Source organism: Nocardiopsis sp. NPDC101807 (assembly GCF_044766605.1).
Classification (GTDB): Bacteria; Actinomycetota; Actinomycetes; order Streptosporangiales; family Streptosporangiaceae; genus Nocardiopsis; species Nocardiopsis tropica.
Genome location: NZ_JBIWMK010000002.1, coordinates 115,343 through 228,972 on the forward strand (window position 1 = coordinate 115,343; position 113,630 = coordinate 228,972).

Genomic DNA, 113,630 nt, shown 5'->3' on the forward strand with positions numbered 1-113,630 from the left:
CGGAGAGGCCGGGGCGCCGAACCCCGGTACGCACGCATCCGTCAAGTACTATGTGTAATAGTGATGTAACTCATGGTTATAATCTTGGGCAAGGATGAGCGGTTCAGCACCGAACCCCGTCCCTGGTGCGAGTGAGCCGCCCTGCCCTCGGCACGACGGATCTCCCTGCCCCCGGCGAAACGGCCCGCTCCCAAGGCCCTTCGACCTCCTGTCGGCCCCGGTGGCCCAGCGCGCGCCAGCCACCAGGCAGCCGACCACAGGAAAGGGCCGTTGTGCTCCAGATTCCCATCGACGAGTTGCGGATCGCGCCCGGGTACGCCGTGGAATGGACGATCGCCTTCCCGACGCACGGGGGCGCCACGGGCCCCGGCCGGCCGCGCCGCCGCGCCTCCTACATCCAGGACAAGCACTTCGCCGTCGCCCGGCACATGGAGCAGGAGGACATCACCTGCCCGTCCTATCTCGGCGGATCGTTCGAGATCCGGGGCCGGCTCGACCGCGCCGCGCTCGAGGCCGCGCTGCTGCACCTCGTACGCCGCCACGAGGTGCTGCGCTGGATCTTCCAGGGGACGGCCGAGGGCCTGGACGTCAGCGTCCTGGACCCGGAGGAGGTCAAGCTCGACACCGTCGACGCGGGCCCCGTGGCCACGTCCGCCGCGGCCCGGGACTACGTGCACCGGTTCCTGCAGGGGACCGACACCCTCCGCGGGCCCTGGTTCGTCATGGGGGCGATGATCGGGGAGGAGGCCACGACCCTGTACTTCGCCTGCGACCACCTGGTGTCGGACGGTGTGTCCACGGCCATCGTCGTGGACGACGTCGCCACCGCCTACGAGGCGCTCTCGGCGGGCCGCCCGGTCGACCTGCCCGAGACCGGCGGCTACGGCGAATTCGCCGCCCAGGAGCGCCGCCGCGGCCGGGCCCTCGGCCCCGGCGACAGCCGCCTGGACCACTGGAAGGGGTTCGTGGAGCGCAACGGCGCCGTGTTCCCGAGGTTCCCGCTCGACCTGGGGGTCGAACCGGGGGTGCTCCACCCCGTCGTCAACGAGGCGCGCACGCTGCTGGACGGGCGCGGGGCCGACGCGCTGGAGGCCCGCTGCCGGGCCGCGGGCAGCGAGCCCACCGCCGGGGTCCTGGCCGCCGTGGCCGTCAGCCAGGCGAAGGAGGGGGGACCGGAGGTCTACCGCGGGCTCCTCCCCGTCAGCCGCCGCAACCGCGTCGCCCACGCCCGCAGCATGGGCTGGTACGTCAACACGCTCCCGGTCGAGTTCTCCGTGGCGGGCGGAGGGGACTTCGGGGAGGTCGTCTCCCGGGCGCGGGCGGCCCTGCTGGCGATGCTGAGGAACGTCAACGTCCCCTTCGACCGGGCCGTGGAGGTGATGACGGCACAGGGGGCCGAACCCAGGAGCTGGCCCTACCCCGTCAACTTCTTCTCCTACCTCGACTTCAGGAGGACCCCGGGAGGGGCGAGCCACGTCGCGCGCAAGGCGTGCGGGCACGTGTGGGGGTCGCACAGCGACGGCATCTTCTTCTGGTTCTACCGCAACCACTCGGGACTGCACGTCAACACGGCCTTCCCCGACACCGCCCGGGCGCGGGCCACCACGGGCGGGTACCTGCGGACCCTGGAGCGGACGCTGGAGACGGCCGTCCGCGACGGCGCCTTCTGACCCGGGGGCGGCCCCGCGCGGCGCCTCCGGCCCCGGGCGGCCCGGGGCCGGGGGAGGGGCGGGCGCCCGCCCCTCCCGGAGCACCGGCGGGCGGGGAGGGACCGTGCGCGGGCGGGAGGGGCCGACCCCTCAGAAGCGCCGGTCGGGGGGTTCCGTCACGCTCCGCCACTCGCCCAGGAGCGCCCGCGTCCGGTCCGTGTCCTCGTGGTCGGGCCCGAGCACACGGGCCTGGTCGGAGAGCAGCGTGAGCAGCTGGCCGACCGCCCCGTGCGGATCCCCGGCCCAACCGCTCCAGTGGGCGACGTAGGCGCGGCACCGCAGGGTCTCGGCGTGCTCGGGCCCCAGCACGCGCAGCATGTCGTCCAGGAGCGAGCGCAACGCCGCGAGGGCGCCCGCGCGGTCCCCGCCGGAGGCCTCCCACTGGACGACCCTGAACCGCAGGGCCAGGGTCTCGGGGTGGTCCCCGCCCAGCACACGGGCATGGTCGCGCAGCAGGGGGACGGCCACCCGCAGGGCGCGGTCGTGCCCGTGCACCCGGTCGACCAGGAGGGCGGCGTGCCGCCGCGTCCGCAGCGTCTCGAGGTGGTCGGGGCCCAGCACCCGCTCCGTCTCCACCAGCAGCGCCTCGTACCCGTGCTGAGCGTCCTCCACGTCGCCCCGCGCCCCCGTCCAGTGCGCGATCTCCCGCCGGGTGGACAGCGTGCCGTGGTGGTGCGGCCCCAGGACGCGCAGCTGTTCCAGCAGCAGGGCGCGGTAGGCGCTCAGGGCGGAGGCGGGACCCCCCGCCTGGGCCGAGGCCCGGGCCCTGTCCTCCAGCACGGTGAGCGCGTCCGACCGGGTGCCGGGGGCGGCGGTGTCGGGGGGCGGCAGCGGTGCGGGGGAGCCGGTGGGGGGCGCGGTCCCCGGCTCCGGGACCCCGGCCCTCGGGGAATCCGCCTCCGGGCCGGGTCCGGCCAGGTGCGGCGGGGGCCACGCCCCGCTGAGGTCGTCGTCCCCGAACAGCGAGAGGATCTCCGCCGGCGCCGGCCGGGCCGCGGGGTCGTGCCGCCAGCAGGCGGCGACCAGGTCCCGCAGCGGGCCGGGCACGCCCTCGGGCTCGGGGGCCGGGCCGATGAGCCGCCGGATGACGGCGGGCACCGACGGCGCGGCGAACGGGTTCGTGCCGGTGGCGGCGTAGGCGAGCACCGTCCCCATGGAGAACACGTCCGAGGCGGGGCCCACCACCGCGCCCTCGGTCTGCTCGGGGGACATGTAGGAGGGGGTGCCCACCGGCATGCCGGTCATGGTCACCCGGGCGGCGTCGGGGGCCCGGGCGATGCCGAAGTCGATGATCCGCGGGCCGTCGGAGGCGAGGATGATGTTGTCGGGCTTGAGGTCGCGGTGGATGAGCCCGCAGGCGTGGATGGCCTCCAGGCCCTCGGTGAGCCCCGCGGCCAGGGCGCGCAGAGCCTGCTCCGGCAGAGGGCCGTGCTCGCGCACCGCCCGGCCCAGGGAGGGGCCGGGGATGAACGCGCTCGCGATCCAGGGCGACTCCGCCCCGGGGTCGGCGTCCACCACCGGAGCGGTGTGGAACCCGCCCACGCGGCGGGCGGCCTCGACCTCGCGGGCGAACCGGGCCCGGAAGTCCGGTTCGTCGGCGTACTCGGTGAGGACGACCTTGACGACGATCCTCCGGCTGGCGGGGGTGAGGGCGAGGTACACGCGGCCCATACCGCCCGCGCCCAGGCGGTGCGTGAGCCGGTAGCGGCCGACGCGCCGGGGATCGGTCGGGTGGAGTGGTTGCACTTTCCGTCGGCTTTCCGGACGTGGGGACAGGAAGGGGGCGCGAAGGATTATCCCAGTCCGCGCGGGCGTCCGCTCCCCTCCGCCGTCCCGGGGCGCGGCCCCCGGCCGATCAGCCCCGCAGGCCGTCGGGCAGCGAGCCCAGCCCCGAGGCGAACTCCCAGCGCTCGGCCTCCGACAGGACGGCGTAGACGGGTTCGTCCCGCCGGTTCGTGTCCGCCTCGATCCGTTCCCGCAGCGGGCCGCCGGTCAGCTCCCGGACCTCCTCGACGGACAGGCCCTCCGCCGCCCACGCGGCACGGTGCGCGTCCCCCCGGTGGTGGCGCAGCGCGCTGAGGCGGGAGGTCAGGACGAGGGCGGCGCCCGCCCCCTCGGGCTCGTACGGCGGGGACATCGCGCCGAACGCCGGACCCCCGGTGGCCGCCCCGGCCTCCAGCAGGCGCCCGGTCAGCTCGCACAGCCGCTCCACCGATACCCGGTTCGGGGGGACGCCGACCGACCACAGCTCCTCGGCCGCGGCGCCGACGACCTCCTGCACGGCCAGGGCGACCTCCCGGCCCAGCGGGGTGAGCGTGCGGGTCCCGTCGGCGTCCGTGTCCGCGATCTCCGGGGCGATGGGCTTGCGGACGTACACGGACGCGGCCGCGAACGCCGCGGCGCCCATCGGACGGGCCAGCAGCCCGGCGTACAGGCTCGTCTCGAAACCGGGGTCCCGCCCCCACCGGTCGTAGAGGGGGAGCAGCCGGGGGAGCGCGAGGGCGCGCACGCCCATGTGCACCCGGTCGATGACCGGCCGGACCAGACCCGCGTAGCTCATCGGCGTCCTTCTGCGTGGATGCGGACGTGACGCGCGCCATGCTGCCACACGGGCGGCCGGGCCCGCAGCGGAACGGCCGTGCGGCGGGCCGCTCGCGGGCGCCCCGCCCGAGGGCCGACCGGCCCTCCCGCCCGGGGCTCACGCGCGGACGGCATCCGCCCCGCCCCGCCCGGGGCGGCGCGGTGCTCGGGCCCGGGGGTCCCTCCCCCCGGCCTCCGCCGTGCCCGGCGTCCAGGGGGATCAAGCGCCTGTCCAGGGTCCTGTCCAGACCGTGTCGAAGCGCCCGTCCACCGGTGTGTCCGGTCCCGGGCCCCACCTTCGAGTCCGGGCCCGCACGGCGCGGGCCGCGACGGAAGGAGAGACCAGTGCAGGAATGGGTGCAGACCCCCATCGGTCCGGAGGCCGGGACGTGGACCACGTGGCCCGGCGAACGCCGTGTCCTCGCGGTCGTGCGCACCGTCGCCGACACACAGCGGCTCCTGGACCCGCTCGCCACCCTGGCCCCCGACCCCCGTGTGCAGGTCGTGTTCGCCATCGACCCCCGGTCGCAGTTCGGCGCCGGGGTGGCGGCCCTCCTCGCCGGGCTGGGCGCCGTGGTCGTGCCGTGGGAACAGGCCCTCCACACGCGCTTCGACCTCGCCCTGGCCGCCAGCGTCGGCCGCGACCTCGACCGCGTCCACGCCCCCGTGGTGCTGTTCGCGCACGGGGTCGGGTTCAACAAGTACGTCCCCGTCGCCGGTGCGGGGGAGCGCGCCGTCGCCCGGGGCACCTACGGCCTCGGGCGCGACGGGCTGGTACGCGGCGGCAGGCTGGTGGTGTCCCGGCTGGCGCTCGCCCACCCGGACGAGGAGCGCCGTCTCGCGGCCTCCTGCCCCGAGGCGGTCGACGCCGCCCGCATCGTGGGGGACGCCGCGGCCGACCGCGTCCTGGCCTCCCTGGACCTGCGGGACCGGTGCCGCGAACAGCTCGGGCTGGGAGGCGGTGACCGGCTCGTGGTCGCCGCCTCGACCTGGGGCCGGGCCTCCCTCGTGGCGTCCCGGCCCACGGTGCTGTGGCGCCTGGCGGCGGAGGCCCGCAGGGAGGGGTGCCGGGTGGCGCTCCTCCTCCACCCCAACGTCCGGGCGGCGCACGGCGCCTGGCAGGTCCGGGAGTGGTTGCGCCCCTGGGCCGAGGCGGGCCTGGTCGCCGTCCCCGCCGAGGCGGAGTGGCCCAGCGTGCTCGCCGCCGCCGACGCCCTCGTCGGGGACCACGGGTCCACCACGGTCTACGGCACCCTCACCGGGCGCCCCGTGTCGCTCGCGACGGGCGGGCGCCACGACGTCGACCCGGCCTCGCCCATGGGGGAGGCGCTGCTGACGCTCCCTTCCGTGGACGAGGACTCCCCGGTCCTGGGCCAGATCCTGCGCGAGGTGACCGCGGGCGAGGAGCAGGCCCTGGCGTCGATCGCCTCACGGACCACCTCGCACCCGCGCCGGTTCGCCCACCGGGTGCGGCCGGTGCTCTACGAACTGCTCGGCCTGCGCGAACCCGCGTCCGCGCCCGCCGTCCGCCCCCTGCGCCCGCTGGGCCTCGACCTCCCCGGGGGGCGGGCATGACCGCGCGACCGCGAATCGTGGTGGCCGGCGTCGCGAACCTGTGCACGGCGGCCGACGTGGCGACGACCTCTCCCGCACGGGCCGACCACCGCGGTTTCACCGACCGCATGGTCACCGGGGTGAGCGGTGTCGGCGCCAACGTCGCCTCCACGCTCAAGCGCCTGGGCGCCCGCGTGGACCTGTGCACCCTGGTCGGCGACGACGACGCCGGACGCGCCGTGCGCGCGGGGCTGGAGCGCGAGGGCCTCCTGGGCCCCGGCTGCGTCCGGGCCCGGGCCACCCCGCTCTCCGTCAGCCTGGTCGGCGCGGACGGCCGCCAGCTCTCCTACTCCTACCTCGACTGCCTCACCGGGGCGACCTTCCCCACCGGGGTCTTCCTCGACCTGGTGCGCGGAGCGGACCTCGCGGTCCTGACCACCGCCGGCTTCGCGCGACCGCTCATCCACCACGCCCAGCGCGCCGGTGTGCCGATCGCGGTCGACGTCCACGTCATCGCGGACGTCCACCGCCCCGAGCAGAGGGCCTGGCTCCACAGCGCCGACATCCTCTTCTGCTCGCACGAGCGCCTGCCCTGCCCACCCCGCGAGTGGATCCGGCAGGTGTTCGACGCCTATCCCGGCTGCGCGGTCGCCGGGGTGGGCCGCGGTCCCGACGGCGCCATGGTCGGTCTCAGGGACGGCACCCTGGTCGGCGCCCGGACCGAACCGCCCCGGGCGCCGGCCAACACCGTCGGGGCGGGGGACACCCTCTTCGCGAGCTTCCTGTACGGCTGGGTCTGCGCGGGCAACCCCGTCCGGGCACTCCACGACGCGGTCCTGCACGCCTGCTGGTCGATCGGGGACCTCTTCCCCAACGGCGGCCGCCTGTCGGGGGAAGAGCTCCGGGAACTGGCCCGCGCCCACCCGGTCCGGGTGGACGTGGGCCGCTGGTGAGTCAGGGGCCCTCCAACCCGGCCAGGCGCTGCCCGACGCGGATCCCGGCCGGGTCATGGGGCGGGAGGAGGCGCAGGGCCTGTTCGTACAGGTCCCGCGCCTCGGCGGCGTCGCCCCGGTTCTCGGCGAGGCCGCCGAGGGCCTCCAGGGCCTCGGCCTGCCCCGAGGCCGACCCGTGCTCCCGCATCACCGCCAGCGCCTCGCGCAGTTCCCGCCGGGCCCGGTCCGGCTCGGCCAGAGCCGTCAGCGCCGAGCCGAGCACGATGCGTGCCCGGGCCCCGTTGTACGGGTCCTCCGCGAGGAGGGGCAGCGCGCGGTGGAGGAGCGGCAGCGCACGCTCCGGCCCGCCGTCGGCCAGGTGCGCCTGGCCGAGCATGAACAGGGTGACCGCCATGTTGTGCCCGTCGCCGGTCCGCTCGTCCATCACCAGGGTCTCCCGGAGGTGGGCGATCGCCTCCGGGATCCGCCCCGTCCGCAGGCAGAGGGCCCCGCGCTGCTGTCGTGTCAGTGCGATCCGCTTCGGGTCGCCGAGCTCGTGCCAGAGGGCCTCGGCCCCCTCGAGGTCGGTCAGGGCCTCCTCCGGCCGTCCGAGCTGACGGTGGCCGAGGGAGCGCTTGTTCAGCAGGCGGCCCTCGGTCCGCCGGTCGCCGAGCTCACGCGCCGCCCGGACCGCCGCCGTCGCCGCCCGGAACCAGAGAGCGGCGTGTCCGCGGTGGAGGAAGAGCGGCCACAACCCCTCCACCAGGCGCACCGCCAGGGCGGGGCGGCCGTGGGCGGCGGCGTGCTCGGCCAGTGCCGCCAGGTTCTCCCGCTCGGCGTCCAGCCAGGCCAGGGCCCCGGCCGCGTCCTCGAAGGGTGAAGGTGCGTCGGCGTCCGGCGGGGTCCCCGCGTAGGGCCGCAGGACGGCGTCGGCTCCCACCGAGACGTCGCCGAAGGCCGTCAGCAGCCTGCGGACGGCTTCCGCGCGGTCCCCGTCCGACTCCTCGGTGCGGGCCCGGTCCGCCGCGTGCAGGCGAAGGAGGTCGTGGAACCGGTACCGGCCCGGGGCGTGCTCCGAGAGCATGGCCTGGCGGGCCAGGTCCGCCAGCAGGATCTCGGCGTCCTCCTCGGAGCAGTCGAGCAGACGGGCGGCGGTCAGCGCGGTGGCGTCCGGGCCCGGGTGCCAGGACAGGCGCCGGTACAGCCGTGCCGGGCCGGGGGCGAGCATCGCGTAGGAGACGTCGAAGGCGCCTTGCACGGACATGTCCTCCCCGAGTCGCTCGCTGGCCGCGCTCAGCCTGGTCAGGCGGTCCTCGGAGTCCTGGAGTTCGCGCTCGACCCGCGTCCACGAGCTCCGCCGGTACACGCTCTCCCCGACCGCGACGGTGCACATGGCCACGGGGAGCCCGGCGCACAGCTCGACGACCCGGCACATGGCCGCCTGGTCGGCCTCGCCCGCGGCGGGACGTCCGCTGAGCCGGGTCAGGAGTTCGACCCCGTCGTCCTCGGGCAGCGGTGGGACGTCGACGAAGTCGGCGCCGTGGAGGCGCAGCCCCGCCAGGTGGACACGGGTGGTGACGATGACGGTGCCCTGGTGCCCGCCGGGGAGCAGGGCGCGGACCTGTGCGGCGGAGAGGGCGTTGTCCAGCAGCAGGGACACGCGCGTGTTCGCGGTCGCCGACCTCCACCACGCGGCCCTCGTGCCGAAGTCCGCCGGGACCGAGCGCAGGTCGCCCTCCATGGACAGCAGGAGGGCTTCGAGCAGTTCGTGGGGGTCGGCGGGCGGGCCGGGACTGAAACCCGCGAGGTCCACGAACAGCTGGCCGTCGCGCCCCAGGTCGGCGTGGGCGTGGAGGAAGTCGGCCGCCAGGGCGGACTTGCCCACGCCGGCGGGACCCGTGACGACGACCAGGGCGTTGCGCGCGCTGGCGTGGGCGCGGGAGACGGCCGTCGCGATCTGGGCGGACTCGGCCGCCCTGTCGACGTAGACGGCCGGGGGCGCGGGCAGCTGGCGGGGCACGGCCCGGGGCGGGGGAGCGAAGACGTGGATGCCGCCGTGCACCGTGCCCGCCTGGACGGAGGTTCCGGACACGTGTCCCTGGACGCGGTTGCCGTGGGGGGAGGTACCGGCGCCGGGGCGGCGGTCGGGGGGCGGTGGTGAGTCCATGTTCCTCCCGGGTCACAGGGATGCGGACCGCCGCAGGAGACACGGAGAGTTCGCGGAAATCGGATATGTCACCGAGTGTCATGCTGTTCCGCGAGGAGTTCAAGGCGTCTCCTGCCTGAAAAAGAGTAGAGCAGTTCCGTGCGTGAATATGCATGCCCGGATGCACGTGCATGCGCATGAAACTTTCTTTCAGTGGATCTTGTGGACATGCCCTGAAATGCGAGAAAGCCCGCCGTGGGGCACGGCGGGCTTCGTGGGGCTGCTGTTTTTCGGAACTACTGGATAATCTGCAAGGGGAGGTTTCCTGTGTTGCAGATCACAGCCCATGTCATGGTATGAAAAGCCGCGGCAGTACTTATTGCGAGTACTGTAAGTCTCTTCATTGTTCCTCCTGTAGGAGGCCCCTGCCTTCTCCTTGGATGGGTGTGCATGGGCCTGCCGTTGGTGCAATGAGGCAGGGTGCTCCGGTCCACTGGGGCACCCTGTTCACGTGCATGGCGAACTACGCGAATGCGAAAGGTGGAGTGCTTCCCGAAATGGGGGGTGCATTTACCCTAGTGGAGGATGCGGTGTGGTGGGGCTGTTGTTACCCCGCGGCCTCCAGGAGCGAACGGACCACCGCTGCCTCGGGGGCGGCCAGCTCCTCGTAGAGGTCCGCGGCCTGCCGCAGGTGGTCCCGGCCCTCGTCACCCTGTCCGAGGGAGCTCAGGTGCTGGCCGAGTGCGTGGTGGGCACCGGCCCGGTGCTTGCGCAGGCCGTGGCGGGTCGCGGTCTCGATCGCATGCCGTAGGTGGCGGGTCGCCTCGGAGGGGGCTCCCTCGGCCTGCTCGACGGACGCGAGGCCGAGGAGGGTGTCCACGGCGACCATGGGAGGCGCGAACTCGCGAAGCCGGAGGCAGCGCAGGAAATGCCCCCGGGCCTCCTGGTACCGGTCCAGCATGAGGTGGGCCGTGCCCATCGTGGCCAGCGCCGAACTCTCCGTCCAGGGATCGTGGAAGCGTCCCAGGCTCGCCAGGGCCTGACGGAGACACTCGACGGCCTGCTCGGGACGGTGCCGGTGCAGGGCCAGGTCGGCCATGTTGGTCCACGCCACCGTCAACCTACGATCGTCGCCCCTGCTCCTGGCGGCGTCCAGCACCGCTTCGCACAGATCCCAGGCCTCGCGGTGGTAGCCCAACTGCTGGAGCGCCCCCGCGAGGTTCATCCGGGCGTCGAGCAGGCCGTCCCGGTCGGGTGAGCGCTCCAACAAGGAGATGACGTCGCCGAAGTCGGCGACGGCCTCGTGGTAGGAGCCCGTCATGTAGTGGCACAGACCCCGGAAGTGGAGAACGAAGACCAAGCCGGGCCTGTGCCGACGTGTCTCGAAGGTCTCCAACGCGCTCTCCAGGCACGAGAGGCTCTGCTCGTACCGGCCGGAGACGAAGTGGAGCATCGCGTGCTGTGCGACCCCCCAGCTCTCCCCGAGCGCGTCCCCCAGGCCCGCCCACCGTTCCCGGGCGGCGGTGCTGTGCCGCAGAGCCCGTTGGACCTCCCCGGCGCGGCGCAGGGCCCGGGCGAGGTCGAAGCCGGCGCGGGCCGCGCCCCGGGCGCTTCCCCGCTCCAGGTGCCAGCACAGGGCGTCCTCGTGCAGCTCCGGCGCACTGTGCCACGGACCGTGGACGTCGAGGTGCTCGGCGAGGACGTGCGCGAGCTCGGCCGCGACCCCTCCCGAACCGTGGGCCCGGGCGTCGCCGATCACGGTGAGCACGGTCGGCAGCTCGTTCCGCAGCCACGTCTGCGCCTCCTCCGCGGTCCAGGGAGCGATCCCCGCGCGGGTCTCCTCGGAGTCCAGCCCCTGCCGGTGGGGGTACAGGCTCAGGTCCGCCCTGCGGCACCCCTCCAGGTAGGCGGCGTGCATGCGCGCCCGGGCGGCCCGGACCTCGTCCTCGGGGAGGGTCCCCAGCGCGGAGTTGTACGCGTGGACCTTGATCAGGGCGTGGACCCTGAAGCGGTCGGGCTCGTGCTCCTCGACCAGGCTCGCGTCGACCAGTTCGTCCAGTGAGCGCCGGGAGGCGTCCTCGCCCCCGCCGATCAGCGCCGTGGCGACCCGGGCGCAGACGACGCGTGTGGGGTGCAGCCCCAGGAGGAGGTAGGCCGCGCGCGCCTCGGGGCCGAGGGCGCGCAGGGACAGGTCGAACACCCGGGCCATGTCGAGCTGGCCCACGCGGAACGCGCTCAACCCGCGTTCGCCCACGTGCGGCAGCTTCCTGAGCATGTCGTCCAGCGTCCACGTCGGGTGCAGGCGCAGCAGGGTCCCGACCAGGCGCATGGCGAGGGGGAGGCGTCCGCAGCGCGTGATCACCTGCCGCATCACGTCGGACTCGCTCTCCTGCACCGCGCGGCCGCCGGCGGCGGAGAACATCTCGACCGACTCGGCGAGCGAGGGCAGGCCGAGGGGGAGGCGTTCCACGTCCTCGATCCGGGGGAGCTGGGACCGGCTCGTGATGATCACCGCGCACCTGTCCCCGGAGGGCAGCAGGGGCGCCACCTGCTCCGCGGACGCGGCGTCGTCCAGGATCACCAGCGCGCGCATGGAGCGGGTGTGCTCGCGCCACAGGGCGGCGAGCTCGTGGGAGCTGTCGGGGATGTGCTTGGCGGGCAGGAGCAGGAGGCGCAGCAGTTCGGTGATCGCCTCCTCCGGGGTCCGGGGCGGGAGCCGTTCGTGGTTCCCGCGCAGGTCCACGTGGAGGGTCGCGTCCGGGAACCCGTCCTTGGCCAGGTGTGCCGCGTGCGCGGCCAGTGTGCTCTTGCCGATGCCGGGCATCCCGCTGATGACCCATGTGCGGGGCAGGTTCGCGTCCGCCTCCCGCAGGCGGGAGGTCAGCAGGAGGAGTTCCCGTTCGCGCCCGCGGAAGCTCTTCGTGACCCGGTCGAGGTTGTCCGGCCGGGGGGCGGCGGTCCCGCCCCGGTCGGAGGGGGCCTCCCCGGCGCCGATCGGCGAGGTGTCCTGGAGGAGCCGCCGGAACTCGCGTTGGAGCGCGTGGGAGGGGCTGGCGCCCAACTCCTCCGACAGGCGCGACTGGAGGCCCTGGTACGCCATGAGCGCCTCGGTGGTGCGGCCCGTCGCCCTCATGGCGCGGAGCGCCCACAGGTGCAGGGCGTCGTTGAGCGGGTAGCGCGCGAGGACGTCCTGCAGCGTCCGGGCGACCTCGGCGGCGCCGCCCGTGTCCAGGGCGAGCGCGGCCCACTCCGCCAGCGTCTCCTGGTGGGCGCGCTCCATCGACAGGCGCATGTGCTCGATCCACCTGCCGGGCAGCCCCGACAGGGGAACGCCCCTCCACAGGCGCAGCGCCTCCTCCAGGCAGGAGCGTGCCGCGCGGTGCTGCCCCGACTGCCTGAGGGCGGAGGCGCGCGCACGCGCGTGGGTGAGGCGCCGCCAGTCCACGGCCTGGGGCGGCAGGTGGAGGAGGTAGCCGCCGTCGCCGTGCGTGAGGACCGTGCGCTCGATGCCGACCGCCTCCAGGCGGCGGCGCAGCCGGGTGACGTACGTGTGCAGCGTGGCACGGAAGGAGGCGGGCGGGGAGTCGTCCCACAGCCTCTCCGCCAGTTCGCGGGCGGACAGGGGGCGCCCGTCGGCGAGCGCGAGGTGGACGACCAGTTCCCTCTCCTTGCCCGCGCCGAGCCTGACCTGGTGGCCGTCGGCGCTGAGGCGGACCTCTCCGAGTACGTTGAGCTGCACCACCGTGTCCTTGCCGCGAAGTACTCCCCTTGCGCATGTTCGCACATTGCCGTTCGGCGAAAAAGATTTTATGGAGAGCTTTTTCGCCGCCGGTGGGATTTTTGTGTAATGCCATCCCAGTGCACGTGCATATTCCCGGGATAATGTCAGTGCTCGTGGTGGCGGGGTGACTGTGATGGTCCGGATGCGGCTGGTGGGGATGGATTCCCCTTTATGTTTCGCTGGTGCCGGGGTTCGGGCGCATATTCCTGAGCCCCGGGCCGGGTTCGGTGGCCGGGGTGTTTTGCGGATGCCGGCGGAGCGGCGCTGAATTCTCCGCCCGGGGCGATGCGGGAGTACGGCCCCGGAAGGGGCGGGCGTCCGCCGGGCACGGGGTCGCGGGGCGTCCGTGCCCGGAGGCCCGGGGCGCCCGCCGAGGGCCCGCCCCGCACCCCCGTCCGGGGCGCGGACGGCGGCGCCGGTTCCGCGGGCCGGAGGGCCCGCCCCGCACCCTTCGGGGGCCCGGCACGGAGGAGGGGCGCCCCCGCCGGGAGTAGTTCCCGGTGGAGGCGCCCCCGCGGCGCGCGGGCGCGCCGGACGGCGGGGGCGGGCTCAGCCGGCGCCGTCCTCCCGCTTCGCGGCACGGACGACCCGGGCGGCCTGTCCCCGCGCCACCGCACGCGTCCCCGGCCCGTCCCCGGCGGCCGGGACCCGTCCCTCCGCCGCGGCCGGCCCGGTCGCGGCGTCCCCGGCGGCGGCCCCCGCCGCGCCGTCCGAGGGGGTCTCCTCGGTGCCGGGCAGGTCGAGGGTGTCGCGGAGGCGCACCTTGGGCAGGAAGAGGCCCACCACGAGGCCCACCGCGGCGATGCCCGTGGCGACGAGGAAGATGTCGCCGGTCGAGGAGCCGTACGCCGACTCCACGATCCCCCGGACGAACGGGGGCATGGCGTCCAGGTTCAGGGTCCCGCTGCCCGCCGCCGCTGAGGCGTCGACCCCGGCCCCCGCCAGCCCCTCGGAGATGTTCGTGCCGACCCGGTTGGCCAGGACCGCGCCCAGCACCGAGACGCCCATGGTGCCGCCCAGGGAGCGGAAGAAGGTGATGGCCCCGCTGGCCGCGCCGAGCTCGCTCAGCGGGACGGAGTTCTGCACCACGAGGACCAGGTTCTGCATGGACATGCCCACGCCGGTCCCGACGAGGAGCATCCCCGCGGAGACGACGAGCAGCGAGGTGGCCTCGTCGATGGTGGACAGCAGGAGGAAGCCCAGGGTCAGGGAGACCAGGCCGGTGACCACGTACGGCTTCACCCGGCCGGAGTTGGACACCATGCGGCCGGAGACGGTCGAGGAGACCAGGACCCCCAGCATGAGCGGGGTGGTCAGCAGGCCCGCCTCGGTGGGCGAGTAGCCGCGTGCGAGCTGGAAGTACTGGCCGAGGAAGACGGCGCCGCCGAACATGGCCATGCCGACCGCGATGCTGGCCAGGATGGCGATGGCGGTCTCCCGGCGCACCACCAGGTGCAGCGGGATCACGGGCTGCGAGACCCGCGACTCCACCCACACGGCCAGGCCGAGCAGGACGGCGCTGCCGGCGACCATGGCGCCGGACTGCCAGGAGATCCAGGCGAAGTCGTTGCCGACGAAGGTGACCCACAGCAGCAGCAGGCTGACGCCCGAGGCGATCAGCAGCGCACCGGCGTAGTCGACCTTGGTGTCGGCGCGGCGGACGTCGGCCAGCTTCAGGGTGCGGCCCAGCACGAGGGAGGCGATGACCATGAACGGCACGCCGATGAAGAAGCACCAGCGCCATCCGAGCCAGGAGACGTCGGTGATGGCCCCGCCGATCAGCGGCCCGCCGACGGTGGCCACGGCCATGATGCCGCCGATGTAGCCGTTGAGGCGACCGCGCTCCTTCGGGCTGACCAGCGAGGCGATGATCACCTGCACCAGCACCTGGGAGGCGCCCATGCCGAGGCCCTGCACGGCGCGGAACGCGATCAGCTGGCCGGTGGTCTGCGCGAACCCGGCCAGCAGCGACGACACGACGAACAGGACGATCGACAGCTGGAGCAGCTTCTTCTTGTCGAACAGGTCGGCGAGCTTGCCCCAGACGGGCGTGGAGGCCGTCGACGCCAGCAGGGTGGCGGTCACCACCCAGGTGTACTGCGCCTGGGTCCCGTTGAGGGAGCCGACGATCTGCGGGAGGGCCACGGACACGATGGTGCCGCTGAGCATCGTCACGCCGAGCACTATGAGCAGTCCGCTCAGGGAGCGCATGATCGGTGGTTGCCCGGTGTCGGTAAGGGAACGCGTAGTGCTCAAAGAACGACCTCTGCGAGAACGGAAGCGGCCTCGACGGGCCGCGAAGACTGCTCAGGGGGCAAAACTGCATGGTGGGCATTTTTGCACTCCATGTAGAATAACACCGTGGACAGGACACCAGGGCTGCGGGAACGTAAAAAGGCCGAGACGAGACGAGCGGTACACACCGCTGCAGTGCGCCTCACAGTCGAGCGCGGCTTCGACCAGGTCACCGTCGAGGCCATCGCCGAGGCCGCCAACATCTCCCGCCGCACGTTCTCCAACTACTTCGCGTGCAAGGAGGAGGCCCTGCTGCACGGGGAGCGGCTCTACATCGACGCCTTCGTGCGCCACCTGCGCGAACGGCCGCGGGAGGAGGCGGCCTGGTCCGCGCTGCGCGCCGCCGTGCGCGCCCTCTACTCCTCCTGGGGCAGGCCGATGGACCGCGAATGGGCCACGCGCACCCGCCTGGCCCGCGACCACCCCTCGCTCCTGGCCCGGCAGCTCGCCAACCAGGCACGGCTGGCCCAGGACCTGGAGTCCGCCCTCGACGGGAGGGCGGGGCCGCCGGGGGTGCGCCACGGAGTGCTCGTCGCGGTGTTCCTCGCCGGGCTGCGCACGGCGGTCACCGCGTGGAGCGAGGAGGGGGAGCGCGACCTGCTGACGGTCGTCGACGAGGTCCTGGACGAGGTCGAGGCGCCGTTCGGAGGCTGAGGGCGGACCGGTCCCCCGTCGGCGGGTCCGGGGCCGCGGGCGGGTCGGGAGCGACCGGGGGCCGCGCCGCGCCCCGCCGGTCCCGCGCACGGCCGGGATACTGGGCCCATGGACGACCTCACACGTTCCCTGCTGCCCCTGACCACCAGCGCGGAGGAGGGGGAGCGGGCCGCGCGGGTGGCGCTGCTGCCCGTGGGCAGCCTCGAACAGCACGGCCCCCACCTCCCGCTGGTCACCGACACGGTCGTCGCCTGCGTCCTGGCCCGTGTCCTGGCCGGCGCCCGCGGCCTGCGCGTCCTGCCCCCCGTCACCGTCGGCTGCTCCCACGAGCACGCGGCCTGGCCGGGCACCGTCAGCATCTCGGCCCCCACCCTGCACGCCGTCGTCACCGACATCGCCGCCTCCCTCGGGGACACGGGGCTCGTCCTGGTCAACGGCCACGGGGGGAACCACGTGCTCGCCAACACCGTCCAGGAGTCCGGCGGCCGGATGGCGCTCTTCCCCTGCCCCGGCGACTGGGAGGCCGCCCGCGCGGCCGCGGGGATGGCCACCGGCAACGACGGCGACATGCACGCCGGCGAGCTGGAGACCTCCGTGCTCCTGCACGCGGCCCCGGAGCTGGTCCGCGAGGGCTACGAGCACGCCGACCACGTCACCCCTCCGCGCGACCACCTGCTCACCGTGGGCCTGGCGCCCTACACCGCCTCGGGCGTGGCAGGCAGGCCCTCGCTGGCCACGGCGGCCAAGGGGCGCGCCCTCCTGGCCGCGCTCGACCGGGCCTTCGAGGGATGCCTGGCCGCCCTGGACGGCGCGCTCGGCCCCGCGCCCGGAGCGGCCCCCGGCTGCGGTGGCGCCCCGGCCTGAGGCCGGGGCCCGGAGGCCGGTGCGCCCCGGGGCGGGGCGTCCGGCCCCGAGTCGAGGCAAAGATTCGGATTGCTACTATCTCGGAAAACGAGATAGAAAGGCGCCGATGACCTCCCTCGTCTTCGCCGCGTTCGCGCTGGCACACCTGTGCCTGACCCTCTGGCTGGTGTGGCTGGCGGCCACCCGGCGCTCCGCCCACACCGGGCTCGTCGCGCTCGTCGCCGCGGGACTGGTCTACGACAACGGGATCGTCGCCATCGGCTCCACCCTCGGGGCCGGCGACCTGCTGTACGCGCTGAACCTGCCCCGGTTCTTCGTGCACGCCCTGTTCACGCCGCTGCTGGTCGTCTTCGCCGCCGGGGCCGCCCGCGACCTCGGGCTCGGCTGGGCGCGCAGGCGCGCCGTGCGCGCCGCCTTCTGGCTCCTGGCGCTGGCGCTCATCGCCTACGGCCTCGCCACCGAGGCGGTGGGGCTCACCCTGGTCCCCGGCCGGGAGGGGGACGCGCTGCGCTACTCCGCCGCCGAGTCCTCCGTGCCGATCCCCTCCGTCACGGCCATCGTCGTGCTGATCCTGGTCGGCGCCGCGCTGCTGGTCCGTGCGCGGAGCGCGTGGATGCTGGCCGGGTCGGTGTTCATGTTCGCGACCGCGGCGGCGCCCTCCGCGCCGCTGGCGGTGGGCAACCTGGGAGAGGTGGCGCTCATCGCCGGCCTCGCCCTCACGGCGCGGAAGGCCGACCGCGCCGGCACGCCGGTGCGGCCCGCGTGGACGCGCTCCGGGGCGGCGTCCCCGTCCCACTGAGCGCCCTCACCGCTGCGGGGGCGTGCGGCGCCGGCGCGGGGGAGGGGCGTGCGGCCCCCGTCGCCGCCCGTCGCCTGCCGCCCCCGTCGCCTGCCGCCGGCGCCTCAGGCCGAACGCCCGGCGATGGGGTGGTAGGCGCGTTCCCGGCCCTCGAGGGCGTCCGTGACCATGGCCCCGAGGCTGTTGCGGATGTGGGAGCGCACCAGCCCGGCCGCGGCGGCGCCCTCGCCGGCGACGACGAGCTCCAGGATCCGGTGGTGCTGGTTCAGGTCGATGGTGCGCGGCTCCGCGCCCGCCGGCAGTTCCAGACCGATCCGCCGGTACCGGTCGGCCTTGTCCCACAGGTCGTCCAGGAGCCTGACCATCACGTTGTTGTGGGAGGCGGTGTAGATCGCCCGGTGGAAGGCCCGGTGCGCCGTGATGGCCTCCTCGCCCCAGCTGCGGGTGACCGGCAGCAGGGCGTCGGCCGCCGCCCTCATCGCGGCGATCTCCCGTTCCGTCCGGCGCAGCGCGGCGAGTTCGGTGGCGGAGGGCTCCAGCGAGAAGCGGACCTCCAGCAGCTCGCGCGCCTCGAAGGCGCTCATGGGCGCCACGCGGACGTCCCGGTGGGCGTCCATCACGACCCAGTCCTCGCTGGCCAGCCGCCTGATCGCCTCGCGCAGGGGGGTGATGCTCATCCCCATCTCCTCCGCCAGCTCGTACTGCGACAGGCGTGATCCCGGGGCGAGCTCACCGGAGGTGATGCGGCGGCGCAGCTCCGCGTAGGCCAGGCCGCCCTTGCTGGAGAAGACGTTCGCGCTGGTCATCGTGGCCTCTCTCACACAATCCTCGCTCGCGGGCTTGTGACCCCCGTCTCGGCCAGTATAGGCTCCGCATAACTTATAAGGGACTTATAAGAATCGGTTCGGCAGGAAGAAGGCCATGAAGATCGTTTCCGCCCACGTCGGGACCATCCCGATCAGCTCGTCGATGCGCAACGCCTACATCGACTTCAGCAAGATGGACTGCACGATCCTCGCGCTGGTCAGTGACGTGGTGGTCGACGGCGAGCCCCTGGTGGGCTACGGCTTCAACTCCAACGGCCGGTACAACGCCACGGCCATCCTGGGCGAGCGGATGCTTCCCCGGCTGCAGGACGCCTCGCCGGAGGAACTGCTGGACGGCGACGGCGAGCTCTCGCCCGCCGGGGCGTGGGACGTCATGATGCGCAACGAGAAGCCCGGCGGACACGGTGAGCGCTCCGTCGCCGTCGGCGTGGTGGACATGGCGCTGCACGACCTCGCCGCCAAGGCCGCGGGCGTGCCGCTGTACCGGTGGATCTCCGACCACTACGGTGACGGCGACCCGGACGAGGACGTCTTCGTCTACGCCGCCGGCGGCTACTACGCGCCCGGCAAGTCCCTGCAGGACCTCCAGGACGAGATGAGGGGCTTCCTCGACGCCGGGTACGAGGTCGTCAAGATGAAGATCGGCGGCGCCGACCTGGCCGAGGACCTCAGGCGCATCGAGGCGGTCATCGACGTCCTGGACGGTGACGGGTCCCGCCTGATGGTGGACGTCAACGGCAAGTTCGACCTGCGGACCGCGCTGGACTACGGCCGGGCCATCGAGCAGTACGGCCTCTTCTGGTACGAGGAGGTCGGCGACCCGCTGGACTACGGCCTGAACGCGACGCTGTCGGAGAACTACCGCCACCCCATCGCGACCGGCGAGAACCTGTTCTCGCTGCAGGACGCCCGGAACCTGATCCGCTACGGCGGCATGCGGCCGGACCGCGATTTCCTCCAGGTCGACCCGGCGCTGAGCTACGGGCTGACGGAGTACCGCCGGGTCCTGGACATGCTCGCCCTGCACGGCTGGTCCTCCCGCCGGTGCGTCCCGCACGGCGGGCACCAGTTCTCGCTGCACATCGCCGCGGCCCTCAAACTCGGCGGCAACGAGTCCTACCCCGGGGAGTTCCGGCCCACGGGCGGCTTCACCGACGACGCGGTGGTCACCCGCGGCCGTGTGGCGCCGGGGGAGCTGCCGGGCATCGGGCTCGAGGGCAAGGCGGAGTTCCACCGCCTCCTGCGCGGCCTGCACGCCTGACCGGCCGGGGCCGGCGGCCCCCGGACCGTCCGCGGAGACGGTGACCGCCGGTCCGGGCGACCCCCGCGACCGCCCCGGACGGTCCGGACGACCGTCCCCGCAGTGAATCCCCCGAGGAAGTCGGCCCCATGACCGACGGACCCCTGGGCTCCCCGGCGGAGTGCCCACGTCCCCTTTGCCCTCATGGCCGATGTCGACCCGCGTACCCCCCGCGCCGACCCCCCGGCAGCAAGTCGCGCCGAGCAAGAGACCGAAGAAGGTACGGCAATGGCACACCCCTACCTGTCTCCCCTCCGGGGGAACCTGTGGGCCTCGCACCGCGAGATCAAAGAGCTCCTGACGTTCTCCCGGCGCGGCAAGGCGCCGCGTTCGGAGCCGTCGGCGTCCCCCGGGACCGGCGGCGTGTCCGCGCGGGCCCCCGGCGACCCGGAGGGCCCGGAGCCGGGCCGGGGCTCCGGCGATCCCGGACCCGGGTACACGCCCGCACGCGTCACCGGACTGCTGCTCGGTCCGCTGCTGTTCGCGGTGACGCTCCTGTTCTTCGAGCCCGAGGGGCTCTCGCCGGAGGGGCGGGCGGTCCTCGCCACCACCCTCTGGGTCGCGACCTGGTGGATCACGGAGGCGATCCCCATCCCGGTCACGTCCCTGCTCCCGATCGTGCTCCTGCCGCTGACTGGTGCGCTGGGCGGGGACGCCGTGGTCGCGGCGTACGGCAACGACATCATCTTCCTGTTCCTCGGGGGCTTCTCGATCGCGATCGCGATGGAGAAGTGGAACCTCCACCAACGCATCGCCCTCTCGATCGTCGCGGCGATCGGCACGAGCCCGCGCCGTATCGTCCTCGGGTTCATGGTCGCGACGGGCTTCCTGTCGATGTGGGTCTCCAACACGGCCGCCACGATGATGATGATCCCCGTGGGGCTGGCGGTCGTCTACCAGGCCGCCCGTTCGCTGCGGGGCGGGGAATTCGCCGCCGATCTGCCGAAGTTCGAGAAGTCCATCGTCTTCGGCATCGGTTACGCGGCCACCATCGGCGGGCTCGGGACGCTCATCGGAACGCCCCCGCTCGCCATTCTCTCGGCGACCGTCGGGGAACTCTTCGGTGAGAGCATCTCGTTCGGCGGGTGGATGGTGTTCGGCCTCCCGATCGTCGTCGTCCTCCTGGCCTTCACGTGGTTCTACCTGACGGGCGTCGTCTTCAGGGTCCGGTTCAAGCACCTCCCCGGCGGCAGGGAGATCATCCGGGGGGAGAGGAGGGCCCTCGGCAGGATGTCCGCCGAGGAGAAGGCCGTGCTCGTCGTCTTCCTCGGGGCGGCCTTCATGTGGGTGACCCGCTCGTTCCTCTGGGACGGCCTCCTCCCGGGCATCAGCGACGGCGTGATCGCCGTCGTCGCCACGGTGGTGCTGTTCACGCTGCCGTCGCGCGACGACGAGGAGAGGAAGATCCTCCGCTGGGAGGACTCGAAGAAGATCCCCTGGGGGATCCTCCTGCTGTTCGGCGGCGGGCTGGCCATCGCCGCGGGGTTCGTCGAGACCGGCCTCTCCGCGTGGATCGGCGAGCAGCTGCGCACGCTCGACGGGATCGACGTGGTCCTGATCATCGTCATCGCCACCGCCCTCGTGCTGTTCCTGACGGAGATCACCTCCAACGCCGCGACGGCGACGATGATCCTCCCCGTCATGGCGGCCTTCGCGATCTCGCTGAACGTTCACCCGTACGCGCTGATGGTCCCCTGCGCGATGGCCGCGAACTGCGCGTTCATGCTCCCGGTGGGCACCCCTCCGAACGCGATCATGTTCGGCACCGGGCGGGTGACGATCATGGAGATGGTCAGGACGGGGTTCTGGCTGAACGTCATCGCCCTCGTGCTCATCGTCGCGGGGACGCTCTACATGCTGCCGCTCATGTGGGGGATCGACCTCATGTCCCTTCCCGCCGCCTTCCGGTGACGCCTGCCCGGCGACACCGGCCCTGACGCCGGACCGGGGGACGGGACGCGGCGCGAGGCGCGGGTCCCGTCCTCCCGCGTCCCCCACCGGCAGCGGTGAAAGATCAGGACAAAGGGATCTCCCCGTGCCACTGAGTCGGAAATCCCTTTTGTGAAATAAAAGAAGATGCTCCACTCCTTGCCCCCTCATCGGAGTTTTGTCTTTGCGGAGAACGCCGTTCGCAGGGGCTTTTCGGGGGAACCGGAAAGAAAATCTCTCCAGCGCGATAGATTCGCCGATGGGCCGGATTTCAGGGTGCCGGGCGCGGGGTGATTTCTGTTCCCGTGCCCCGGGCCCCTTCGGGAGAACGGTCCGTTCGGACATCAGCAGCGGTCTGTCGACCTTCTTCCGTGAGGAGAGACGTGTGAGCATGGCGACGACGCCCGAGGACGACACGGATCGGCGGGTGTGCCCCGACGCCGCCGCGCGCACCCCGCCGGGGAAGGACCACGACGAGGGCTACTGGCGGTTCGTCACCTGGCTCGACGACGGCGGCGCCCCGGTCGGGCTCACCGTCCATGTGGCCCGGTACAGGGTCGAGGGCGACGGCGCCGGGCACGCCCACGCCGCTACCTGGCACGTCCGCGACCGGGGGGCGGGGGGCGGCGTCGACGCCGCCTGGACCGACGCCGGGTTCCTCGCCCTGGCGCGCGCCGCCGCCGAGAACGACCCCTTCCTGGACCGCAGCGTGCGCGACGCCACGCTGGACCTCCTCACACCCGGGGACGGCCTGTACCCCGACCGCGAGCTGCCCGGGCCCGTGGTGGCGGCCGGGGGCGGCCTCGACCTCGACTACGGCGGAGTCGTCCGCCTGCGCGCGGACGGGGACCGCCTCCTCCTCGACCTGCGCGGCGACGAGGGCTCCTGGCGCCTGCGTCTCACCCCCGCGGCGCCCGCCTCCCCCCACACGGCCGTGGACGGCCTCCCCCCGGCGCGGCCGTCCCGGGTCGTGCCGCGTGCCGTCGTGGAGGGGACCCGGACCGATGTCGGCGGGGAGCGGCCCGTCCACGGTACGGGCTGGTACGAGCGCGTCCTGCCGGACGCCCCCCGCGACGCGGCCGGACCGGCCCCGGACAGCGAACCCGTGTGGACCCGTGCCGTGGCGCTCCTGGACGACGGATGGACCGTCACCGCCACACGCCGGGGCCGGATGGACGCCCTCACGGGGCTGACCCGCACCGAGCCGGCGGAGGTCCTGCTGCACTCGCCGGACGGGGGGTGCACGACGGTGCGGGCGAGCGTGACCGACGCCGCGACCTGGACCTCCCTGGCCAGCCTGCGCGTCCACGTCACCGAGTGGGTGATCGAGGCCCACGGCGGTCTGCGCCTGCGCGTGCGGGCGTGGTCCCCCTCCCAGGAGTCCCGCGCCCTCCTCCACGGCACCGGCACGCTCGTGGCCCACGCCGACGTCGAGGGCGTCCGGGGCGGTGCGCCCGTCCGCGGACGCGGACACCTGGAGTCCCGCCCGGCCGGCAGGATCACGCGCTTCGAGCCCCACATGCGCGGTATAGAGGCCGTGGTGAGGGAGGAACTGGGGCGCGTCTACCCCGACCGCCCGGACCGGGACGCCATGACCGCCCTCGCGGGCCTGGAGGGGCGCCCCGGGGAGCTCGACGCCTCGACGGCGGACGACCTGCACGCCGCGCTCGTGCGCCCCCTCCGCCACACCACGGACGGCGCGGGCAAGGGCATGCGGACCTACCTGTGGTTGCAGATCGTGGACCTGTACGGAGGAGACCCCCACCGCCTCCGGCCCATGCTCGCGGTCATCGAGGCACTCCAGACGGGCAACCTCATGATCGACGACATCCAGGACCGCTCGCCCATGCGCAGGGGGCGGCCCGCCGCCCACACGGTGTTCGGGGACGCGCTGACGATCAACGCCGGGACGCACGCCTACTTCCTCGTCGACCAGGTCCTCCCCCCGCTCGTGCGCGGGGACGACCGCCTCCTCCTGGCCGTGTACCGGATCGTCATGGGCATCATGCGCGCCGGGCACGCGGGCCAGGCCCTGGACATCACCGGCCACGCCGCCGCGATGGACGAGGCCGTGCGCACCGGTGAGGCCGGCCCCCTCCTGAACCGGATCCGCACCGCCCACCTCCTCAAGACGGCCCTGCCCATACGCAGCCTCACCGAGATCGCCGCGCTCCTGTCCGGCGCCTCCGAGGAGCAGCTCCGGGGCGTCCGCGCCTACGGGGAGAAGGTCGGCCTGGCCTTCCAGATCGGGGACGACGCACTGGACCTGAGGGGGGTCACCGTGCGCGACCCCTCCGGAGCGCTGGCCTCCACCAAACTCCGGGCCGAGGACCTGCGGGAGGGCAAGGTGACGATGCCCCTGGCCCACGCCGTCGCACTCCTGCCGCCCGACCGCGTACGCGCGATCTGGGAACGCGTGCGGACAGGCGTGGCGGACGAGGCGGAGGCCGCGGCGATCGCCGACGAACTCATCGCCTGCGGCGCCGTACGGGCCTGCGAGGACGAGTGCCGCGCGCTGGTCGACGAGGGCTGGGGACGGTTGCGGGGGAACCTGCCCCGGAACTGGTCGGCGCTGGGGCTCCACGCCCTGGGAACCTGGGCCGTCCACCGGAACGCGGAGTGCTGAGCATGGCACGTCCCGCGTCGCCGCGCCCCGGGGAGGCGGCCCCGGCACCCGCCGCCGACACGTCCACGCTGAGCGTCCGCGGGGTCCACAAGTCCTACGGCCACCACCGCGTACTCCGCGGCGCCGACCTGGAGCTGCCCCCCGGGCGCCTGGCCGGCGTGGTCGGCGAGAACGGCGCCGGCAAGTCCACCCTCCTGCGCATCCTCGCCGGACAGCTGGCGCCCGACCGGGGGGAGGTGGCCTACGCCGGGCGGCTGGGGTACTGCCCCCAGCACACGGTCCTCAACCCGTCCTTCACCGTGGAACAGCACCTGCGGTTCTTCCAGGTCGCCTACGACCTGCCGGACCTGGCGCTGGCCCACGAGCTCATGGAGGTGCTGTCGTTCACCGGGTACCGGCGCCACCGCGTGGGCGCCCTCAGCGGGGGGACCCGGCAGAAGCTCAACCTCACCCTGGCCCTCATGCACGATCCGCCCCTGCTGCTCCTCGACGAGCCCTACCAGGGGTTCGACTGGGAGACCTACGAACGCTTCTGGGAGCTGGCCGCCCGGCTGCGCGACCGGGGCAGGTCGGTGCTGGTGGTCTCCCACATCGCCTTCGACACGACCCGCTTCGACCGCCTGTGGCGCCTCGAACAGGGGTGCACGGTGCCGGCGCCCTCCCACCCGGGGGAGGGGCGGTGAACGTGCGCCGCGCCTGGGACCGCTACCGGACCGCGACGGTGTTCGCGGTCACCGAGCACCTGCGCAACCGCCTGGCCCTGGTGCTGGTGCTGGGCTTCGTGCCGCTGTGGATCACCCTGGTCCACCTGGTGATCGCCGACGGCGACGTCACGTTCCTGCTGCGCGCCAGCGGCGAGCACCTGACGGTGAACGGCAACCACATCAGCCAGATCTCGGGGGCGGTCAACGCCGTCACGCTCATCGTCGGCTTCATGATGTTCATCGTGACGTTCCGGTCGGTCGGCTTCGACGAGAGGCTGGTGCTGGCGGGCTACCCCCGCAGCCACCTGCTGGCGGCCAAGCTCACCGCACTGGTCCTGGCCACGGCGGTGGTGTGCGCCTACGCCACGGCCGTGACGGCCGTGTACTGGACCCCCGAACGCCCGGTGGCGCTGTGGGCGGCCCTGTGCGGGGCGGCGCTGGCGTTCGGCGGGATCGGGATCGCCCTCGGGGTGGCCCTGCGCGGGGAGCTGGAGGGCATGTTCGTCGTGATCATGCTCAGCATCATCGACATGGGGCTCCAGAACCCGGTGGCCAACCCCGCCGCCGACAGCGACGTCGTACGCTACCTGCCCGCCTACGGGACCATGCAGGCGGGAACGGCGGCGGGGTTCGTGGAGGACGTGCCCTGGGCCCACATGGCGCTGGGGCCGCTGTGGTTCGTGTGTGCGGTGGTCGTGGCGGGCACGGTGCTGTGGGCGCGCACCCGTGACCGCCGCTCACCCCTGGCCGGGGTGCGCAGGGGCGTTCCGCGGCGGGGGTGAGGGACGCTCGGCCGCACCACCCGCGCGGCGCGCCCGGGACGGGCCCCGAAGCCGCCGGGAGGGGTCAAACCCTCCCGGCGGCCGCGGGTCCGGGGCGGTCCGCCGAACACGGCCCGGGCCCGGTCAGAACCAGAACCACTGGATCGGGTTCATGCCGTAGACGGCGACGAACGCGCCGCCGACGACCGCGGTGACGGCCACCGAGGTCAGGACCGGGCGCCGCGCGGGGAAGCGCCGCGCGCACGCCCACGCCAGGAAGGCCAGGCCCGCGGCGACGGACACGCTCCAGTAGGCCACCGAGGTGGTCTCGGCGATCATGAGGTGCCCGTAGACCCCCTCGCCGATGAGCACACCGCTGAGCATGCCCGTGCCCCAGGGGGCGAAGCCGGTGCGAAAGCGCAGGGCGTGGGCCGTCAGGCCGAGGAAGGGGCCCACCACGACGGCCGCGGTGAGCCAGAAGACCGTGGTGCCCGCCGAGGCGTGGTAGCCGCGCAGGACCGAGGCCAGGTCGTAGCCGAGCATCATGCACGCCAACGCCGCCATGGCGGCGGCCACGGCCGCCCACCGGCGCCGGGACGGCAGGGCGAGGAGGAACGCCGCCACGCTCCACGAACCGCTGGAGTTGCTCAGGGAGTGCAGGTGGAAGGGCAGCCATGTCTGACCGAAGGAGGTCAGCGCGCCGATGGCCAGCCCGCCCAGCGCGGCCGCGGCGAGGGCTCCCACGGAGGCGGCGAGGCCGGGGGACGCCGGGTGCGGGGTCGTCGTAGAGGTGCTCATGCCTGCGTCATCGCCTCTCCGGGCCCGCTTGGTTCGGCGTCGGGGCAACGAATTCACGACGCCGCCCCGGCCCCCCGCGGTCGCGGCCCCGGCGCGGGTCGGCGCCCGCGCCCGCCTCCGCTCCGTCGCGGCCTCCGTCGGGGAGGGGACGGGCGCCGGTACCCGGCGGTTCCCCGCCGCCGCCCGTGCGGGGCGGGAGGCCGCCGGAGCCGGCGCCCGCCGCCGCGCGGAGGCGGCCCCCTCCGGCGGCCCCGCCCGCGCGGCGCGCCGTGGGGGCGGGGCCCGCGCCCCGGGCACGGCGGCGCAGCGGCGACCGCGACACGAGGACCGCCGCGCCGGGCAGCGCGGCGACCAGGGAGAGGAGGCCGTAGAGCACCGAGACCGTCACCCCGGTGGCGGCGCCCAGGCCGGCCGCGCCGAACGCCAGCGCCGTGACCGCCTCGCGCGGGCCCCAGCCGCCGACGTTCACCGGCAGGCTCATCGCCAGCAGGGCCAGCACCACCAGGGGGACCAGCTGCGGGAGCGGCGCGGTGACACCGGCGAGGCGCGCCGCCACCGCGAACAGGGTCACGTGCCCGGCCAGCGCCGCCGCGGACAGCAGCACCACGCGCGGCCAGCGCGCGAACACCCCCGAGCGGGCGTCGGCGGAGGCGGTGCGCAGGGCCCGCCACCAGCGGGGTTCGCGGGCACGACCCGCCCGCAGGCCGATCACAGCCGCCAGGACGACCGCCGCCACCGCGCCCGACGTCGCCCCCACCGCCCACAGGCCCGGGCCGAGCAGCGCTGCCGGAAGGGCGAGGAGCAGCACGGCCCCCGTCACGGCCAGCACCGCCTGCCCCACCATGCGCTCCAGGACCACGGCGCGCACGCCCCGCCCGAGGTCGCCGCTGTACCGGCCGTGGCCGACCGCGCGGTTCACGTCCCCGAGCACCCCGGCGGGCAGGACCGCGTTCAGGAACACGGACAGGTAGTAGTCGGCCACCGCGCGCCGGAACGGGAGGCGCAGGCCCACCCCGAGCGCCACCTCCCGCCAGCGGGCCGCGCACAGCACCGTCGTCGCCGCGCCGACCCCGAGGGCCGTCAGGACCGGGCCGGCGCCCAGGGCCGAGAAGGCGTCGGTGAACGTCCCGCCGGGGAACCACCACACCACCGCCGCCAGGATCGCGGCCCCGGCCGACGTCCGGGCCCACACCGGCCACCGGCGGGTCGGGGCGCCGCCGGTTCGCGGCCCCTCCCGTGTCCCCCGTGCGGTCGTGGTGGTCATGCGGCCGCCCCCTCCGACACCGGCGGTCCCGGCGGGTCCGCCGCGGTTCACCGTGCCCCGCCGACCGGTCGCGGCGTGCCCCGGGGGCGTGCCGGTTCCGCGCCCGGGAGTCCCGTCCGGCCCGAAGGGGCGTATGTCCCGCACCTACCCGGGGCGGCGCGCCCGTACCCCGGCGCGGACGGCCCCGGCAGCCCCCGCGGACCGCCCGCGACCGGCGGTCCGGACGGGCCGTCCACCGTGCGGCGGCGCCCGGGACCCGGTCGCGCGCACGGCGGCCCCGCCGCGCTCACCCGCCGTCCGGAGGACGCGGGAGCACCAGCAGGTCGGTGTGGTGGACCGTCACGCCGAGCTCCCCCCGCGAGCACTCCTCCAGCCGCCGCTCCAGGTACGCGGCGCCGGGGAGCGAGGGGTCCTGCTCGACGGCGGCGCCCGTCCAGCCCCGCAGCCAGGCCCGCGTCAGCGCCGCGTCCCCGGGCCCCAGGCGCCACGGGCTCGGGAACGTCCGCACCCGCCGACCCAGTCCCTCGAACGCGGCGGCCGCGGCCCCGGCCGCCTCGGGTCCCAGCCGGCCCTCCCGCCTCTGGTGGGCGTCGAAGGCCTCCGCGAACGCCGCGTCCGCCGCGTCCCCGGGCGAGAACTCCACCCGTCCGACCACCGAGAGCGAGAACAGCGCCGGGCACCCCGGGGCGGACACCGCCTCCGCGAGCGCCGCGACCTCGGCCCCGGTGAGCAGGTCGAGGAGCGCCGAGGCCACCACGAGGGTCACCCCCTCCAGGTCGCGGGCGCGCAGCGCCGCCACGTCCCGGCGGAGGGTCCGCACCGAAGCGGCGGGGACCCGCCTCCCGGCCTCCTCCAACAGGGCCGGGTCGCGGTCGAACAGGAGCCAGCGCTGGGGCCGGGGCAGCCGCGGCCCCAGCCAGCGCCCCAGCGACCCCGTCCCGCAGCCCAGGTCGGCGACCACCCGCCCGTGGCCGGCCAGGAGCGCGAGCGGGGCGGTGGAGCGGGCCCGCGCGTCCGCGCCCTCGCGCAGGGCCAGCCACTCCGGCGCGAACGCCGGGACACCGGTCGTGCTCAAGGCGCCGCCTCCCCGTCCAGGACGGCCGCCATGCGCCGGGCCGTCTCCTCCCATCCTGCCAAGCCCTCCCGCCGCGCGCGGGCCGAACGCCCCAGGCGGGCGCGGAGGCCCGGCTCGGTGAGCCAGCGCCGCAGGGCGGCGGCCAGGGCCCCCGGGTCCCCCGGGGGCACCAGCAGCCCCGGCCGGGAGCCGTCCGGGGCGGAGCCCAGCGCCTCGGGCACCCCGCCCACCGACGTCGCGGCCACGGGGACGCCACGGGCCAGCGCCTCGGTCACGACCATGCCGTAGGTCTCCCCGTGCGAGGGCAGGACGAGGAGGTCGCAAGCGGTGTAGGCGGCCTCCAGGTCCGGGCCGGTGAGGGGCCCGGCGAAGGCGACCCGGTCCGCGAGGCCGTGCTCGCGGACCAGGCCGCGGAGGCGGGCCGCGTGCGCCCCCGCGTCCCCGGACGGGACCGGCCCGACGCACGCGCACCCCCAGGGCAGGCCAGCCAGCGCGGCGAGCGCGGACACGAGGACGTCGTGCCCCTTGCGCGGCGTCACCGAGGCCACGCACAGCAGGCGCGTGCCGTCGCCGGCGGGGGAGAGGGGCGCCGGGTCCGCGCCGGGCTCGACCACGTGCACGCCCCCCACCCCGTGGTGGCCGGACACCCGCCGCGCGGCCCACCGGCTCGTCGCCACCACTGCGGAGGCGGCCCGCAGGACCGCCCGCTCGCGCGCGTCCAGGGCGGCGGCCCGCGCCTCGGGAAGCCCCGTCTCGTCGGCCAGCGGCAGGTGCACCAGGACCACCAGCCGCAGCCGGGACGCGTGGGGGAGCAGGACCTCGGGCGCCCCGCAGGCGACCAGGCCGTCCAGGAGCACCGCGCCCCCGTCGGGGACCCCCTCCAGCACACGGGAGAGCCCGGCCAGCGCCGCGGGGTCCGCGACGGGCCAGGCCCCGGGCACCGCCTCCTCCCGCACCGGGCGCCCCAGCCCGGCGAGGGCCTCGCGCAGGCGGCGGTCGTAGACCCCGCCGCCGCTGGGAGCGCCCCCCTGCGGGACGACGAGGACGGGCCTCACAGCTCGCGCTCGTAGCTCGCCCAGGCCACGTGCGACTCGTGCAGGGTGACCGCGACCGAGTCCAGGCCCCGCTCCCTCGCGCCGATGCGCTCCACCAGCCGGTCCGCGACCACCCTGGCCAGGAACTCCGTGGTGGTGTTCACCCCCGCGAAGTCCGGCTCCTCGTCCAGGTTGCGGTAGTTGAGCTCGGCGACCAGCCCTCCCAGCTCACGGGTGGCCAGGCCGATGTCCACCACGATGTTGTCCGCGTCGAGTTCGCGGCGGCGGAAGGTGGCGTCCACGACGAACGTCGCCCCGTGCAGCCGCTGGGCGGGGCCGAACACCGCTCCGCGGAAACTGTGGGCGACCATCAGGTGGTCGCGGACGGTGACGCTGTACATCGGCGGCTCCTCTGCGGTGGGGGCCGACCGGGCGTTCCGGCCGGCGTCGTGGTGGGCAAGGCCGTTCGGCGGGCGCGGACGCCCGGCCCGGTCGCGCCCGCGCACGTGCGCGGCGGCGTTCAGGGCTCCGGGTAGACGATGCGGTGGCACAGGGCGGGGAGGCTCCCGTCGGCGAGGCGCGGCATCACCGCCGGCAGCTCCTCGAACGGGCTCTCCCCGGTGACCAGGGCGTCGAAGGCGGGGTCGGACAGCAGCTCCAGTGCGAGGTCGAGCCGGTCGCCGTGCCCCCGCGACCCCCGGCGCGCGGGGGAGACCGCCCCGACCTGGCTGGAGCGCACGGTCAGACGGCGCGAGTGGAAGCCCTCGCCCAGGGGCACGCACACCCGCCGGTCCCCGTACCAGCTCATCTCCACCACCTCCCCCTCGTCGCGGACCAGTTCCAGGGCGCGCTCCAGCCCCGAGGGGTCGGCGCTGGCGTGGAAGACCCGGTCGCGCCCGCCGCCGGCGTCACCGGGGAGCGCGAACCCCACCCCGAGCCGCTCCGCCAGGTCCGCGCGCCCGGGGTCGACGTCCACCAGCTGCACCCGCACACCCGGAACCCGGGACGCCAGCCGTGCCACGGCGCACCCGACCATCCCCGCGCCGACCACCGTCAGCCGGTCGCCGAGCAGCGGCGGGGCGTCCCACAGCGCGTTCACCGCCGTCTCCACCGCCCCCGCCAGGACCGCGCGCCCCGGGGGCACGTCCCCGGGTACCGGTCGCAGCGCCCCGACCGGGAGCACGAACCGCGTCTGGTGCGGGAACAGGCTGAACACCGTCGTGCCCACGAGGTCCGGCGCGCCCTCCTCCACGACGCCGACGTTGAGGTAGCCGTACTTGAACGCGGAGTCGAAGTCCCCCTCCTGGAAGGGCGCCCGCATCACCTGCCGCTGGCTCGGCGGCACCGCCCCCCGGAACACCAGGGACTCGGTGCCCCGGCTCACCCCCGAGCACAGGGTGCGCACCACCGCCTCGCCGGGGCCGGGAGGGGGCAGCACGCCCTCCCGGATCTCGCCCTCGCCGGGCGACCTCACCCAGAACGCCCGTGCCGTACGGCTCATGACCCTCCTCCCCGCCGTGCGCCGGACCCGTGTCCGACGGCCCGCGTGCCGCCCGCCCCCGGTCCGGCCCGCCACAGCCCCGCGACGTCGCGCCCGAACGACCAGGCCAGCAGCGCCAGGGCGCCCGCGGCCAGGACCGTCGCACCCTCCACGGGGACGACCGGGGCCGCGGCCGCCACCAGGGCCACGCCCTGGACGGCGGCCACCGCCTTGCGCGCCCGGCTCGGCGCCAGCGGTCCGCGCATCCACGGCGCCGCCCGGCCGGCGACGGCGAACGCGTACCTCATCACGCCGATCGCCAGCACCCACCACCCCAGCTCCGCCGCCACCCGCACGCTCAGCACCAGGATCAGGAAGGCGTCCGCCTCCATGTCGAACCGCGCACCGAACGACGACTCGGTCCCGGTGCGCCGGGCGACCAGGCCGTCCACGAGGTCCAGGGCCAGCGCGACCGAGGCCAGGGCGACCAGGGGCCACGCCGGCCCGCCGTCCGCCACCAGGGCCACCACGCCGCCGATGAGCACCGACCGCGCCAGCGTCACCAGGTCCGCGGGGCCCAGCCGGGCCCGCCCGGACCTGCGCACCGCCCACGCCACGGCGGCCGTCCCCGCCAGCAGGAAGCCGGCGCCGGCCGCCCAGCCCGCCGGGCCGAGGCCCGGGCCCGACGCGAGCAGCACCAGCAGCGCCGCCTGCGCGCACGCGGCGGCCCCCAGGGCCGCGGGGTCACCCACGCGGGCCGTCCAGGTGCGGGAGGTCGTGGCCCAGCCGGTCCCGCTTGGCGGTCAGGTACGCCACGTTCTCCCTGCGTGCGGGCATCAGCAGCGGCACCCGGGAGGCCACCTCCACCCCGTGCTCCCGGAGCGCCCGCACCTTGGCCGGGTTGTTCGACATGAGCCGCACCGACCGCACACCCAGGTGGAGCAGGAGCCGCGCGGCCGGGCCGTAGTCGCGCACGTCCACCGGCAGTCCCAGGGCGGTCGCCGAGTCCACGGTGTCCAGGCCGTGCGCGTCCTGGACGGCGAGGGTGCGCACCTTCTCGACCAGACCGATCCCGCGCCCCTCGTGCCCGCGCAGGTACACGACCACGCCCCGCCCCTCGGCGCAGATCAGGTCCAGGGCGGCTTCCAGCTGGTCCCCGCACTCACACCGCAGCGCCCCGAAGACGTCGCCGGTCACGCACTCGGAGTGCGCCCGGGCCAGCACGTCCTCGCCCCCGCCCACCTCGCCCAGGACCAGCGCGGCGTGCTCCTGGCCGTCGGAGGGGTCCCGCAGGGCCACGAGGCGGAACGGCCCCCGCCTGGTGGCGAGCTCCGCCTCGGCCACGGCGGCGTGGCCCACGGCCGGCGCTCCCGTGCCCAACCCCTCCGGCACCGCCCCGTCCGAGCGGCTCCCGCTCGCCCCGCCCACGCCCTGACAGCTCATAAGCCCCCTCGATCCGTCTCGGAACAGCGGCCACACACGCCCGGTGCCCGGTGGCCCCCCGGGGAAAACCTCGCACAGGTCGGGCGCGGGGCCGGGGAGGCGCACGAGCACCGGGGAGACGGGCCGCACGCTCCACGCGCCCGTGCGGGAGCCCCGGCGCCGGGCGGGTGCGGCCCGACGGCGGACCGGTGACGACCGGCCCGTCCGGCCCGCCTCCCGTCCGGGATCGGACACCGGCCGGGGCCGGCGTCCGACGCCGGGCGTCCGGAGCAGCCCTCGGGCGTCAGCCGTGTCGGCGGCGGAGGTCGTCGCGCAGGGTCCCGTAGGTCGGCGCGAGTGTGCGCAGGATCCGGGCGGCGGACCGGTCGTCACCCGTGGCCACCGGGTACTGGAGCGATCCGAGCAGGCGGGCCTGGCGGGTCAGCGTGCCGGCCGCGGTGTCGCGTCCGACACGGCGCAGGCAGGCCGCGGCGTCCGCCAGGCGCCGTGCGCCGACCCGGATCGCGAAACCGGCGAGATGATCGCGCAGAGCGGGGCCGCAGCCGTCCGCGCCCCGGTCCGCGAGGGCCAGGACGGCGTCGCCGTTCTCCGGCCCCAGCCAGGACACCGCCCGGGGGACGGTCGACTCGATCGCCTCCTCGGGAAGGACCCGGGAAATGCGCGTGAAATTCGAGCGCAGGGTGAAGGGGGCGCCGTATTCGAGGTCACCGGCCCGCCAGGCCGCCATGAAATCGGCGAGCGGGAGCCTCGCGTAGGGGTGCCCCTCGGGGTCGTGGAGGGTGACGCCGTAGTCGTCCGCGTCGAGCACGACGACGTAGTGGTCGGCGCCCGCGGGGCCGGCCCGGCCCGGCTGGTGGCGCAGGTGCCCCATCTCGACGGGGCCGGCCACGACGGGTCCGTCCGCCAGGTGGGCGGCGAGGCGGTCGAGTGCGGCGTCGGCGTCCCCGCCGCAGGTGGTCCGTGCCTCCCAGCCGAGAGCGGCGAGGGCCTCGTCCACCCCGGTCTCTGGCGTCCAGCCGTACGGGTCGAAGAAGGGCAGCGTCCCGCCGGACAGCTGGGCGCCGAACGGGCTCCCGGTCACCGTCTCGACCACGCCGGGGGCGGGGGCGCCGGGCCCCATCAGCATGATCAGGCAATTGGAATAGCAATAAGGTCCGGAGCCCTGATAGGGAATATCCTCCATGGCGTCATCGTGCCATTTTTCGGAGGAAAACGCGATCGCGGGAATTCGCCTCGGCGGCAGCGCTACGGCATTTCCGTGTTCCCGCCCGGAACCGCTTCCGCCGTGGGCGCGTGCCGGGCCCCTTCCGCCCGCCGGACGGGGCGGCGGGGGAGGGCGCTGCCGAGCGGGCCAGGGCCCCGCGGGCCCTCCGGCGTCCCGTTCGGCGGAGGAGGAGGAGTCGTCGTCCGCCACGGCCCCGCGGGGCGCGGGCCCTCCCGGCCCCGGCTCAGAGCGCGAGGTGGACGTGCTCCAGGCCCATCAGCTCCGCCACGGCGCGGAACTGCGCGGCGTGGTGCCCCACGCCCAGCGCCCAGTGGTGGGAGATCCCGGTGGCGCTCCAGGCGTCCACCCACTCGCCGGGGTCGCACCCGAAGTCCACCCGTGAGGTCGTGTTCCCGATCCGCAGCAGGGGCCCCTCGCCGGTGCGGCCCTCGGCGGTGAGCAGCGCGAAGGACCCGTCCCTGCGCTGGATCACCCCGAGCAGCGTCACCGGGCCCGGCCGCACGTCGCACTCCACCGACACGCCCCACCCGCGCTTGCCGTGGTACACGCCCAGGCCGCGCAGCAGCGGCCTGCGCGCGCTGATCGCCGGGTGCGCCGGGCCGTCGTGGCCCATCTCCACGTGGCCCCGGGTGAAGTCCAGCGCCTGCAGCTCCGTGAACGAGCCGCCCGCGCCGATCCGGTCCATCATCAGCATCGCGGCGCAGGTGCGCAGCTCGTACTCGCCCACGGCCGGGACGCCGCGCGCGGTCAGCAGCGACGCCCCCAGGATCATCCCCGCGCCCAGCCTCTCGTGCAGCTCGCCCGCCAGGCCCCTGTGGTAGTACGACAGGCTGTCCAGCGAGAAGTCGTCCACCAGGCGGTCCAGGCCCACCGCCACGCGCGCGCCCCAGAGCAGTTCGTCCCCGACCACCGAGTCGGTCGGCTCGAAGACCTCCCGCGCCTCGGCGAGCTTGGCCGCGACCGCCTCCTCCCCGCCGTCCGGCACCCGCTCGCGCAGGTCGTCGAACTCCAGGACCTCCACGTGCCCGCCGAGGTTGCGGGTGATGAGCGTGGGGTCGGTGGACACGTCCATCATGCCGGGGTAGAGGTGTCCCATCAGCCCGTGCCGGGCGTCGAGCAGGGTCCTGCGCACGCCCGCCGCGCGGATCCAGCGGCCGATCCGCTCCCAGGCGCGCTCGTCCTCCAGGTACCCCGACACGGAGCGGAAGTCCACGCCCAGCCGCTCGAACATGTTCGCCATCTCCGGCAGCGGGCAGGCGCCGCAGTAGGCCAGCCACTGCCCGGTGTCGAACGCGGCGTGGTCCATCGACTCCGTCGGCTGGAGGTTGACGAACAGCACCGGCGCCCGGCCCCGGCGGGCGATCGGCGCGACCATCGACGAGGTCATGTAGGTGGTGAGGAAGCAGACGACGAGGTCGCAGTCGGCGGCGCGCAGCCGGTCGGCCGCCACCGCGCCCTCCTCGGCGTCGGAGACGAAACCGGCGTCCACGACCTCGGCGTCGAAACCGCGCAGCCGCCGCGCGACGGTCCCGGCGGAGGAGCGCAACCGGGGAAGCAGGTCGGGGAACTGGGGCCAGTAGGCGCCCAGGCCGCCCGCGACCAGGCCGATCACGGGCCTGCGGCGCCGGGCGCCGACGTCCTGTCCTGTGGCGGTCATGCCGTCTCCTTCGTCGGGGGGAACGGGGGTCAGGAGCGGTACGCGGCGGTGGAGCCCCGCACCACCAGCTCCGGGGTGAAGAGGACGCGCTCGTGCCGGTGGCCGGCGTCGTCGAGCTCCGAGCGGAGCAGCCGCATCGCCGCGCGTCCGAGGTCGTACTGGGGCTGGGCGACGGTGGTCAGCCCCGGGTGGACCAGGTCGGCGAGGTCGACGTTGTCGTAGCCGATCACCGAGATGTCGTCCGGCACGCGCAGGCCGCGCCGCCCCAGGCCCTTCATGAGGCCGAGGGCGAGCTGGTCGTTGGCGCAGAACACCGCCTGCGGCCGCTGGCGCGGGCCGCCGGCCAGCACCGCGTCCACGGCGCGTTCGCCCTGCTGGGGGTTGAGCATCGGCTGCTCGACCACCCGGACGTGGGCGTCGGGGTCCATGCCGGACTCCGTGAAGGCGTCGCGCAGCCCCTGGTGGCGGCGCCGCACCTGCTCGATGGCGAACGGCCCGGTCAGGAACGTGACCCGCTCGTGGCCCAGGCCGATGAGGTGGCGCCCCGCGGCGAGGCCGCCCGCGTGGTTGTCGACGCTGACGCTGCACCCGACGTCCTCGGCGACGTCGCCCCGGTCCAGGGCCACCCAGGAGGTGCCCTGGTGGCTCAGCCACAGCAGGTCGGACAGGTCGTCGTCCACCGGCATCACCACCGCGCCCGCGGCGCGCTGCTCGGCGAGCAGGCGCACGTTGCGCCACTGCCTGTCCTGGGCCTCGGCGGAGTTGAGCAGCACCACGGCCAGCCCCGCCCCGGCGGCCTCGTCCTCCACGCCGCGCGCGACCTCGGTGAAGAAGGGGTTGGTGACGTCCAGGACGAGCAGGCCCACGGACTCGCTGCGGCCCGACCGCAGGCTGCTGCCGGAGGAGTTGCGCACGTAGTCGAGCTCGGCGATGGCGGCCTCGACCCTGGCCCTGGTGGCCTCCGCGACGCGCTCGGGGCGGTTGAGGACGTTGGAGACGGTGCCGGGGGAGACCCCGGCGTGCCGGGCGACCTCGGTGATGCCCACGGAGGGGCGGGTGGAACGGGGCCTGGTGGACAAGGAGCTTCTCCCGGGGCGTGTTCGGACGGTCATCAGGGGACTGCGCGAACGCATGCTACTGATCCGGCCCGATGCGCGGGGCATCATGCTCACACCCGGATTGAAACGTGTCAACAACCATCCCGTGACAGGGCCTTCCCGCGCGTCGGCATCCGGGGTCGGCCGACGCCCTCCCGGGGGCCGTTATCAGGGCGATACCTGGCAATTCCAGGGTGATCCTCTTGACGGGGGTGTGTGTTCCATTTAACATCCCCTTCAGATTAAAACGTTTTTGTAATGTTCGGCGGACCCCCGTCGAACCAGCACCGGAGAAGGAGGGCACGTGGACCCGACAGAGGTCCCCCCACCCCTCGCGCTGGTGGACGTCACCAAGTCCTTCGGGAGCGTCAGGGCCCTGCGGGGGCTGTCCCTGGAACTGCGCCCCGCGGAGATCCACGCGCTGGTCGGCGAGAACGGGGCAGGCAAGTCCACCCTGGTCAAGACCATCGCGGGCGTACACCGGCCCGACAGCGGGCAGGTCCTGGTCGACGGGGTCCCGACCGCTTTCGGGGCGCCGGCCGACGCCCAGCGCGCCGGGGTCGCCGTCATCCACCAGGAACCCACCCTGTTCCCCGACCTGTCGGTCGCCGAGAACATCTTCGTCGGCCGCCAGCCCCTCACCCGCCTGCGCACCATCGACCGCAAGCGCATGCGCGGCGACACCGCGGAGGCCTTCGCCCGCCTCGGCGTCCACATGGACCCCGACCGGCCCGCACGCGGCCTCTCCATCGCCGACCAGCAGCTCGTCGAGATCGCCAAGGCCCTCACACGGCGCGCCCGTGTCCTGGTCATGGACGAGCCCACGGCCGCACTCTCCGGGGTGGAGGCCGAACGCCTCTTCACCGTCGCCCGCACCCTGCGCGACTCCGGGGCGGCCCTGCTGTTCATCTCCCACCGCTTCGACGAGGTCTTCGCCCTCTGCGACCGCATCACCGTCGTCCGCGACGGCGCGTTCGTCTCCTGCGACCCCGCCCCCGACCTGGACGTGGACACCGTCGTGCGGCGCATGGTCGGACGCGACGTCACCAGCCTCTACCCCAAGGAGGACGCCGAGCGCGGCGACACCGTCCTGGAGGTCGACGGGCTCACCCGCCGCGGCGTGTTCGCCGACGTGTCCTTCCGGGTGCGGGCCGGCGAGATCGTGGCCCTGGCCGGACTCGTCGGCGCCGGGCGCAGCGAGGTCGTCCGCGCGGTCTTCGGCGTCGACCGCTACGACGGGGGCTCCGTCCGCGTCCACGGCACGCCCCTGCCGGCGGGCCGCCCCAGAGCGGCCATGGCCGCGGGCATGGCGCTGGTCCCCGAGGACCGCCGCCAGCAGGGCCTGGTCATGGAGTCCTCCATCGGACGCAACGCGACCGCCACCCGCCGCCGGTCCCTCAGCCGCTTCGGCATCCTGAGCCCGCGCGCCGAGCGCGACTCCGCCCGGGAGTGGGGCGAACGGCTCGAACTCCGCTACGGCGGCATCGACGACCCCGTCTCCACCCTCTCCGGCGGCAACCAGCAGAAGGTCGTCCTGGCCAAGTGGCTCTCCACCGAGCCGAAGGTGCTGTTCGTGGACGAGCCCACACGCGGCATCGACGTCGGGACCAAGGCGGAGGTCCACCGCCTGCTCTCCGCCCTCGCGGGCCGGGGGCTCGCCATCGTCATGGTCTCCAGCGAGCTCCCCGAGGTCCTCGGCATGGCCGACCGGGTCCTGGTCATGCACGAGGGCAGGGTCACCGCCGAGATCGACCGCGCCGACGCCGACGAGGAGTCCGTCATGTACGCGGCCACCGGACAGCGGCCGAACGGGGCCGCCCGATGAGCGCACCCCCCACCGTCCCCGGCCCCTCCGCCGAGGGCGCCCCGCCCCGGCCCCCCGGACGCCCGGCCCGGCGCCGGCGGCAGTTCCGCGAACTCGGCGTGCTGCTCGCGGTCGTCCTGCTGATCGCCGCCACCTGGCTGCACAACCCCGGGTTCCTGTCCGCCCAGGGCGTCCGCGACCTGTTCCTGGGCGCCACCGTCCTCGCGGTCCTCGCCACCGGCCAGGCCCTCGTCCTCATCACCAGGAACGTCGACCTCTCCGTCGGATCGGTGATGGGCCTGTCGGCCTTCGGCACCGGCGCCCTCTTCGTCGCCCTCCCCGGCCTGCCGGTCCCCGCGGCCATGCTCGCCGGGATCCTCATCGGCCTGGCGTGCGGGCTGGCCAACGGCCTGCTCGTCACGACCGCACGGGTACCCGCCCTGGTCGTCACGCTGGGCACCCTCTACGCCTACCGCGGCCTCGGCCACTGGTGGGCGGACGGCGGCCAGGTCAACGCCACCGACATGCCCGCGTCCTTCCTGCTCCTGGGCCGGGTCGGCGTCCTCGGCGTACCGCTGCCGGCCGCGATCGCCATCGCCGTGGTCGCCGCCGTCGGCTTCTACCTCGCCAACCACCGCTCCGGCCGCGAGCTGTACGCCATCGGCTCCGACGCCGACGCGGCACGCCTGTCCGGCATCCCCGCGGGGCGCCGGATCATCCTGGCCTTCGCCGTCAACGGAGCCCTCGCGGGCCTGGCCGGGGTCCTGTTCGCCGCCCGGTACGGCACCGTCGACTCCACCGTCGGCACCGGCATGGAACTCCAGGTCGTGGCTGCCGCGGTCGTCGGCGGCGTCGCCATCGCCGGCGGCGTCGGCACCGTCTACGGAGCCGCGCTCGGCGCCGTCCTGCTCACCACCATCACCGCCGCCCTGCCCATCTGGCAGATCAACCCGTTCTGGCACCAGGCCGTGGTGGGCACGCTCATCCTGGCCGCCATCGGCCTGGACCGGCTGCTCGCGCTGCGCACGGCGCGCGAGCTTCGAGGAGGAGGTGCCCGTGGCGCCTGAACGCACCGCCGCCCCGGCCCCGAGGACGGCCGGCCCACGGGCCGGGGCCCTGCTCGGCGCCCGGGAGGCCCCCGTCGTCGGCGCGCTCGTGGTGGCCCTGCTCGGCGCCGGACTGTTCGTCGACATGTTCGCCACCGGCCGCAACATCGACTTCCTGGTGCTGAGCATCGCCGCCATCGCCCTGATGGCCCTGCCGATGACGCTCATCGTCATCACCGGCGAGATCGACCTGTCGGTGGCCAGCACGCTCGCCCTCACCAGCGCCACCCTGGGCGTGCTCTGGGAGGCCGGGATCCCCATCGAGACGGCCCTGTGGATCTGCCTGGCCGTCGGCGCGGCGCTGGGCGCGCTCAACGGGTTCCTGGTCACCGTCTGCGGACTGCCGTCCCTGGCCGTCACCATCGGCACCATGGCCCTGTACCGGGGGCTGGCCTACGTGCTCCTCGGCGACCGCGCCGTCGCCAGCTACCCCCGCGACTGGGTCGGCGGCGCCCGCGCGCCCTTCCTCGGCATCGAGGGCCTGCCGTGGATCGCCGTGGCCGTCCTCGTCCTGGCCGCCGCCTTCGCGGTCCTGCTCCACGCCACCGGCGTCGGCCGGTCCCTGTTCGACATCGGCAACAACGCCGAGGCCGCCCGCTTCTCGGGGGTCCCCGTCGCGTGGACCAGGTTCTGGCTGTTCACGCTCAGCGGCGTCGTCGCCTCCGGCGCCGGGATCTTCTGGACCCTCCAGTACGGCACCTCCCGGGCCGACACCGCCTTCGGCCTGGAGCTGCAGGTCGTCGCCGCCGTCCTCCTCGGCGGTGTGTCCATCTTCGGCGGGGTCGGCTCGGTCCTGGGGGTCATGAGCGGCGTCCTGCTCCTCGGGACCATCCGCAACGCCCTCCAGCTGTTCGGCATCAGCAGCGAGGTCCTCCAGATCGTCACCGGCCTCATCCTCATCGCCTCCGTCGTCACCCCCAACATCGCGGCCCGGGTCCGTGCCGCACGCGAACCCCGCCCCGGACCCGCCGCGGCCCCCGCGCCCCACCCCACCCAGGGAGAACCCTCATGACCGACCCCCGCCCCCGACACCTGCTGCTGGCCGCCTCCGCGTTCGCCGTGCTGATGACCGCCGCCTGCGGCAGCACCACCATCGACGACGCGCAGGAGGAGGACGCCTCCGGTCCGACCGGTACCGCCGACCCGGACGCCGAGATCCCCGAGGGCCTCAGGATGGACTTCCTGCCCAAACAGCTCAACAACCCCTACTCCGACATCGTCAACGAGGGCGGCGCCGTCGCCGTCGAGGAGCTGGCCGGGGAGTTCACCGAGAGGGGCGGCACCGAACCCACGGCCGACTCCCAGGTCGAGTACATCAACGCGGCCAGCCAGGCCGGCAGCGACGTGATCGTCATCGCCGCCAACGACCCCGACGCGGTGTGCCCCTCCCTCGACCAGGCCAGGGACAACGGCGCCGCCATCGTCGGCTACGACTCCAACGCCAGCTGCACGGACATCTTCGTCAACCAGTCCTCCGACGAGCTCATCGGCCGCACCCTGGTCGAGATGATCTCCGAGCAGATCGGCGGCGAGGGCACCTTCGCCGTCCTGTCCGCCACCCCCAACGCCACCAACCAGAACTCCTGGATCGCCGCCATGGAGGAGGTCCTGGCGGAGGAGGAGTACGCGGGCCTCGAACTGGTCGACACCGTCTACGGCAACGACGACGACCTCCAGTCCTTCCAGGAGATGCAGGGGCTCATGCAGTCCCACCCCGACCTGGACGGCGTGGTCTCCCCGACCACCGTCGGCATCGCCGCGGCGGCCCGCTACGTCAGCGACTCCGAGTACAAGGGCGAGGTCGCCATCACCGGCCTGGGCACCCCCAACCAGATGCGCGAGTTCGTGGAGGACGGCACCGTCGACTCCTTCGCGCTGTGGAACCCCGAGGAGCTCGGCTACCTCGCCGGGTACGCGGGCGCCTCGCTGAGCGCGGGCCGCATCACCGGGGCCGAGGGCGAGACCTTCGAGGCCGGGGACCTGGGCGAGTACACCGTCGGGGCCGACGGGGAGATCGTCCTCGGCCCGCCGACCGTCTTCGACGCCGGCAACATCGACGACTTCGACTTCTGACCCGTCCCACCGCAGCCCGCGGCGGGCGGAGGGGAGCCCTCCGCCCGCCGCCTTCCACCCACCGGGAGGACCACGCCGTGCAGCGTGTCTGCTTCATCCTCAAGGTCCGCGCCGACCGCCTCGACGAGTACCGGGAACGGCACGCCGACGTCTGGCCCGAGATGCGCGAGGCGCTCTCCGACGCGGGCTGGCGCAACTACTCCCTGTTCAGCACCGACGAGGGCACGGTCGTCGGCTACCTGGAGACCGAGGACTTCGACGCGGCCCGGGAGGCCATGGCGCGCACCGGCGTCAACGCCCGCTGGCAGGCCGAGATGGCGCCCTTCTTCGAGGGCCTGCCCGGCCGCCCCGACGAGGGCATGGTCCCGCTCGCCGAGCTGTTCCACCTGCCCTGAGCCGTCTCCCGTCCTCCCCGGGGGCGGTCCGCACCGCCCGGGCCGGGCCCGGCGACGGGCCGGCCGCCACCGCCGCGGGGGCCGACCGGGACCGGAGGGTCAGTCGGCGGGGAGCTCCACGCGGATCTCCCCGCCCAGGGAGGCCCCGCCCTCCAGTTCGAGGTCGTCGCCGCTCCAGAACCGCCCCGGGTCGTAGTAACCGGTGCGGCGGCCCCTCGGCAGCAGCCCCATCTCCTCGTAGGTCAGGGCGATCACCTCGGCGCAGTAGGCGGTCTCCAGCGCCCGTTCGCGCGAGCGCCTCCCGAACGGCAGGCGCCGCAGGGGCAGGCGCCCGCGCGCCCACCGCGCCGCCAGCTGCGCGGTGGAGGGGAAGGGGGTGCCGTCGAGCCGCGCCACCGCGCGCAGGGCGGCGTCCTCCATCGCCCGGGTGGCCAGGGGGTCGAGCTGGCGGACCCAGCCCTGCTGCCCGTACTTGCGGCCCCACACCAGGACGGCGTCGCGGAGGTCGTGCAGCTGCACGCCGCGCTGGTGCCGTCCCGTCCACACGTCGGGCAGGGAGCGGCCCAGCTCCGCGTGCCACATCAGCGGTGGGAGGTCCTCCACCACGATGGACATGCCGACGTGGTTGACGGGGCTGTTGGTGGTGATCTGGATGGCGCGGTCGGGCACGCTCGTGCCCCGGAAGACCCACACGTCACCGGTCCGGGTGAGCTCCAGCGCCTCGTTCAGGGACATACTCGTGTCTGCCACAGGGATAGCCTAGGCACATGCGATGGTGGAAAGTCCTTGGAGTGGCCGCTTTCGTGGGCGTCGCGGCGACCGGCGCGGTGATCGCGCGCGCCGAGCGGCAGCGCCGCGCCTACACGCCCGAACAGGTCAGGGACCGGCTGCGCGCACGCGTCGCCGAGGCCGAGGCGGCCCAGGGCCCCGCCGTGTCCGCCCCGGCGGTCCCCGCGCCCGACGACGGCCCCGGGATGCCCGCCTGGCGCCAGTTGCTGCTCGGCGCCGTGAGCCGCCACCCCCGGGTCGACCGCGGCCCCGGCCACGAACCCGGCGCCGGCGCCCCCGACCGGGCCTGACGCCGCTCCGGCCTCCCCTCGGGGTGTTCCCCCGGCGCCCGGCCGGGAGCCGGGGGGCGGTGCCGTCCTTCCCGCGTTCGTCCGTCCCTCCCCGGGGGCGGTGCGACGCCGGACGGGACCCGGCCCGCGCCGTCCGCTCCCGGGTCCCCGGAGCCTCCCCCGCGCCCGGGGTCCTCTTCCGCCCGGAGTCCCCCCGCGGCTCCGCGCCCCGCCCGGTGGAAGGGGCCGCCACGTCCCGCCCGCCTCCCGCGCCACCGCCTTCCCCGCCGCCCCGCCGCCCCCTCGCGCCGTCCCGCCCGCCCGGAGCGCGCCCCTGCGCCGCCCCCGCCCGGCGCGGCGGCCGGTGTGTTCGGTCACGGACCGCGGACCGCCTCCGCGCGTCCGGCTGCGGCGTACCGCTGCCGCCGGGGCGGGGGCGGTCCGTCTCTCACGGCTCTGACCTGGGAGGACGCGGCGCGGGTGCTCCGCCGTGGGCCGACCGGGAGCGGTCGGCTGCGGGGCCGCCGTGCGCTCCCCCTTTGTTACCGGTGGGTGTTACCGACTGGTAAGTTCTCCCTGTCGCGACGACCGCGAGCCGGCCGGGAGAGGAAGCAGGGGGAGAGCAGTGCACGAGGGCGTCCTGTCCAGGCTCAGGCCGGTCCCCGACAGCCGGTTCCGGCTCTTCCTCCTCCACCACGCCGGCGGATCGCCCCTCGGCTACCGCCCCTGGGTGCGCCGCTTCCCGGACGACTGGGACGTGTGCCTGGTGGAGGCGCCCGGACGCGCCCACAGCGCCGACGCGGAGCCCTTCCGGGACGCCGGTGAGCTGGCGGAGTACCTCAACGCGCGCGTGGGCCACGAGCTGGACCGGCCCTTCGGGCTCTTCGGGCACAGCATGGGCGGGCTCGTCGCCTACGAGATGGCGGCGCGGCTGGCCGGCGGGGGGCACAGGCCCTCCTGGCTGGGGGTGTCGGCGTGGAGCCCCGCACCCGGCCCCGAACGCGAGCGGCCCCGGCACCTCCTGCCCTCCGACCGCCTGCGCGACGGCATCGCCGCCATGGGCGGGACCCCCGCCGCGGTCCTGGCCGACCCCGACCAGTGGCGGCTCGTGGAGCCCCTCGTCCGCGCCGACCTCGAACTGGTCGACACCTGGCGTCCGGAGCCCGGCGCGGAGAGGCTGCGCGTGCCGCTGTCGGTCTTCGGCGGCGAGGACGACCCCGGTATGCCGCCCCGCCGCCTCGACGCCTGGTCCGACCACGTCGACGGCCCGGTCGAACGGCACTCCCTGCCCGGCGGGCACTTCTACTTCGTCGGGAGCATCGACGACGTGACCGGGCGCATCACCAGGGACGTCCGAGCGGCCCTCGCCGCAGGGGTGTAGCCCCCGGCCCCGCCGCCCCGCCTCAGCCCCCGACGGCGATGACGTAGCCGGGCCCGTCGGCGCCGAGCACCACCCCTCCGTCCCCGGCCGTCCCGAGCCGGACGCCCCCGCCCGAGGCGGCGACCTCCGGCCGGGCGCCGTCCAGGTCGGCGGGCGCGGCCGCCACCGCCGTGTGCGGGCCGTCGGCCAGGTGCACCAGCACCACCTGCCCGGCGAGCGTCCTGACGAACGTCATGTGGTGCGGTCCCGCGTCCAGCCAGCGCAGGCCGCCGGTCCGCAGGGCGGGCAGCTCCCGCCGCAGCGCCAGCAGCCGGGTGTACGCGTCCAGGGTGCCCCGGTCCCACGCGCCGGGCCGGTGCCAGGGCATGGGCCTGCGGGCGTTCTCCCCGTCGTGCCCCTCCAGGCCGATCTCGTCCCCGGCGAAGAGGAACGGGGCTCCGGGCAGCGCCACCTGGGCCGCCACCCCGACCTCGTGCCGCAGCGGGTCGCCGCCCACCACCGTCCGGAACCGCGCGGAGTCGTGCGTGCTCAGCGCGTTGACGCTGTGCGTCAGCACCCGCCACGGCAGCCCCGCGTTCGCCGCGCGCATCGCCCGTACCGCGTCCTCGGCGCCGTTCCGGGGCAGCGGCGCCCGGGTCGTCAGGTACTTCACCTCCTCCGGCCCGGTGTTCAGCCAGCTCCACACCGGGCGGGTGAACCCCGCGTAGTTCATGACCCCGTGCCACCCGTCGTGGTGGGTGTCCGGCCCGGCGTCGTGGAAGTGCTCGGCCAGCAGCCACGACCCGTCGCCGCCGCGGGCGGCGTCCACCTCGCGCATCCGCGCGGCGATCTCCCCGGACACCTCCCGGTTCACGTCCTGGGCGCCGTGGCGCCCGGTCATGTTGGCCACGTCGATCCGCCAGCCGTCCACCGGGTCCTCCCCGGTCAGCCACCGCACCAGGACCGAGTCGTCGTCGCCGTAGACCCTGCGGCGCAGCTCCGCCGAGGCGTAGTCCAGTTTCGGCAGCGTGCGCACCCCGAGCCAGCCCACGTACTCGTCGGGGTGCTCCGTGAAGTAGTAGAACCCCGCCTCGACCGAGTCCGGGTCGGCTCGGGCCGTCCGGAACCACTCGTGGGAGTCCCCGGTGTGGTTCGTGGTCAGGTCGCCCATCACCCGCATGCCGCGCTCGTGGGCGGCCCGCACCAGCGCGCGCAGCGCCCGGTCGCCCCCCAGCAGCGGGTCCACCCCGGAGAACGTGGACGCGTTGTAGCGGTGCGTGGACCGCGCGGGGAACACGGGGGTGAGGTAGACGACCTCCACACCCAGTCGCGCCAGGTGGTCCAGGCGGCGGCGCACCCCGTCGAGGGTCCCGCCGAAGTACTCCAGGGACGCCGTCCGGCCGAGGCCCTCGGGCTCGTCGTCCCAGGACCGCGGCAGCGCCCAGTCGGGGTGCTCGGCAGGGGGGTCGGTGGAGTCGTCGTCCCGGGCGAACCGGTCCGGGAAGATCTGGTAGACGCTCGTGCCGGGGACCCACGCGGGGGGCGGCGGCCCGGCGATCAGCCGGAAGTCCCCCGCGTCGGTGACCTCGTGGCCGTGGGCCCCCTCCTGGTTGAGCCACGTGTACCGGGAGCCCCGGACGACGGCGAACCGGTACCCGGTCACCACCGGGCGCAGGGCGACCGACACCTCGAACCAGGCGGTGCCGCCGACCGTCCCGGCCTCCTCCGCCCGGACGAGCACGCCCTCGCCGTCCTCCACGACGCGGACGTACACCGCGTCCGCGCCCCCGGGGACGCGCACGCGCAGGACCGCGCGCCCGCCCTCGACGCGGACGTGGTCGGGGGACCCGTCGTGGTGGGGGTCTCCGGCGAACTTCATGGGGCGGCTCCGGTGCGCTCGTGTGCTGGGGCGCCCGCCGGCCGGCGGGCGCACGCGACCGGACCCCGCCACGGGGGCGGGGTCCGGAGCGCCAGTATCGCAACGGGGACCGGAGGGCGCGACCCGTCCCGTGCCCCTGCGCGCCGCGGGCCCGGGTCCCGGGCCGGTCAGCCCCCGGCGTTCACGGCCAACTCGTAGGCGATCTGGGGGATGAAGGAACCGGCGGGTCCGGCGCAGCCGTCGGCCTCGCCGGGCAGCTTCACCCACAGGAAGGCGTCGATGAGCGGGTTGCCGGTGTCGGTCGTGCTGGGCGTTCCCAGGGCGCGTCCGGCCGGGTCGCACCACTCGTCGCCGGGCGCCGGGCCGTTGCCGTTGCGGCTGGTGTCCACGACCGCCCCGAGCCCGTCCAGGCCGGTGGCGCCGATGATCGCCTCGGCGTACGCGACCTCGTCCGCGGTGGTGCGGTAGTTGGAGGTGTTGACGGCGATGCCGTCCGCGCTGTCGGCGACGTCCACGCCGTGCAGCAGTTCGGCGACCTCCGCGGGGGAGTGCCACGCGGAATTGCCGGAGTCGATGTACACGCGGGCCTCGGAGGACCCCTCCTTGAGGGTCCGCCCCGCGTACGCCAGCGAGTCCATGACCTCCGCCGGCGGCTGGCCCGGGCAGGAACCCATGAGGGAGAGGGCGTCGGGCTCCACGACGATCGTCGCGGGGCGGTCGTCGAGCCCGGCGGCGAACGCGTCGATCCAGGCCCTGTACGAGGCGTGGTCGGGCGCGCCGCCCCCGCTGTGGTTGCCGCAGTCGCGTCCGGGGACGTTGTAGACCACGATGATCGGCACGGCGCCGGCGTCCTGGGCGGCGCCGGTCAGGGCGGCCACCTCGGACTCGATGGCGCCGGGGTTGTACTGGGTGAACCAGGTCGCCTGGGCCACCCCGGCGATGCGCTCGCCGATGACGGAGGCGCGCGGGTCGCCCGGGTTGTCGGCGACCCAGTTCGCCGCTCCGGTGTCGGGGTTGACGTAGAAGGGCGCGTCCTGGGCGGCGGTCCGCGCCGCTTCGGCGCCGGACGCCGCCGCGGCCTCGACCGGCGCGGGGCCGGTGCCGGACAGCAGTGCGCCGAGGGCCAGGGCGCCGACGGCCCCCAGGGCCGCTGATCTGCGAATCATCGTGACTACTCCTCGTGCGAGCGGGGGGACAGGGGTAGTTGGGAGCGCTCCCAGTCGTGGCGCACCACGATAGGCAACAGTGAACTCCGTGTAAAGGGGTCGTGACGATCGGGTCCCGGTACCGCCCTTCGGGGCCGGCGGGTCGCCCCGCGGGCGCGCCCGCGCAGGGGATGCAGACTCTCCCTTTGCCCCCCTGTCGTGGTCGTTGGTCCCGGGTTACGGTTGTGGTATGAGCCTTGAGCTGCCAACCGACCGACTCCTCATCCGGGAGTGGGAGCTGGGCGACGCCGAGGAGGCCCTGAAGATCTACGGGGCCGACGAGGTCGCGCACTGGCTGACGCCGGAGTGGCATCCGGTGAACGAGACCGACGCGATGCGCTCGGTTCTGCACGCCTGGATCGAGGCCGGACCCAACCTCATGCCGCCCGCGGGCCGCTGGGCGATCGTCCGGCGGCAGGACGGACAACTGGTGGGAGGGCTGTCGCTCAAGCTGCTCCCGCCCTTCGAGGAGGACTTCGAGCTGAGCTGGGCGCTGCGTCCGGACGTGTGGGGCCGCGGCTACGCCACGGAGGCGAGCCGGGCCATCATCGCCTGGGCGTTCCAGCAGGGCATCGAGGAGGTGTTCGCCGTCGCGCGTCCCCGCAACGAACGGGCCATCGCCGTGGCCCGACGCCTGGGCATGGAGTGGGTCGGCGAGACCGAGAAGTACTACGACATGCGCCTCCAGGTCTTCCGCCTGCGTCCCGGCTGACGGAGGGGACCGCGTGCGGCCGACCGGCTCCGCCGGAGGGCCGCACTCCCGCGGCCTCCCACGCCGTCCGGGACGCCGGGGTCAGGAGCCCAGGAGCAGGTCGATCCGCTCGGTCTCCTCCTCCGACAGGCGCACCGCCGCGGCCGCCGTGTTCTCCTCCAGGTGCGCCACCCGTGACGTGCCCGGGATCGGCAGCATCGCCGGCGAGCGGTGCAGCAGCCACGCCAGGGCCAGCTGGACCGGGGTGACGCCGTGCTCGGCGGCGACCGCCGCCAGGGGCGACTCCGCGCCGGCCAGCTCGCCGCGCCCCACCGGGGCCCACGGCAGGAACGCGATCGCGTCCTTCTCGCACTGCTCCAGGACGTCCTCCGACTGCCGGAAGGACGGCGCGTACTGGTTCTGCACCGATGCCACCGGGGTGATCGCGCGGGCGGCCGAGAGCTCGTCGACCGTCACCTCGCTCAGGCCGATGTGCCGGATCTTGCCCTCCTCGCGCAGCTCGACCAGCGCACCGAGCTGGTCGGCGAGCGGCACCCCGGGGTCGATCCGGTGGAGCTGGAGCAGGTCGATCCGCTCCAGGCCCAGGTTGCGCAGGCTCAGCTCCACCTGCTGCTTGAGGTACTCGGGCCGCCCCAGCACGTGCCACCGGCCGGGGCCGGTGCGCGCGAACCCCGCCTTGGTGCCGATGACCAGGTCGTCGGGGTAGGGGCGCAGGGCGTCCCGGATCAGCTGCTCGCTGATCTGGGGGCCGTAGGAGTCGGCCGTGTCGATGAAGGTGACGCCGAGCTCGACCGCGCGCCGCAGGACGGCCAGCGCCTCGTCGCGGTCGCGGGGCGGCCCCCACACCCCCTCGCCGACGATCCGCATCGCACCGAAGCCCAGCCGGTGGACGGGGAGGTCGCCGCCGAGGGCGAAGGTCCCCGACCGCTCTGCGATGTCTGGTGTGGCGTGCACGTCGGTCACGGTGTCCCTTCCGGGCGGCGCTGGGGCCGCGGTCGCGTCCTGGCCCGAAGGCCTGCCGTGGCGCGGTCGCGGCGTGCCCGGACGCGCGCCCCCGGCGGTGTCGCGGGCAGGATTTCAGGCGGAGGGGAGTGCCGCAAGGTGCCACGGTGGCGGAAAAGCACCCGTGGCGCCGGAGAGGGCCGGGGCGGTGCCGGGGACCCGCGCCGGCCGGACCGGGGGAGCCGTCAGCGCTCGGACCGGCCCCCGGAGGGGACCGCACGCGCCTGGACGATGCGGACGACCGGGACCAGCGTCACCCTCCGTTCGCCGCAGGCGCAGCGCTGGTAGCTGACGACGCCCTCGCTGGTGGTGTGGTCGGACTCGGTGGACCAGAGGTGTTCGTGCCGTGTACCCATGGCCCCCAGTCTGATGTAATGGCATTATGCATCTCAACCCTTACGGCCAGGGGCCGCTGTCGCTCGCGGTGGACCTGGTCAACCGCCCGCCGACGGACGCGGAGGATCTGGAGCGGCGCTGCGCCGAGGTGGGGTTCGTCCTCGCGCGGGCGGTCGGCGAGGACGACGTCGAGGCCGTCCGGGAGTTCCTGGGCCTGTGGGAGGGGGTGGTCGACAGCTCCGACCGCCCGACCCGCGCCGCGCGCCTGAACGCCCTGCTCGCGGAGTACTCCTCCGCTCCGCGCCTGACCGACCACGCCGGCACCGGATGGCACCTGCACTACCGGCCCGACGTGCTGCCCGCCCACCGCCAGGTGGCGGCGCTGGTCTCGGTCGGCACCGCCCTGCACCTGACCGGCCGGGGCATGGACCGCCTCGGCCGGTGTGCGGCCCGGGGCTGCGCACGCGTCTACGCCGACGTCTCCCGCAACGGGCGCCAGCGGTACTGCTCGCCCGCCTGCGGCAACAGGGACGCCGTCCGCCGCCACCGGGCCCGCGCCGGAGACCGCGAAGGCGCGCTGTAGGGCGGAGGGGGCGCGGCGCGGAGGCAGCCGGGCCTCACCCCGTCGCGCCTCCCGCCCCCGCTCCGGGGGAGGCCGCGCGGCGCGGCCTCAGCGGCCGGAGCCGCGGCGCGACACCGAGGCGAGGTCGGACCCGATGCGCGAGGCCGTCTCCAGCAGGGCGGGCAGCAGGTCGCGGCGCACGTCCTCGATCGAGGTGCGGCCGGCGTGCGCCGACACGTTCGCGGCCGCGACCACCCGCCCCTCCGCGTCGCGCACGGGGGCGGCCAGCGAGCGCAGCCCCTCCTCGAGCTCCTGGTCCACGATCGCGTACCCCTGCTCGCGCACCCGCCGCAGCTCGGCGCGCAGCTCGTCCGGGTCGGTGACCGTGAACCGGGTCAGGGGCCGGAGCTCCACGCGGTCCAGGTAGGCCTCCAGGTCGCGCTCGTCGCGCCCGGCCAGCAGCACCCGCCCCATCGAGGTGGCCGACGCGGGGAACCGCGTGCCCACGGTGATGGCGACCGCCATGATCCGGGAGGTCGCCACACGCGCCACGTACAGCACGTCGTCGCCCTCCAGCACCGACACGGAGGCGGATTCGTGCACCCGGGCCGACAGGTCCTCCAGGTGCGGCTGGGACACGTCCGGCAGGCCGGCCGAGGCCACGTAGGCGTAGCCGAGGTCGAGCACGCGGGGGGTGAGGGAGAACAGGCGTCCGTCGGTGCGCACGTACCCCAGGTCGACCAGGGTCAGCAGGAAGCGGCGGGCGGCGGCGCGGGTCAGGTCGGTCTCCCGCGCGACCTCGCTGAGGGTCATCGACGGCCGCTCCGCGGAGAAGGCGCGGACGACCGTCAGGCCGCGTTCCAGGGACTGCACGAAGTGGGCGCCGCGGGCCGGTTCTTCTTCGTCGGACATGTGGTCTTCCTGGTTCGTGTGCGGACCTCGGGAGGGGTGTCCCCGGAAATGTTCTCATACCGAACAGGTCGGGCCGTCCGTGCCGTTGCCTTGACCCTGTCAGGGATCGGCGCTACCTTCGTACCCAAGGTGTTCGCTGTGAGAACATCCATTCGCTATACGAACGGGAGGTTCTCCATGATCGTGCCCCTGGACGAGGCGGTACGCGATCTCGTCCACGACGGCGACACCGTCGCCCTGGAGGGGTTCACCCATCTCATCCCCGTGGCGGCGGGGCACGAGATCATCCGCCAGGGCCTGCGCGACCTGACCCTGGTCCGCATGACCCCGGACATCGTCTACGACCAGCTCATCGGCGCCGGGTGCGCGCGCAAGCTCGTCTTCTCCTGGGGCGGCAACCCCGGCGTGGGCTCGCTGCACCGCTTCCGCGACGCCGTCGCCCACGGCTGGCCCGTTCCGCTGGAGATCGAGGAGCACAGCCACGCCGGCATGGCCAACCGCTACGTCGCGGGCGCCTCCGGGCTGCCCTTCGCCATCCTGCGCGGCTACACCGGTACCGACCTGATCGGGAACAACCCCAACATCAGGGCCGTCACCTGCCCCTTCAGCGGGCAGGAGCTGGCCGCCGTGCCCGCGATCAACCCCGACGTCACGGTCGTGCACGCCCAGCGCGCCGACCGCGACGGCAACGTGCAGCTGTGGGGCATCACCGGGGTCCAGAAGGAGGCCGCCCTGGCGGCCGAGCGGGTCCTGGTCACCGTGGAGGAGGTCGTCGACGCGCTCGACCCCGTCCCGGGCGAGGTCGTCCTGCCCGCCCGGGTCCTCGACCGGGTCAGCGTCGCCGCGGGCGGCGCCGCGCCCTCCTACGCCCACGGCTACTACGAGCGCGACAACGAGGCCTACCGCGCCTGGGACGCGATCGGCCGCGACCGCGGGGCGTTCACCGCCTGGCTCGCCGAACTCACCGCGGCCGCGCCGCCCCCCGCCGGCCCGGCCGCGCCCGAGCCCGCCGGGAGGGGCCTGTGACCACCGCGGCCTGGACCTCCGACGAGATCATGACCGTCACCGCGTCCCGCTCGCTGCGCGACGGCATGTCGTGCTTCGTCGGGATCGGCCTGCCCAGCACCGCCGCCAACCTGGCCCGCCGCACACACGCCCCCGGCCTGTGGATGGTCTACGAGTCCGGGACCCTGGGCGCGGTCCCCGACCGCCTGCCGCTGTCCATCGGCGACGGGATCCTCGCCGACACCGCCGACACGGTGGTGCCGGTCCCGGAGGTCTTCAACTACTGGCTCCAGGCCGGGAGGATCGACGTCGGCTTCCTCGGCGCCGCCCAGCTCGACCGGTACGCCAACATCAACACGACCGTCATCGGCGACTACGCCGACCCGAGGGTGCGCCTGCCGGGGGCGGGCGGGGCGCCCGAGATCGCCGCGTCCTGCCGCGAGGTGGTCGTGATCATGCGGCACAGCCGGCGGGCCCTCGTGGAGAAGGTGGACTTCGTGACCTCGGTCGGCCACGGCTCCGGTCCCGGCGACCGCGAGCGGCTCGGCCTGCGCGGCGCCGGCCCGGTGCGGGTGATCACCGACCTCGGCGTCCTCGAACCCGATCCCGTGACGCGCGAGCTCGTCCTGACCGGCGTGCACCCGGGCGTGGCGGCGGACCAGGTCCGGGAGGCGACCGGATGGGACCTCGCGGTGGCCGAGGGCCTGGCGGTCACCCCCGAGCCCACCGGTGCCGAGCTCTCGGTGCTGCGCGCCCTGACCGGGGCCGCCTGAGGGGCGGCGGAGGCGCCGCCCTACAGTTACCTAACAGTGTTAGGTTCCATCTCGCCCGCGGCCGCGCCCGATCCGGCCGCACCACCCCCCAGGAGGTCCGCGGTGACCGACGTATACGTGCTCGACGCCGTCCGCACACCCTTCGGCAAGTACGGCGGCGCCCTCTCCGGCGTACGCCCCGACGACCTGGCCGCCCACGTCGTCGGCTCGCTCGTGCGGCGCGCGCCCGGCCTCGACCCCGCCGACGTCGACGAGGTCGTCCTGGGCAACGCCAACGGCGCCGGCGAGGAGAACCGCAACGTCGCCCGCATGGCGTCCCTCCTGGCAGGGCTGCCCACCTCCGTCCCCGGGGTCACCGTCAACCGCCTCTGCGGTTCCGGCATGGAGGCCGCCGTCCAGGCCTCCCGCGCCATCCAGACCGGGGACGCCTCCCTCGTCGTGGCCGGGGGAGTGGAGTCCATGAGCCGCGCCCCCTGGGTCCTGCCCAAACCCTCCAAGGGCCACCCCGCCGGCGACGCCACCCTGCACTCCACCACCCTGGGCTGGCGCATGGTCAACCCGCGCATGCCCGGGAGGTGGACCGTCTCCCTCGGGGAGGCCACCGAGGGGCTGGCCGAACAGCACGGCGTCACCAGGGAGGACCAGGACGCCTTCGCCCTCGCCAGTCACGCCAAGGCGGCCCGGGCCTGGGCGGACGGGGTCTTCGACGGAGAGGTCGTCCAGGTCGGGGACGCGCGCCTGGACCGTGACGAGTGCATCCGCGAGGGCTCCCCCGACAAGCTCGCCGGACTCCGGCCCGCCTTCCGCGCCGAGGGCACCATCACCGCCGGGAACGCCTCCCCCCTCAACGACGGGGCCGCGGCCCTGCTGCTCGGCGACCGCGCCGCCGCCGACGCCGCCGGCCTGGAACCCCTCGCCCGCATCGCCGGGCGCGGCGCAGCCGGGGTCGACCCCGACGTGTTCGGCATCGGCCCGGTCCGCGCGGCCGAGACCGCCCTCGACCGCGCCGGGATCGGCTGGGGGGACCTGGCCGCCGTCGAGCTCAACGAGGCCTTCGCCGCCCAGTCCCTGGCCTGTGTCCGCAGCTGGAAGGGCCTGGACCCCGACATCGTCAACCCCAACGGCGGCGCCATCGCCATCGGCCACCCGCTGGGAGCCTCCGGCGCCCGTATCCTCGGCTCACTCGCCCACGAGCTGCGCAGGCGCGGCGGGGGATGGGGGCTGGCGGCGCTGTGCATCGGCGTCGGACAGGGCCTCGCCGTCGTCCTGCACGCCGAGTAGGCCGCCACCGCACCACGGGCCCCGGTACGGCGCACCCCGCCGCCGGGGCCGCCCCGCACACCGCGGACCGCAGGGATCCGGAGCCGCACGAACGAAGGGACGCCCCCCATGCCCACCGCACCCGACGCGCCGTCCGGGCTGTCCGTCCCCGGCTACGTCCGGGACCACGACACCCACCCCCCGCTGGACCACCCCGGCTACCGGAGCACGGCGCTGCGCCACCCCCGGCGCCCGCTCACCCTGCTCCCGCACACGCTCACCGAGATCACCGCGCCCGTCCTGGGCGAGGACCGCGTCGGCGAGCACGACCACGACCTGACCCGCGGGCACGACGGGGAGCCCCAGGGGCAGCGCATCATTGTGCACGGGCAGGTGCGCGACAGCGGCGGAGCGGCCGTGCCCCACACCCTGGTGGAGGTCTGGCAGGCCAACGCCGCGGGACGCTACCGCCACACCGGCGACACCTGGCCCGCCCCCCTCGACCCCCACTTCACCGGGGTCGGCCGCGCCATGACCGACGCCGGGGGCCGCTACCGGTTCGTCACCGTCCGGCCCGGCGCCTACCCGTGGCGCAACCACCGCAACGCGTGGCGGCCCGCCCACATCCACTTCTCCCTCTTCGGCCGGGCCTTCACGCAGCGACTCGTCACCCAGATGTACTTCCCCGACGACCCCCTGTTCTTCCAGGACCCGATGTGGAACTCCGTACCCGACCCCCGGGCCCGCGAGCGCATGCTCGCCCGGTACGACCACGACGCCACCCGGCCGGAGTGGGCCCTGGCCTACCGCTGGGACATCGTGCTGCGCGGACGCGAGCAGACCCCGTTCGAGTCCGACGAGGAGATCCTGGAGGACGACGAGTGAGCGCCCACCCCACCACCCCCGCCCAGACGGTCGGCCCCTACCTCCACATCGGCCTGCCCTGGCCGGACGGCCCCTACGCCGTCGCCGAGGGCGCCCCGGGCGCGGTGTGGATCCGCGGAACCGTCTACGACGGGGCCGGGGAGCCCGTCACCGACGCCCTCGTGGAGACCTGGCAGGCCGACCCCCAGGGCCGGTTCGACCACCCGGACGACCCGCGCGGGGCACGGTCCCACCCCGGCTTCCGCGCCTTCGGGCGCTGCCCCACCGGCGCCGACGGCGGCTACGGCATCCTCACCCTCAAACCCGGGGCCGTCCCCGGCCCCCACGGGGACCAGGCCCCCCACATCGACGTGTCCCTGTTCGCGCGCGGCATGCTGCACAGGGTCGTCACCCGCCTGTACTTTCCGGAGGAGGAGGCCGCCAACGCCGCCGACCCGGTGCTGAACAGCATCGGCGACCCGGCCGCGCGCGCCACCCTCGTCGCGGGGGCGGCGCCGGACGGCTACCGTTTCGACATCCGCATCCAGGGGGACGGCGAGACCGTCTTCTTCGACGTCTAGCGAGGAACCCCCATGACCGGCCTGTTCGACGGTGTCCTCGACCGCGGTCCCGTGGCCGGGGCCACCGACGACACCGCCTGGCTCCAGGCGCTCCTCGACGTGGAGGCGGCCCTCGCGCACGCCCTCGCCGACACCGGGCGCCTCGCACGGGACCGGGCGCGGAGCATCGCCGCCGCCTGCGCCGCCGACCGCTACGACCCGGCCGCCCTGGGGCGCGCCGCCGCGGGCGGCGGCAACCCCGTCATCCCCCTGGTCGAGGAGCTCACCGGCCGCGTCCGCGCCCTCGACCCCGCCGCCGCCCGCCACGTGCACCGGGGCGCCACCAGCCAGGACGTCCTGGACACCGCGGCCATGCTGGTCGCCCGGCGCGCGGGCGGAGCGCTCCTGGCCGACCTGCGCGGACTCGCCGACGAGCTGCGCGACCTCGCCGCCGCGCACCGCGACACGCCCATGGCCGGACGCACCCTGCTCCAGCAGGCCCTGCCCACGACCTTCGGGGCGGTCGCCGCCGGATGGGCCAACGGCCTGGCCGAGGCCGCCGACCAGCTCGACCGCGTGCTCACCGGCCGCCTGGCCGTCCAGCTCGGCGGCGCCGTCGGCACCCTGGCCTCCCTGGGAGAGGACGGCCCCGAGGTGACCGCGGCCCTGGCCGCGCGCCTGGACCTGGCCGACCCCGTCCTGCCCTGGCACACCGAGCGGGGCCGGATCGCCGAACTCGCCGCGGCCCTGGGCCGGGTCTGCGGCGCCGCGGGGACCGCGGCCCAGGACGTCGTCCTGCTCGCCCAGACCGAGGTGGGCGAACTGGTCGAGGACGGGGGGCCCGGCGTCGGAGGGTCCTCCACCCTCCCGCACAAGCGCAACCCCGTCGCCGCCGTCAGCGCGCTGGCCTGCGCCCGCCAGGCCCCGGGACTCGTCGCCACCCTCCTCGCCGCCCAGATCCAGGAGCACCAGCGCGCCGCGGGCGGCTGGCACGCGGAGTGGCTGCCCCTCAACGACCTGTTCCGCCGTACCGGCGGGGCCGTGGCCTGGCTGCGGACCAGCGTCTCCCGGCTGGGGGCGGACCCCGGGCGGATGCGCGCCAACCTCGGCCTCACAGGGGGCCTGGCGCTCTCCGAACGGGTCACCACCGACCTGGCCCCCGAACTCGGCCGGTCGGAGGCCCACCGCCTCGTCGCCGACGCCTGCCGCGAGTCGGCGGCCTCCGGCGGGGACCTGGCCGACGTCCTCACCGCGCGCCTCGACGGGGTCCGCACCCGGGAGCGCGTCCTCGCACTCCTGGACCCCTCCGGCTACCTGGGGGCGGCGGCGGTGTTCACCGACCGGGTCACCGGGGGGAGGACGGGCCGCGGAGCCGCCACGGCCACGGGGCCCGGCCCGGGGCCGGACGCGGGCGGGTGCCCCGGGGACCCGTGTGTCTCCGGGACCCCCGGGACGGGTACGGGGACCGGTGGGCCGGAGGAGCACGCGGCGCCGGACCCCGGCGGCGCACCGCGGGCGCACGGGCGCGCGGAGGCACCCGGCCACGACCCGCGGTCGGGGCCCGAGGACACGGATCGTGAGAACAACGGAGGACGCATCCATGAGCGTTGACCTGCACCACGTCGAGAACGGACCGGCCGACGCGCCGCCGCTGCTGCTCGGGGGGTCCCTCGGCGCCACCGTGGACATGTGGGAGCCGCAGGTCGAGGCGCTGTCCACGGTCTTCAGGGTGATCCGCTTCGACCACCGGGGCCACGGCCGCTCACCCGTCCCCGACGGCCCGTACACGATGGCGGACCTGGGCGGGGACGTCGTCGCCCTCATGGACCGGCTGGGCATCGGCAGCGCCCACTACGCCGGACTGTCCATCGGCGGCATGGTCGGGCAGTGGCTGGCGGTCCACCGCCCCGAGCGGATCGACCGCCTCGCCCTGCTCGCGACCTCCCCCTGGATGGGACCGGCCCGGAACTGGCGCGACCGGGCCGCCCTGGTGCGCGCCGAGGGCACCGGGGCCGTGGCCGGCTCCGTGGTGGAGCGCTGGTTCACCCCCGGCTTCCTCGACGCCCACCCCCGCGACGCCGCCCGGCTGCGCGACCAGATCGCCGCCACCCCCGCCGAGGGGTACGCGGGCTGCTGCGGCGCGATCGAGACCTACGACCTGCGCGACGAGCTCCACCGCGTCACCGCCCCGACGCTGGTCGTCGCGGGCGCCGACGACCCCTCCACCCCGCCCGCGGGCAACGCCGAACTCATCGCCGAGCGCGTCCCGCACGCCCGCCTGGCGGTGCTGGACGACGCCGCGCACCTGCTGTCCTGGCAGCAGGCGACCAGGGTGAACACCCTCCTCACCCAGCACTTCGCGTCCGCCGACCGCCGCGCGGCCGGGACGCGGGTGCGCCGGAGCGTGCTGGGCGAGGCGCACGTCGACCGGGCCGACGCGCGCACGACCGGCTTCACCGAGCCCTTCCAGGACCTGATCACCCGCTACGCGTGGGGCGAGGTCTGGACCCGCCCCGGGCTGGACCGCCGCACCCGCAGCTGCATGGTGCTGACCGCCCTCGTCGCCCACGGCCACTGGGAGGAGGTCGCCATGCACGTCCGCGCCGCGCTGCGCAACGGGCTGACCCCCGACGAGATCGGCGAGGTGTTCCTCCAGGCGGCGGTCTACTGCGGCGTGCCCGCCGCGAACCGGGCCTTCGCCATCGCCCAGGAGGTCCTGGCCGAGGACGCCTGAGCGCTGCCCGCCCGCAGGGGCCGCGCCCCGTACACCGCCCCGCGTCGCGGCCCCTGCGGGCCGCGACGCGGGGCGCGGACACGGGTCAGCGCTTGAACGCCACCCCCGACAGCTCCCACAGCTTCACGCCGGGGTCCTCGGGACGGAACCGGGGGGGCACGTCGGGGTGGCGCCAGGAGGCGCAGTCCACGGCCCTGGGGCCGCCGTCCTCGCGCCCGTCGGTCCACGGGCTGGCCAGTTCGAGGCCCTGGAAGACCGCCGAGGCCTCCTCCGGGCTGCGCACGCGCCCCCACGGCGTGCCGAAGGAGAGGATCTTGTCGGTCATCCACGCGCCCGAGGCGGGGTCGTCGGAGACGATGTGGGAGAAGATGACGCAGGACCCGGGGGCCAGCCGCTCCATCAGCCTGTGCACCATCCCGAACGGGTCGTCGTGGTCCGGCAGGCAGTGCAGGAGGGACACCAGCATCACGCACACCGGCAGTTCGGTGTCGATCAGCCGCCGGGTCTCGGGGGCGTCCAGGACCCGGTCCGTGTCCCTGATGTCCGAGAGCAGGAACGCCGTCTCCGCGCTGTCGTTGATCAGCGCCCGGCCGTGCGCGAGCACGATCGGGTCGTGGTCGACGTAGACCACCCGGGCGTGGGGGTTGGCGCGCTGCGCCACGTGGTGGGTGTTGTTGGCGGTGGGGAGCCCCGCTCCCAGGTCGAGGAACTGCTCCACGCCCCGGGCCGCCACGTACTCGACGGCCCTGGAGAGGTAGGCGCGGTTGTCGTTCGCGAAGGAGACGAGTTCGGGAGTGCCCGCGGCGAGCACTTCGCAGGCCTTCCGGTCCGCCTCGAAGTTGTCCTTGCCGCCCAGCAGGTAGTCGTACATGCGCGCGATGCTGGGGGTTTCCATGTCGATGTCGGGGGGGAAGCGATCGGCCATCAGATGTCTGGGGCTGTACCCGGTCCGCGGACCGGGCAGAGGGGGCCCCTGCCTCCTTCTTCGTCGTGTTCGCGTACCGGTCGGCCCGCCGGTGCGGGCCGACGCGGCGGTGGCGGGTCCCCGGCACGGGGGCGCCGTCGTGGAGCGCGGGGCTCCTGGGGCGGAGCCGCCGGTGCTCGGGGAGGGGTGCGCCGGACCGGGAGCGGCGAGGGGATGCCGCCGGACGGCTTCCGGGGTGTCGCCGCTCCGGCCGGTGTGCGGGACGGGGCCGCTCCGGGGTGCGGAGGCGGGGGCCCGGCCCGGCGGCGCGGAGGGCGCGCGGGGGTCCCGGGGTGCGGAGGCGAGTGGGGACCGGAGCCGGGAGAGCGGTCCGGGACGGAACGTCGGCCCGGAGCGGACCAGGGCCGCCATCGGTCACCCCCTCGCTCTGCCCGCGCGCGTGCGCGCCGATCGCCGGTCTGTGCGCGGCCCCGGACCCCTCGGCGCGAGGGGCCGCCCTGCGGCGGGGAGGCCGTGCAGCGATCTTCAGGCGAATCGTAGCCGCGTTCGTCCGCGCCCACCGGCGTTTTCCGTAGAAAGGCGGAGAGCGCGCACCGGGTCGCCGCGCCTCACGCCACGGGACGGCCGAACCCGGGCAGCTCGTCCGCCACGAGCCCCGGGGCGGAGGCCCTGACGCGCTCGCCCGCACCGCCCGGAGGGGTCGGCGGGGCCGGGAGCGCGGGCGCCGACCAGAACACGGCGGCCGAGGTCGCCGCGGCGTCCGGCGGGACCGGGGAGGAGGGCCCTCCGGTCCCGCCGCGGCCCTCCTCCGGCGCTTCCGCGCCGCCGCCGGACACGGCCCCCTCCGGCGCCGGAGGCCCCTGCGCGGCGGCGGGGGAGAGCGCCCTGACCCGGGCCACCAGGGCGCGGCGGTCGAGCCCCAGCCACCGGGTCAGCGCGAACGGGTCCCGGTCGGCCTCCGCGCCCAGGGCCGCCGCGACCGCCTCCAGGTGGGCGCACCTGGACTCCCAGCCCTCGCACGAGCACGTCGCCACCAGCGCGTCCCAGCCCCGGGGGACCAGGCCCCACCCCAGCAGGGCGAACACGCGGTCCGCCGCCACGGGCAGCTCCTCCGCCAGGATCCTGGCCCGGAACACCGGCTGGGAGGCCAGCGCGGCGCACACGCGCTCCCGCTCCGGCTCGGGCGGCACCGGGCGGATCAGGCTCACCTCGTGCACGCTCCCGCGGCCGCCTCCGGCGCGCACCCGCGCCGCGACCTCCCCGGGGCGCACCGACAACCGCTCCACCGCCGGGGCGGCCCCGGCCGGCGCCCCCAGCGCCTCCGACAACAGCTCCGACCAGCCGCTCATCCGGCCACCGCCTCCGGGGACAGCCGGACCACCTCGCGCAGGTCCTCCACCGACAGGGACGCCAGCCACTGCTCACCGGTCGCGACCGCGCTGTCCGCGAGCGCGCTCTTGCGCCCGATCATCTCGTCCACCCGCTCCTCGACCGTTCCCACGCACACCATCTTGCGCACCTGCACGTCACGGCGCTGCCCGATGCGGAACGCCCGGTCGGTGGCCTGGTTCTCGACGGCGGGGTTCCACCAGCGGTCCACGTGCACCACGTGGTTGGCCGCCGTGAGGTTCAGCCCCGTCCCGGCCGCCTTGAGCGAGAGCAGGAACACCGCGGGCCCCTCCATGGACTGGAAGCGCCGGGTCATCTCCTCCCGCTCGGCGCGCGGTGTGCCGCCGTGCAGCCACAGGACCGGCACCCCCAGGCGCGAGCGCAGGTAGGGCTCCAGCCGGTCGCCGAACCGCGCGTACTGGGTGAAGCAGAGCGCCTTGTCGCCCTCGGCCGCCGCCTCGCCCAGGATCGACTCCAGGCGGTCGAGCTTGCCGGAGCGGCCCGCCAGGGCCGAACCGTCCCCGAGGAACTGGGCCGGGTGGTTGCAGATCTGCTTGAGCCGCGACATGGTCGCCAGGACCAGGCCCCTGCGCTCCTTCTCCGTGGCCTCCGCCATCCGCTCGGCCATCTCGTCGACCACGGCCTTGTACAGCGAGGCCTGCTCCGGGGTGAGCGTGCACCAGGTGCGCATCTCCATCTTCTCGGGCAGGTCGGCGATGATCGACCGGTCGGTCTTGAGGCGGCGCAGCACGAACGGACCGGTCATCCGGCGCACCAGGCCGGTGTCGGGCCCGTCCTCGCCCGTGACGGCCCGCTCGAACGCGGCGGCCGAGCCCAGCAGGCCGGGGTTGGCGAAGTCCATGACCGACCACAGCTCGCCGAGGTTGTTCTCCACCGGTGTGCCGGTGAGCGCCACACGCGTGGCCGCGGGCAGGGAGCGCACCGCCGCGGCCTGGCGGGTCCCGTGGTTCTTGAGCGCCTGGGCCTCGTCGCACACGATCCGGTGCCAGGGCATGCCGGACAGCTCCTCCGCGTCCCGGGTGACCACGCCGTAGGTGGTCACCACCAGGTCGCAGCCGCCCACCAGGCGGGCGAGCGCGTTGCCGGACGGCCGGTCGGGACCGTGGTGGACGTGCACCCGCAGGTCGGGCGCGAACCTCTCCGCCTCCCGCCTCCAGTTGCCCACCAGCGACACCGGGCACACCAGCAGGGTGGGGCCGGGAGCGGGGTCGCGGAGGCGCTCGTCGGCGAGCAGCGCCAGCAGCTGCACGGTCTTGCCCAGGCCCATGTCGTCGGCCAGGACCGCGCCCAGCCCGAGCTCGCCCAGGAAGCGCAGCCAGGCCGCGCCCCGGTCCTGGTAGGGGCGCAGCACGGCCCGGAAGCCGGCCGGGGCGCCCATGGGGCGGGGCTCCGCCTCGGCCCCGCCGTCCAGCAGGGCGCCCAGGGGCCCGTCCGCGACCACGTCGCCCACGGGCAGGGGCGCGGTCCCCGCCACCCCGAGGGCCGTGCGCAGCGCCTCGTCGGTGCGCATGCGGTGGCCGCCGCGGCGGGTGACCAGGTCCAGGGCGGCGGAGACCCTCTCGGGGTCCATCTCCATCCACCGGCCGCGCACGCGCACCAGGGAGCGCTTGAGACGGGCCAGCTCCCCGAGTTCGGCCAGCTCCTCCCCGGTCAGGGGCTCGGCGTCGCCCCCGTCGGACCCCGTTCCGCGCAGGAGCGCCTCGAAGGACACGGAGACCAGGTCGGAGGGGCCCACCCCGCCCCCGCCGCGGCGCCGCGGCGGCCCGGCCTCCTCCACCTTCACGCGCAGGCCGATCCCCCGGTGGCCGCTCCACCCGGGCAGGACCACCGCGAACCCGGCGGCCGTCAGGCGGGGCGCGGCCGAGGACACGAACTCCTGCGCGTCCTCGGTGGTGAGCATCAGGCGGGAGGGGGCCAGGTCGCGCAGCGCGCGCCGCAGACGGGGGTAGTGGCGGGCGGCGCGGGCGAGGTCGGCGAGGGCGGTGGCGCCCACGTCGGCGGGGAGCCGGTCGGCGCCCTCGCCCAGCCAGACCTGTTCCAGGGGCAGGCGCAGCCCGGGGTCGGAGACCGAGCGGACCCAGAACTCGACCGTCCAGGGGCCGCCCCGCTCGGGTTCGCGCAGGACGAGGAGGAGGGTGGCGCGCCCCGCGCCGCGCAGCCGGGAGCGCCAGTCACGGAGGGGGCCGCGCAGGCGGTCGGCGGTCCCGGCGTCCACGGTGTCCCGCGTTTCGGTGAGGGCGGCGGCGAGGCGCTGCCCGGGGGTGGCCGTGCCGTCGTCCGGCCCGGTGGCGCGGCGGGGCCGGGCGGCCAGCCGCCGGGCGACGGCGTCCGTGAGGAGTTCGAGGGGGGCGAGCACGCAGGAGCGGGCGGCGCGGTCCGGGGGCTCGCCGGGCATGTGGGCGCGGGCCGAGGGCGGGAGGGCGGCCGTGAGGGCGGCCAGGTGCTCCTCCGCCCAGTCCACGGGCGCGGGGCGCCACCGCGCCCGTGGCGGGCTCCCGACCAGGTCGGGAAGGACGCAGCCCGTGGCGACGAGCTGCTCGGCGAACTCCCGGACGGCCGCCAGGTGGCGGAGGGAGGGGCCGGTCGGCACCGGGGGGGCGGCGGCCAGGAAGGCCTCGGCCCCGGCGGGCGTCAGGCGGAGCGCGGGCACCCGCCAGGGGTGCAGGGCCGCGGGCTCCCCGTCGGCGGACGTGGAGGGGGAGGGGGCGCGGGTGTCGCCGGGGAGGGTGAGGGCGAGGTCCAGCGGCGGGGCCGCCCCGGCGCCGGGCAGGGTGCGCAGCTCGGCGGTTCCCGCGGCGAACGGGTGCGGGCGCGGTGACCCGCTCCCCGTCCCCCCGCGGCCCTCGCGGGACGGGGCGTCCGTCTCCGCCCAGACCGCCAGCGCGTCCCCGACCCACACGCCGTGCACGACCCGCACAGCACCTCCCGCGTTCCCCCGTTGCCCGTCGGCCCAGTATCCCCGTGACCACCGACAGCCGGGGCACGGGGGACGCGGAGCGGGCCGGGGGAGGCGCGGGCGCGGACGCTTCGTCGGGGCCCCGGCGCGTCAGCCGCCTCCGTCGCCCGCACCGCCGCCGTCGCCGCCGGATCCGGACGGCCCCGCCGCGTCCTCCCCCGACCGCGGGGAGGCGCTCGCCAGGGACACGACCAGCGCGACGAGCATGGCGAGGACCAGCAGGTACACGGCTGTGCTCGCCACGGTCACAGCCTCGCCGCGCGGAGGAAGACCGCCCATTCCCGGCGCGGGAGGTCCAGGCGCCCCCGGCGGGGGTGCCGGGAGTCGCGGAGAGCGGCGCCGGCGGGAGGGCCCGCGGCCGTCGCGCGAGTGCCGTCCGCGGGGGGCGGCGTGCGCAAGGCCACCTCCACGCATTCCCCCCGTTCGAGGGAGTGGCTGGACTTGAAGAATGCGAGGTCGCTCATCCACGTGGTCTACCCGCTTCCGGCGCGATGGCGCTGTCCGGTTGTGGCCAGGGTCACACGAGTCCTGCGGTTCCAGGGGTCCGTGCGCCGTCGGGGTGCGGGTCGGCGGCGGCGCGGCCTCCAGGGGGCGGCGCCCCCTGTCGGGCCCGCGGGTCCGAGTCCCGCCGCCGGCGGTGGACGGGGGTCGACATAATGAATCTACGTCGTAAAGGTGGCCGTTCGTCACAGCACGGACGGGCCCCGGCCGAAAACCGGGGCCCGTCATCGGGGATCAGAGGTTCTTCGGAACCTCGTTGCCCACCGCGACGATCCCCTCGCGCATGCGCGTCCGCCACAGCAGCACCCCTCCGAGGAGGAAGAACGCGATGAGCGACAGGATCGCCATCCGGTAGCCGCCGGTCAGGGACACCGCGATCGTCACGGTCAGCGACCCCAGGAACGTCGACCCCCGGTCCGAGATCTGGAAGAGGCTGAAGTACTCCGCCTCCTTGCCCTTCGGGATGAGCTGGGAGTACATCGACCTCGCCAGGGACTGCGTCCCGCCCAGCACCAGGCCGATGCCCACGCCCATGGCGATGAACAGGGGCACGTTCCCCGCCGGCAGGAAGTACGCGGCCGCCACGAGGGCGCCCCACACCGCCAGCGAGGCCAGCACGGTGTTCTTCGTCCCCAGGGAACGGGAGATCCACCCGGTCAGGAACGCGCCGCCGAACGCCACGAACTGGATGACGAGGATCGTGACGATGAGGACGTCCTGCGACAGCCCGAGGTCCTGCGTCGCGAACGGCGCCGCGTAGCGGATCGCCGCCTGCACGCCGTCGTTGAAGAAGATGAAGGCCAGCAGGAACAGGACGGTGTTCGGGTACTTGCGCATGTCCTTGACCGTGTGCCCGAACTCGCGCACCGACCGTCCCACCCGGGGGCGGCCGCGTCCGCGCGCCGCCATCGCGCCGAACCTGTTGCGCAGCGGTCTGACCGCCAGGACGGTGAAGCCCGCCCACCAGATGCCGCAGGAGGCGAACGCGATGCGCGCCGCGTCGTCCGCGCCGATCCCCAGGGAGTCCGCGCTCACCACGAGGCCCAGGTGGGCGGCCAGCAGGAGCGCGCCCCCCAGGTAGCCGATGCCCCAGCCGGTCACCGACACCCGGTCGCGCTCGTCGGAGGTGGAGATCTCGGGCAGGAACGCGTTGTACACCACGATCGAGAGGCCGTACAGCAGGTTCGCCAGCACGAACAGGAGCGAGGCCAGCATGTAGCCGCCGTCGGCGAAGTACAGCCCGAGGGTGGACAGCGACCCGGTGAGGGCCAGCCAGAACAGCCACCGCTTCTTGTGGCGGGACTGGTCGACCATCGCCCCCACGACGGGCAGGCAGATGATCTGGAGCAGGATCGCGACGGTGGTCAGCGCGGGGTAGAGCGCGTTCGGGTGGAGGGTGAGGAGCTCGGTCCCGAGCGGGGCGACGGTCAGCGACGGGTCCAGGCAGGACGCGGCGTCGGGGGCGCCGGCCGACACGCAGGCCAGGTTGCTCAGGTAGGGGCCGATGAGGACGGTGACCACCGAGGTGATGAACACCGAGTTGGCCCAGTCGTAGAGGTACCAGCCGCGCTGTTCGCGCCTGCGCCGGGCCGGGTCGCTGGAGGGGGCGTTGTCCGCCGCCGTGGGGTCGCCCATGGGGGTCATCCGTTCTGGGGGGTGGGGCCGGGGCCGGTGGGGCGGTCCGTCCACTGGCCCCGGCGGATGAGGATCCGCCGCAGCGCGGTGGTGTTGTCGGTGACGATGCCGTCCACGCCCGCGTCGAGCAGGCGTTCCATCACCCTGGGGTCGTTGACGGTCCACACGTGCACCTGCATGCCCAGGCGGTGGGCGGTGCGGATGAGGTCGCGGCTGAGCACGGGGAAGCGGCCCTGCCACAGGGGGATCTGGGCGCACGCGGGGGCGCGGGCGGCCAGGGGGCGCAGCAGGGGGGAGAGGGAGGCGGCGCGCAGGCGGACCACGTCGGCGGGGCCGCAGGAGGTGGCGACGGGGCGGTCGAAGAGGCGCCTGGCCAGGTCCAGGCGCCTCTGGTCGAAGGAGCCCACGCACACCCGGTCCCAGGCGCGGGTGCGGCGCAGGACCCGGATGAGGGGGAGGACGGCGGCGTCGGCCTTCAGGTCGATGTTGAACCGCACGCCGGGCCAGGAGCCGAGGAGGTCCTCCATGAGCGGTACGGGTTCGCGGCCGCCCACGCGTGCGCGGGCGACCTCGCTGAGGGGCAGGTCGCCGATGGCGCCGGTCCTGTCGGTGGCGCGGTCCAGCGTCCGGTCGTGGAAGGCCATGAGGGCGCCGTCGGCGGTGGCGTGGACGTCCGTCTCCAGGTACGTGTATCCGAGGTCGACGGCGTGCTGGAAGGCCGCCGCCGTGTTCTCGAGCTCGGTGCTGCGCACGCCCTGGTCGTCGGTGAGCCATCCGCCCCGGTGGGCGAGGGCCACGGGCACGGGGGAGGAGAGGTACGCGTGAGTCACGCCTTGCAGTATGCCGGTTGTGCGGTGCGGCGCGTCCGGCGCCGTGGGGCGCCCGGACATCCGGAAAACCTGGAATGCCCGGTGGGGCGGGCGGTGGGCGGCGTGCTCTGTGGAGGGGTGTAGGCGGACGTCATCCTCGTCGAAGGGACCCGTTCATGTCGACCACCCCTCCACGTCACCGCTGTCCGTTGCCCGCGTGCCGTTCGGCGGCCGCGGTCCGCCGCGGCCCTTCCGCCCACCGGGGCCGGGCCGGTGGGCCGACCAGCGACGGGGCCCGGGGGCCGGAGTCCCTCCCGGGGCGCGGTGGGCCGGGCCGTCCGTCGCCGGCCGGCCGTTCCGGGGAGGGCGCGCACGCGGTGCCCGTGTCCGGTTCCTCCGCCGGGTCGGGGGTCGCGCGGGAGGCGGGGGCGCCGGTCGCCCGTCGCTCCCCGGGGCCGCACCGCCGGTCCGCGGCGGCGGGTCGGCGGCCGGCGGCGCACCAGCCCCCGTCCGGGGCCCGGGTGTCGGGCGGGCGTCCGCGTCCGGTGCGGACCCCGGCCCGGGCCCCGCTCGCCGGGGCGGCGGCGGGTCGGTGCGCCGCCGGCCCGCTGTTGGCGGGCCACCGGACGCCGGGGGAGGTGTACCTGCTGGCCCAGCGGTTGGCGGAGGTGCTGGTGGGTCGCCGTGCGCCGGAGGTGCTGCGGGACCAGTTGGCGGTTCCGGTCCGTGAGGAGCTGCGTCGGCTGCGGGGGGCGATCCCGTGCGGGTTGGCCCCCCGGTTGGGGCGGGTGTTCCACCAGAGGGCGGACGCGGGCGGGTCGGGTGCTCCCGAGGTGGAGGCGAGTGCGGTGATCGGCTGTGCCCGGCGGTCGAGGGTGTTCGCGTTCAGGGCGCGGCGGGTGGAGGGGCGGTGGGTGTGCGTGCGGTTGGAGACCGACAGCGCGGTCCGGAGCCGGACCGGGGTTGCGGTGGAGCGCTCGCCGTGAGGGGTGCGGCGGGGTGCGGCGTCCGTGCCCGCGGTGTGCGGGGGGGCGTCCCCCGGCCGGGGTGCGGCCGCCTTCCGCTGAGGCCCGCGGCGGTTCTGCCGGGGCTGGGCGGGGCGGCGTGAGGGGGCGGGGTGGTGCTCGTGCTGCGCCCGCTGCTCCGACGCGGGCGCCCCGTCCCGGCGGCGGTGCTGTTCGGCGCCCTCGGCGTGGACCGTGCCGCAGAGCCCGCGGGGGTGCCCGCCCGGGGCGCGGCGCCGTGGCGGGGCCCGGGGCCGGCGGCACGTGCTCCGGCGGGGTTCTTCCGGGGCGGGCCGGGCGGTGGGTCCGTGCGCGGGCGGCCCTTCGCGGGGCCGTCGGCGGCGGTCGTCGCGGACGGGCCGGGAAAGTGCCTGGATTTCCGGCTACGGGCGTGGATAGGGTCCCCCTGGGGTGGTCTCCCGACCGGAGGTCGTCCCGTGTTCGAGCGGTCGCGTCCCGAGGTGGTCGCGCCGTACCTGGTACGCGGAGGCTCCGGACGACGGCGCCCCGCAAAGGGATAAGGAGGGGGCGGTCTCGGCGCCCCCCGCGCCGGGGCGGCCGTCCGTGTATGAAACCTGCTGACATCGTCCACCTGCACAGCCTCAGCGCTCCGACCCTGTCGCCGGACGGCCGGCGCGCGGTCTTCGCCGTGACCCGACCGGACCTGGAGGAGGACGCCTACCTCGGTTCCCTGTGGTCGGTCCCCACGGACGGGTCGGCCCCGCCCGCCCGCCTCACCCGGGGCGCCAGGGACAGCGGTCCGGTGTTCTCCCCCGACGGGCGCTGGATCGCCTTCCTGCGTCCCGACGAGGACGGGCGCGCCCAGATCCACGTGCTGCCGGCCGACGGCGGCGAGCCCTGGAAGGTCACCTCGCACCCCCTGGGCGCCGGGGCGCCCTGCTGGAGTCCGGACTCCGGCCGCCTGGCCTACACCGCCAGGGTCCCCGAGCCGGGCCGGTACGTGGACGTGGAGCCGGGCAAGGAGCCGCCCCGGCGCATCACGCAGCTCAAGTACCGGTTGGACGGCCTGGGGTTCACCAACGACCGCCGTTCGCACGTGTTCGTGTCCGCGCCGGTGGACGCCTCGGGCGAGGCGGGCGAGCCGGTCCGGGTGACCGGGGGCGACTTCGAGCACGCCGACGTGGCGTGGCGGCCCGACGGCTCCGAGCTGCTGTTCGCCGCCTCGCGGCACGGGACGCGCGACACCGACCTGGTGCAGGACGTGTGGGCGTGCGCACCGGAGGAGGGGGCGCTGCCCCGCCGGGTGACCGCGGGGGACCTGGACGCCTGGGGCGGCCGGTTCTCCGGGGACGGTTCGACGGTGTTCTTCAGCGGTGACGAGATCGGCCCGGGCCTGGACGACTTCGTGGGGCAGACGACCGGGGTGTGGTCGGTCCCCGCGGACGCCTCGGCGGCGCCGACGCGTCTGACGCCGGGGGAGGGGCCGCGGATGACGGGTCCCCTGCTGGTGGTGGCGGACGGGGTGCTGGGCCTGGCGGAGAACCGGGGCGCGGTCGATCTGGTGCTGGTGCCCTTCGGGGGCGGTGTGCCGCGGGTCCTGGTGGGGGACAAGGTGCAGGTCCAGTCGTTCGACAGCGCGGGCGGCGTGACGGTCGCGGTGGTGGCCGACGGGCGCTCCAGCGGTGAGCTGGTGGTGGTGTCCGGGGACGGTGTCAGGCGGCTCACGGGGTTCGCCCGGGGTCCGGCCCCGCTCCCGATGGCCGAGTTGACGGCGCACGCGCCCGACGGGTACCCGGTGCACGGGTGGGTCACCCTTCCCGAGGGGGAGGGGCCGCACCCGGTGGTGCTGATGGTCCACGGCGGCCCGTTCGCGTCCTACGGCCACCAGTTGTTCGACGAGACCCAGGTGTACGCGGCGGCGGGGTACGCGGTGGTGATGTGCAACCCGCGCGGGTCCTCGGGGTACGGGCACGAGCACGGCCGGGCGATCATCGGCGCGGTGGGCGAGGTGAGCGCGGGCGATGTGATGGCGTTCCTGGACGCGGCCCTGGAGGACGGGCGGCTGGACTCCTCGCGCGTGGGTGTCATGGGCGGTTCGCACGGCGGCTTCATGACGACGTGGATCGCGGCGCACCACGGCGGGCGCTTCCGTGCGGCGATCAGCGAGCGGGCGGTGAACTCGATCGACAGCTTCCACGGCTCCTCCGACATCGGTCCGCTCTTCCCGCGGCCGCTGTACGGTCCGCCGGAGGTGTGGGCGGGGGAGAGTCCGCTCACCTATGCCGACCGGATCGGGGCGCCGTTCCTGATCATCCATTCGGAGGAGGACTGGCGGTGTCCGGTGGAGCAGGCCCAGCGCCTGTTCGCGGCGCTCAAGCTGCGCGGGCACGAGGTGGAGATGCTGTTGTTCCCGGGTGAGGGGCACGAGCTGTCGAGGTCGGGGCTGCCCAGCCACCGGGTCGCGCGTTTCGAGGCGGTCCTGGACTGGTGGCGGCGCCACCTGTGACGTCGGTCGGGGGCGGGGTGGATCCCGCCCCCTTCCCCTGGTTCTCGTGATACACGTCTCTTTTCCTGGGGTTCTTGACCTGGTTTTGGTGTGTCTCGAACGGGGATGATGTGTGCCCGCTTCGCGGGAGCAGTCGGGTTTTCCGCTCCGGTGGCGCGGCCTCGCAGGTCAGGGGGTTGCCCAAGGCGAGGTAACGAAAGGGTCGCGTTCCGCTCTTGTCGTGAATTAGTGTTCCCTCAGGTCGGAACGCACCGCTCGGTCACCATCAGGGTGACGGCGTCCGGTTTCCGTCGAACCCCGCCCGTCAGCAGCTCTCTTCCCGAGGGCGGGGGCCACCGCAGCACGCCCGGCACACCTCCCGCGGCCTTCGCGCCGCGTACCGGGACCCCCTACCGCTCATCCCCGCACACCTGCCACAGGTGTGTCCGCGGGATGCCCTGCGTTGGTAGACGGGTGTGGGAGAAAGGCAGTCGATCCCTTGACTCGCAACCCCGAACCCGGTTCGCGTGGAAGGCGCCGCGGCGCGACGGTCGGTTTCGTCGCCCTCGGCGCGCTCGCCCTCTCCTCGGGGCCGGCCCTGGCCGAACCCACCGCGGAGGAGGCGCAGCAGCGCTACGAGGAGCTCCAGGAGGAGCTCTCGGTGCTGAACGAGGCCTTCAACCAGGCCGAGGAGGACCACTCCACCGCGCGGACCGAGCTGGAGGACATCGACGCACGGCTGGCCGAGGCCCAGGAGGACCTTGACGCCATGTCCGGCCAGGTCGCCGGGATCGCCCGGGTCGCCTACACCGAGTCCACGCACAGCCTGTTCACGGTGCTGTTCGACAGCTCCCCCGACGCGGCGCTGCAGAACGTCGCCGACCTCAACTTCCTCTCCGAGGGGCAGGAGGTGGTCCTGGCGGACTACGTCGTGGAGGTGGAGCGCGCGGAGGAGCTGCGCGAGCAGGCCGCGGCCGCCGAGGAGGGGGCCGCGCAGGCCCTGTCCGAGGCCGAGTCCGCCCAGGAGGAGGGCGAGGCGGCTCTGGAGGAGCAGGCCGCGGTGCTGGAGAGCCTGGGCGGGGTGGACCCGACGGCGGGCGCCGCAGGGGCGGCCGCCGCCGGCGGGGACGCGGGCGCGGTGTCCGGGGACGTCCAGGCGGTGCTGGACTTCGCCCGCGCGCAGATCGGCAAGCCCTACGTGTGGGGCGGCACCGGGCCCGACGGCTACGACTGCTCGGGCCTGGTCCAGGCGGCGTGGGCCCAGGCGGGCGTGAGCCTGCCCCGCACCACCTACGACCAGGTGAACGCGGGCACGCGCGTCTCGCGCGACGAGGTCCAGCCGGGGGACCTGCTGTTCTTCTACAGCGAGTCCGCCCCCAGCCACGTGGGGATCTACTCCGGCAACGGGATGATGATCCACGGCTCCAACCCCTCCAAGCCGCTGGAGGAGGTCGAGCTGGCCGCGTACTGGGACGGCGTCTTCTCCGGGGCGGTCCGCGTCGGCTAGCGGACCCCGCCGGGCACGCGGGGTCGCCCGTGCCGCCGGGCGGCGACGGGCGCCGGGTCCGGGGCCCCTCGGGCGTGCTCCCGGGGGGCGGGGCCGGCGTCCGCGGGCGCCGCGCCCCCCGGGTTCGCGGTGGGCCGAGGGGTGCGCGCCCGCCCGGGTGGGCGCCCGCGTATCCTTCGGCCCATGGGACGACTTCTGTTCAGGGTCGCCGCCGGCGTGGCGGCGGTGCTGGCCTTCTTCTGGCTGCTCTCCGCGGTGGTCGGCCTGCTGATCTGGGGCGTGGTCGTCGCCCTGGCCGTCGGCGTGGTCGTGCTCGGGGTGAGGATGCTCAGGGCCGAGTCCGCGGGGAGGGGCCGCTAGGCCGTCTGCCGGGGCGGGCCCCGGTGGGCTGCTCCGGCCGGCCTCCACCGCCGGTGCGGCGCGCCCGGGGTGATCCCGTGACACATCGGTGAAGGCCGCGGCGGTTCGGGGAAACAGGGCTATAGTGACTCTGTGTCACTGAATAAGCACGTAGGGTCTCATGTTGACGGGGTGTCCCACCGCGGGCGGGTCGAACGGGTCCTCACCCGCGTCTTCCGCAACGACTGGAGTGCGCTGACACCCCCCGAGATCGGCCGCTGGACCCCCGAGCTGAGCGTCAGCGTCGTCATGCCGGCCCGCGGCGGCCAGCGCCGGCTCGACCTCGCCCTGGCCTCCCTCGCGGCCCAGACCTACCCCGAGGACCTGCTGGAGGTCGTGGTCGTGGACGACCACTCCTCCCCCGGCCTGCGCCTGCCCCCGCTGCGCCCCGCCCGGTGCCGTGTCCTGAACGCCCCCGACGGCGGCTGGGGCGCGGGCTACTCCCGCGCCTACGGCGCCCACGCCAGCACCGGCGACATCCTCGTGTGGATGGACGCCGACATGGTCGCCGGCCCCGAGTTCGTCGAGGCCCAGGCCCGCTGGCACCACACGCACGCCGAGGCCGTCACCCTGGGCCGCGTCCGCTTCGCCGACGCCGGCCCCCGGACCCCCGAGGAGGTCCTGGCCCGCGTCCGGGCCGGGACCCTGCACCGGAGCCTGGACACCGGCCGCCGGCACGAGTGGGTCGAGTGCCTGCTCACCCAGAGCGACCGCCTGCGCGACGCCGACCACCTCGGCTTCCACGCCTACGTCGGCGCGGCGGCGGGCGTGCGGCGCAACCTGTACGAGGCCGCCGGAGGGGTGGACCCCGACCTCGACCTGGGCCAGGACACCGAGTTCGGCTACCGCCTCTGGCAGGCGGGCGCGGTCATGGTGCCCGAGCACGCCGCCACCGCCTGGCACGTGGGCCGCGCGGGCACCGCGCGCACCCGGCTGCCCTCCGAGCGCTTCCGCACCGAGGTGCTCGCCGAACTCATGCCCCACCCCCACGCCTACCGCGAACGCGTCCCCGCCCACCGGCGCCGCATCCCCCTGGTGCACGCCGTCGTCGACGTGTCCGGCGCCCCCTACGACCTGGTCCGCGGTTGCGTCGACCGGCTCCTGGACAGCGCCGAGACCGACCTGGCCATCACCCTGGTCGCCGACTGGGAGGGCGCACGCGAGGGGGGCGGCGCCCCCGGCGGCCCCCACCTGGACCTGCGCCTGGTCCAGGCCAACTACCTGCGCGAGCCCCGGATCTCCTTCGCCACCGCCGAGCCCCGCACCGGCTTCCCCTCGCCCTTCCTGCTCCAGGTCCCGGTGGCGTGGGGGCTGGGCCAGGTCGCCCTGTCGCGGCTGCTCGCCAGCGCCGAGCGCGCCCGGGCCGGGCTCACCGAGCTGTTCTCCGCCACCTCGCCCTCCCGCGACGCCGGCGTGCGCCTGTGGCGGACGCGGGCCCTGGCCCGGGCCATGCGGGTGTGCGGCGAGGAGGAGGACCTGGGGGACGTGGTCGCCGAGCTGCACGGCCGCTACCGCATCCACGCGGGCCAGGAGACCCTCACCGACCTGTCCCTGTACCGCTCGGTGCCGCCGCCGCCGCGCGCCGCCCCCGACACGGTCGCCGCCCCGTGCCCCCACGGGGACGCGGGGACCCGGGAGGGGGCGCCGGCGCCGGGCGCGCGGCGGGGCGGGCGGCGGCCGGTGGGCGCCCTGGTGAGGTCCGCCTGGCGCGGCACCCTGAGACGCCTGCGGCGCGAACGGGCGCACGGCCCCGCCGCCGGCCGGGACCCGGCCCAGGACGGCTGAGGCCGCTCCGGCCGTGCCAGGGGGAGGGCGTGCGGGATCCGGCCGTGCCAGGGCAGGTGGGGGAAGACACCGGCCCGGGGGCGGGCGGGCCCCGCACGCCCACCACGGCGCCCGGTGCCGTGACCGAGCGCGACGCGGTCCGTACGTAAGGTACCCGACGCCGAACGTCAAGCGGGCGCGCCGCAGGTCGGCGCGCCCGCTCGGTCCGCCCCGTGCCGGGCGGGGGCGTCAGTCCCGCGGGCCCACGGCGTCGATCGACGCCAGGAGCTGCTCGCGCAGGGTGTCGTTGACCGGTGTGGAGCCGGTCTCGGCGGAGGCCGCCTCCTGGCCCTCGGGGCTCACCACGTACCGCAGGAACGACTTGACGTTCTCCGCCTCGGTCGCGTCCGGGTACTCCTCGCACACGGTCTCGTAGCTGACCAGGACCAGCGGGTAGCTGCCCGCCTCGGTGGTGCCGTACTCCAGGTCCAGGGCCAGGTCGTGCTCGCTGGCGTTGTCCTCGCGGCGGGGGGAGTCGGCGACCACCTGGGCGGCGGCCTCGGGGGAGATCTCCACGAACTCCCCGCCGACCCCGATGTTCGCCGTGGACATCCCGTGCACGTGCGACATCTCCACGTACCCGATCGAGCCCTCGGCCCGCTGGACCGTGTCGGCGATGCCGCTGTTGCCCTGCGCCGACTCGCGCGGGGTGATCGGCCACTGGCCGCCCGCCTCGTGCGGCCAGGCGTCGGGGGCCGCCTGGCTGAGGTAGTTGGTGAAGTTCTCGGTGGTGCCCGAGTCGTCGGCGCGGTTGACCTGGGTGATCTCCAGGTCGGGGAGGTCGGCGTCGGGGTTGTCCTCGGCGATCTCCGGGTCGTCCCAGCGGGTGATGTCCTGGTTGAAGATCCTGGCGATGGTGTCCGGGCGCAGGTTCAGGGAGTCCACGCCCTCGAGGTTGAACACCACGGCGATGGCCACCACGTACGCGGGCAGGTTGATGGTGTTCGTCCCGCCGCAGCGCTCCATGGCGTCGCCGTTCTCGTCGGGGTCCATCGCGGCGTCGGTCCCGGCGAAGGCCACGGCCCCGTCGATGAACTGGTTGCGCCCCCCGCCCGACCCGATGGAGTCGTAGTACACGCGGGCGTCGTCGCACGCCGACTGGTAGCCCGCGATCCAGGTCGTCATCGCGTTCTCCTGGGCGCTGGACCCGGCGCCCGACAGGCTCCCGGAGAAGCATTCCAGGTCGTCGGGGACCGCGGGCGGGGCGGTTCCCTGGACCGCGTCGTCGCTTCCGCATGCGGTGGTCGCCAGCAGCAGACCGGCGAGCGCGGCCGAGGCCGCCCCCCGGTAGGCGCCGCGGTGGCGCGGGGCGCCGGTCTTGGTGTGCTTGTTGGACGGGAGCACGACTGCTTCTATCCCCTTCGTCGGTGTCGGTGGTCCTGGTCTCACCGCCGCGGCCGGTTCCCGGCACGTCGTCGCTGGTGATGGTCCACCGCCGAAGAATTTAACCATCGGTGGACCAACACCCCCAAAGCGCCCCCGTGTGGGATGGCGCTCACCGCCTGCGGTGACGGGCGTGCATGACACGCGGGCGGCGCGGGCACGGGTACGTGCGTGACGAGCACGCACAGTACGCCCACGACCGCCGCTCCGACGTCAACCTACCGCCTGCAGCTGGGCCCCGGGTTCACCCTGGAGGACGCCGCGGGTCTGCTGGACCACCTGGACCGGCTCGGGGTGGGCGCGCTCTACCTCTCACCGATCCTGACCGCCGCGCCCGGGTCCGACCACGGCTACGACGTGGTCGACCCCACCGCGGTCTCGCCCGTCCTGGGCGGCGACGCCGCCCGCGCGGCCCTGGCCGCCGGGGCCCGCGAGCGCGGCCTGGGCGTGGTCGTGGACATCGTGCCCAACCACATGTCCGTCGCCCGGCCCGACGCCAACCCCTGGTGGTGGGACGTGCTCGAACACGGGCGGGAGTCGGTGTACGCGCGCTGCTTCGACGTGGACTTCGACGCCGGCCCCGTCCTGGTCCCGGTGCTGGCCGACGAGGGGGACGGCGGGGCCGCGGCCCTGGACGACCTGTGCGTGGTCGACGGGAGCCTGGCCTACCACGACAAGCGCTACCCCCTGGCCCCGGGCACGTACACACCCGGCGACCGGGTCGGCGACGTCCACGGGCGCCAGCACTACCGGCTGGTGTCCTGGCGCCGCGGCGACTCCGAACTCACCTACCGCAGGTTCTTCGACGTGGACGGGCTGGCCGCCGTCCGCGTCGAGGAGCCGGGCGTGTTCGAGGCCACCCACGCCGAGATCCTGCGGTGGGCGGAGCTGGGCCAGCTCGACGGGCTGCGGGTGGACCACGTCGACGGACTCAGCGACCCCGGCGGGTACCTGCGCAGGCTCGCCGGGCGCTTCGGCGGGTGGGTGGTGGTGGAGAAGGTCCTGGCCCCCGGGGAGAGCCTGCCCCAGTCCTGGCCGGTCGCCGGGACCACCGGCTACGACGCCCTGCGGGAGGTGTGCGGGCTGTTCGTCGACCCGGCCGGCGAGGCCGCCTTCACCGCCCTGGCCCGGGAGCAGGGCGTGGAGGCGGACGCGCGGGCCCTCGACGAGGGGGCGCGCCGCCACGCGGCCACCGTGCTGCTGCGCGCGGAGGTGCGGCGCATCGCCGCCCTGCTGCCGCCCCGGGCCGGGGACCGTGCGGATCCGGACCCCGAGGGGGCGGCCCGCCGGGGCGAGGAGGCCGTCGCCGAGCTCCTGTGCGCCTTCGGGGTGTACCGCTCCTACCTCCCCGAGGGGGAGGCCGACTGGGCCGCGGCGGTGGCCGGGGCCGCCGGGCGGCGCCCCGACCTGGCCGCGGAGCTGGAGGACGTCGACCGGCTGGTGCGTGAAGACCCCTCCGGTGAGCCGGCCCGGCGCATCCAGCAGACCAGCGGCATGGTCGTGGCGATGGGGACCGAGAACACCGCGTTCTACCGGGGGACCAGGTTCGCGGCCCTGAACGAGGTGGGCGGCGACCCCTCGCGCTTCGCCGTGGACCCCGGCGAGTTCCACGAGGGGGCGGCCCGGAGGGAGGCCTCCCGCCCCGCCGCCATGACGGCCCTGTCCACACACGACACCAAGCGCTCCGAGGACGTGCGCGCCCGCCTGGCCGCCCTGTCCGAGACGGCGGAGGCCTTCACCGGCGCGGTGCGCCGCTGGACCGGGCGGTGCGCCCTGCCCGAGCCCGCGCTCAACCTGCTGGGATGGCAGACCCTGGTCGGGGCCTGGCCCATCGGGGAGGACCGCCTGGCCGAGTACCTGCTCAAGGCCGCCCGCGAGGCGCGCCTGGGCACCTCCTGGACCGACCGCGACGCCGGCTTCGAGGAGCGGGTGCGCTCGTGGCCCGGCCGGGTCCTGGGCGACCCCGTGCTGAGGGAGGAGGTCGCCGCGGCCGTGGAGTCGGTGCGCGGCGCGGGGTGGAGCAACTCCCTGGGCCAGAAGGCCGTGCAGCTGCTGGGCCCGGGGGTCCCCGACGTCTACCAGGGCACCGAGCTGTGGGACCACTCCCTGGTCGACCCCGACAACCGCAGGCCCGTGGACCACCGGGTCCGCGCCGAGGTGCTCGCCCGCCTGGAGGAGGGGTGGATTCCCCCCGTGGACGGGACCGGTGCGGCCAAGCTCCACCTGGTCCGCACCTGCCTGCGCCTGCGCCGGGAGCTGCGCCCCGCCGGCTACCTGCCGCTCACCGCCTCGGGGAGGGCCGCGGACCACGCCGTGGCCTTCGCCCGTACCTCGCGGGGGGCGCGCCACCCCGACGTGGTGGCGGTCGCCACCCGGCTGCCGCTGGGGCTGGCCGCGGGCGGGAGCTGGGCGGACACCGTCCTGGCCCTGCCCTGGGGCCCGGGGGAGTGGACCGACCGGCTCACCGGGCGCGTCCTCGCGCCCGCGCGCACCGACGGGCACACGTGCGCGCCGCTCGCGGAGCTGCTGGGGCGCTACCCGGTGGCCGTGCTGGTCCGCCGGTGACCGGCGCGGCCCGGGCGCCGCGGCGGTGCCCGGGCCGGCCGTCCCGGCGGTGCGCCCGTGCGCGCGGGGCGCCTGCACCGTCGGACCCCTCGGCGTCTCCGGGGCGGCGGCGCCCCCGTGCTCCCGGGGGCGCCTACCGGCCGAAGACGGGGAAACCGCAGTCCGGGAGGCCACGGGAGTAGAAGTAGGTCAGGCGCACCGGTGCGTCGAGGTCCTGGTCGGTGCCGGAGGCGGGCGTCTGGGACAGCACCTCGCATTCGGAGGGGAGGAAGTTCTGCCCCTCGCCCCAGGTCCGCCACTGCCCCTGGACGTTGGTGAACCCCCGCTCGCGCAGGACGTTCCTGGCACTGTGCGTCGTCATCCCCTCGACGTCGGGCACGGTGCCGTCGGTGGGGGCCGGCCCGCCACCGCCGCCGCCGTCCCCGCTGCCGCCGTCGTTCCCCTCCCCCGACCCGCTCCCGCCCGAGGGCGCGCCGTCGTCCCGCGGGGAGCCCCCGTCCTCCCCGTCCTCCTCCTCGTCGTCCTCCTCCCGTTCGGAGGCGCCCGGGGCCTGGTCGGAGGCCGAGGCGGGGGCCGTCGCGCCGGGGTCCCGGTCCCGTTCGGGCGCGGAGGGCCCGCCGCCGCCGCCGGAGGGCGTGCCCGCGGTCGGCGCGGGGGCCCCGGCGGCGGCCCCTTCCGCGGTCGGGGAGGAGCCGTCCGCCCCCGTCGGCGGGGACCACACCAGTGCCGCGGCCAGCAGCAGCGCGGCGGCCACCGCCATCGCGACGAACCCGCCCCGCCGGGACCACGCCCCCCGGGGTCCGGCCCTCCTGCTGCGCGTGCGCCGGGTCAGCACGGTCCGGTCCCCGGACGCGGCGTCCCGGCAGGCCGCCGCGAACTCCCGCGCCGAACCCCACCGGTCGCGCGGGTCCTTCTCCAGGGCGACGAGCACCACGTGCGCGACCAGGTCGGGGACGTGGTCGGGCAGCGGGGGCGGCTCGGCGTTCAGGTGGGCGGCGATGACGGAGGCGCGGTCGGCGGAGTCGAAGGGCGCTCTCCCGGCCAGGCACTGGTAGGCGACCGTGCCCAGCGAGTAGATGTCGGTGCGGAAGGTGAGCTCGCCCATGTCGAGCTGTTCGGGCGAGGCGTGGGAGAGGGTCCCCAGGGCGACGCCGGTCGAGGTCAAAGAGGTGGCGTCGTTGATCCGGGCGATGCCGAAGTCGACGAGCCTGACCTCCCCGTCCAGGTCGATGAGGATGTTGCCGGGTTTGATGTCGCGGTGGACGATGCCCTCGTCGTGCACGGTCTGCAGGGTCTGGGCGACCACGGCGGTGATCTCCATGGCCCGAGCGGGCGCCAGCGGGCCCTCGCGTCTGAGCAGCGCCGTGAGGGACTCCCCCTCGACCAGCTCCATCACCAGGTAGGCGAGCTTCTCGCCGTCCACGACCGTCTCGCCGTGGTCGTAGACCTCCGCGAAGCCGGGCCCCCTGAGCCTGGCCGCGGCCCTGGCCTCGCGCTCGAAGCGCCTGCGGGCGCCCTCGGCGTCCTGGAGGGCGGTGTCGCGCAGCAGCTTGACCGCGACCGGTCTGTCCAGGCGCAGGTCGTGGCCCCGCCAGACGGTTCCCATGCCGCCTGCGGCGATCACTTCATCGAGTCGGTAGCGGTCCGCGACGGGGGGTTTCACGCGTGCTCCTTGCGGGTGGAGGGCGAGGACGCCTCAAGGGGGATGGGGCTGCGAGGTCGACGGTGACTACGATCTCAGATACCCGGCGACGGGAGGTGGTTGCGCCCTCCCGCGCGGGAATCGGCGCGGCCCGCCCCGGCCGGCCGGCGGATCCCGCCGCCCGGGCCGCCACGGGGCCCGCCGTGCCCCCCGCCTGCCGCCCCCGGCGGGGGCCGGGCCCGCCCCGTCCGTCCGCCGCCCCGCCCCGGTCCGGGCGAGGGGATAGGCTGAGCGGCGATCATGGCGCAAGCGAACACCACACACCACACCGGCCCCGGGCTGCGGATGCCCGACACCGTCGCGGCCCTCCTGGCCTGCCCCGCCTGCGGCGAGGGCCTGCGCCCGGACCTGCGCGGCCTCGCCTGCGCCGCGGGGCACAGCTTCAACGTGGCCCGGGAGGGCTACGCGAGCCTGCTCACCGGGGCCACGCCCCCCGGGACCGGGGACAGCAAGGAGATGGTCGCCGACCGCCTGCGCTTCCAGCAGGCCGGGCACTACGACTTCGTGGGGGAGGCCCTCGCCGGCGCGCTGCGCCGCGAGCTCGAGGCCGCCGCCCCGGTCGTGGTCGACGTCGGCGGCGGGACCGGCCACTACCTGACCCGGGTCCTGGACGCCCTGCCCGGCGCCGTGGGGCTGACCGCGGACGTGTCCAAGTGGGCCGCCCGCCGGGCCGCGCGCGCACACGTGCGCGGCGGCGCCGTCACCGCCGACGCCTGGCGCGGCCTGCCCCTGCGCGGGGACTCCGCGCACGCCGTGCTCAACGTGTTCGCGCCGCGCAACGCGGCGGAGTTCCACCGGGTGCTGCGCACCGACGGCCTCCTGCTCGTCGTCGTCCCCGCCGCCGACCACCTGGCCGAACTGCGCGCCCCGCTGGGACTGCTGGAGGTGGACCCGCGCAAGGACGAGCGCCTGGCGGAGTCCCTGCACGGACACTTCGCACCGGTCGGCGCACAGGAGCTGGGGACGGCCATGGCGCTCTCCCACGAGGACGTGGCGACCGTCGTGGGCATGGGGCCCAGCGCCCGCCACATCGGCGCAGAGGAACTGCGCGCCCGCGTCGGCCGGCTCCCCGAGCCGTGCACCGTCACCGCGTCGGTACGGCTGCACGCCTACCGCCCCCGGGCCTGAGACCCCGCCCGGACGCGGCCCCGCTCCCGGCATCCGCCGGCCGTGCCCAGGGCCCCGCCGGGCGCCCCTTCCCGGCGCCGGGCGCGTGCCCGTCCGCCCCCGGCCTCCCACCCCGCCGGGGAACCCCCGGAGCGGCTCCCGGGGCGCGGCCCGCACGGGACCGCTCGCACGGGACCGCCCGCACGGTGGCCGGCCCCGCGGGTGACGGGGACGGCCGGGGGGTACACACCCTGCGTGAGCGCACCGGACACCACCCCGACCACGGCCCGGCCCCCCGCCGACACCGGTCTCGGCGTCCACGGCGACTTCGCCGTGTGGGCCCCCCGACTGGAGAGGGTCCGCCTGAGTGTGGCCCCCGGGACGGGCGCCGGGGGACCGGGCGGCTACCCCGCCCCCGGGGCGCGCGTGGTCCCCATGGAACGGGGCGCCGACGGCTGGTGGCGGGCCCGCGTCGAGGGGGCCGGCCCCGGCACCGAGTACGCCTACCTCCTGGAGGACGACCCCGCCCCCCTGCCCGACCCGCGCTCGCGGGACCAGCCCCACGGCGTGCACGGCCCCAGCCGCGTGCACGACCACGCGGCCTTCGGGTGGACCGACGCCTCCTGGACCGGCCGGGCGCTGCCCGGCGCGGTCCTCTACGAGCTCCACGTGGGCACCTTCACCCCCGAGGGCACCCTCACCGCCGCCGTCGGCCGGCTGGACCACCTGGTCGACCTGGGCGTCACCCACGTCGAGCTGATGCCCGTCAACGCCTTCGACGGCACCCACGGGTGGGGATACGACGGGGTGCTGTGGGCGGCGGTCCACGCCCCCTACGGAGGCCCCGACGCCCTCAAGGCCCTGGTGGACGCCTGCCACGCCCGGGGCCTGGCCGTGCTCCTGGACGTCGTCTACAACCACCTGGGCCCCTCGGGCGCCTACCTGCCGCGGTTCGGCCCCTACTTCCGCGGCGAGAACGCCTGGGGCCCCTCCCTCAACCTGGACGGCCCCGACTCCGACCCCGTGCGCCGCCACGTCCTGGACAACGCCCTGGGCTGGCTGCGCCACTACCACCTGGACGGGCTGCGCCTGGACGCGGTCCACGCCCTGCGCGACGACCGCGCCCTCCCCCTGACGGCCGAACTCTCCGCCGAGGCCGACGCCCTGTCCGCGGCCCTGGGGCGCCCGCTGTCGCTCATCGCCGAGACCGACCGCAACGACCCCCGCACCGTCCTGCCCCGCGAGGCGGGCGGCCTGGGGATGACGGCGCAGTGGTCCGACGACCTGCACCACGCGCTGCACGTGGCCCTGACGGGTGAGACCCACGGCTACTACGGCGACTTCGCCGACCCCGGGGCGCTGCCCGGCACGCTCGGCCGCGTGTTCTGGCACGCCGGCACCTACTCGAGCTTTCGCGGGCGCACCCACGGGGCTCCCGTGGACACCGCCCGCGTCCCCGGGCACCGGTTCCTGGCCTACCTCAGCACCCACGACCAGATCGGCAACCGGGCGCGCGGCGACCGCATGGGCGAACACCTCTCGCCCGGCCTGCTCGTGTGCGGCGCCGCCCTCGTGCTGTGCTCGCCGTTCACCCCCATGGTCTTCATGGGCGAGGAGTGGGGCGCCACCACGCCGTGGCCGTTCTTCGCCTCCTTCGGGGACCCCGCGCTGGCGGAGGGGGTGCGCGCGGGCCGCCGCCGCGAGTTCGCCGCCCTGGGGTGGGACGAGGAGGAGATCCCCGACCCGATGGACCCCGCCACGCGCGACGGGGCGGTCCTGGACTGGACCCAGCCCGCGACCGGGCCCCACCGGTCCGTCCTGCGGGCCTACCGGGAGCTCATCGCGCTGCGCCGCCGCGAACCCGAGCTGTCCGACCCGCGGCTGGACCGCTTCGCGGTGACCGCCGAGGGGGACGGCCGCAGGCTGGTCCTGGTGAGGGGCGGTCTGCGGGTGGCGGTCAACCTGGACCCCGGCGGCGCCGAGGTGGAACTGGACGCCGCCCCCCGCGAACTCGTCCTGGCCAACGGCGCCGCGCGGCTCTGCGGCACCGCCGTCGCGCTGCCCGGGGAGTGCTTCGCGGTCCTGCGGGTGTGAGCCGGAGGGCCCGCGCCGACGGTCACCGGTCCTCCCTAGGCTGGCTGCTCCCGGTACCGGGCCTCCGGCGCCGGGACGGTTCGACAGAAGGGCTCATGATGACCGAAGGCGACTGGAGGCTCGGCCGCAGGTTCGAGGCGCCCAACGGGACGGTCCACTGGGACAGGTTCGGTGACGGCGACCCCCTCGTGCTCCTGCACGGCACCCCGTTCTCGTCCTACGTGTGGCGCCACGTGGTCCGCGCCCTCGGCGACCGGTACACCGTCCACGTGTGGGACATGCCCGGCTACGGCGCCTCCGCCAAGTACGAGGGGCAGGACGTGTCCCTGCCCGCCCAGCAGGCCGCGTTCACCGCCCTGCTCGGCCACTGGGGGCTGGAGCGGCCCGCCGTGGTCGCCCACGACTTCGGCGGCGCGGTGGCCCTGCGCGCCGCCGTGCTCGACGGGGTGGCCTACGAGCGGCTCGCCCTGGTGGACGCGGTGAGCGTGCGCCCCTGGGGCAGTGAATTCTTCCGCCTGGTCAACGCCAGTGCGGACGTGTTCGCCGCGCTCCCGCCGCACCTGCACGAGGCGCTGGTGCGCGCCTACGTGGCCTCGGCGGCCCACCGCGAACTGCGCGCCGGGACCCTGGACGCGCTGGTGCGGCCCTGGCTGGGGGAGGAGGGGCAGCCCGCGTTCTACCGTCAGATCGCCCAGGCCGACGAGCGCCACACGGCCGAGGTGGAGGACGGGTACGCCCGCCTCGACCAGCCGACCCTGGTGGTGTGGGGGCGGCAGGACACCTGGCTGCCCCCTGAACGGGGGGAGCGGCTGGCCGCCGCGATCCCGGGCGCCCGCCTCCGGCTCGTCGAGGGCGCCGGGCACCTCGTCCAGGAGGACGCGCCCGCCGAACTCGTCGCCGCGCTCCTGGCCTTCCTGCGCTGAGGCCGGGTCCGGGAGCCGCCCCGGCCCCGGCGGGCCGCTCCGGCAGGGCGCCCGGCGTCCCCCGTCGCGGGGCGGGGCCGTGGACGGCGAGGCGCCGCCGGTGTACCGGGGCCGGTGCGCCTCCGTGCAGGGGCCGCCCCGCGCGGGGCGGCCCGACACCTCATCGCCGTCGCGCCACCCGGCTTCGGCCCGCCCCGCGGGGGCGGTCTCCCCCGGTCACCGCCCCCGGGGGTCCAGCACGTCGAACACCTCCAGCCACTGATCGGGGGAGACGTGGCCGACGGGGGCGCCCCGGGCCACCCCGGCCGCCTCCAGGGCGCGGTCCACGCGGCGCGCCGGGTGGGCGCGGCGCAGGGACGCCCCCAGGGAGCCGCCCGCCCCGCCGAAGCCGAGTTCGACCATGCGCCGGTACCCGCCCATCCTCCCCGGGTCCACCAGGGGCGTGCGGCGGCGCCGCAGCACCAGCAGCCCGGCGTCGACCCGGGGCACGGGGCGGAACCGGTGGCGGTCGATCCGCCCGGCCAGGGACCACGACCACTCGGGCCACGTGCTCACGGTCAGCAGGCTCCACCTGCCGAACCCGCCGGTGCGCTTGCGCGCGTACTCCAGCTGGGTGACCAGGGTGGCGGAGGTCAGGTGCGGGGCGGCCAGGCACCAGCGCACGATGTCGGCGGTGCGCGCGTAGGGGATGTTGCCGACGACGGCGAAGTCCTCGCGCGGGGGGCGCACACGGGTGAAGTCGGCCCGCGTGACGCGGACGCCCCGCTCGGGATCGCGGTAGCGGGCGGCCAGGCGCTCGGCCAGGCGGGGGTCGAGCTCGTAGGCGAGCACCCGGCGTGCGGCCGGGGCCAGGAAGCGGGTGATGGCGCCCTCTCCGGGCCCCACCTCCACCACCAGGTCCCGGGGCCCCACCCCGGACACGCGCACCACGTGGCGTGCGGCGCCGGGGTCGGCGAGGAAGTTCTGGGACAGGCGGCGCCGGTTGTCGCGGGCGTTCGTCCGGGAGGGTCGTTCGGTTCGTGCCACAGGAAGGTCCGTTCCGGCCACGCGGGGTGGCGGACGAGGACGGGCAGCACGAACGGGCACGCCGGAAGGCGTGCGGGTGAAGGGGTCCGGGCAGCCCGTCCGTGGGAAAGGGGACGCGACTGGGCCTGGACCGGCGGGCCACACGGGTGGGACCGCCCCGGCGCGGCCACCGGGGCCGCGGGGCGGCGCCGCGGGGAGCGCGGGGCGGAAGGGGGCGCGTACGCGAAGCGGGGCGGTCGGCGCGGGTCCCCGAGGGGACCGGAGCCGACCGGGGCCCGGCCTACCGGTGCAGGCGGGCCGACCGGAGGCGCTTGGCGTACGGGTGGGCGTTCACCGACCAGGCGAGCGCCCCGTCGAAGATCGCGTGGCAGGAGGACATGGGATGCACCGTAGGAGGGCGCGCAGGGGCGCCGCAACCGGTTTTCCGCCTCCCCGCTCCCGCCCCCACGACCCCGCTCCCGGCCGGGCGCCTCCCCGGACCGGGACGCCCCGGTCGGCGCCGGCGCGGACGTGTCCGCCGCGCTCTCGCCGCACCCGCACGGTGCGCCGGTGCGCCGGAGCCGTTCCTCCTGCGCCGTGCGCCCCGGTGCTGCGGCACCTCGGCTCCCGCGCTGCAGGGTCCCCGCGGCGGGGCGGCCCCTCCCGCGGGGCGCGGCCTTCCCGTACGGGGACTCTCCCGCACGGGAGGGGCCGCGCGCGAGCGGTGCCCGCCCCGGGCCCGTCCGGCAGCGGTCACGGGACGCGAAAAGCGTTCGCGGCCCGGCCCCGGGCCGCGCCATACTCGGCCCCATGCCTGATTTCGCGGACTTCGACACCCGCCACTACCGCACCGTGGACCCGGCCACCGGCTACGACGGCTGGTCGGCGACCTATGAGGGCTCGGTCCTGGACGCCATGGACCTCGGACTGCTGGAGGGGCTCACCGTCCCCGACTGGTCGGCCGTGACCGCCGCCGCCGACCTCGGCTGCGGGACCGGGCGCACCGGCTCCTGGCTGCGGGCGCGCGGGGTCGCCCGGATCGACGGCGTCGACATCAGCTCCGGGATGCTGGACCTGGCCGGGAAGCGGGGCGTCCACGACACCCTGACCCTGGGAGACGTGCGCGACACCGGCCTGCCGGGGGGCGCCTACGACCTGGCCGTCGCCTCGCTCATCGACGAGCACCTGCCCGACCTGGCCCCGTTCTACGCCGAGGCCTTCCGGCTGACCCGGCCCGGCGGCGCCTGCGTGCTGGTCTCCTACCACCCGCACTTCTCGATGGTCTCCGGGATGCCGACCCACTACACCGACGCCTCCGGCGAGCACATCGCCATCACCACGCACGTCCACCTGATCAGCGACCACGTACGCGCCGCGACGGCCGCCGGCTGGACCCTGGCCGAGCTCTCCGAGGGCACGGTGGACGACACGTGGGTGGCGGCCAAGCCCACGTGGGAGAGGTTCCGGGGGCACCCGGTCTCGGCGGCCTACGTGTGGACCAGGCCCGCCTGAGCCCTCCGCGCCGCCGCGGAGGGCTCCCGGAGCCGGGGGGCGCCTGCCGGGCCGGTCGCGGCGGGGTCCGGGGGAGCTCCGGGGCCGGCCCCGCCGCCCACCGCGCGGACCGGTCGGCCCCCTTCCGTGCCGGGGGCCTGCGCCGCACGCGGGCCCGGCCGAGCGCGCCCGACGGCCCTCCTGGTCGTCATCCTGCGCCGCACGCGGGCGCGGGCCCGGCCGCAGGCGCTCACGTGGCGGCGGACCCCCCGGGGCCGGTCAGCGCCGCCAGCCACACCTCCCGGTGGCGCCCGACGTAGTCGGCGGCCGGCCCCCAGTGGTCGGCGTGCCCCTGCGCGTGCAGCCGCGCCCAGGGCTGGGCGCCTGTCCGGCCACCCTCCTCCAGCAGGTCGTACATGCCCCGCACCCGGTGCAGGATCGCGTCTGGCAGCTCACGGCGCTGGGCGTCGTCGCACCCGTAGCCGTCGGCGAGGGCGCGCAGCCGCGGGGCGTCCGCCCCGGGGTCGCCGCCCGCGTGCAGCGGCACGAACCCGTGCGCCGCGTAGCCCAGGTCGCCCATCCGGGTGCCCGGCCCCGCGCCGTCCCAGTCGATGAAGGTCCAGTCGTCGCCGTCGCGCACCAGGTTCCACGGCGCGAGGTCGTAGTGGCAGAGCACCTCCCCGTGCGGGTCCGGGGTCGCGATGTCCCACTCCGGTTCCCCGTCCGGGCGGAAGCCGGCGGTGAGGTCGTGCAGGCGCCGGATGATCCCGCCCAGACGGCGGAGTTCGGCCCCCGTCAGGGGCGGCAGGGTGTCGGCCGTCGCGCCGGGGCGGTAGCCGAGCACCTGGCGCCCGCGGGCGTCCGCGCCCAAGGAGACCGGGGAGGCCTCGAAGGAGCACCCGTGCAGGTACCGCAGCAGGGACGCCACCGACCGGGACGAACGCGTCCACGGCTTGCGCACGGTCCGCCCCACCCGTACGACCCCGTCGGCGACGTTGCCGCCCTCCAGGACCTCTTCGCGCTGGTCCCGGTGTTCTGGTTCGGTCATCGCAGCAGTATCCCCGGGGACGCCCCGGGGCGCAGGTGGTTTTCCCGCGCCGCACCGCGGCCCGGGGAGGGGCGCTCCTCTGCGCGCCGCGCGGGCTCAGGCGCTTCGCCCTGCGCTTCGAGCTGATCGGGGACCTCCCCTCCCCGCGCTCGCGGGCTCAGGTCACGGCGGTGGCGCGCCCGGCGCCGCCCAGGTCGGTCTCGCTCAGCGCGAACTGCCACAGGAACAGGGCCAGGGCCAGCGCGCCCATGCCTGCGAACACGGCGGTCAGGCCGAAGAACTGCGCGATCAGCCCGCCCGCGGCGGCGCCCAGCGGGAGCGTGCCCCAGGCCAGTAGCCGGTAGGCGCTGTTGAGCCGTCCGAGCAGGTGGTCGGGGGTGACCCTCTGGCGCAGCGACACGGTGACCACGTTCCACACCGAGAGGCCCACCCCGCCGACGAAGAAGCCCGCCCCGACCGCGAGAGGGTCGGCGGTCAGCGCCGGGACCCCCACCAGGACGGCGAAGGCGAGCGCGCACACGCGCAGGGACCAGGCCCGGCCCAGGAGGCGCTCGACGTGCTCGGCGGTCAGGGCGCCGAGCACGCTGCCCGCCGCGGCGGCGGTCAGCAGCAGCCCGTAGGCGGGCTCGGACAGGCCCATGGGGGAGTCGGGGCCCACCGCGAACAGCACCATGACGGTGAAGGCGGCGTTGGAGGAGAAGTTGCTCAGGCCCACCATGGCGGCGAGGGTGCGCAGGGTCCGGTGGCGCCACAGGAACCGCAGCCCCTCGGCGATGTCGGTGCGCATGGCGGTGGGTGCGGCGCGTTCGATCCGGAAGCTCCCGCGCACCAGGACCAGTGCGCCGGCCGCGACCAGCCACAGGGCGGCGGGGGCGGCGAAGGCGGCGGCCACGCCCAGGGCGACCAGGAGCCCGCCCAGGGGCGGTCCGGCGAACTGGTGGGCGGTCAGTTCGACGGCGTACAGGCGCCCGTTGGCGCGGGAGAGCCGGTCGCGGCCGACCACCTGGGGCAGGATCGACTGGGCCGAGGTGTCGTGGAGGGTCTCGGCGGTCCCGACGCCCAGTGCCACCGCGTAGAGCAGCCAGACCGACCCCAGGTCCAGGGCCAGCGCCGCGGCCAGGCCGGCGAGGAGCAGCCCGCGCGCGAGGTCGGCGCCGACCATGAGGCGGCGGCGGTCGTACCGGTCGGCGAGGGCGCCGGCCGGGAGGGACAGGAGCAGCCAGGGGATCGTCAGCGCGAACGCCACGCCCGCGATCAGGGTGGGGGAGTCGGTGAAGCGCAGGGCGGCCAGGGGCAGCGCGATCTTCAGGATCCCGTCGGCGAGGTTGGAGAGCCCGGAGGAGGTCCACACGGTCCAGAACCGGCCTCCGAGGCGCCGGGGACCGGTGGTGGGCGGGGGGTCGGAAAGGGGGGCGGTCTCCGTCATGGGTCGAGCCTGGCAGGGCGATTGATTTAAATCAATCGATTTCACGTTTGTCGATCGTTGCTACGCTGGCCCCATGGGAGAACGGGCTGGTGAGGACGGGACCGGGACGCGGGCGCAGGGGGAGGCGCCCCCCGCGCGCAAGAGGCGTCCGGCCACCGTCAAGGAGGTCAAGGCCCTCTCCCACCCGCTGCGGATCCGCATCCTGCGGCTGTGCGCGGTGCGGGAGCTCACCAACCGGGAACTGGCCGACCGGCTCGACACGACCCCGGGCACGGTCCTGTACCACGTCCGCCAGCTCGTGGACTCGGGCCTGCTCGTGCCCGCGCCCGTGCGCACCGGGGCGAGCGGGGCCCTGGAGAAGCCCTACCGGGCCACCGGGGAGTCCTGGTGGCTGGACGGGCCGCTGATCGACGCGGGCGACGACGCGGCCGACGCCCCGGTGGAGGCCCTGCGGCAGGAGCTGGAGGAGGCCGGGCCGGACTCGGTCCGCGACTACGCGCGGTTCGTGCTGCACCTGTCCGACGAGGACCGGGACGAGCTGGGCCGGCGCGTCCTCGCCGTCCTGGACGAGTACGTGCTCACCGAGCACGAGCGGCGGGGGCGGCCCGCTTACGGCGGGGCGTTCCTGCTGCACGCCCTGTCCGAGCGGGACCGGTCCGGGGACGGGGGGACCGCGCCCCGCGAGGGGGAGGCCGGGCCGGGCCCGGACGGCGCCGGCCGCTAGCGGGCCGCCCGGAGCGCGCCGCCGCAGGAGCGGGCCCCGGACCCGTCGGCGGGCGCGGGGCCCTCGGGGCAGGGGCGGATCCGCCCCTCCGCCCCACCCCGCCGCCGGGCGCCGCCTGCCGGGCTGCGGCCGGCCCCGTGTCCCGGGGCTGCTGTCCCCGTCTCCCCGGCGGTCCGGTACGGGTCAGAAGCGCAGCCAGGTGCCCGCGAGCCCCTGCTGTCCCCGTCCGGGGGCCGACCAGTCGCACACCCCGTCGGCGAACACCCGCGCGGCGCGCTCCGCCTGCCCGGGGGTCAGGTCGGCCGGGTGCTCCGCGGCGTCGAAGGGGACCAGGCGGCACGCGACCACGTCCAGGGCCAGGGGCGCGCCCGCGACCAGCCGGGGCGAGGCGTGCACGGGGTAGGCGTCGGCGCACACGTCCCCCCGCCCGGCGGTGAGCGGGAGCTGCTCGGCCACCACCCGGCGGGCGGGGTCGCCCACCCAGCACGAGTCGGCGAGCCACTCCGGGCGCGCGGCGCGCACGTGGTCGATGGCGGGGCGGGCGGGGTCGGCGGCGGCGCGCTCCCGCACCCCGCTCGCCCAGGCGTCGAGTTCGGCCAGGGCCCTGCCGGCCACCGGGGCGGAGGAGGAGAACCCGCCGCGCCCGCCCCGCTCCACGAGCATCACGTGGTTGTCGGCCGTGCCGTTGGCGGCGAGCAGGCGCTCGCGCAGCGAGAACGAGTGGAAGCGCATGTGGATGCTGCCGCCCGGGACGTCGTCCTCGTAGGCGCGGTGGTCCACGACGGGGATGTCGGCCAGCCCGCCGCCCCCGTTGAGGAGGCGGCCGGTGCGGTAGGCGGCGACGGTGGCGCCGGGGTCGGCCTCGGTGCGCCCGTCCACCACCCGGCCGTCGGCGTCCAGACCGCCCACGTGCTCGTTCAGGTGCAGGAACTGGTCGGCGTCGATCGTGCCGTCCAGGAGGGCCCCCAGGCCGTACTGGACGCCGACGTTGTCCAGGGGGCGGCGCGGCAGACCGGTCGCGGGATCGGTCCCGTAGACGTTGCCGGTGTGCGCGTACAGCTCGCAGCGCGCCCCGCCGGGGTTGGTCTCGGGGTGGTGGCGCACCCGTTCGGGCATCCGGTCCGGGCACACGCCCGCGGGGTCGACGCGGTCGGCCTCCCCGGCGAGCTTGCCGATGGCGTCCCAGCGCCCGAACCCGGACACGGCGCGCTGCTCCTCCCGGCTCAGGGCGCCGGGGTGCTCGCGTGCGTACTCGTGCAGCAGCAGGGCGTCGGTGGCCGTCGGCACCACGGAGAAGGCGACGTCGGGGAAGGAGTGGGAGACCAGCAGGCCGTCCAGCAGCCCCGGCTGGTTGTCGCCGATCTGGTGCGCCTGGTAGGCGCCCCCGGAGGAGCCCCAGCCCAGGGTCAGGTCGGGGGCGCCGTGGGTGAGGGAGAAGCGCTGGACCACGGCGGCCGCGGTCTCGGCGGCCAGCAGGTCGTTGCAGTTGTTGCCGAACACGTTGAGGGAGGCGGAGGCCACCGCGTACCCCTGCGAGAGCATGCCGTGGTCCAAGACCCCGGCGGTCCTGGCCCCCTGGACGTACCAGCCGCCCGCGCACCCGCCGCCGAACGTGTACACCAGGCGGCGGTTCCAGCCCCGCGGCGGCTGCCACGGGTCGGGGTCGGGGCCGCCGGGGGTGTACAGCAGCGCCGTCTCGTAGACCGACCTGTTCACGGTGCCCGTCTCGACGCGGACGGTGTAGGGGACCCTGTGCCCGGTGGAGGTGGTGGTCCGGGCGGCGTCGTCGGGCACCCGGTCGGGGTCGGCCATGGGGGCCCAGGCCCCTTCCGCGGTGCGGTACATGTGGCGGACCACGGTCGGGGCCGAGCAGTCGGGGTCCAGGGGCGGGCCGAGGGTGCCGCCGCCGTGCAGCTCGAAGCGCTCGGTGTCGCACACGAAGGGCTCCTGGTGGGGGCCGGAGAAGACCGGGCCCGTGAGGGGGTGGGCGGTGACGGTGACCCTGGCCGTCACCGGGGCGGCCCCCTCCCGTGCGCTCCCCGCGTCCCCGGGCGCCCGGGCGGTCAGGACGGTCTCCCCCCGGGGCAGCCCGGAGACCAGGCCCTCCAGGGCGGGGGCGCCGTCGGCCAGGCGCACCGTGCGCAGCGCGGGGGTGGCGTCGGCGCCTCCCGCGTCCAGGCGGACGTCGGCGGCGGGCACGGAGGGGGAGGGCACCACCCTGACCAGGACGGTGTCGCCCATGACGGTGTCGGGGCGGGAGGAGAGCACCTCCAGGGAGAGCGGTGCGTCGGCGTCGCGGGGGGACTCGGGGGCGGCGGGACGGGCCCACGGTCCCGCCAGCAGGGGCGCGCCGGAGACGGTGAGGAGGACGGTCGCTGTGGCGGCCGCCGCGGCGCCCAGGAGCGCGCGGCCCCGCGGGCCCGCCCTCACGCGCGTCCGGGGCGGTCACAGGGGAGCGGGCCTCGCGCAGGGGGTCGGCCGTGTCCTGCGGGGCGGGCGCGTCGGACCGCGTCCCCGGGGACGCGGCAGGGGCCGAGCCGCGGCCCGGGGTGCGGCAGGCCGGGCCCCGGCGCCCCGGGGGCGGGGTGCGCGCAGGGGGCGGCCGGACCCCGGCGACGGCGGGGGGAGCCCGTGGCGCAGCGGGCCTGAAGGGGTGGATGTGCTCCCATGACGGATTCGGTACCCGTAACCGGACAGGCCGAACGCCCGGTACGGACAAGGCTGGGGGGATGTTCGCCGACGCCCGGGTGGCGCACCGGTGGCCGGGCCCGCCGGGGGCCCCGGGCCGGCGGGCGGCGCGGCCGCCGCCCGCCGGCTCAGGGCCGGTGGACCCGCCGCCCGCTCACCCGGCCCGGGACGAGCTTGAGGATCTGATCGCGCTCGCCCGCCGCCCAGGGCAGGGGCAGGCGGCCCTGCGGGATGCGGGCCAGCTCGTCCGCGTCGCGGACCCACCTGCACCGCCCGCTGGCCAGGACGCTCCACCCGTCACGGCGCTCCTCGTCGAAGAGGTCGACCTGGAAGGCGGCGTGGCCGCGCGCGTAGCGCATCACGGTTCCCGCCAGGGTGGTGCGGAACACCACCGTGTCGTTGAACAGCGCGTAGTTGACCGGAAGGACCGTCGGGGCGGCGTCCCCGTCGATGGTGAAGGCCACCCGGCCGATGTCGCGGGTGCCCATCAGGTTGAGGCAGGTCTGCCGCTCCAGCACCGTGAAGCTCGCCCCGTCGTCCCCCTCGGCGACGTCGGCGCCCTCCATCAGCTCCTGTTCCTCCGCGAGCCGGTCGGTCCCCGCGTAGTCGTCCGCCTCCCGCTGCGCGGGCGGTGCGACCGTTCCCCGATCCTGGCCCGGCGCCCCGGCGCCGCGTGATCCGTCCATGACAGGCTCCCCGAAGTCGGTGCCCTCGTTTCCGTCCACCGCCATTCTCGCCGGTCCCGGCCCCGAAGGCGTGGACCGCCGGCCCCCCGTCCGGCGGCGGAGGTCCCTCCTGTGCGATTACCCGGGGGGACGCAGGGCTCAAACAGAACGGGACGTTCGACTCATATGGCATGAATCTTCGCTGGCTAGGCTGGGTGGACGGGAGCCTGCCGCCCGCCCCGCCCCTCTCGGGGCCGGAGCACCCCCACCGCGGGTGCCCGACAATGGGCACGCGGCGGCGGGCGACCCCGACCCAGGGCGGACGGGCCGCCTCGGGCCCCGTGCCCAGCGCTGAGGAGGTGCCCGCCCGATGGGTGGAGACAGAACGATCCGGGTGTTCCTGGTGGACGACCACGAGATCGTCCGGCGGGGTGTGGGATCACTCCTGGACGAGGAGGACGGCATCGAGGTGGTCGGCGAGGCCGGGACGGCGGCGCAGGCGCTGGCGCGGGTTCCCGCGCTCGCCCCCGACGTGGTCGTGCTCGACGTGCGCCTCCCCGACGGCGACGGCGTCACCGTGTGCCGGGAGATCCGCTCCCTGCTTCCCGACACCCGCATGCTCATGCTGACGTCCTACTCCGACGACGAGGCGCTCTACGGCGCGGTCATGGCCGGGGCGTCCGGGTACATCCTCAAGCAGATCCACGGCACCGACCTGGTCGGAGCGGTGCGCACGGTCGCCGACGGGCGCTCCCTCCTGGACCCCGAGTCCACCTCGCGCATGCTCAAGCGGCTGCGCGAGGAGGCGGTGCGCAAGGACCCGCTCAGCGAACTCACCGAGCAGGAGCGCCGCGTCCTGGAGCTCATCGGCGAGGGCCTCACCAACCGCGAGATCGGCGCGCGGATGTACCTGGCGGAGAAGACCGTCAAGAACTACGTCTCCAGGGTTCTGGCCAAGCTCGGGATGGCCCGGCGCACCCAGGCCGCGGCCTACGCGGTGCGGCTGTCCATGGACCAGGGGTAGGCGGCCCCCGCGGGCCTCACCCGCGGACCTCCCCGGCCCCGCCGGTGCGGCGGAGCGGCACCGACCACTCGACGCACGCCCCACCGCCCGGAGCGGAGGCCACCGCCAGGCGGCCGCCCAGCTCCTCGGCCCGGGAGGCCGCGTTGCGCAGCCCGCTGCGCGAGACGCCCTCGGCGATGCCCCGGCCGTCGTCGCTCACCCGCAGGACCAGCTCCTCGCCCACGGACAGCTCCACGTCCACGGCGGTGGCCCGCGCGTGGCGGGCCGCGTTGGACAGCAGCTCGCGCAGCACCGCCACCAGGTGCTCCCCGACCGCCTCGTCCACCGCGTTGTCGATCGGCCCCTGCGTGAGCAGGCGGGGCGCGAACCCCAGCGTCTCCGAGGCGGAGTTGACCAGGTCCAGCACCCGCGACCGCAACCAGGGGCCCTCCTCGCCCGAGCTCTGGAGCGCGAAGATCGTGGAGCGGATCTGGCGGATGGTCTCGTCCAGGTCGTCGACCGCGTTCTGCACCCGCTGGGAGGAGGCGGTGTCGTCGATGCGGCGCACGGTGCCCATCAGGGTGATGGCGGTGGCGTACAGGCGCTGGATGACCGTGTCGTGCAGGTCGCGCGCGATGCGGTCGCGGTCCTCCAGCACGCTCAGGCGCTCGGAGTCCAGGCGGGCCTCGGCCAGCTCCAGCGCGACCGCAGCCTGGTCGGCGAACGGCGACAGCATGCTCAGCCAGCTGCCCTGGAACTCCCCGCCGTCCCGGCCCCGGGCGAGCACGAGCACGCCCCGCGCCCCGTCCGGGGGGCCGAACGGCAGCACCAGCACGGGCCCCACCCCCAGCCGGGTCAGGAAGCCGGCCCCCTCGCCGTCCGAGGCCGACACGTCGGTCTGGACGGGTTCGCCGCTGCGGTAGACGCGCCCCAGCAGGGTCTGGGGCGCGCACGTGAGCGTGGCCCCCCGCGCCCCGGCGGCCACGGCCCCGCTGTGCTTGTCGGGCCCGTCCCACACCCGCACGGTGAGGGTGTCGGGCTCCTCGCCCGGCATCGCGATGACCGCGAGGTCGGCGTCGACCATCCCCCGGGCGCGGCGCGCGACCAGGCGCAGCACCTCCTCGGGCGGGGCGCCGGACAGCAGCCGGGTGGTGATCTGGCCCGAGGCGTCCAACCAGGTCTCCCGGCTCTGCGTCTGGGCGAAGAGCTGGGCGTTCTCGATGGCGGTCCCCGCCGCGGTGGCCAGGGCGCGCAGCAGGAGCTCGTCGTCCCCGGTGAACTCCGCGCCGTCGCGCTTGTCCGTCATGTACAGGTTGCCGAACACCTGGTCGCGGATGCTGATGGGCACGCCGAGGAAGGTGTGCATGGGCGGGTGCCCGGCCGGGAACCCGCGCGACTCTGGGTGGTCGCGCACGTCGCGCAGGCGCAGGGGGCGCGGTTCCTTGATGAGCAGGCCCAGCACGCCCTCGCCCTTGGGCCAGTGCGCGATGCCCGCGATCTCGTGCGGTTCCAGGCCCACGGGGATGAAGCGGCTCATCTCGCCGTCGGGGCCGATCACGCCCAGGGCGCCGTAGCGCGCGTCGACCAGGCTGGCGGCCGTCTCGGTGATGCGCACCAGCAGGGGGTCGAGTTCGAGTCCCTCCCCGATGGAGACCACCGCCTCCAGGAGCGTGTGGATGCGCTCCTGGCCGGCGGAGATCTCGCTCAGCCGCGACCGGACCTCGTCCAGGAGGTCGTCGAGCCGGACCTGGGGGAGGGACAGCCGGTCCTGCCCGTGGTGGGCGGTGCGGACGCCGTCCGTCTGGCTCATGGGGCTCTTTCCGGCAGCGGTCGAAGGGCTCGCCCCCGAGTCTAGGGCCAGGCCCCGGACGGGCGCGGTCGGCCTCTCCCCACCGGGCCGGCCCCGGGCCCGGCGGGGAGGGGCCCGCCGGGCCCTCGGCGGCCGTCCGGCGCGCTCAGGCGGAGATGCCGCCGTCGCTGTGCAGGAGCTGGCCGTTGACCCACGCCCCCCGCGAAGAGCACAGGAAGTCCACCAGGTCGGCGGTGTCCTCGGGGGTGCCGAGCCGCCCCAGGGGGGTGTGGTCGGCGCACTCCTCCCGCGTCTGCTGCGACATCCAGCCGGTGTCGACGGGGCCGGGGTTGACGGCGTTGGCGGTCACCCCCAGGTGGGCGAGTTCGCGCGCGCAGGCCAGGACGATCCGGTCCAGGGCGCCCTTGCTCGCCCCGTAGGGCAGGTTGCCGACCGTGTGGTCGCTGGTCAGGGCGACGATCCGCCCCGTCCCGTGCGCCCCGCCGAAGCGGAGCCCGAACTCGCGGACCAGCTGCCAGGTGGCGCGCGCGTTGACCGCGAAGTGGCGGTCGAAGGACTCCACGGTGGTGTCCAGCAGGCCCGAGTCGACCGACTCGCAGTGGGCCATCACCAGCGCGGTGACGGGGCCCAGGCGCTCCTCGGCCTCGTCGAAGATCCGGGCGGGGGAGGCCGGGTCGGCCAGGTCGGCCTCCACGGAGTGGGCCGCCGCGCCGCGCTCGGCCAGTGCGTCCAGGGTGGCCCGGGCGGCGCCGGGCTCCACGCCCCAGTCCATGCGCGCGTCGTAGGGGGTCCAGTGGGTGAAGGCCACGTCCCAGCCCGAGGACGCCAGCCGGCGGGCGATCGCCGAGCCGATGCCGACGGTGCGGCCGACCCCGGTGATGAGGGCGACCGGCCGGGCGGGGGAGGAGGGCGGTGAGAAGGTCATGCGGCCATCGTGGCGCGGCGTGCGCGGCGGGGCAACGGGATTACCGGGCCCCGGCGCGGCGGCTCAGCCCGTCAGACCGGGGATGATGCGCGGCCCCACCCGCCGCACGTAGTCGCGGAACAGGGCCACGGCCGGGGGCTCGTACCCGCCGCCCGAGCCCCCGCGCGGCCAGACCACCCCGATCGGCCGGTCCGCGCCCCCGCCCAGGACCGGCAGCTCCACCGTCCCGGCCAGCGGCCCGCGCGGGCGGGCGGGGAGCACCGACACCCCCAGGCCCGCCGCCACCAGGCCGCGCGCGGTCGAGATGTCGTCGGCCTCGAACGCGACCCGGGGGGTGAACCCCGCCCGGTCGAGCAGCCGGTCGGTCAGGTGGCGCACGCCCCGGCCCGGTTTGAGCAGGACGAACTCCTCCTCGGCCGCCGCCACCGCCGCCACCCCCCGCCGGGATCGCGCCAGGGCGTGCCCCTCGGGCACCACCAGCCGCAGCGACTGCGTGTGCAGCACCGCGGACGCCAGCCCCCCGCCCGAGGGCAGCGGGGAGGTCAGGGCGAGGTCGGCCCCGCCGGAGGACACGCGGTCCAGCGACTCCGCCCACGGCTCCTGGGTCAGCGAGAACCGCACCCCCGGGTGCTCGGCGCGAAACCCCCGCAGCAGCACCGGCACCACTTCCACCCCCAGCGTGGGCAGGAACGTCAGCGCCACCCGCCCCTCCTCGGCGCCGGTCAGCTCCGCCATCCCCCTGCGCAGGTCGTCCAGGGCACGTTCCACGTGCGGGAGCAGGATCCGGCCGGCGCGGGTCAGCCGCACCCCGCGTCCGGTCCGCTCCACCAGGGCGATCCCCAGCTCCTCCTGGGCCCGCGCCAGGGCCCGGCTCAGCGTCGGCTGGGGCACCCCCAGCGTCTCGGCCGCCAGGGTGACGTGCTCGGTCCCGGCGACCGCCGCCACCATCCTCAGCCTGGGCGCCAGGACCCGGGCGAGTGCGTCCGCGTCCGGCTCCCGGGCCCCGGCCGCGCGCCCGTGCCGCCCCGCCCGCTCCGACCCCTCCGCATGTTCCATGCGTTCCAGTATGGGTCAGGGACAAACCATGCATTGGACGTATGAAACCGCGGTTCCTAGCGTGGACCCATGACCGTGACCACGTCCCCGCCCGACCACGACGCCCGCCCCCGCGCGGGCACGGCCGCCTACCGGCGCACGGTCGCCGCCATGGTCGCCGTCGCCGTGGCCACCTTCGCCCAGCTGTGGTCGGTCCAGCCGGTCCTGCCCGCGATCGCCGAGGGCTTCGGCTCCACCGCGTCCCAGGCCGCGCTCACGGTCTCCGTGGCCACCGGGGGGCTGGCCGGGTTCACGCTGGTGTGGAGCGGCGCCGCCGACCGGTTCGGCCGGGCCCGCGTCATCGCCGTGTCCCTGGCCCTGACCACCCTCCTGGGCTGTGTGACGCCCCTGGCGGGGGACCTCTGGGTCCTGCTCGCCCTGCGCGCGCTCCAGGGCGCGGCCCTGGGAGGGGTCCCCGCCGCGGCCGTCGCCTACCTGTCCGAGGAGGTCCACCCGGCCGACGCCGCGCGCGCCACCGGCCTGTACATCGCGGGCAACCCCCTCGGGGGGATGGGCGGGCGCCTGCTCGCCGGGTTCGCCGCCGACCTGGGCGGCTGGCAGTGGGGGGTCGCGGCGAACACCCTCCTGGGGCTGGTGTGCCTGGTCGTCTTCGTGCTGGTCCTGCCGCGCACCCGGCGCGCGGCCGGGGGCGGGCCCCCCGTCGGGCGCCCCGCCCCCGCGCGGGGGGAGGGCCCGGGCGGCGCGGGGGCCCCGGAGGACCCGGCCGCGGCCCCGGGGATGGGGCGGCGCCTGGCCGCCGCGCTCACCACGCGCGGCCTGCCCGCCCTCTACGCCCAGGCCCTGCTGCTCATGGGCGCGTTCATGACCGTGTACAACCTGCTCGGCTTCCGTCTCATGGGCGATCCCTTCGGGCTCTCCCAGTCCGCGGCGTCCCTGCTCTTCCTGGCCTACACCGCCGGGATGCTCGGCTCGGCGGTCGCCGGGCACGTGTCCGGGCGCTGGGGCGGCTACCCCGTCCTCGTCGCCGCCACGGCGCTGATGGCCGCGGGCCTGGGCGGCCTGCTCACCACCGCGCTGGCCGGCCTCATGGCCGCCCTGCTGGTGCTGACGTTCGCCTTCTTCTGCGCCCACGCCACCGCCTCGGCCTGGGTGGGGGCGCGCGCGGTCACCGGTCGGGCCCAGGCCATGGCCCTGTACACGCTCGCCTACTACCTCGGCTCCAGCCTGTTCGGGTGGTGCGGCGGGCTGGTCTACGACGCGGTGGGCTGGGGAGGCGCCGTGGCCTTCGCGGCGGGGCTGTGCGCGGCGGCGGCCCTGGTGGGGCTGCGGCTGCGCCGGCTGTCCCCCGCCTGAGGCCGCGCCGGGCCCCTCCCCGCACGCCCCGCCCCGTCGGCGGGGCCGGCCCGGGGCGCCGCCCTCGCGCGCGGGCCGCCCGGCGTGCCCGGGCGCCTGTCCGCGCAGGGGCCCGCCCCGTGTCCCTGGGCGTCGGGGGCGCCCCGCCGGGGCAGGGTGGGGGAGACGCATCGACCGGGTTAGTTTAAAATTCAACTACCTTGGTCCGAGGACACACCGGCGACTTCGACGGAAGGTGACGACATGGACGTGCGCCCCGCGGGAATCCACCACGTGACCGCGATCGCCAGCGATCCGCAGGCCAACGCGGACTTCTACCTCAACGCCCTGGGCATGCGGCTGGTCAAGCGCACGGTCAACTTCGACGCGCCCGAGACCTACCACCTCTACTACGGCGACCGCGCGGGCAACCCCGGCACGATCATGACCTTCTTCCCCTGGCCCGACGCGCCCCGGGGCAGGATCGGCGCGGGCCAGGCCACCACCACGACCTTCTCCGTACCCGAGGGCTCCCTGGGGTGGTGGGCGGAGCACCTGGCCTCCCTGGGCGTGCACGCCACCCGGCCCGCCGAGAGGGGCGAGGAGGACGTGCTCGCGCTGCGCGACCCCGACGGCCTGGCCATCGAGCTCGCCGCCAGCGCCGACGCCCACGACACCGACCCCTGGGACGGGGGAGCGGTGCCCCCCGAGCACGCCATCCGGGGCATCCGGGCGGTCACCCTCACCGAGCAGGACGTCGAGGGCACCGTGGAGATGCTCAGCGGGCAGCTCGGCTTCCGGCTGGAGGGCGAGGACGGCGACCGGCTCCGCTTCCGCACCGGCGGCGCCGGCGACGGGGTGGGCACCATCGTCGACGTCCTGGCCGCCCCCGGGGCGGAGCGCGGCCTGGTCGCGGCCGGCACCGTCCACCACGTCGCCTACCGCGCCCCCGACGGCGACGTCCAGGAGGCCTGGCGCCGGACCCTGGAGAACGACGGCGTGGGCGTCACCGAGATCCGCGACCGCACCTACTTCACCTCCATCTACTTCCGCGAGCCGGGCGGGGTCCTGCTGGAGATCGCCACCGACGGCCCCGGCTTCGACTACGACGAGCCGCTGCTCGAACTGGGCCGGGAGCTGAGGCTCCCGCCGTGGCTGGAGCCCGGCCGCGAGGAGATCGCCCGCCGCCTGCCCGCTCTGGAGGTCCCCCGGTGACGGCGGCCCAGGACTTCGTCCACGTCTTCGAGCCCGCCGCCCGGCCGGGGGCGCCCACGCTCCTGCTGCTCCACGGCACCGGCGCCGACGAACACGACCTGCTGCCGCTGGGCCGGGCCCTCGCGCCCGGCGCGGCCCTGCTCTCGCCCCGCGGCCGTGTGAGCGAGAACGGCATGAACCGCTGGTTCCGCCGCCTGCGCGAGGGCGTCTTCGACGTCGACGACGTGGTCGCGCGCAGCGCCGAGCTCGCGGAGTTCGTTACCGCCGCGGCCCGCGACTACGGCCTGGACCCCGACCGGATCGTGGTCAGCGGTTTCTCCAACGGGGCCAACACCGGTGCGGCGCTGCTGCTGCTCCACCCCCGCCTGCTCAGCGGGGCCGCGCTGTTCGCGGCGGGGGCTCCCCTGCAGGGGCGCGAACCCGACCCGGTGGACCTGTCCGGGGTCCGGGTGTTCCTGGGGGCGGGGGCGGCCGACCCCGTCACGCCCCTCGACCAGGCGCGGCTGCTGGCCGCCCAGCTCGGGGACAGGGGGGCGGACGTGGAGGCGCGCGAGCACCCGGGGGGCCACCGGCTGGACCCGGACGTGCTGGCGCAGGCCCGCGACTGGTTCGACCGCTCCCGGTTCTGACCGGGACCGCAGACCGCGGCGGCGCCCCCTGATCCGGGCGCCGCCGCCCCTGTGCCACTACTACGAATCTACGTAGTAAAGGACGGGATCGTGTAAGGGGTTCACGGTAGCCGACCGCCCCGAATGCACCGGTACGGGCTGGATAAACTCACCGGGTTCCCGCCCTCCCTCACCGAAAAGAACCCATGATCATCTCTCTCCCCGGACGCGTGCGGTAGATGGACCCCGAGATCCTCGCCCTGGTCATGGGGGTCGCCGTCGCCGCCGGCTGGGTGGACGCCGTCGTCGGCGGAGGCGGCCTCCTCCTGCTGCCCGCCCTCCTCGTCGCCGCGCCCACCACCCCCCTGGCCACCCTGCTGGGCACCAACAAGCTCGGCGCCGTCTTCGGCACCGTCTCCGCCGCCATCGCCTACTCCCGCAAGGTCGCCGTCGACCGCCGCGTCGTCCTGCCCACCGCCGCGCTCGCCCTGCTCGGATCCGGGGCCGGCGCCGCCATGGCCGCCGCCCTCACCGCCGAGGTCCTCAAACCCGTCATCATGGTCGTCCTGGCCGGGGTCGCCCTGCTCGTCTACTTCCGCCCCGCCATGGGAGCCGCCCCCGACCCGCGCCTGCGCACCCGCAACCGGCTGCTGGCCGTCACCGCCCTGGCCGGTGTCGGCGTCAGCCTCTACGACGGCCTCATCGGCCCCGGCACCGGCGTCTTCCTCATCATCGCCTTCACCGCCGTCGTCGGCATGGACTTCGTCTCCGCCTCCGCCTCCGCCAAGATCGTCAACGTGTGCACCAACCTCGGCGCGCTCACCGTGTTCGCCTTCGGCGGCCACGTCGACTGGCTCCTGGGGCTGAGCCTGGCCATCTGCACCATCATCGGCGCCCAGATCGGCGCGCGCATGGCGCTGCGGCGCGGCTCCGGGTTCGTCCGCGCCGTCCTGCTCGTCGTCGTCCTGGCACTGCTCCTGCGCATGGCCTGGGACCTCCTGGCCTAGCCCTCCCGCCGCCGGGTCCCGCGGGCGGTGAGGACCGCGCCCGCGAACGCCCAGGCCCTCCAGGCGCAGCGCCGGGCCGCCCGGGAAGCGCCCCCGAGGCCGGAGGAGCCCCCCGCGCCGGGGCGGCGGGGTCACAGGGCGGGCTCGGCCTCCCCGGTCAGGGCCGCCCTGACGTCCTCCACGATGCGCAGCGCCGCGTAGTGGTTGGCCGCGCCCCAGTGGTCGTGGTCCACCCGGTACACGGCCTCCCCGCGCACGGCCTCCAGGTTCGACCACACCCCCTCGGAGAAGGTCCGCGGCGCGTCGGGGTACCCGGACCCGGCCATGACGAAGACGGCGTCCCCGTCCGCCCGGTCCAGGTTCTCGTAGCTCTGCGCGATGTAGTCGGTCGGACCCTCGCCCCCCAGCTGCCCCTCCGGGCGGGCGAACCCCAGGTCGTCCACGACCTGGCCGGGAAACGACTCCGCCGTCTCCAGCCGTATCTCGCTCCCGCTCTGCAACCGCACCAGCGACACCTCGGTCGCGGCGGGGTCCACGCCGGCCGCCTCGATCTCCCCGCGGGCGGAGGCCACCGCCTCCTCGTACGCCTCCAGGGCCCGCCCCGCCTCCTCCGAGGCGTCCAGGACCCCGGCCACCTCGTCCAGGTGCCCGCGCCAGGACCCGGTGCCCTCCCACTCCAGCAGCACCGTCGGCGCGATCGCCTCCAGGCTCTCCAGCATGTCCGCCTGGGCGCCCACCGGGGTGCTGACCCCGATGATCAGGTCCGGTGCGGCGTTGGCCAGCTCCTCGACGTCGACGTCCTCCTCGGAGGGGGAGTTGGTCACCAGGGCGTGCCCGCCGCCGTCGGCGCCCTCGGGCAGGAACGGCGCCAGCCCCTGGCCGTCCCCGCCGGGCGTGCCCATGGTCGCGACCACGTCGTGGCCCAGAAGGGTGACCGCCGCCAGCGTCGGGCGCCACAGCACGGCGATCCTGCGCGGTGTGGCGGGGATCTCCACGGACCCGTTGGCCGCCTCCACGGTGCGGGTCCCGCCCTCCGGCTCCTGCGGCGCCGGGGACTGCGGGGAGCACCCGCAGGCCAGGAGCGAGCCCAGGGCGGCTACTGTGACCAGGGTGCGTGCGGTGCGCGGGAGCGAAACCATGAGGGGCCCTTCCGTGCGAACAGGATGAAGGTAAGGCTAACCTGTCCCGTGGAGTTTTCGGTTCCGCGAACCACGCCCCGCCGGGCCATACCCGGCAGGGCGGCCCCACCCACCACCCACGCCACAACGAACGGGGAAGCCGTGGCCCTGCGCGCGCCCACCCTCACGCGCCCCACCCTCACCAGGCGTGTCCTTCGACCCACGGGTCTGCTCCTGGCCCTCGGCGTCCTCGCCGTGTGCGCCCTGCTCAGCATCACCGTCGGAGCCAAACCCATCCCCGCCGCCGACGTCTGGGCCGCCCTGGCCGCCTACGACGGCAGCTACGACCACGACGTCATCCGCAGCCTGCGCGTGCCCCGCACGGTCATCGGCGTCTTCGTCGGCGCCGCGCTGGGCCTGGCCGGCGCCCTCATGCAGGCCCTGACCCGCAACCCCCTCGCCGAACCCGGCCTCCTGGGCGTCAACTCCGGGGCCGCCGCCGCCGTTGTCATCGCCGTCTTCGCGTTCGGCGCCGGCGGGTCGGCGTTCGTGTGGCCCGCGTTCATCGGCGCCGCCGTGGCGGCCGTGGCCGTCTACGCCCTGGGATCGCGCGGGCGCGCCAGCGCCACCCCGGTCCGCCTGGCCCTGGCCGGCACCGCGGTCGCGGTCGTGCTCCAGGGGATCGTCTACGGGGTGATCGTCCTCAACGACTTCGTCTTCGACCGGATCCGCTTCTGGCAGGTGGGCTCCCTCGCCGGACGCGACCTCGACGTCTTCTGGCAGGTGGCCCCCTTCCTCGTCGCCGGGGTGGTCCTGACCCTGTGCCTGGGCCCCTCCCTCAACGCGGTCGCCCTGGGCGACGACCTCGCGGCCACCCTCGGCGCCAGGATCCCCCTGATCCGGGCCGCCACGGCCCTGGCCGTGGTCCTGCTGTGCGGGGCGGCCACCGCCTCGGCGGGGCCCATCTGGTTCGTGGGCCTGATCATCCCCCACGCCGCGCGCATGATCGCCGGCCCCGACCAGCGGTGGCTGCTGCCCTACGCCGCCGTCCTGGGCGCGATCCTGCTCACCGCCGCGGACGTGGTCGGCCGCGTCGTCCTGCCCCACTCCGAACTGGAGGTCGGCATCATCACCGCTTTCGTCGGGGCGCCCCTGTTCATCGCCCTGGTCCGCAGCAGAAAGATGGCCCAGTTGTGAGCAAGACCCTGGCGCCGCCGCGCCCCACCGCCACCGGCCGCGCCACCCCGCGCGGCGCCCTGGCCGTGCGCCTGTTCGGCGGACGGATCTCCCTGCTGGTGCGCCCGCGCACCATGGCCGTGTGCCTGGTCCTGGCCCTGGCCGGCGTCCTCACGCTGGCCGTGACGGTCACTGTGGGGGACTACGAGATCTCCCTGGCCGCCGTGCCCGGCGCGATCCTGGGCTACGGCGAACGCCTGGACGTCTTCTTCGTCCAGGGCGTGCGCCTGCCCCGCGCCCTGACCGCGATCGGCGTGGGCGCGGCCCTGGGCATCGCGGGCGCAGTCTTCCAGAGCCTGTCGCGCAACGCCCTGGGCAGTCCCGACATCATCGGCTTCACGTCCGGGGCCGCCACCGGCGCCGTCCTGGTCATCCTGGTCCTGGGCGCCGGCCGGCTCGCGGTGTCCCTGGGGGCCATCGCCGGGGGGCTGCTCACCGCCGCGATCGTCTACCTCCTGGCCATGAAGAACGGCGTGCAGGGGTACCGGCTGGTGCTGGTGGGCATCGGCGTGTCCGCGATGCTCGGGTCGGTCCGCGACTACCTGCTGACCCGCGCCGAGCTCACCGACGCCCTGGGCGCCCAGATCTGGATGATCGGCAGCCTCAACTCGCGCGGCTGGGCCGAGGTGGCCGCCGTGTGGATCTCCCTGGCGGTCCTGGCCCCCGTGCTCCTGGCCCTGGGGCAGCGGCTGCGCTTCATGGAGCTGGGCGACGACACGGCCCAGGGCCTCGGGGTGCCCCTCCGCTCCACCCAGGTCTGGGCGCTGGCTGCCGCCAGCGCGCTGACCGGCGCCGCCATCGCGGTGGCGGGCCCCATCGGCTTCGTGGCCCTGGCCGCGCCGCAGATCGCCCGCCGCCTGACCCGTGCCGGGGGGACCACCCTGGTGGGCTCCGCGCTCACGGGAGCGGCCCTGCTGGTGGTCGCGGACCTGGTGGCGCTGCGCGCCCTGGCCCCCACCCAGCTTCCCGTGGGCGTGGTCACCGCCGTCATCGGCGGGAGCTACCTGATCTGGCTGCTGTACACCGAATGGCGCGGCGGACGTGCCTGAGCGAGACCGAGAGAGAACGATGACCACTCCAGCCGACACCGGTTCCCGCCTCAACGGCCGGGGCCTCACCCTCGCCTACGAGCAGCGCGTCATCTCCCAGGATCTGGCCGTGTCGATCCCCGACAACTCCTTCACGGTGATCGTGGGCCCCAACGCGTGCGGCAAGTCCACCCTGCTGCGGGCCCTGTCGCGCACGCTCAAGCCCGCGCACGGGCACGTCCACCTGGACGGGCAGGTCATCGGCTCCTACCCGGCCAAGGAGGTCGCGCGCCGCCTGGGGCTGCTCCCGCAGACCTCCATCGCCCCCGACGGCATCGGCGTCGCCGACCTGGTGGCCCGCGGCAGGTTCCCGCACCAGGGGTTCCTGCGCCAGTGGTCGGCCCAGGACGAGGCGGTGGTGGCCGAGGCGATGGACGCCACCGGCGTCACCGCCCTGGCCGACCGGTCGGTGGACGAGCTCTCCGGGGGGCAGCGCCAGCGCGTGTGGCTGGCGATGGTCCTGGCGCAGCAGACCCCGCTGCTGCTGCTGGACGAGCCCACCACCTACCTGGACATCGCCCACCAGATGGACATGCTCGACCTGTGCGCCGACCTGCACGCCGAGCGCGGCTACACGCTGGTGGCCGTTCTGCACGACCTCAACCACGCGTGCCGTTACGCGAGCCACCTGATCGTGATGAAGGAGGGCGCCATCGTCGCCGAGGGCGACCCGGCGAAGGTGGTCACCGCCGAGCTCGTGGAGGAGGTGTTCGGGCTCCCGGTGCGGATCATCCCCGACCCCGAGACCGGCACGCCGATGATCGTGCCGGTGGACCGCCGGGGCGCGGCCCGGTAGCGGCGCCCGCCCGGGGCGGGCCGGCGGGGGAGGCCGGAGCCTCCCCGCCGAGGTGCCCGGGGGCCGACGAGCACGTCCGCGTGCCCCCGCCACCCCGGGGAGGGGTACGGCGGGCGGCCCCGCGGTGGACCGCCGGCGGCCCCCCGCGCTCCCGGGGCGCGGCCGGGCGGGCCCCGGGAGATCTCCAGGTGCAGCGGCCCCTCGCATGGGCCCGCCCGGCCGGCTGCCCGTCACGACCCGGGCCGGGCCCCTCTCAGGCCCCTGACAGCTCCAACCTCAGCACCAGCGACACCAGCTCCACCACCACCTCCTTGACCGACTCCCGGTCCCGCGCGTCGCACAGCAGCAGCGGCACACGCTCCTCCAGGTCCAACGCCACCCGCACGTCGTCGGCCCGGTGCGTGCGGTGACCGTCGAAGCAGTTCACCGCCACCACGAACGGCACCCCGCGCGACTCGAAGAAGTCGATCGCGTCGAAGGAGTCCGCCAGCCGGCGCGTGTCGGCCAGCACCACCGCGCCCAGGGCGCCCTCGACCAGCTCCTCCCACATGAACGAGAACCGGCGCTGCCCGGGGGTCCCGAACAGGTACACCACCGTCGACTCGTCCAGGGTGATGCGTCCGAAGTCGAGCGCCACCGTCGTCGTGGTCTTGCCCTCCACGCCCTCCAGGTCGTCGACCCCCACGCTCTCGGAGGTCATCACCTCCTCGGTGTGCAGCGCCTCCACCTCGCTCAACGCCGACACCAAGGTGGTCTTTCCGGCCCCGAAACCCCCGGCCACCACGATCTTCAGGGTGTCGGGGACAGGCCCTGCCCCCTCGGCCTCCATCACGACCAACGCCCCATCCACCCCATCCGGCCTCTCAGGCCCATCCGTTCCACCCTCACAACTCCCGGATACGGTCCAGTACCGCGCGCAGCGTCGCCGCGTCGGGCCTGTTCCGCTCCCAGTCCGAGGTATGCACCATCACGTACCCCTGGTCCAACAGGTCGGCCAGCAGGATCCTGGTCACGCCCAGGGGGAAACCCGACCGCGAGGCCACCTCCGCCACCGAGAGCGGACGCGCGCACAGCGACAGGATCAGCTCCAGCTCCGGGTCCACCTCCGGCGGCGCCGCCGACGGGACCGCCACCACCTGCGACGTCATGGAGAAGTCCGAGCGCGAGGGCCGTGTCCGCCCGCCCGTCAGCGAGTAGGGCCGGATCAGGCTCGACTCGAACGACCATCCCCGCGGGGACTCCTCGCCAGGCGGCACCGCGCTCACTCCCACTCCTCCTCGACGGCACGGGCCGTGCGCCGTCGCGGCGCACCGGCCCCCGCCTCACGACCTCCCGTGCCCGCGGCGGGGCAGAGCCGACAGGTGCGGCCCCACCTGGCGCACGAGGCGGTTCACCTCGAACGCGGCCTGGCCCATGTCGCACGTGGACTCGGCCACCACGGCCAACGAGGCGCCCCGGCCCGCGGCCAGCACGAAGAAGAAGACGTTGTCCATCTCCACGACGGTCTGACGCACCTCCGAGGCCCCCAGTTGCGAACGCGCCCCCCGGGCCAGGCTGGCGAACCCCGAGGCGATCGCCGCGAGCCTCTCGCCCTCCTCCCGGTCCAGCCCCGGGGAGGAGGACAGCAGGAGGCCGTCCGCGGACAGCAGAAGGGCCTCACGTGCCCCGGCCACCCGGTCGACCAGGTCGCCCAGCAGCCAGTCCAGGGTCCTGGCCGGGGTCTCCCCGCCCACCTCTCCTCCACCGGTGACCCGGTCTCCCGCCGCAGTGCCCGCCGACATCGACATCACCCTTCCGACCTCTCACCGGGGCGCGCACCGCGCGCGCCACCCTCACCCAGTTCCTCGGACTCCGCGCGCCCGCGCAGGGTCCCGGACTGGAAGGCACTCATCATGGACCGGATGTCCGACAGCGACCGCTGCCCGCCCGTGTCCTGCGCCGCCGCGGGCGCCTCCTGGGGGGGCGCCACGTGCTTGCGCCGGCGCCGCGGCAGCCCCATGTAGGTGTCCTCCGCCCCGTCCCCGTCGGCGGCCCCCTCATCGGCCGGGGCGCCCCGGTCCTGCGGTTCGGAGGGGGCGGGGGCCGCGGCGACCTCGGTGAGCACCCCGCCGGGCTCCGCGGGCGGTGCGGGGGCGGTCCGCCGGTGCGGCCCGGCGGCCCGCAGCGGCGAGGGGCCCTGCCCGGGCGCGGCCAGGGCCCGGGCAGGGATGGCCACCACCGCACGGGTCCCCCCGTGGGGGGAGTCCCGCAGGGTCACCTCGAAGTCGTGCCGGGCCGCGATCGTGGCGACCACGAACAGGCCCAGGTGCGAGTCCTCGCGCATGCGGGCCAGGTCGAACCGGGGCGGGTCGGCCAGCAGCACGTTCGCCGAGTCCAGCTGGGCGTCGGTCATGCCCAGGCCGCGGTCCTCCACCTCCAGGACGTGGCGGCCGCGGTCGTCCTCGCGGCCCCGGACCGTCACCTCCGTACCCGGGGGGGAGAAGGAGGTCGCGTTCTCCAGCAGTTCGGCGAGCAGCCGGACGGTGTCGGTCCCCACGTCGCCGCGCAGGGCGACCGCGGGCAGCGCCAGGACGCGCACCCGCGTGTAGTCCTCGATCTCGCTGGCGGCCGCCCGCACCGCCTCGTGCAGCCGCACCGGGCCCAGCCCGCGGCGCACGGGGGTGTCACCGCTCAGCAGCATGAGGTTCTCGGCGTTGCGCCGCAGCTGGGTGCTGAAGTGGTCGATGCGGAACAGCGCCTCCAGCACCTCGGGGTCGGTCTCGCCCCGTTCCAGGGTGTCCAGCAGCCCGAGCTGGCGGTGGACGAGCGACTGCGTGCGGCGCGCGATGTTGCGGAACATGGCGCGCACCCCGGCGCGGACCTGGGCCTCCTCCACGGCGGCGGCGACGGCGGCCCGCTGGGCGTCGTTGAACGCCTCGGCCATCCGGCCGATCTCGTCGCGCACCCGCACGCGCAGCTTGGGAACCTCCGCGTCCACGTCCACGCTGCCGCCCGCGCGCAGGCGGGCCGTCACCTCGGGCAGGCGCACCTGCGCGTGCTCCAGGGTGAGGACCCGCAGGTGCTGGAGCCGCCGTCCCAGGCGCTGGGTGCCGCCCACGGCCACGGCGGAGGAGGCCAGCGCCGCCAGGAGGGCGGGCACGCTGATGAGCAGGACGCTGTTGCGCAGTTCGGCGGACTGGGTGTGGCTGAAGGCGATGACCTGCTCTGTCCGGGCCTCCTCCACGCCGCGCATGCGCAGGTCCACGGCCTCGGCGGCGCCGCGCCAGGCGGTGGCGTTGACCGGGACGGTGTTCTCGCCCCGGATGGGCATGCTGATGATGCTCTCCTGCAGCTGGTAGACGCTCTGCAGGGCGGAGTAGGACTCCAGGAGGACGTAGTGCTGGCTGTCCTGGTCGCTGAGTTCGGCGCCCACGCGGCCCCAGGTGTAGCGCTGGGCCCCGGCGGCGGCGGCGAACTCGGCGTGGGCCTCGGCGGGGAAGGCGTTGGTGGCGACCGCGTGGGCCAGGACGGCGTCCTGCTGGTTGAGGAGTTCGCGGGTGCGGGCCAGGGAGGTCAGGGAGCGCAGGTGGGGGACCTGGGCGGAGTCGGCGCGCTCGACCTGGGCGTCCCACACGCGCAGCCCGCTCTCGATGATCTCGGTGTAGGCGGTGGCGGCCTCCTCCAGGGTGCGTTCGCCGGGGGAGAGGGCGTCGACCCTCAGGCGGTGGGCGTCGAGCCGGTTGAGGGAGCGCTGGAAGTTCAGGGCCTGTTCGGGCAGGTCGTCCTCGTCGAAGGCGCGCAGGCGCAGGCGCAGGGTTTCGACGGCCTCGGTGGTCTCCTGCCGGGTGGTCCGCAGGCGGTGGGCGGTGCGCTCGGTGCCGTTGGCGGAGTCCATGGTGGCGCGCCGTTCGCGCTGGAGTTCGCCGATGACCGTGATGACGGGGGTGGCGACCTGCTCGGTGAGGGCGGCGGTGGTGCGCAGTTCGCGGATGTCGGTGACCAGGACGGCGGTGAAGGCAGCCCACAGGAGCAGCAGCGCGGTGCTGGGGATCAGGACCAGCGTGATCATGCGGGCGCGAAGCGACCGGCGCTTCTCGTGGGGCATGGGCTCGCTTCCGGGGGAGAGGCGGGCGTGGCTGGGAAGCGTCCGCCGGGGTGGGGGAGGGCCGGGTTTCCCAGAGTGAACCGCTCCGCGGGGGATTACGCAAGCCTGAAAAGGCTGATGAGAGGGTGTGCGAGTGCATTTCCGCAGGTCAGGTCATGGGCCTCAGCTTGGTAACGCGAAACACATAAAAAATCTACGTCGTAAAGATGCTCACTTTTCTCAAAAACCAGACAAACAGGACAAAGGAGCGGCTTCGCCGCACCGAACACCATAAGTTGCTGTTCTCGAAGAGAATCGCGACGTGAACAGGGACGCCATGAGGGGTACGTAGCCTCCTACGAACACATCCGCATACACCGAAGGCGACCGGACGTTCACGTACAGGCGCCGCGGACGGTGCGGGGCCCGGCCGTACGCGCACCGGCCGCCGCAGACCGCCCGCAGCGCGCGGGCAGGGGGAGAGGATCCGCATGAAGCTCACCGAGGACCAGGTCCGGGACGGCCTGACCAGGCTCACCGGCTGGGAGCTGGACCCCGACGCGCCCGTCATCCGCCGGACGGTGCGCCTGTCCGGCTTCCCGGCGGCCGTCTCCCTGGTCAACGAGATCGCCCAGGCCGCCGAACAGGTCGACCACCACCCCGACATCGACATCCGCTACGACACGCTGCACCTGGCCCTGAGCACCCACTCCGAGGGCGCCCTCACCGACAAGGACATGGCCCTGGCCGCCCGCATCGACGAGCTCGTGCCCTGAGCGCGCCCCGACGCCGCGGGGCTGCTCCCGGGGGCGGGGGTCCCTAGGATCTCGGCATGGCCCTTGACCTGTACACCGGGATCCCCGTCACCGACCGCCAGGCCGCGCCGGCGTGCCCGTCCGGCTCGCCGCCGACGTACGTGGCCGGTGAGCCGCAGGCGGGGCGGGAGCCGGCCGGGCGCCGGTGCGCGTTCGCGGAGCGCCGTCCCGAGCGTGCGGGCCGCGCCGTGCCCGCGGTGTTCGTCGACGGCCTCGGGGCCCGGGTGAGGGGGACCGCCGGGCGCGGCGTCGAGCCGGTGGGGCGGCGGACGTGTCCGGACGGGGCGCGCGAGGGGGTGTCCCGGGACCCGGAGGGCGGCGGGGTCCCGTTCGGCGGGGGGCCGCTGTGAGTGCTTCGGAGGCGTTCTCGCGTGTGAAGATCCGTGTCGGGGCGCTGGTGTTCTGCGGTGAGGAGGTCGCGCTGATCCGCAGGGACCGGCCCGGTTCCGTGCACTACACGCCTCCGGGCGGGAACGTCGAGCCCGGTGAGGACCTGCTGGCCGCGCTGTGGCGCGAGCTGGGCGAGGAGCTGTGGCTCGGGGAGGCGCAGACGGGGGCGCCGGAGCTGTTGTGGGTGGTGGATCAGCGTGTGACGCGTCCGGGGCCCACGCCCTCGCCGCGCAAGCTGCACCTGTTGTACCGGTTGCACGTGAGTGAGGCGGTGCGGGCGGTGTTGGCGGTGGAGGAGTACGACGAGCAGCGGGACGGCGGTTTCGAGGTGGGTGTCGTGGAGTGGGTGGATTTTCGTGCGGCCGGGGGGCTGCCGTTGTTCCCGCCGGTGGGTGCGGCGTTGGCGGCGTTGTCGTCCCCGCGTGCGGTGGTGGCCGATGCGGGGTGGGGTGCTGTGACCGATGAGGACTATGTGTGGGTGTGATGTCGTCCGGTGGTCGGTCGGGTGGGTGTTGATCGTGCCGGAGCGGGGTCAGAGTCCGACTTTGCGGATGGGGTTGTCGCGCCAGGCGTCGGCGGGGCGGATGTAGGTGTCGACGGCGGTGGAGGCTTCGGACCATCGGCCTTGGCGGGCGATCCAGGCGCGGGGGGCGCCGGCGGCTGCGGCGGCGGTGGCGGGTCCGGAGCGTAGGGAGTGGGCGGTGACGTTCTCGATGCCGGCCTTGTGTGCGAGGCGTTTGACGACGAGGTTGATCCCGGCGCCGGACATGCGTCCTGTTCCGCGTCCGGCCGCGTCGGCGGTCCCGGCGAGGCGCCCGTGGCGGTCGACGGAGCGCAGCAGCGGCCCCGTGGTGACCCCGGCCTCGGCCAGGGCCGCGAGGTAGGCGGCCACGGTGCGGACCGGGCAGGTGGACAGGTGTGTGCCGTAGGGGATGGCGACGGTGGTGCCGGTGGAGTCCTTGTCGGTCTTGGAGGTGGCCACGAACACTTCGAGGCCTTCGGGGACCTGGCGCAGGTCGGTGGTGTTCAGCGCGGCCAGTTCGGAGCGGCGGGCCATCATGGCGTAGCCGAGCAGGAGGAGCGCCCGGTCGCGGAGCCCGACGAGTCCTTCCCCTGCCGTGTCGATCATCCGGCGCAGCTCCTCGACGGAGAGCGCCGGCGCCTGTCGTTTGCGGCCTCCGGCGGCGGCCCACTCGCGGCGGTAGGAGCGCAGCACCAGCCGGGCGGCCTTGGTGGAGACGGCGTGTCCGGCGGCGGCGTGGCGGGAGGCGATCGAGCCCAGGGCCCGGTCGACGGTGGCGGGGGCGGCCCCGGCGGCGGCGAGGTGGTCGGTGTAGGAGGCGAGGGTTTCGGCCGTCGCCGGGAGGGGGGTCCGGGAGGTCTGCGTGCACCAGGCGGTGAAGGTGCGCCAGTCGCGGGTGTAGCCGGTGCGGGTCGAGGCGGCCCACCCGTCGGCGACCCGGGCCGCGGCGGAGTCGGTCAGCTCCGTCTCGGGGACCACGAGCGCTTGGCGGCCGTGGAGGACGACGGTCTCCTCGAGGACGACCCCCTCGACCGCGTCGTCGGGGAACGGGATCAGCTCGGTGCGCTCGGTCGTCACAGGGGGCTCCCAGGGGTGAGGAAGGAGGGGTGAGTGTCCGAATTCTGGGTTTCGATAAGTCAAGTTATCAAAAGTGAGGGTTGGTGGGTGTTCGGGGTGTTTCGGGGGTGGGGTTCTGTGTGGGTTCGCGGTGGTTCTGGAGGGGGCGTGCACGCCGGGCGGCCCGGCCCCGCGCCGGGCCGCCCGGCGGGGTCAGCGCAGGCGTGAGCGGCGCATCTTGCCCGAGGCGGTGCGGGGGAGTTCGTCGACGAAGTCGACGACCTGGGGTGCGGCGTGGGTGGCGAAGCGGGTGCGCACCCATTCCTTGAGGTCCTCGGCCAGTCGCGGGGTGGCGGTGTGCCCGGGGGCGGCGACGACGCGGGCGCCGATGAGCTGTCCGGCGATCTCGTCGGGGATGGAGTAGACGCCGCACTCCTCGACGGCGGGGTGGTCGTTGAGGACGGCTTCGACCTCGGTGGGGCCGATGCGGTAGCCGTGGGTGCGGATGGCGCCGTCGTCGCGGGTGGAGAAGAAGATCTGGCCGTCGCGGTCCTGGATGCCGGTGTCGCCGGTGAGGTAGTGGGCGTGGTCGGGGGTGAAGCGGACCTGGGAGGCGGCCTCGTTGTCGAGGTAGCCGTCGAACCAGGCCAGGGGGCTGTTGGCGAGGTCGATGGCGATGCGGCCGTAGGCGCCCAGGGGGGCGGGGTCGTCGGAGACGGCTTCGAGGACCTGGATGTTCCATCCGGGCAGGGCGGGGCCGATGGCGCCGGGGACGAGGGGGGCGGCCCGGTCGGGGGTGTCGCCGTTGGGGACGCCGATGCACCAGCCGAGTTCGGTCTGGCCGTAGTGGTCGCGTACGGGGACGCCGAAGACGTCGGCGACCCAGTCGATGACGTCGGGGGGCAGGGGTTCGCCGGCGCTGGTGAGGCGTTGGACCATGACTTCGGGGGGCAGGGTCTTGGTGGCGGCGCGCAGGGTGCGGTAGGTGGTGGGGTCGGCGGCGAGGTTGGTGACGCCGTACAGGCCCAGGACGTCGAGGGTGAGTTCGGGGTCGAAGAATCCGGCGCGCAGGGCGAGGGAGCCGTGTCCGGCCAGGAGGGGGGAGATGAGGCCGTGGTAGAGGCCGTAGGCGGAGCCGGGGTCGGCGGTGTTCCAGTAGACGTCGTCGTCGCGCACGCCGAGGCCGTAGTGGTGGTAGGCGTGCATGGCGGTCAGGGC

The 113,630-nt window shown here is 75.3% G+C and carries 96 protein-coding genes (1 of these 96 cut by a window edge); 49 read left to right on the forward strand and 47 right to left on the reverse strand.

Going from position 1 to position 113,630, the window contains the following annotated elements:
* Positions 1-272 precede the first annotated feature (272 nt).
* Complete coding sequence (locus ACIRPH_RS05670) at positions 273-1,670, forward strand: condensation domain-containing protein (protein WP_402909757.1); 1,398 nt, start codon at positions 273-275, stop codon at positions 1,668-1,670.
* A 129-nt stretch (positions 1,671-1,799) separates the two neighbouring features.
* Here ACIRPH_RS05670 and ACIRPH_RS05675 read toward each other — a convergent pair whose 3' ends face one another.
* Positions 1,800-3,455: a protein kinase gene (locus tag ACIRPH_RS05675; RefSeq protein ID WP_402909759.1), complete on the reverse strand. Its 1,656-nt coding sequence runs from the start codon at positions 3,453-3,455 to the stop codon at positions 1,800-1,802.
* A 109-nt stretch (positions 3,456-3,564) separates the two neighbouring features.
* Positions 3,565-4,269 (reverse strand): hypothetical protein, encoded by a 705-nt coding sequence (locus tag ACIRPH_RS05680; RefSeq protein ID WP_402909762.1) that lies wholly within the window; start codon positions 4,267-4,269, stop codon positions 3,565-3,567.
* A 365-nt stretch (positions 4,270-4,634) separates the two neighbouring features.
* Here ACIRPH_RS05680 and ACIRPH_RS05685 point away from each other — a divergent pair, with 365 nt between their 5' ends.
* Positions 4,635-5,864 carry a hypothetical protein gene (locus ACIRPH_RS05685; RefSeq protein WP_402909764.1) on the forward strand — a complete coding sequence of 410 codons (1,230 nt, stop codon included), beginning with the start codon at positions 4,635-4,637 and terminating at the stop codon, positions 5,862-5,864.
* The gene (locus ACIRPH_RS05690; RefSeq protein ID WP_402909767.1) at positions 5,861-6,796 is read left to right on the forward strand and encodes a carbohydrate kinase family protein; all 936 of its coding nucleotides are present in this window, start codon (positions 5,861-5,863) and stop codon (positions 6,794-6,796) included. Before ACIRPH_RS05685 ends, ACIRPH_RS05690 begins: the two co-directional genes overlap by 4 nt.
* A gap of 1 nt (position 6,797) precedes the next feature.
* On the opposite strand, the gene ACIRPH_RS05695 is transcribed toward ACIRPH_RS05690, so the two are convergent.
* The 3 genes from ACIRPH_RS05695 to ACIRPH_RS05705 form a co-directional block, all read right to left on the reverse strand.
* Complete coding sequence (locus ACIRPH_RS05695; RefSeq protein ID WP_402909770.1) at positions 6,798-8,942, reverse strand: tetratricopeptide repeat protein; 2,145 nt, start codon at positions 8,940-8,942, stop codon at positions 6,798-6,800.
* A gap of 586 nt (positions 8,943-9,528) precedes the next feature.
* Entirely contained in the window at positions 9,529-12,660 is a 3,132-nt protein-coding gene (locus ACIRPH_RS05700; RefSeq protein WP_402909772.1) for a tetratricopeptide repeat protein, read from the reverse strand.
* A gap of 591 nt (positions 12,661-13,251) precedes the next feature.
* A complete protein-coding gene (locus tag ACIRPH_RS05705; RefSeq protein ID WP_402909774.1) occupies positions 13,252-14,913 on the reverse strand; it encodes an MDR family MFS transporter in 1,662 nt (553 codons plus the stop codon).
* A 219-nt stretch (positions 14,914-15,132) separates the two neighbouring features.
* Here ACIRPH_RS05705 and ACIRPH_RS05710 point away from each other — a divergent pair, with 219 nt between their 5' ends.
* The 3 genes from ACIRPH_RS05710 to ACIRPH_RS05720 all read left to right on the forward strand — a co-directional run bounded on the left by ACIRPH_RS05710 (position 15,133) and on the right by ACIRPH_RS05720 (position 17,314).
* Positions 15,133-15,651, forward strand: a complete 519-nt coding sequence (locus ACIRPH_RS05710; protein WP_402909777.1) for a TetR family transcriptional regulator — start codon at positions 15,133-15,135, stop codon at positions 15,649-15,651.
* Between the two features lie 108 nt (positions 15,652-15,759).
* Positions 15,760-16,515 (forward strand): creatininase family protein, encoded by a 756-nt coding sequence (locus ACIRPH_RS05715; RefSeq protein ID WP_402909780.1) that lies wholly within the window; start codon positions 15,760-15,762, stop codon positions 16,513-16,515.
* A gap of 106 nt (positions 16,516-16,621) precedes the next feature.
* Positions 16,622-17,314, forward strand: a complete 693-nt coding sequence (locus ACIRPH_RS05720; RefSeq protein ID WP_402909783.1) for a hypothetical protein — start codon at positions 16,622-16,624, stop codon at positions 17,312-17,314.
* A gap of 104 nt (positions 17,315-17,418) precedes the next feature.
* Here ACIRPH_RS05720 and ACIRPH_RS05725 read toward each other — a convergent pair whose 3' ends face one another.
* Complete coding sequence (locus ACIRPH_RS05725) at positions 17,419-18,120, reverse strand: GntR family transcriptional regulator (protein WP_402909786.1); 702 nt, start codon at positions 18,118-18,120, stop codon at positions 17,419-17,421.
* 115 nt (positions 18,121-18,235) lie between these two features.
* Here ACIRPH_RS05725 and ACIRPH_RS05730 point away from each other — a divergent pair, with 115 nt between their 5' ends.
* The 5 genes from ACIRPH_RS05730 (at position 18,236) to ACIRPH_RS05750 (ending at position 25,482) form a co-directional block, all read left to right on the forward strand.
* A complete protein-coding gene (locus tag ACIRPH_RS05730; RefSeq protein ID WP_402909789.1) occupies positions 18,236-19,402 on the forward strand; it encodes an enolase C-terminal domain-like protein in 1,167 nt (388 codons plus the stop codon).
* Positions 19,403-19,669: 267 nt separating this feature from the next.
* On the forward strand, positions 19,670-21,352 hold the full coding sequence (locus ACIRPH_RS05735) for an SLC13 family permease (RefSeq protein WP_402909792.1): 1,683 nt from the start codon (positions 19,670-19,672) through the stop codon (positions 21,350-21,352).
* A 409-nt stretch (positions 21,353-21,761) separates the two neighbouring features.
* Complete coding sequence (locus ACIRPH_RS05740; RefSeq protein WP_402911586.1) at positions 21,762-23,996, forward strand: polyprenyl synthetase family protein; 2,235 nt, start codon at positions 21,762-21,764, stop codon at positions 23,994-23,996.
* A gap of 2 nt (positions 23,997-23,998) precedes the next feature.
* Positions 23,999-24,679, forward strand: coding sequence for an ABC transporter ATP-binding protein (locus ACIRPH_RS05745; protein WP_402909795.1), 681 nt, complete (start codon positions 23,999-24,001; stop codon positions 24,677-24,679).
* Entirely contained in the window at positions 24,676-25,482 is an 807-nt protein-coding gene (locus tag ACIRPH_RS05750) for an ABC transporter permease (RefSeq protein WP_402909797.1), read from the forward strand. The genes ACIRPH_RS05745 and ACIRPH_RS05750 overlap by 4 nt, the downstream gene beginning before the upstream one ends.
* A gap of 123 nt (positions 25,483-25,605) precedes the next feature.
* On the opposite strand, the gene ACIRPH_RS05755 is transcribed toward ACIRPH_RS05750, so the two are convergent.
* The 11 genes from ACIRPH_RS05755 to ACIRPH_RS05805 all read right to left on the reverse strand — a co-directional run bounded on the left by ACIRPH_RS05755 (position 25,606) and on the right by ACIRPH_RS05805 (position 36,516).
* Complete coding sequence (locus ACIRPH_RS05755; RefSeq protein ID WP_402909799.1) at positions 25,606-26,259, reverse strand: DUF6518 family protein; 654 nt, start codon at positions 26,257-26,259, stop codon at positions 25,606-25,608.
* Positions 26,260-26,266: 7 nt separating this feature from the next.
* Positions 26,267-27,523 (reverse strand): lysylphosphatidylglycerol synthase transmembrane domain-containing protein, encoded by a 1,257-nt coding sequence (locus tag ACIRPH_RS05760; RefSeq protein ID WP_402909801.1) that lies wholly within the window; start codon positions 27,521-27,523, stop codon positions 26,267-26,269.
* A gap of 286 nt (positions 27,524-27,809) precedes the next feature.
* Positions 27,810-28,598, reverse strand: a complete 789-nt coding sequence (locus tag ACIRPH_RS05765) for a methyltransferase domain-containing protein (RefSeq protein ID WP_402909804.1) — start codon at positions 28,596-28,598, stop codon at positions 27,810-27,812.
* On the reverse strand, positions 28,595-29,653 hold the full coding sequence (locus tag ACIRPH_RS05770) for a glycosyltransferase family 4 protein (RefSeq protein WP_402909807.1): 1,059 nt from the start codon (positions 29,651-29,653) through the stop codon (positions 28,595-28,597). The genes ACIRPH_RS05765 and ACIRPH_RS05770 overlap by 4 nt, the downstream gene beginning before the upstream one ends.
* Entirely contained in the window at positions 29,650-30,033 is a 384-nt protein-coding gene (locus ACIRPH_RS05775) for a 6-pyruvoyl trahydropterin synthase family protein (protein ID WP_402909810.1), read from the reverse strand. The genes ACIRPH_RS05770 and ACIRPH_RS05775 overlap by 4 nt, the downstream gene beginning before the upstream one ends.
* A 119-nt stretch (positions 30,034-30,152) precedes the next feature.
* Complete coding sequence (locus tag ACIRPH_RS05780) at positions 30,153-31,133, reverse strand: zinc-binding alcohol dehydrogenase (protein WP_402909813.1); 981 nt, start codon at positions 31,131-31,133, stop codon at positions 30,153-30,155.
* Positions 31,130-31,864 carry a CDP-alcohol phosphatidyltransferase family protein gene (locus ACIRPH_RS05785; protein WP_402909815.1) on the reverse strand — a complete coding sequence of 245 codons (735 nt, stop codon included), beginning with the start codon at positions 31,862-31,864 and terminating at the stop codon, positions 31,130-31,132. Before ACIRPH_RS05785 ends, ACIRPH_RS05780 begins: the two co-directional genes overlap by 4 nt.
* Positions 31,857-32,555, reverse strand: a complete 699-nt coding sequence (locus ACIRPH_RS05790) for a GTP cyclohydrolase II (RefSeq protein WP_402909817.1) — start codon at positions 32,553-32,555, stop codon at positions 31,857-31,859. Before ACIRPH_RS05790 ends, ACIRPH_RS05785 begins: the two co-directional genes overlap by 8 nt.
* 283 nt (positions 32,556-32,838) lie before the next feature.
* Complete coding sequence (locus tag ACIRPH_RS05795) at positions 32,839-33,681, reverse strand: hypothetical protein (protein ID WP_402909820.1); 843 nt, start codon at positions 33,679-33,681, stop codon at positions 32,839-32,841.
* Between the two features lie 322 nt (positions 33,682-34,003).
* Complete coding sequence (locus tag ACIRPH_RS05800) at positions 34,004-35,437, reverse strand: arabinose isomerase (protein ID WP_402909823.1); 1,434 nt, start codon at positions 35,435-35,437, stop codon at positions 34,004-34,006.
* A 29-nt stretch (positions 35,438-35,466) separates the two neighbouring features.
* Positions 35,467-36,516 carry a LacI family DNA-binding transcriptional regulator gene (locus ACIRPH_RS05805; RefSeq protein WP_402909825.1) on the reverse strand — a complete coding sequence of 350 codons (1,050 nt, stop codon included), beginning with the start codon at positions 36,514-36,516 and terminating at the stop codon, positions 35,467-35,469.
* Positions 36,517-36,838: 322 nt separating this feature from the next.
* Here ACIRPH_RS05805 and ACIRPH_RS05810 point away from each other — a divergent pair, with 322 nt between their 5' ends.
* From ACIRPH_RS05810 to ACIRPH_RS05830, 5 genes are all read left to right on the forward strand, one after another.
* Complete coding sequence (locus ACIRPH_RS05810; protein ID WP_402909828.1) at positions 36,839-38,359, forward strand: sugar ABC transporter ATP-binding protein; 1,521 nt, start codon at positions 36,839-36,841, stop codon at positions 38,357-38,359.
* Positions 38,356-39,405 carry an ABC transporter permease gene (locus tag ACIRPH_RS05815; protein ID WP_402909831.1) on the forward strand — a complete coding sequence of 350 codons (1,050 nt, stop codon included), beginning with the start codon at positions 38,356-38,358 and terminating at the stop codon, positions 39,403-39,405. Before ACIRPH_RS05810 ends, ACIRPH_RS05815 begins: the two co-directional genes overlap by 4 nt.
* Entirely contained in the window at positions 39,389-40,456 is a 1,068-nt protein-coding gene (locus ACIRPH_RS05820) for an ABC transporter permease (RefSeq protein ID WP_402909833.1), read from the forward strand. Before ACIRPH_RS05815 ends, ACIRPH_RS05820 begins: the two co-directional genes overlap by 17 nt.
* Positions 40,453-41,517, forward strand: a complete 1,065-nt coding sequence (gene rhaS, locus ACIRPH_RS05825) for a rhamnose ABC transporter substrate-binding protein (RefSeq protein ID WP_402909836.1) — start codon at positions 40,453-40,455, stop codon at positions 41,515-41,517. The genes ACIRPH_RS05820 and rhaS overlap by 4 nt, the downstream gene beginning before the upstream one ends.
* Positions 41,518-41,594: 77 nt before the next feature.
* Entirely contained in the window at positions 41,595-41,912 is a 318-nt protein-coding gene (locus ACIRPH_RS05830; protein ID WP_402909839.1) for an L-rhamnose mutarotase, read from the forward strand.
* Between the two features lie 99 nt (positions 41,913-42,011).
* On the opposite strand, the gene ACIRPH_RS05835 is transcribed toward ACIRPH_RS05830, so the two are convergent.
* The gene (locus tag ACIRPH_RS05835) at positions 42,012-42,647 is read right to left on the reverse strand and encodes a hypothetical protein (RefSeq protein WP_402911588.1); all 636 of its coding nucleotides are present in this window, start codon (positions 42,645-42,647) and stop codon (positions 42,012-42,014) included.
* 56 nt (positions 42,648-42,703) lie between these two features.
* Between ACIRPH_RS05835 and ACIRPH_RS05840 the strand changes: the two genes are divergently transcribed.
* Positions 42,704-42,991: a hypothetical protein gene (locus ACIRPH_RS05840; RefSeq protein ID WP_402909842.1), complete on the forward strand. Its 288-nt coding sequence runs from the start codon at positions 42,704-42,706 to the stop codon at positions 42,989-42,991.
* 604 nt (positions 42,992-43,595) lie between these two features.
* On the forward strand, positions 43,596-44,351 hold the full coding sequence (locus ACIRPH_RS05845; RefSeq protein ID WP_402909845.1) for a thioesterase II family protein: 756 nt from the start codon (positions 43,596-43,598) through the stop codon (positions 44,349-44,351).
* A gap of 22 nt (positions 44,352-44,373) precedes the next feature.
* Here ACIRPH_RS05845 and ACIRPH_RS05850 read toward each other — a convergent pair whose 3' ends face one another.
* Together ACIRPH_RS05850 and ACIRPH_RS05855 are read right to left on the reverse strand one after the other, a co-directional pair.
* Positions 44,374-46,209, reverse strand: a complete 1,836-nt coding sequence (locus tag ACIRPH_RS05850) for a glycoside hydrolase family 13 protein (RefSeq protein ID WP_402909848.1) — start codon at positions 46,207-46,209, stop codon at positions 44,374-44,376.
* Between the two features lie 167 nt (positions 46,210-46,376).
* Positions 46,377-47,375: a glycoside hydrolase family 6 protein gene (locus ACIRPH_RS05855; protein ID WP_402909850.1), complete on the reverse strand. Its 999-nt coding sequence runs from the start codon at positions 47,373-47,375 to the stop codon at positions 46,377-46,379.
* A gap of 229 nt (positions 47,376-47,604) precedes the next feature.
* Here ACIRPH_RS05855 and ACIRPH_RS05860 point away from each other — a divergent pair, with 229 nt between their 5' ends.
* A complete protein-coding gene (locus ACIRPH_RS05860; protein ID WP_402909853.1) occupies positions 47,605-48,126 on the forward strand; it encodes a GNAT family N-acetyltransferase in 522 nt (173 codons plus the stop codon).
* 81 nt (positions 48,127-48,207) lie between these two features.
* On the opposite strand, the gene ACIRPH_RS05865 is transcribed toward ACIRPH_RS05860, so the two are convergent.
* Positions 48,208-49,089, reverse strand: a complete 882-nt coding sequence (locus tag ACIRPH_RS05865) for an aldo/keto reductase (protein WP_402909855.1) — start codon at positions 49,087-49,089, stop codon at positions 48,208-48,210.
* Between the two features lie 224 nt (positions 49,090-49,313).
* Positions 49,314-49,484: a hypothetical protein gene (locus ACIRPH_RS05870; RefSeq protein WP_402909858.1), complete on the reverse strand. Its 171-nt coding sequence runs from the start codon at positions 49,482-49,484 to the stop codon at positions 49,314-49,316.
* 26 nt (positions 49,485-49,510) lie between these two features.
* On the opposite strand from ACIRPH_RS05870, the gene ACIRPH_RS05875 reads away from it, so the two are divergent.
* The gene (locus ACIRPH_RS05875; protein WP_402909861.1) at positions 49,511-50,047 is read left to right on the forward strand and encodes a CGNR zinc finger domain-containing protein; all 537 of its coding nucleotides are present in this window, start codon (positions 49,511-49,513) and stop codon (positions 50,045-50,047) included.
* Between the two features lie 87 nt (positions 50,048-50,134).
* On the opposite strand, the gene ACIRPH_RS05880 is transcribed toward ACIRPH_RS05875, so the two are convergent.
* Complete coding sequence (locus tag ACIRPH_RS05880; protein ID WP_402909864.1) at positions 50,135-50,938, reverse strand: IclR family transcriptional regulator; 804 nt, start codon at positions 50,936-50,938, stop codon at positions 50,135-50,137.
* A gap of 177 nt (positions 50,939-51,115) precedes the next feature.
* Here ACIRPH_RS05880 and ACIRPH_RS05885 point away from each other — a divergent pair, with 177 nt between their 5' ends.
* From ACIRPH_RS05885 to pcaD, 7 genes are all read left to right on the forward strand, one after another.
* Positions 51,116-51,964 carry a CoA transferase subunit A gene (locus ACIRPH_RS05885; protein ID WP_402911590.1) on the forward strand — a complete coding sequence of 283 codons (849 nt, stop codon included), beginning with the start codon at positions 51,116-51,118 and terminating at the stop codon, positions 51,962-51,964.
* Positions 51,961-52,716: a CoA-transferase subunit beta gene (locus ACIRPH_RS05890; RefSeq protein WP_402909867.1), complete on the forward strand. Its 756-nt coding sequence runs from the start codon at positions 51,961-51,963 to the stop codon at positions 52,714-52,716. Before ACIRPH_RS05885 ends, ACIRPH_RS05890 begins: the two co-directional genes overlap by 4 nt.
* A 102-nt stretch (positions 52,717-52,818) precedes the next feature.
* Positions 52,819-53,997 carry a thiolase family protein gene (locus tag ACIRPH_RS05895; protein ID WP_402909870.1) on the forward strand — a complete coding sequence of 393 codons (1,179 nt, stop codon included), beginning with the start codon at positions 52,819-52,821 and terminating at the stop codon, positions 53,995-53,997.
* A 108-nt stretch (positions 53,998-54,105) separates the two neighbouring features.
* Positions 54,106-54,861, forward strand: coding sequence for a protocatechuate 3,4-dioxygenase subunit beta (gene pcaH / locus ACIRPH_RS05900; RefSeq protein ID WP_402909873.1), 756 nt, complete (start codon positions 54,106-54,108; stop codon positions 54,859-54,861).
* Complete coding sequence (gene pcaG, locus ACIRPH_RS05905; protein ID WP_402909876.1) at positions 54,858-55,421, forward strand: protocatechuate 3,4-dioxygenase subunit alpha; 564 nt, start codon at positions 54,858-54,860, stop codon at positions 55,419-55,421. The genes pcaH and pcaG overlap by 4 nt, the downstream gene beginning before the upstream one ends.
* Positions 55,422-55,433: 12 nt before the next feature.
* Entirely contained in the window at positions 55,434-57,011 is a 1,578-nt protein-coding gene (gene pcaB / locus ACIRPH_RS05910) for a 3-carboxy-cis,cis-muconate cycloisomerase (RefSeq protein ID WP_402909878.1), read from the forward strand.
* Positions 57,001-58,134, forward strand: a complete 1,134-nt coding sequence (pcaD, locus tag ACIRPH_RS05915) for a 3-oxoadipate enol-lactonase (RefSeq protein WP_402909881.1) — start codon at positions 57,001-57,003, stop codon at positions 58,132-58,134. The genes pcaB and pcaD overlap by 11 nt, the downstream gene beginning before the upstream one ends.
* Positions 58,135-58,219: 85 nt before the next feature.
* Here the strand turns inward: pcaD and ACIRPH_RS05920 are convergent, their stop codons facing one another.
* From ACIRPH_RS05920 to ACIRPH_RS05950, 7 genes are all read right to left on the reverse strand, one after another.
* Positions 58,220-59,059 carry an SAM-dependent methyltransferase gene (locus tag ACIRPH_RS05920; protein WP_402909883.1) on the reverse strand — a complete coding sequence of 280 codons (840 nt, stop codon included), beginning with the start codon at positions 59,057-59,059 and terminating at the stop codon, positions 58,220-58,222.
* A gap of 608 nt (positions 59,060-59,667) precedes the next feature.
* Positions 59,668-60,408 carry a hypothetical protein gene (locus ACIRPH_RS05925; RefSeq protein ID WP_402909885.1) on the reverse strand — a complete coding sequence of 247 codons (741 nt, stop codon included), beginning with the start codon at positions 60,406-60,408 and terminating at the stop codon, positions 59,668-59,670.
* Positions 60,405-63,386, reverse strand: coding sequence for an SNF2-related protein (locus ACIRPH_RS05930; RefSeq protein ID WP_402909888.1), 2,982 nt, complete (start codon positions 63,384-63,386; stop codon positions 60,405-60,407). Before ACIRPH_RS05930 ends, ACIRPH_RS05925 begins: the two co-directional genes overlap by 4 nt.
* A gap of 129 nt (positions 63,387-63,515) precedes the next feature.
* Positions 63,516-63,668 (reverse strand): hypothetical protein, encoded by a 153-nt coding sequence (locus tag ACIRPH_RS05935; protein ID WP_402909890.1) that lies wholly within the window; start codon positions 63,666-63,668, stop codon positions 63,516-63,518.
* A gap of 2 nt (positions 63,669-63,670) precedes the next feature.
* On the reverse strand, positions 63,671-63,889 hold the full coding sequence (locus ACIRPH_RS05940; protein WP_402909893.1) for a DUF397 domain-containing protein: 219 nt from the start codon (positions 63,887-63,889) through the stop codon (positions 63,671-63,673).
* A gap of 271 nt (positions 63,890-64,160) precedes the next feature.
* Entirely contained in the window at positions 64,161-65,570 is a 1,410-nt protein-coding gene (locus ACIRPH_RS05945) for an MFS transporter (protein WP_402909895.1), read from the reverse strand.
* Positions 65,567-66,391, reverse strand: a complete 825-nt coding sequence (locus ACIRPH_RS05950; RefSeq protein ID WP_402909898.1) for a glycerophosphodiester phosphodiesterase — start codon at positions 66,389-66,391, stop codon at positions 65,567-65,569. Before ACIRPH_RS05950 ends, ACIRPH_RS05945 begins: the two co-directional genes overlap by 4 nt.
* 590 nt (positions 66,392-66,981) lie before the next feature.
* On the opposite strand from ACIRPH_RS05950, the gene ACIRPH_RS05955 reads away from it, so the two are divergent.
* From ACIRPH_RS05955 to ACIRPH_RS05975, 5 genes are all read left to right on the forward strand, one after another.
* Complete coding sequence (locus ACIRPH_RS05955; protein ID WP_402909900.1) at positions 66,982-67,356, forward strand: Rv3235 family protein; 375 nt, start codon at positions 66,982-66,984, stop codon at positions 67,354-67,356.
* A 586-nt stretch (positions 67,357-67,942) separates the two neighbouring features.
* Positions 67,943-69,841, forward strand: coding sequence for a S9 family peptidase (locus ACIRPH_RS05960; protein WP_402909902.1), 1,899 nt, complete (start codon positions 67,943-67,945; stop codon positions 69,839-69,841).
* A gap of 478 nt (positions 69,842-70,319) precedes the next feature.
* Positions 70,320-71,327: an NlpC/P60 family protein gene (locus tag ACIRPH_RS05965; RefSeq protein WP_402909904.1), complete on the forward strand. Its 1,008-nt coding sequence runs from the start codon at positions 70,320-70,322 to the stop codon at positions 71,325-71,327.
* Positions 71,328-71,510: 183 nt separating this feature from the next.
* On the forward strand, positions 71,511-71,687 hold the full coding sequence (locus tag ACIRPH_RS05970) for a hypothetical protein (protein ID WP_402909906.1): 177 nt from the start codon (positions 71,511-71,513) through the stop codon (positions 71,685-71,687).
* 171 nt (positions 71,688-71,858) lie between these two features.
* On the forward strand, positions 71,859-73,511 hold the full coding sequence (locus ACIRPH_RS05975) for a glycosyltransferase (protein WP_402909909.1): 1,653 nt from the start codon (positions 71,859-71,861) through the stop codon (positions 73,509-73,511).
* 228 nt (positions 73,512-73,739) lie between these two features.
* Here the strand turns inward: ACIRPH_RS05975 and pstS are convergent, their stop codons facing one another.
* Positions 73,740-74,894: a phosphate ABC transporter substrate-binding protein PstS gene (pstS, locus tag ACIRPH_RS05980; RefSeq protein WP_402909911.1), complete on the reverse strand. Its 1,155-nt coding sequence runs from the start codon at positions 74,892-74,894 to the stop codon at positions 73,740-73,742.
* 210 nt (positions 74,895-75,104) lie between these two features.
* Here pstS and treY point away from each other — a divergent pair, with 210 nt between their 5' ends.
* The gene (treY, locus tag ACIRPH_RS05985; RefSeq protein ID WP_402909914.1) at positions 75,105-77,498 is read left to right on the forward strand and encodes a malto-oligosyltrehalose synthase; all 2,394 of its coding nucleotides are present in this window, start codon (positions 75,105-75,107) and stop codon (positions 77,496-77,498) included.
* A 133-nt stretch (positions 77,499-77,631) separates the two neighbouring features.
* On the opposite strand, the gene ACIRPH_RS05990 is transcribed toward treY, so the two are convergent.
* On the reverse strand, positions 77,632-79,161 hold the full coding sequence (locus ACIRPH_RS05990) for a serine/threonine protein kinase (protein ID WP_402909917.1): 1,530 nt from the start codon (positions 79,159-79,161) through the stop codon (positions 77,632-77,634).
* Between the two features lie 279 nt (positions 79,162-79,440).
* Here ACIRPH_RS05990 and ACIRPH_RS05995 point away from each other — a divergent pair, with 279 nt between their 5' ends.
* The 3 genes from ACIRPH_RS05995 to ACIRPH_RS06005 all read left to right on the forward strand — a co-directional run bounded on the left by ACIRPH_RS05995 (position 79,441) and on the right by ACIRPH_RS06005 (position 83,324).
* Positions 79,441-80,328 carry a putative RNA methyltransferase gene (locus ACIRPH_RS05995; protein WP_402909920.1) on the forward strand — a complete coding sequence of 296 codons (888 nt, stop codon included), beginning with the start codon at positions 79,441-79,443 and terminating at the stop codon, positions 80,326-80,328.
* Positions 80,329-80,562: 234 nt separating this feature from the next.
* Positions 80,563-82,401, forward strand: coding sequence for a malto-oligosyltrehalose trehalohydrolase (gene treZ / locus ACIRPH_RS06000; RefSeq protein ID WP_402909923.1), 1,839 nt, complete (start codon positions 80,563-80,565; stop codon positions 82,399-82,401).
* A gap of 98 nt (positions 82,402-82,499) precedes the next feature.
* Positions 82,500-83,324, forward strand: a complete 825-nt coding sequence (locus ACIRPH_RS06005) for an alpha/beta fold hydrolase (RefSeq protein ID WP_402911592.1) — start codon at positions 82,500-82,502, stop codon at positions 83,322-83,324.
* Positions 83,325-83,540: 216 nt separating this feature from the next.
* Here ACIRPH_RS06005 and erm read toward each other — a convergent pair whose 3' ends face one another.
* Positions 83,541-84,350 carry an ErmE/ErmH/ErmO/ErmR family 23S rRNA (adenine(2058)-N(6))-methyltransferase gene (gene erm / locus ACIRPH_RS06010; protein ID WP_402909926.1) on the reverse strand — a complete coding sequence of 270 codons (810 nt, stop codon included), beginning with the start codon at positions 84,348-84,350 and terminating at the stop codon, positions 83,541-83,543.
* 789 nt (positions 84,351-85,139) lie between these two features.
* On the opposite strand from erm, the gene ACIRPH_RS06015 reads away from it, so the two are divergent.
* Positions 85,140-85,841, forward strand: coding sequence for a class I SAM-dependent DNA methyltransferase (locus ACIRPH_RS06015; protein ID WP_402909929.1), 702 nt, complete (start codon positions 85,140-85,142; stop codon positions 85,839-85,841).
* A 229-nt stretch (positions 85,842-86,070) separates the two neighbouring features.
* Here ACIRPH_RS06015 and ACIRPH_RS06020 read toward each other — a convergent pair whose 3' ends face one another.
* Both ACIRPH_RS06020 and ACIRPH_RS06025 read right to left on the reverse strand, forming a co-directional pair.
* Positions 86,071-86,868 carry a phosphotransferase gene (locus tag ACIRPH_RS06020; protein ID WP_402909932.1) on the reverse strand — a complete coding sequence of 266 codons (798 nt, stop codon included), beginning with the start codon at positions 86,866-86,868 and terminating at the stop codon, positions 86,071-86,073.
* Between the two features lie 157 nt (positions 86,869-87,025).
* Positions 87,026-88,294 carry an MFS transporter gene (locus ACIRPH_RS06025; protein WP_402909935.1) on the reverse strand — a complete coding sequence of 423 codons (1,269 nt, stop codon included), beginning with the start codon at positions 88,292-88,294 and terminating at the stop codon, positions 87,026-87,028.
* Between the two features lie 73 nt (positions 88,295-88,367).
* Between ACIRPH_RS06025 and ACIRPH_RS06030 the strand changes: the two genes are divergently transcribed.
* On the forward strand, positions 88,368-89,018 hold the full coding sequence (locus ACIRPH_RS06030; protein ID WP_402909937.1) for an ArsR/SmtB family transcription factor: 651 nt from the start codon (positions 88,368-88,370) through the stop codon (positions 89,016-89,018).
* A gap of 183 nt (positions 89,019-89,201) precedes the next feature.
* Here the strand turns inward: ACIRPH_RS06030 and ACIRPH_RS06035 are convergent, their stop codons facing one another.
* Both ACIRPH_RS06035 and ACIRPH_RS06040 read right to left on the reverse strand, forming a co-directional pair.
* On the reverse strand, positions 89,202-91,448 hold the full coding sequence (locus ACIRPH_RS06035) for a DUF6351 family protein (RefSeq protein ID WP_402909940.1): 2,247 nt from the start codon (positions 91,446-91,448) through the stop codon (positions 89,202-89,204).
* 386 nt (positions 91,449-91,834) lie between these two features.
* Positions 91,835-92,392, reverse strand: coding sequence for a pyridoxamine 5'-phosphate oxidase family protein (locus tag ACIRPH_RS06040; RefSeq protein ID WP_402909943.1), 558 nt, complete (start codon positions 92,390-92,392; stop codon positions 91,835-91,837).
* Between the two features lie 349 nt (positions 92,393-92,741).
* Between ACIRPH_RS06040 and ACIRPH_RS06045 the strand changes: the two genes are divergently transcribed.
* The gene (locus tag ACIRPH_RS06045; RefSeq protein ID WP_402909945.1) at positions 92,742-93,395 is read left to right on the forward strand and encodes a response regulator; all 654 of its coding nucleotides are present in this window, start codon (positions 92,742-92,744) and stop codon (positions 93,393-93,395) included.
* Between the two features lie 16 nt (positions 93,396-93,411).
* Here ACIRPH_RS06045 and ACIRPH_RS06050 read toward each other — a convergent pair whose 3' ends face one another.
* The 3 genes from ACIRPH_RS06050 to ACIRPH_RS06060 all read right to left on the reverse strand — a co-directional run bounded on the left by ACIRPH_RS06050 (position 93,412) and on the right by ACIRPH_RS06060 (position 97,057).
* Positions 93,412-95,184: a GAF domain-containing protein gene (locus tag ACIRPH_RS06050; protein WP_402909947.1), complete on the reverse strand. Its 1,773-nt coding sequence runs from the start codon at positions 95,182-95,184 to the stop codon at positions 93,412-93,414.
* Between the two features lie 145 nt (positions 95,185-95,329).
* A complete protein-coding gene (locus ACIRPH_RS06055; RefSeq protein ID WP_402909950.1) occupies positions 95,330-96,109 on the reverse strand; it encodes an SDR family oxidoreductase in 780 nt (259 codons plus the stop codon).
* 63 nt (positions 96,110-96,172) lie between these two features.
* The gene (locus ACIRPH_RS06060) at positions 96,173-97,057 is read right to left on the reverse strand and encodes a LysR family transcriptional regulator (RefSeq protein WP_402911595.1); all 885 of its coding nucleotides are present in this window, start codon (positions 97,055-97,057) and stop codon (positions 96,173-96,175) included.
* A gap of 177 nt (positions 97,058-97,234) precedes the next feature.
* Between ACIRPH_RS06060 and ACIRPH_RS06065 the strand changes: the two genes are divergently transcribed.
* The 4 genes from ACIRPH_RS06065 to ACIRPH_RS06080 all read left to right on the forward strand — a co-directional run bounded on the left by ACIRPH_RS06065 (position 97,235) and on the right by ACIRPH_RS06080 (position 101,327).
* On the forward strand, positions 97,235-98,518 hold the full coding sequence (locus ACIRPH_RS06065; RefSeq protein WP_402909953.1) for an MFS transporter: 1,284 nt from the start codon (positions 97,235-97,237) through the stop codon (positions 98,516-98,518).
* A 243-nt stretch (positions 98,519-98,761) separates the two neighbouring features.
* On the forward strand, positions 98,762-99,712 hold the full coding sequence (locus tag ACIRPH_RS06070) for a VOC family protein (protein ID WP_402909956.1): 951 nt from the start codon (positions 98,762-98,764) through the stop codon (positions 99,710-99,712).
* Entirely contained in the window at positions 99,709-100,341 is a 633-nt protein-coding gene (locus ACIRPH_RS06075; RefSeq protein WP_402909959.1) for an alpha/beta hydrolase, read from the forward strand. Before ACIRPH_RS06070 ends, ACIRPH_RS06075 begins: the two co-directional genes overlap by 4 nt.
* A 218-nt stretch (positions 100,342-100,559) precedes the next feature.
* On the forward strand, positions 100,560-101,327 hold the full coding sequence (locus ACIRPH_RS06080) for a sulfite exporter TauE/SafE family protein (RefSeq protein WP_402909962.1): 768 nt from the start codon (positions 100,560-100,562) through the stop codon (positions 101,325-101,327).
* A gap of 131 nt (positions 101,328-101,458) precedes the next feature.
* Here the strand turns inward: ACIRPH_RS06080 and ACIRPH_RS06085 are convergent, their stop codons facing one another.
* The gene (locus tag ACIRPH_RS06085) at positions 101,459-102,466 is read right to left on the reverse strand and encodes an ABC transporter substrate-binding protein (RefSeq protein ID WP_402909965.1); all 1,008 of its coding nucleotides are present in this window, start codon (positions 102,464-102,466) and stop codon (positions 101,459-101,461) included.
* Between the two features lie 141 nt (positions 102,467-102,607).
* Here ACIRPH_RS06085 and ACIRPH_RS06090 point away from each other — a divergent pair, with 141 nt between their 5' ends.
* From ACIRPH_RS06090 to ACIRPH_RS06100, 3 genes are read left to right on the forward strand one after another with little or no spacing between them, the layout of a single operon-like run.
* Positions 102,608-103,642, forward strand: a complete 1,035-nt coding sequence (locus tag ACIRPH_RS06090; RefSeq protein ID WP_402909967.1) for a FecCD family ABC transporter permease — start codon at positions 102,608-102,610, stop codon at positions 103,640-103,642.
* Complete coding sequence (locus tag ACIRPH_RS06095; protein WP_402909970.1) at positions 103,639-104,730, forward strand: FecCD family ABC transporter permease; 1,092 nt, start codon at positions 103,639-103,641, stop codon at positions 104,728-104,730. The genes ACIRPH_RS06090 and ACIRPH_RS06095 overlap by 4 nt, the downstream gene beginning before the upstream one ends.
* Positions 104,731-104,749: 19 nt before the next feature.
* Entirely contained in the window at positions 104,750-105,565 is an 816-nt protein-coding gene (locus ACIRPH_RS06100; RefSeq protein WP_402909973.1) for an ABC transporter ATP-binding protein, read from the forward strand.
* Between the two features lie 253 nt (positions 105,566-105,818).
* Here ACIRPH_RS06100 and ACIRPH_RS06105 read toward each other — a convergent pair whose 3' ends face one another.
* The 4 genes from ACIRPH_RS06105 to ACIRPH_RS06120 are packed head-to-tail and all read right to left on the reverse strand — an operon-like array spanning position 105,819 to position 109,649.
* The gene (locus tag ACIRPH_RS06105) at positions 105,819-106,394 is read right to left on the reverse strand and encodes an ATP/GTP-binding protein (RefSeq protein WP_267950376.1); all 576 of its coding nucleotides are present in this window, start codon (positions 106,392-106,394) and stop codon (positions 105,819-105,821) included.
* Positions 106,395-106,449: 55 nt separating this feature from the next.
* A complete protein-coding gene (locus ACIRPH_RS06110) occupies positions 106,450-106,830 on the reverse strand; it encodes a DUF742 domain-containing protein (RefSeq protein WP_402909976.1) in 381 nt (126 codons plus the stop codon).
* Between the two features lie 57 nt (positions 106,831-106,887).
* Positions 106,888-107,352 (reverse strand): roadblock/LC7 domain-containing protein, encoded by a 465-nt coding sequence (locus tag ACIRPH_RS06115; protein ID WP_402909977.1) that lies wholly within the window; start codon positions 107,350-107,352, stop codon positions 106,888-106,890.
* Positions 107,352-109,649: a nitrate- and nitrite sensing domain-containing protein gene (locus ACIRPH_RS06120; RefSeq protein ID WP_402909980.1), complete on the reverse strand. Its 2,298-nt coding sequence runs from the start codon at positions 109,647-109,649 to the stop codon at positions 107,352-107,354. Before ACIRPH_RS06120 ends, ACIRPH_RS06115 begins: the two co-directional genes overlap by 1 nt.
* Before the next feature lie 470 nt (positions 109,650-110,119).
* On the opposite strand from ACIRPH_RS06120, the gene ACIRPH_RS06125 reads away from it, so the two are divergent.
* Genes ACIRPH_RS06125 through ACIRPH_RS06135 form a run of 3 tightly spaced genes read left to right on the forward strand, consistent with a single transcriptional unit; the run spans position 110,120 to position 111,317 of the window.
* Positions 110,120-110,404 carry a 4a-hydroxytetrahydrobiopterin dehydratase gene (locus tag ACIRPH_RS06125; RefSeq protein WP_330159508.1) on the forward strand — a complete coding sequence of 95 codons (285 nt, stop codon included), beginning with the start codon at positions 110,120-110,122 and terminating at the stop codon, positions 110,402-110,404.
* Positions 110,405-110,460: 56 nt separating this feature from the next.
* Positions 110,461-110,793 (forward strand): hypothetical protein, encoded by a 333-nt coding sequence (locus tag ACIRPH_RS06130; protein ID WP_402909984.1) that lies wholly within the window; start codon positions 110,461-110,463, stop codon positions 110,791-110,793.
* 23 nt (positions 110,794-110,816) lie between these two features.
* The gene (locus ACIRPH_RS06135; protein WP_402909986.1) at positions 110,817-111,317 is read left to right on the forward strand and encodes an NUDIX domain-containing protein; all 501 of its coding nucleotides are present in this window, start codon (positions 110,817-110,819) and stop codon (positions 111,315-111,317) included.
* Positions 111,318-111,365: 48 nt separating this feature from the next.
* Here ACIRPH_RS06135 and ACIRPH_RS06140 read toward each other — a convergent pair whose 3' ends face one another.
* Together ACIRPH_RS06140 and ACIRPH_RS06145 are read right to left on the reverse strand one after the other, a co-directional pair.
* Positions 111,366-112,433, reverse strand: coding sequence for a tyrosine-type recombinase/integrase (locus ACIRPH_RS06140; protein ID WP_402909988.1), 1,068 nt, complete (start codon positions 112,431-112,433; stop codon positions 111,366-111,368).
* A gap of 192 nt (positions 112,434-112,625) precedes the next feature.
* Positions 112,626-113,630 carry the 3' portion of an AMP-binding protein gene (locus tag ACIRPH_RS06145; protein ID WP_402909991.1) on the reverse strand. It continues 618 nt past the right edge of the window, so 1,005 of the gene's 1,623 nt are visible here — the last part of the coding sequence; its start codon lies off the right edge, out of view; it ends in the stop codon at positions 112,626-112,628.

What these genes read in the sequence shown, in the direction of transcription:
- ACIRPH_RS05680 (WP_402909762.1), bottom strand. Translation starts at nt 4,269, where the DNA reads ATGAGCTACGCGGGTCTGGTCCGGCCGGTCATCGACCGGGTGCACATG.
- ACIRPH_RS05690 (WP_402909767.1), top strand. Translation starts at nt 5,861, where the DNA reads ATGACCGCGCGACCGCGAATCGTGGTGGCCGGCGTCGCGAACCTGTGC.
- ACIRPH_RS05695 (WP_402909770.1), bottom strand. Translation starts at nt 8,942, where the DNA reads ATGGACTCACCACCGCCCCCCGACCGCCGCCCCGGCGCCGGTACCTCC.
- ACIRPH_RS05705 (WP_402909774.1), bottom strand. Translation starts at nt 14,913, where the DNA reads ATGCGCTCCCTGAGCGGACTGCTCATAGTGCTCGGCGTGACGATGCTC.
- ACIRPH_RS05715 (WP_402909780.1), top strand. Translation starts at nt 15,760, where the DNA reads ATGGACGACCTCACACGTTCCCTGCTGCCCCTGACCACCAGCGCGGAG.
- ACIRPH_RS05720 (WP_402909783.1), top strand. Translation starts at nt 16,622, where the DNA reads ATGACCTCCCTCGTCTTCGCCGCGTTCGCGCTGGCACACCTGTGCCTG.
- ACIRPH_RS05725 (WP_402909786.1), bottom strand. Translation starts at nt 18,120, where the DNA reads ATGACCAGCGCGAACGTCTTCTCCAGCAAGGGCGGCCTGGCCTACGCG.
- ACIRPH_RS05730 (WP_402909789.1), top strand. Translation starts at nt 18,236, where the DNA reads ATGAAGATCGTTTCCGCCCACGTCGGGACCATCCCGATCAGCTCGTCG.
- ACIRPH_RS05735 (WP_402909792.1), top strand. Translation starts at nt 19,670, where the DNA reads ATGGCACACCCCTACCTGTCTCCCCTCCGGGGGAACCTGTGGGCCTCG.
- ACIRPH_RS05740 (WP_402911586.1), top strand. Translation starts at nt 21,762, where the DNA reads ATGGCGACGACGCCCGAGGACGACACGGATCGGCGGGTGTGCCCCGAC.
- ACIRPH_RS05745 (WP_402909795.1), top strand. Translation starts at nt 23,999, where the DNA reads ATGGCACGTCCCGCGTCGCCGCGCCCCGGGGAGGCGGCCCCGGCACCC.
- ACIRPH_RS05755 (WP_402909799.1), bottom strand. Translation starts at nt 26,259, where the DNA reads ATGAGCACCTCTACGACGACCCCGCACCCGGCGTCCCCCGGCCTCGCC.
- ACIRPH_RS05760 (WP_402909801.1), bottom strand. Translation starts at nt 27,523, where the DNA reads ATGACCACCACGACCGCACGGGGGACACGGGAGGGGCCGCGAACCGGC.
- ACIRPH_RS05775 (WP_402909810.1), bottom strand. Translation starts at nt 30,033, where the DNA reads ATGTACAGCGTCACCGTCCGCGACCACCTGATGGTCGCCCACAGTTTC.
- ACIRPH_RS05780 (WP_402909813.1), bottom strand. Translation starts at nt 31,133, where the DNA reads ATGAGCCGTACGGCACGGGCGTTCTGGGTGAGGTCGCCCGGCGAGGGC.
- ACIRPH_RS05790 (WP_402909817.1), bottom strand. Translation starts at nt 32,555, where the DNA reads ATGAGCTGTCAGGGCGTGGGCGGGGCGAGCGGGAGCCGCTCGGACGGG.
- ACIRPH_RS05795 (WP_402909820.1), bottom strand. Translation starts at nt 33,681, where the DNA reads ATGCTGATGGGGCCCGGCGCCCCCGCCCCCGGCGTGGTCGAGACGGTG.
- ACIRPH_RS05800 (WP_402909823.1), bottom strand. Translation starts at nt 35,437, where the DNA reads ATGACCGCCACAGGACAGGACGTCGGCGCCCGGCGCCGCAGGCCCGTG.
- ACIRPH_RS05815 (WP_402909831.1), top strand. Translation starts at nt 38,356, where the DNA reads ATGAGCGCACCCCCCACCGTCCCCGGCCCCTCCGCCGAGGGCGCCCCG.
- rhaS (WP_402909836.1), top strand. Translation starts at nt 40,453, where the DNA reads ATGACCGACCCCCGCCCCCGACACCTGCTGCTGGCCGCCTCCGCGTTC.
- ACIRPH_RS05835 (WP_402911588.1), bottom strand. Translation starts at nt 42,647, where the DNA reads ATGTCCCTGAACGAGGCGCTGGAGCTCACCCGGACCGGTGACGTGTGG.
- ACIRPH_RS05850 (WP_402909848.1), bottom strand. Translation starts at nt 46,209, where the DNA reads ATGAAGTTCGCCGGAGACCCCCACCACGACGGGTCCCCCGACCACGTC.
- ACIRPH_RS05855 (WP_402909850.1), bottom strand. Translation starts at nt 47,375, where the DNA reads ATGATTCGCAGATCAGCGGCCCTGGGGGCCGTCGGCGCCCTGGCCCTC.
- ACIRPH_RS05860 (WP_402909853.1), top strand. Translation starts at nt 47,605, where the DNA reads ATGAGCCTTGAGCTGCCAACCGACCGACTCCTCATCCGGGAGTGGGAG.
- ACIRPH_RS05870 (WP_402909858.1), bottom strand. Translation starts at nt 49,484, where the DNA reads ATGGGTACACGGCACGAACACCTCTGGTCCACCGAGTCCGACCACACC.
- ACIRPH_RS05875 (WP_402909861.1), top strand. Translation starts at nt 49,511, where the DNA reads ATGCATCTCAACCCTTACGGCCAGGGGCCGCTGTCGCTCGCGGTGGAC.
- ACIRPH_RS05880 (WP_402909864.1), bottom strand. Translation starts at nt 50,938, where the DNA reads ATGTCCGACGAAGAAGAACCGGCCCGCGGCGCCCACTTCGTGCAGTCC.
- ACIRPH_RS05885 (WP_402911590.1), top strand. Translation starts at nt 51,116, where the DNA reads ATGATCGTGCCCCTGGACGAGGCGGTACGCGATCTCGTCCACGACGGC.
- pcaH (WP_402909873.1), top strand. Translation starts at nt 54,106, where the DNA reads ATGCCCACCGCACCCGACGCGCCGTCCGGGCTGTCCGTCCCCGGCTAC.
- pcaB (WP_402909878.1), top strand. Translation starts at nt 55,434, where the DNA reads ATGACCGGCCTGTTCGACGGTGTCCTCGACCGCGGTCCCGTGGCCGGG.
- pcaD (WP_402909881.1), top strand. Translation starts at nt 57,001, where the DNA reads ATGAGCGTTGACCTGCACCACGTCGAGAACGGACCGGCCGACGCGCCG.
- ACIRPH_RS05920 (WP_402909883.1), bottom strand. Translation starts at nt 59,059, where the DNA reads ATGGCCGATCGCTTCCCCCCCGACATCGACATGGAAACCCCCAGCATC.
- ACIRPH_RS05925 (WP_402909885.1), bottom strand. Translation starts at nt 60,408, where the DNA reads ATGAGCGGCTGGTCGGAGCTGTTGTCGGAGGCGCTGGGGGCGCCGGCC.
- ACIRPH_RS05940 (WP_402909893.1), bottom strand. Translation starts at nt 63,889, where the DNA reads ATGAGCGACCTCGCATTCTTCAAGTCCAGCCACTCCCTCGAACGGGGG.
- ACIRPH_RS05945 (WP_402909895.1), bottom strand. Translation starts at nt 65,570, where the DNA reads ATGACCCCCATGGGCGACCCCACGGCGGCGGACAACGCCCCCTCCAGC.
- ACIRPH_RS05960 (WP_402909902.1), top strand. Translation starts at nt 67,943, where the DNA reads ATGAAACCTGCTGACATCGTCCACCTGCACAGCCTCAGCGCTCCGACC.
- ACIRPH_RS05970 (WP_402909906.1), top strand. Translation starts at nt 71,511, where the DNA reads ATGGGACGACTTCTGTTCAGGGTCGCCGCCGGCGTGGCGGCGGTGCTG.
- ACIRPH_RS05995 (WP_402909920.1), top strand. Translation starts at nt 79,441, where the DNA reads ATGGCGCAAGCGAACACCACACACCACACCGGCCCCGGGCTGCGGATG.
- ACIRPH_RS06005 (WP_402911592.1), top strand. Translation starts at nt 82,500, where the DNA reads ATGACCGAAGGCGACTGGAGGCTCGGCCGCAGGTTCGAGGCGCCCAAC.
- ACIRPH_RS06015 (WP_402909929.1), top strand. Translation starts at nt 85,140, where the DNA reads ATGCCTGATTTCGCGGACTTCGACACCCGCCACTACCGCACCGTGGAC.
- ACIRPH_RS06020 (WP_402909932.1), bottom strand. Translation starts at nt 86,868, where the DNA reads ATGACCGAACCAGAACACCGGGACCAGCGCGAAGAGGTCCTGGAGGGC.
- ACIRPH_RS06025 (WP_402909935.1), bottom strand. Translation starts at nt 88,294, where the DNA reads ATGACGGAGACCGCCCCCCTTTCCGACCCCCCGCCCACCACCGGTCCC.
- ACIRPH_RS06030 (WP_402909937.1), top strand. Translation starts at nt 88,368, where the DNA reads ATGGGAGAACGGGCTGGTGAGGACGGGACCGGGACGCGGGCGCAGGGG.
- ACIRPH_RS06040 (WP_402909943.1), bottom strand. Translation starts at nt 92,392, where the DNA reads ATGGACGGATCACGCGGCGCCGGGGCGCCGGGCCAGGATCGGGGAACG.
- ACIRPH_RS06045 (WP_402909945.1), top strand. Translation starts at nt 92,742, where the DNA reads ATGGGTGGAGACAGAACGATCCGGGTGTTCCTGGTGGACGACCACGAG.
- ACIRPH_RS06050 (WP_402909947.1), bottom strand. Translation starts at nt 95,184, where the DNA reads ATGAGCCAGACGGACGGCGTCCGCACCGCCCACCACGGGCAGGACCGG.
- ACIRPH_RS06055 (WP_402909950.1), bottom strand. Translation starts at nt 96,109, where the DNA reads ATGACCTTCTCACCGCCCTCCTCCCCCGCCCGGCCGGTCGCCCTCATC.
- ACIRPH_RS06060 (WP_402911595.1), bottom strand. Translation starts at nt 97,057, where the DNA reads ATGGTGGCGGCGGTCGCCGGGACCGAGCACGTCACCCTGGCGGCCGAG.
- ACIRPH_RS06065 (WP_402909953.1), top strand. Translation starts at nt 97,235, where the DNA reads ATGACCGTGACCACGTCCCCGCCCGACCACGACGCCCGCCCCCGCGCG.
- ACIRPH_RS06070 (WP_402909956.1), top strand. Translation starts at nt 98,762, where the DNA reads ATGGACGTGCGCCCCGCGGGAATCCACCACGTGACCGCGATCGCCAGC.
- ACIRPH_RS06080 (WP_402909962.1), top strand. Translation starts at nt 100,560, where the DNA reads ATGGACCCCGAGATCCTCGCCCTGGTCATGGGGGTCGCCGTCGCCGCC.
- ACIRPH_RS06085 (WP_402909965.1), bottom strand. Translation starts at nt 102,466, where the DNA reads ATGGTTTCGCTCCCGCGCACCGCACGCACCCTGGTCACAGTAGCCGCC.
- ACIRPH_RS06100 (WP_402909973.1), top strand. Translation starts at nt 104,750, where the DNA reads ATGACCACTCCAGCCGACACCGGTTCCCGCCTCAACGGCCGGGGCCTC.
- ACIRPH_RS06105 (WP_267950376.1), bottom strand. Translation starts at nt 106,394, where the DNA reads ATGGAGGCCGAGGGGGCAGGGCCTGTCCCCGACACCCTGAAGATCGTG.
- ACIRPH_RS06115 (WP_402909977.1), bottom strand. Translation starts at nt 107,352, where the DNA reads ATGTCGATGTCGGCGGGCACTGCGGCGGGAGACCGGGTCACCGGTGGA.
- ACIRPH_RS06120 (WP_402909980.1), bottom strand. Translation starts at nt 109,649, where the DNA reads ATGCCCCACGAGAAGCGCCGGTCGCTTCGCGCCCGCATGATCACGCTG.
- ACIRPH_RS06125 (WP_330159508.1), top strand. Translation starts at nt 110,120, where the DNA reads ATGAAGCTCACCGAGGACCAGGTCCGGGACGGCCTGACCAGGCTCACC.
- ACIRPH_RS06130 (WP_402909984.1), top strand. Translation starts at nt 110,461, where the DNA reads ATGGCCCTTGACCTGTACACCGGGATCCCCGTCACCGACCGCCAGGCC.